The following is a 115343-nucleotide window of genomic DNA, read 5'->3' as shown; positions in this document are numbered from 1 at the left end:
AGCGCCATGGTGAGGTTGGTGCGCCCGTGGTAGCCGTGGTCGAAGACGACGACGGCCTGCCGCTTGGTGTGGGCGCGCGCGATCTTGACGGCGTTCTCCACGGCCTCGGCGCCGCTGTTGAACAGGGCCGACTTCTTGGCGTGGTCACCCGGGGTGAGTTCGGCGAGGGCCTCGGCGACCTCCACGTAGCCCTCGTACGGGGTGACCATGAAACAGGTGTGGGTGAAATCGGCCAACTGGGCGGAGGCCCGGCGTACGACCGCCTCGGCGGAGGCGCCGACGGACGTCACGGCGATGCCCGAACCGAAGTCGATCAGCCGGTTCCCGTCGACGTCCTCGATGATCCCGCCGCCCGCGCGCGCGGTGAAGACGGGCAGCACGGACCCCACGCCCTGCGCGACCGCGGCGACCCGGCGGGCCTGCAGCTCCTGCGACTTGGGTCCGGGGATGGCGGTGACGAGGCGGCGCTCCTGCGGCAGTGCGGTCATGAGGGGCTCCTGGGGTGGTGCTGACGCTTGGCTTCTTTTCTCGCAGGCTAGGCCGGGGGCCGGGGGGTGGGCATGCTCCATGTGGGCGTTGTCAGCGGATCGGGTTGTCCGCGGTGGACATGGCGCCGGCTACGACGCCCGGCCACGTAAGCAGTGAACTCCCTTGGCGGGGGCGTTAGATTGACCGCTGATGGTGGACGGAACGGCTGGTCAGGGAGCAGGGGCGATGGACAGCGACGGGACGCGGGACGCGCGGGGTACGCATGCGAATCCTGTGCCACGGGCACGGTCCGATATGCCACCAATGCCCACGGACGCCCCCCTGGTGCCCCCGCGGCAGGACGGGTCGGCGTTCCTGGCCTGGCTGCGTGCACCCCGGCCGGAGGCGGCCCCCGGTATCTGGCGCTTCGGGCACCGGCCCCGGCCTGCCGAGGAGCCCGAGGACATCTCGAACAGGCAGCTGGTGAGCGGCGCCCTGATCGCGTTCCTGGTCGGCTGGCTCGTGTGGTCGCTCCTGCAGAACGGCTATCTGGGTGACTGGTGGGCGCTGCCGTTCAAGCTGCTCGTTCCGGACTCCTGGCGCTACAGCAGCAGCGAGATCGGCAACCTCATCCTGTACAAGGGGTACGAACTCCTGATCGCCCTGGCCATCATGGTGACCGTCGGCAAGCTGGGCCGCTGGGGCGAGGTCTGGCGGCGCTTCGTGGTGCCCCTGGTGAAGCGTCCCGAGCCCCGACAGGCGCCCGCGCCGACAGCGGAGGAGGACCCCGCACAGTGGAACGAACTCCGTGCCGCAGGTGCCCACGACGCGGCCGACCGGCTCACCACGGAGGCGCAGTCCGGGAAGATGCGCGACGTCGACCACGCCCGTATCGCCCGCGCCTGGCAGGGCGTGCGCAGTGGGCGGTTCGGGCTTGCCACGTTCACCGGTGCCGTGCTCCAGGACGGTGCGGCCGCCTGTCTGCACCCCTCCGGGGAGCGGGACCTGCCCACGCGGCTCGCTCGGCACGATCTCCTCACCGGGCAGGTGCGGCTGGGGACGACCGCCGACGACGCCCGTAATCCGTACGCCTACCGGGGGACCGGGCTCGGGCTCGGACCCGAGCTGCTCGGCACCTCGCTGCTCGCCGTGGGACCGGCCGGGTCCGGTAAGACCGGGACCGTCATCAGGCCGCTCGCCGAGTCGCTGTGTCTGCACGCCCTCGCCGGACGGGCCGCCGTCGTGGTGGTCGGTGCCGCGGGCGCGGGGCTCGGACCGGCCGACGCCTACGACGTCGTCGTACAGATCGGGAATCCGGAGTCGGTGTACGACCTCGACCTGTACGGCGGTACGTCCGATCCGGACGAGGCCGCGGCCGTGCTCGCCGAGGCGCTCGTCGGGGACCTCGCCGAGCCTCATCAGGGGGGCGACACCCGGCGGTCCACCACCGTGCTGGCCCAGCTCCTCGGACCGTTCCGGTCGGTCCACGGCCGCTTCCCCTCCGTCCCGGAGCTGCGTCAGCTGCTCGACGGGGCGCCGGGGCCGATGGCCGCGCTGCGCAAGGGGCTCGAGGACTCCCGGCAGGAGTCGCTGCTGCGTGAACTCGACGCTCGGGAGCGGCAGATGGGGAATCCGGGGGATGTGGGAGGCGTCCTCGCGGACCGGGTCGCGCTGCTCGACCGGCCGGCCTTCGCGGGGTTCTTCGACACGTCCGGACAGTCGCGGCCGTTCTCGCTGAAGGCCCTCGACCACCCCGTCCGGGTCCGGATCGACCTGCCCCAGCGCGGGCACGCCGACGCCTCGCGGATGCTGGCGCGGCTGGTGCTCGCACAGTTCACGGCGAGCGTCGCGGTGCGGGAGGACCGGTCGCTGTTCGCGTGCCTGGTCATCGACGACGCCACGGGGGTCGTGACCCCCGAAGCCGTACGGGGCGTCCAGCGGCTGCGTTCCGGCAACGCGGGAGTGGTGCTGACGCTGCGGACGCTGGACGACGTACCGCGGCCGCTGCGCGGACCCCTGCTCGGGGCCACCGGGTGCCGGATGGCGCTGTCCGGGCTCACCCCGTGGGACGGGCAGGACTTCGCCGAGGTGTGGGGCAAGGAGTGGATCGAGGCGCGGGACGTCACCGACCGGCAGATCATCGCCGAGACCCCGGCCGGCAAGGTGCTGCACGCGGTGCGCCGGGTCATCACCGGCAAGGCGCCGACCGCGCGGGCGGTGACCGTGCGGCAGGTCGAGCGGGAGCGGTGGTCCGCGTCCGAGCTCGCGCACGGGGTGCCGCCGGGGCACGCGGTGCTGTCGCTGACCACGGTGCAGGGCGAGCACGCGCCGCCGCTGCTGGTGGATCTGCGGGGATGACGTGAGCTGAGGACCGTACAGTGAGGCAGAATCGTCACAGGTCGTTCATACACAGCGGCCAAAAGATCACCTCTCTGCGCACTTCTCTCCGAAGGTCCCGGGCCTCATGCCACCCACCCTCGCCTCGCTCGTCCATCACTCCGCGCTCAAGCTGACCGTGCGCGCGGGCGAGGACCGGCTGGACGTCCCCGTCCGCTGGGCGCACGTCAGCGAGCTGGCCGATCCCGTCCCCTACATGGAGGGCGGGGAGCTGCTGCTGATCACCGCGCTGCAGCTGGACGCGGAGGATCCGGAGGCGATGCGGCGGTACGTGAAGCGGCTGGCCGGGGCGGGGGTGGTGGGGCTCGGGTTCGCCGTCGGGGTCAACTACGACGACATCCCCGTGGCCCTCGTCGAGGCGGCCCGCGACGAGGGGCTCCCGCTGCTCGAGGTGCCGCGGCGCACCCCTTTCCTCGCGATCAGCAAGGCCGTGTCCGCTGCGATCGCCGCCGACCAGTACCGGTCCGTCACCGCGGGCTTCGCCGCCCAGCGCGAACTGACCAAGCAGGCCCTGACCGGCGGCCCGGAGGGACTGCTCGCCGCGCTCGCCTCCCAGGTGGACGGCTGGGCGGCGCTCTACGACGCCTCGGGCGCCGTCGTCGCCACCGCGCCGGAGTGGGCCGGCCGCCGGGCCGCGCGCCTCACCGCCGACGTGGAACGGCTGCGGGAGCGGCCCGCGCCCGCCTCCTCCGTGGTCGGGGGGTCCGGCACGTCCGACAACGACGACCGGGTGGAGCTGCACTCCCTGGGCACCGGGCGACGGCCGCGGTCCGCGCTGGCGGTGGGCACGGCCGCGGCGCTCGGAACGGCGGAGCGGTACGCGGTGCACTCGGCGATCGCACTGCTGACACTCACGACCGAGCGGTCACGCTCCCTCCAGGCGGCCGAACAGCGGATCGGGGCGGCGGTGCTGCGGATGCTGCTCGCGGGCGAGCCGGAACACGCGCGCACGGTCGCCGGCGATCTGTACGGCGGGCTCCTCGACGCGCCCTTCCGGCTGATCGTGGCGGAGACGGTCGCCGTGTCGTCCGTGCGGATCGCCGCCGACGCCCCCACCCGGGTCCCGTCCGCCGCCGCGCTGGCCGCGGCCGCCGACACCAGCGGCGATCCGCTCGAGGCGCTCACCGAGGTCGTGGAGTCCGCGGCGGCCCGCTCCGGCGAGGCCGTGCTCGTGGTCCCCGAGCGGAAACGGCTGGTGGTGCTGGCCGCGGACGGCGGGGCCTCCGTCACCGCATGCGGCGAGTACGCGGTGGCACTGGAGGCGGCGCGGACCCGCGAACAGGCGAGCACCGGGGACGAGGACGAACTGGTCGTCGGCGTCTCCGCCCCCGTGGGACCGATCGCCGCCGCGGCCGCCTACAAGCAGGCCGAACAGGCACTGTCGGTCGCCCGGCGACGGGGCCGGGTGTACGTCGAGCACGAGCAGCTGGCCTCCGGGTCGGTGCTGCCACTGCTCGCGGACGACGCGGTACGGGCCTTCGCGGACGGGCTGCTGCGGCCGCTGTACGAGCACGACGCGACCGGCCGGGGCGACCTGGTCGCCTCGCTGCGGGCCTGGCTCTCCCGGCACGGCCAGTGGGACGCGGCGGCCGCGGACCTCGGCGTGCACCGGCACACCCTGCGGTACCGGATGCGGCGGGTCGAGGAGATCCTCGGCCGGTCGCTGGACGATCCCGATGTGCGGATGGAGCTGTGGCTGGCGTTGAAGACGACGACGTCGGCGGAGTAGACACCGCCGGGAAGCGCCGAACCGGAGTGTCCGAGTGGCCCACTGCTCCACCCCGGCCAATTCGATCCCGCCCTCCCGGCCCTACCGTGGAGTCATGACTTCCACCCACGCCTTCTGGCTCGCCGGCCGCCAGGTCACCGGCGAGGACACCTTCGACGTCACCTCCCCGTGGGACGGCCGGCTCGTGGGCAGGGTCGCCGTGCCGGACGACGAGCAGATCGAGGAGGCCGTGGCCGCCGCGTACGCCGTACGGGACGAGTTCGCCGCCACGCCCGCCCACGTCCGCGCCGCCGCCCTCGACCATGTCAGCCGCAGGCTCGTCGAACGCACGGAGGAGATCGCGCAGCTCATCTCCGCCGAGAACGGCAAGCCGATCAAGTGGGCCCGGGGGGAGGTCGGCCGTGCCGTCTCCGTGTTCCGGTTCGCCGCGGAGGAGGCCCGCCGGTTCAACGGCGGTGAGGCCCAGCGCCTCGACACCGACGCCGGCGGTCAGGGGCGTCTCGCGCTGACCCGGCGCTTCCCGAAGGGTGTCGTGCTCGGTATCGCGCCCTTCAACTTCCCGCTCAACCTCTGCGCCCACAAGATCGCCCCGGCGATCGCGGCCGGCGCCCCGATCATCCTGAAGCCGGCCCCGGCCACCCCGCTCTCCGGGCTGATCATCGGCGACCTCCTCGCCGAGACCGAGCTGCCCGCCGGCGCGTGGAGCATCCTGCCCGTCCCGAACGACCGGATGCCCGCCCTGGTCCAGGACGAGCGCCTGCCCGTGATCTCCTTCACCGGTTCCGAGAAGGTCGGTTACGCGATCATGGACTCGGTGCCGCGCAAACACTGCACCCTGGAGCTCGGCGGCAACGGCGCGGCGGTCGTCCTCGGCGACTACGCCAGCGACGAGGACCTCGACTGGGCCGCGACCCGCATCGCGACCTTCTCCAACTACCAGGGCGGCCAGTCCTGCATCTCCGTGCAGCGGGTGATCGCCGACGCGTCGGTGTACGACCGGCTGCTCCCGCGGATCGTCGCCGCCGTCGAGGCCCAGGTCACCGGCGACCCGGGCGACGACAGGACCGACGTCGGCCCGCTGGTCAGCGAGGACGCGGCGGTGCGCGTCGAGGCGTGGGTGAAGGAGGCCGTCGAGGCGGGCGCCACCCTGCTCACCGGCGGCGACCGCGACGGCGCCTCCTACGCGCCGACCGTCCTCTCCGACGTCCCGGCCGACACGACGATCTCCTGCGAGGAGGTCTTCGGCCCGGTCCTCACCGTGCAGAAGGTGGACGGCGAGGAGGCGGCGTTCGCCGCCGTCAACGCCTCCAAGTACGGACTCCAGGCAGGCGTGTTCACCCACGACCTGCAGGCCGCCTTCCGCGCCCACCGCGCGCTGGAGGTCGGCGGCGTGGTCGTCGGCGACGTGCCCTCCTACCGCGCCGACCAGATGCCGTACGGCGGTGTCAAGCAGTCCGGTGTGGGCCGCGAGGGCGTGAAGTTCGCGATGGACGACTACACGTACGAGCGGGTGCTGGTGCTGACGGGGCTCGCCCTCTAGCTGAAGCCCTCCAGTACCAAAGCCGCCCTCTAGCTAATGGGAACCATTTCCATATAGGGTTCTCGAAGAGGCCCGGCACCGATGCCTTCCGGTGCCGGGCCTCTTCTTGTCGTCAGCCGCTCCGGACCCTCAACCGGAGAAGCCGACGTGCGCGAGCCGCAGTGGGCCGCGCAGCCTGAGGTGCACGTCGTGCACGCCCTCGGCGACGATCTCGGCGCCGAGAGTGGTGTAGTCGTACGGTCCGGAGCCGGATTCCTCCACCTGCAGGACGGCGAGCACCGTGCCCCCGTCCAGTGAGACTTCGACCGCGCCCTCGCCGGAGACCGTCACGGTGACCCCGGAGGCGCCGTCCCCGAAGTCGCAGCTCCGGTAGACCAGTTCGCCGGTACGGCCCTCGGCCGCCGTCACCGCGTCGCCCGCCGTTTTCGTCCGGTCGACGATCTCGATGCCGCTCTGCTCGTCGAAGTCCGCGCCCTGAATGCCCCGTTGGAGAACGGGACGCGGTGCGCCGGGCTCGCCGTCGAGCAGGACCGTCGTCCGCAGCCGGATGTCCTCACTGGAGGCACCGGCCAGCAGCTCGTACGGGCCCGGCTCCAGGCGTGAGCGGCCCTGCGCCACGTCCCAGAACTCGAAGGCGCGCAAGGGGACTTCGAAGGACAGCTCCTCGCGGACGCCCGGGGCGAGCGTCACGCGCCGGTGGGCCACGAGTTCGCGGCGCGGGCGGGGGAGTGCCGGGTCCACCGCGCGGGTGTAGAGCTGGGCGACCTCGTCGGCGGTGACGTCACCGGTGTTCGTGATCGCGAACGAGACCTGCAGCGCCCCGTCCGTCACACGGGACGTGAGGTCGCCGTACGAGAAGGACGTGTACGAGAGCCCGTGGCCGAACGGGAACAGGGTTGTGCCCTCGAAGTACAGGTACGTCTGGCGGCTGCCGATGACGTCGTAGTCGAGGAGTCCGGGGAGGTCGCCGTCGCTCTCGTACCAGGTCTGGGGGAGGCGGCCCGCGGGAGAGACGTCCCCGGCCAGGACGCGGGCCAGGGCGGTGCCGGCCGCCTGGCCGCCGTGGGCCGTCCAGAGCACCGCGGCGAGGTCGGAGGTGTCGACCGCGTACGGGTAGGCCGAGACCAGGACCAGGACCGTACGGGGGTTGGCGGCGCGCGCCGCCCGCAGCAGGCGCTCCTGGTGGGCGGGGAGCCGCAGGGACGCCCGGTCCTCGGTCTCGCGGCCGTTGATGTGCGGGTCGTTGCCCGCGACGACCAGGACCACGTCGGCCTCGGACGTGACCCGGGTCACTGCGTCCTCGCCGCGTTCGGCGATGATCAGCTCGAAGGTTTCCGGCTTCGCCCCGGGTTCCGTGTTCTCGTCGGCAACCTTCACTCCGTCCGCGGCGACCGTGACGTGGCGGCCCGTGCCGATGTGCCGAAGGAGGTGACCGTTCGCGTGCGGTTCCAGGCGGAAGGTCTCCTGGACGACCCAGCCCCCCGGCTGGTCGGCGGAGGCGCGCAGGTAGCCGTCCTCGGCGACGGAGAGATAGCGGCCGTCGGGCGCGCGGAGCGTGAGGACGCCCTCGTCCCAGTCGATCAGCGCGAACTCGGTGCCGGCCGCGTCGGTCGTCAGCGGGGGCAGGTCCGTGCGGCCCGCGAGCAGCGCCGGGTCCAGGGCACCCTCCGCACCGGGCACCTCGTCTTCGCCCGCTTCGGAGGCCAGGACGTGCAGAAACGTCCCGGCGGAGGTCTTCAGCCGGACCCGGTCCACGCCCTCCGCGAACTCCACCCGCTCGGCGCCGAACCGCTCGTACAGCCCCTCCAGCGGGGTGGAGCGGTGGAGGAGCGTGCCGCTGTACCAGTCGAGCTTGCACTCGTCGGCGAGCAGGCCGACCACGGCGAGCCGGGTGCCGGGGGCGAACGGGAGCACGCCGTCGTTCCTGAGCAACACGATCGCCTGCTCGGCGGCCTCCTGGGCGAGCGCGCGGTGTGCCGGGGTGTCGAAGTCCTTGACGTCGGCGTACGGGTCGTCGTGCGGGTCGAACTCACCGAGCCGGAAGCGGACCGAGAGCTGTCGGCGGACCGCGGTGTCGATGTCGGCCTCGGTCAACAGGCCCTGCTCGTAGGCCTTCCGGATCCGCCCGACCATCTGCGAACTGTCCGTGCCGTGGTCGGTGAAGCTGTCGACGCCGGCCCGCAGGGAGGCCGCGGTGGCCTCCTCGTGGGTGTCGAAGTAGTGCTCGTGGTCGACCAGGTTGGAGGGCGCGCCCGCGTCCGAGCAGACCAGCAGCTCCTCGTCGGTCCAGGCGCGCAGGTGCTCGCGCAGATACGGCGAGACGTGGTTGGGGCGGCCGTTGACCAGGTTGTACGCCGGCATCACCCCGGCCACCGCGCCCGCCTCGACCGTCTCGCGGAAGGCGCGCAGGTCGTATTCGTGCAGCACGCGCGGACGCACCGAGCTCGACGACGTGGCCCGGTCCGTCTCGTTGTTGTGGGCCAGCCAGTGCTTGAGCACCGGGGCGGTGCGCCAGTACGTGGGGTGGTCGCCGCGCAGCCCGTGGGTGTAGGCGGTGGCGATGGCCGAGGTGAGCTTCGGGTCCTCCGAGTAACCCTCCTCGTTACGGCCCCACAGCGGGTGCCGGAGCAGATTGACCGTCGGTGCCCAGATGTTGAGGCCGACCCTCTCGTCGCGGGCGCGCATCGCCCGGACCTCCTTGGACACCGCCTCGCCGATCCGGCGTACGAGCTCGGTGTTCCAGGTCGCGCCGAGGCCCACCGCCTGCGGGAAGACCGTCGCCGGTCCCATCCACGCGACGCCGTGCAGTGCCTCCTGGCCGGTGCGGAACGCGGAGATGCCGAGCCGTTCGACGGCCGGGGCGAACTGGTGCAGGAATCCGGTCTTCTCGTCGAGGGTCAGCCGCGACAGCAGATCGTCGATGCGCTTCGCGAACGGCAGGTGCGGATCGCGAAACGGTGGTGTGTGCGGCGGGTGTGCGGTCACGTGGGGATCCCCCTGCGATGGATCGGTTCGATGCTTTCGAAGCGCTTCGATGCTCATTCGACATCAGGGCGGGTGTCAAGGGATCCACACCGTCACTTCAAGCGGTGCATAAGAAAAGGTCACCCCTTATGCCTCTGAGGAATCTTGGGATCGACCCTTGTGCGCCCTTGGGTGTTCACTTAACCTCACAGCAACATCGAAGCGCTTCGACTACGGATTCCGTCGCAATGGTCGATGCATCGCTTCAGCTCAGCCAGTTCCACTCAAGACACCGCAGCCGACGGCTCCACCGCCGGGTGTCCTGGTGCGCCATGAAGGGTTGACGCAATGACGCCGAACGCCGCTTCCGCCTCCTCCGGACCAAGCCGGAGAAGCTTCCTCGCCTCGACGGCGGTTGCCACCGCCGCGGTGGCGGGCGGGATGCCGCTGCTCTCCGCCTGCGGCGGCTCGGACAGCGACTCGCGCGAGGGGACCACGTCGGGCAAGGCCGCGGACAAGCTGCTCCCGACGTTCGTCGCCAGCACGGTCGCGAACCCGGACCTGCCGTCCAAGAACGGCTCGGCCGCCGGATACACCGGCAAGGTCGACCTCGCGGCCCTCAAGGCCTCGGTCCCGGACAAGCTCGGCACCGGCGCCTCATTCAAGATCATGTCCCCGTTCTGGGGCTCCCCGCCGAAGGCCGGCTGCGCCTACTACAAGGCGCTCGACGCCGCCGCGGGCACCAAGATCACCTGGCAGAACCAGGACGGCAACACCTACGGCCAGAAGCTCGGCGCCGTCCTCGCCTCCAGCTCCATACCCGACATGGTGGTCGTGCCCGGCTGGGAACTGGTCGGCAAGATCGCGAACGCCGTCACCGCGAAGTTCATGGACCTCGGCCCCTACCTGGCGGGCGACAAGGTCAAGAAGTACCCGAACCTGGCCGCGATCCCCTCCGACGCCTGGCGCATGGGCATCTTCGGCGGCGCGCTGCGCGGCATTCCGATGCCGGCCGCCACCGCGTCCTTCATCGTGCCCTACTACCGCAAGGACATCTTCGACAAGAAGGGCTACTCGGTACCCAAGTCGCCCGACGAGTTCCTCAGTTGGGCGAAGGAGGCCACCAGCGCCAAGGCCAAGGTGTGGGCCTGCGGTGACATGTCCTGGACCGCCTTCAACATCTTCGGCGTCCGTGCCTCCGGGGCCCTCGGCTGGAACATCGGCGACGACGGCAAGCTGACGTACCGCATCGAGCAGCCCGAGTACCTCGAAGCCCTGGAGTGGACGCGCAAGCTGTTCGACGCCGGTGTGGTCCACCCCGACGACAAGGCGCGCTCGGGCGACGTGGGCAACCGCTTCACCGCCGGGCAGGTCCTCGTCTACAGCAACGACATGTCCCACTGGTACGGCAAGACCGCCGAACAGGCCGCGTCCAACCCGGACTTCCAGATCGAGGGCATGGACATCTTCGGCGCCGACGGCGGCGACCCGAAGCTGTGGGCGGCCCAGCCCGCCGGCATCTGGTCGATGATCCGCAAGGGCGCCTCGAAGACCACGATCGAGAATGCCCTGGCCGCCGCCGACTTCGCGGCCGCGCCCTACGGCACCAAGGAGCGGATGCTCGTCGACTACGGTGTCGAGGGCACCCACTACACCGTCAAGAACGGCGTCCCGGTCAAGAACGACCTCGGCAACTCCGAGGTGGTCAACGCCTGGGTGATGCTGGCCGCGCCGGCCGCCTACTACGCACACCCCGACTTCCCCGAGGTCGCCCGCAAGCAGGTCGAGTGGCAGCAGCGGATGGGCGCCTTCATGAAGAAGACGTCCACGTTCGGCATGAACATCGTCGAGCCGACCCGCTACGCCAACCTCTCCAGCCAGTTCGAGCAGCTGGAGATCGACTACGTGCGCGGCAACCGCAAGCTGTCGGACGTACAGGCCGCCATCTCCACCTGGAAGTCCTCCGGCGGCGACAAGCTGCGCGACTGGTACAAGCAGCTCATCGACAAGAACGGCAGCGGCAACTGATGTCTCTCACGGCCGGGAGCAGGCCCGACGGGACTCGTCCTCCCGCGGCCGTCGAGGAACCGACGGCCGCGGTCACCGCGGCGGTGACGAAGGCGCGGGTGCCGCGCAAGACGGCCAAGGCCGGCAGGATCCCCTTCCGGGTCCGGCTGCGCCGCGACCGCGCGCTCATCCTGATGACGCTGCCCGTCATCCTCCTGCTCCTGCTCTTCAACTACGTTCCGCTGCTCGGCAACGTCGTCGCCTTCCAGGACTACGACCCCTACGTTTCCAGCAACGGCGTCACCGCGATCTTCCACAGCCCCTGGGTCGGGGTGGAGCAGTTCTCCCGGATGATCGACGACCCGCTGTTCTGGGACGCCGCGAAGAACACCATCCTGCTGTTCGCGCTCCAACTGGTGCTGTTCTTCCCGATCCCCATCGCCCTCGCGCTGCTCATCAACAGCGTGATCAGGCCCCGGGTCCGGGCCGTGGCGCAGGCGATCATGTATCTGCCGCATTTCTTCTCATGGGTCCTCGTCGTCACCGTGTTCCAGCAGATCTTCGGCGGCGCGGGCATCATCGCCCAGACCCTGGAGGACCACGGCTGGAGCGGCTTCGACCTGATGACCAACGCGGGTCTGTTCAAGTACCTGGTCACCGCGCAGGCCGTCTGGAAGGACGCCGGCTGGGGGATCATCGTCTTCCTCGCCGCGCTGGCCGCCGTCAGCACCGACCTGTACGAGGCCGCCGCCATGGACGGCGCTGGGCGCTGGCGCCGCATGTGGCACGTGACGCTGCCCGCCCTGCGCCCGGTGATCGCGCTGCTGCTGGTCCTGAGGGTGGGCGACGCGCTGAGCGTCGGCTTCGAGCAGTTCCTGCTCCAGCGGGACGCGGTCGGGGTAGGGGCCAGTGAGGTCCTCGACACCTACGTGTGGAACATGGGTATCCAGAACGGCGACTTCAGCTACGCGGCCGCGGTCGGCCTCGTCAAGGGAGTCATCGGAGTGTGTCTCGTCCTGGCCGCGAACAAGTTCGCGCACCTGCTGGGCGAGCAGGGGGTGTACCAGAAGTGAGCCTCAACACGCAGCTCGTCCGCAGTCTCAAGGCCCCCGCACGGCCCGCGTGGGAGGAGGAGCCGAACAAGGCCGGAGTCACCGCGAAGGGCGGTCTCCTTCTCCTGTGCTGCCTGGGCGTGCTCGGTCCGCTGTGGATCGTGATCGTCACCAGCCTCTCCCCGAAGCCGGTGATCGACCGGGTCGGCGGCCTCGTCGTGATCCCGCAGGGCATCACCTTCGTGAACTACACGGAGCTGCTCAGCGGCGGTCAGGTGAGCCGGGCGATCATGGTCTCGGTAGGGGTCACGCTCGTCGGCACGGTGTTCTCGATGGCGGTGTCGGTGCTGGCCGCTTACGGGTTGTCGCGGCCGGGGAGTCTGGGGCACCGGTTCTTCCTTATGACCATGATGGCGACGATGTTCTTCGGGGCCGGCCTCATTCCGACGTACCTGCTGGTGCAGTCGCTGGGACTGACGGACACCTATCTGTCGCTGATCCTGCCGAGCGCGGTCAGTGTCTTCAACATCCTGGTGCTGCGGGCCTTCTTCATGGGCATCTCGCCCGAACTCACCGAGTCGGCGCGCATCGACGGGGCCGGTGACCTGCGGATCCTGCTGACCATCATCATGCCGTTGTCGCGGGCCGTGCTGGCGGTGATCTCGCTGTTCTATGCGGTGGGTTACTGGAGTGCCTGGTTCAACGCGTCGATCTATCTGAGCGACCAGGACATGATGCCGTTGCAGAACGTGCTCATCCAGCTCGTGCAGAAGCACACGGAGGCACCCACGGGGCTTCAGCAGGCGGTGCGCACAGGGCAGTTGTCGGCGCTGGGTCTGCAGATGGCCGTGATGGTGCTGGCGTTGATCCCTGTCGCGGTGGCTTCTCCGTTCGTGCAGCGGCACTTCAAGAAGGGCATGTTGACGGGTGCGGTGAAGGGTTGACCGCGGCGCCTATTCAACTGGGGGCTGTTGAGCGTCGGCGGCTGCGGGTTCGTGGTGGCTGGTGGCGCAGTTCTCCGCGCCCCTGAGTGGGTTCACTTCCTCTTAGTTCAGAGCGAGGTTTGTCATGCTTACGTCCGGGCTTAGTCGGCGTGCTGTTCTGGCCGGGACCGCGGCTGTCGCCGCGCTCACCACCGTTCCTTCCCTCCAAGGGCGTGCGGAAGCCGCCTCGGTCACTCCCACCTACCGCTGGCGTCAAGTCGCCATCGGCGGCACCGGATTCGTCACCGGTGTTCTCTTCCACCCCTCCGTCCGCGGACTCGCCTACGCCCGTACCGACATCGGCGGTGCCTATCGCTGGGACGACCGGAGCGCGCGCTGGATTCCGCTCAACGACGATCTCGGCTGGGACGACTGGAACCTCCTCGGGGTCGAGGCCATGGCCGTCGACCCCGCCCATCCCGACCGGGTCTACCTCGCGCTCGGCACCTACGCCCAGTCCTGGGCCGGCAACGGGGCCGTGCTGCGGTCCGAGAACCGTGGTGCCACCTGGACCCGGACCGACCTCACCGTGAAGCTCGGGGGGAACGAGGACGGGCGGGGGGCCGGGGAGCGGCTGCTCGTCGATCCGCGGGACAGTGACACGCTGTGGCTGGGCACCAGACACGACGGGCTGCTCAAGTCCACGGACCGGGGCGCGACCTGGAAGGCCGTGAGCTTCCCGGCCACTCCGAGCGCCACCGGCCAGGGCATCACCCTCCTCGTCGCCGCGGGCCGCAGCGTCTACGCCGGCTGGGGCGACTCGGACGGCACCGCCGCCAACCTGTACCGCACCTCCGACGGCACCACCTGGGAAGCCGTCCCCGCGCAGCCCTCCGGTGCCGCCGCCAAGGTGCCGATCCGGGCCACCTACGACTGCCACACCCGCGAGCTGTACGTCACCTACGCCGACGCGCCCGGCCCCAACGGGCAGTCCGACGGCAGTGTGCACAAGCTGGCCACGGCGAGCGGGAAGTGGACGGACGTCACGCCCGTGAAGCCCGGCGGGACCACGAGCGACGGCTCCTCCGACTCCTTCGGGTACGGCGGAGTCGCCGTCGACGCCCGCCGCCCCGGCACCGTCGTCGTCTCCACCAACAACCGCTGGGCGGCCGTCGACACCCTGTACCGGACCACGAACGGCGGCCGCACCTGGACCTCCCTCAAGGATTCCGCGGTCCTCGACGTGTCCGAGACCCCGTTCCTCACCTTCGGGGCCGACACACCCAAGTTCGGCTGGTGGATCCAGGCCCTCGCCGTCGATCCGTACGACTCGAGCCACATCGTCTACGGCACCGGCGCCACCCTCTACGGCACCCGGGACCTCAAGCACTGGGCGCCGCAGATCCGCGGCCTGGAGGAGACCTCCGTACGCCTGCTGATCTCGCCCCCGACCGGGGAGGCGCACCTGCTCAGCGGGCTCGGGGACATCGGGGTGATGTACCACGAGCGGCTCACGGCGTCACCGTCCCGGGGCATGGCGAGCAACCCCGTGTTCGGGTCGGCGACGGGACTCGCCCAGGCCGCGGCCAAGCCCTCGTACGTCGTCCGCACGGGCTTCGGCGACCACGGCAACGGCGCCTACTCGAACGACGGCGGCAAGACCTGGGCGCCCTTCGCGGCCCAGCCCGCCCTCGCCAAGGACGCACCGGGGCCGATCGCCACCAACACCGACGGCAGCGTGCTGCTGTGGACCTTCGTGCACTGGGACGGCACCAAGTACCCCGCCCAGCGCTCCACGGACAACGGAGCGACCTGGTCCGAGGTCCCCACCTACCCCAAGGGCGCCACCCCGCTCGCCGACCCCGTCGACCCGACGCGCTTCTACGCGTACGACACCGACACCGGCACCCTGTTCGCCAGCACGGACAGCGGCCTCACCTTCACCGGCCGCGCGAGCGGACTGCCCTCCGGCGACAGCCAGTTCCAGCTGGCCGCGGCCCCGGGACGCTCCGGCGACCTGTGGCTCAGCACCAAGACGAACGGCCTGTACCGGTCCACCGACGGCGGAGCGACCTTCACCAAGGTCACCAGCTGCTGGGCCTCGCACACCCTCGCCTTCGGCAAGGCGGCCAAGGGCGCCGACCACCCGGCGATCTACATGGTCGGAGCCACGGAGGCGATCACCGGCGTGTACCGCTCCGACGACGGCGCGAAGACCTGGGTGCGCGTCAACGACGACCGGCACCAGTGGGGCTGGATCGGCGCGACCATCGCCGCCGACCCGCGGCTGTACGGCCGCGTCTACATCGCCACCAACGGCCGGGGCATCCAGTACGGGGAGCCCGTCTGATGCCCGGGCTGAGCGCGGTGACCAACGGCCGCATCCTCTACGGCGGCGACTACAACCCCGAGCAGTGGCCCGAGGAGACCTGGCAGGAGGACGTCCGGCTGATGACGGCCGCCGGCGTCAACTCCGTCACGATCGGCGTCTTCTCCTGGGCGAAGCTCGAACCGCGGCCCGGGGAGCGGGACTTCGGCTGGCTGGACCGGCTGATGGACCTCATGCACGACAACGGCATCGGGGTCGTCCTCGCCACCCCCACCTCCTCGACACCGCCGTGGATGGGCCACCTGCACCCCGACACCCTGCCCGTCACCGAGGACGGCCGCACCGAGTACTGGGGCGGGCGCCAGCACTTCTCGCACTCCAGCGCCACCTACCGCCGTTACGCCGCCGCCATCACCGAGGACCTCGCCGCCCGCTACGGCGGCCACCCGGCCCTCACGATGTGGCACATCAACAACGAGTACTGCACCTACGACTGGAGCGACGAGGCCGCCGCCCGCTTCCGGACCTGGCTGCAGGACCGCTACGGCTCCCTCGACGCCCTCAACTCCGCCTGGGGCACCGCCTTCTGGAGCCAGGGCTACGGCGACTGGGCCGAGATCCACACACCCCGCAACGCCCACTACATGAAGAACCCCACCCAGGTGCTGGACTTCAAGCGGTTCACCTCCGACATGCTCCTCGAGTGCTACCTCGCCGAGCGGGACATCGTCCGCCGGGCCACCCCGCACACCCCTGTGACCACCAACTTCATGCCGATGTGGGTCGGTCAGGACGCCTGGCGCTGGGCCGAGGAGGAGGACGTCGTCTCCGTCGACCTCTATCCCGACCCCCGTGATCCGCTCGGGGCCCAACACGGCGCTCTCGTGCAGGACATGACCCGCTCGCAGGCCCGTGGACCGTGGATGCTCATGGAACAGGCAGCCGGACCGGTCAACTGGCGGGGCGTGAACCACCCCAAACCCCGTGGCCTGAACCGGCTCTGGTCCCTGCAGGCCGTCGCCCGCGGCGCCGACGCCGTCTGCTACTTCCAGTGGCGCCAGTCCCGGCAGGGCGCGGAGAAGTTCCACTCCGGAATGGTCAGTCACGCGGGGGAGGAGGGACGCACCTACCAGGAGGTCAAGCAGCTCGGGGCCGAACTGGCCGCGATCTCCGCACAGGTGACGGAACGTCACACCGTCAACGACATCGCCGTCCTGCACGACTGGCACGCCTGGTGGGCCGGCGCCCAGGACGGCCGCCTCTCCCGTGAGGTCGACTACCCCGACGTCCTCAAGGCCTGGCACCGCGCGCTCTGGGAAGCCCACCTCACCACCGACTTCGCTCACCCCGCACACGACCTCACCGCCTACAAGGTGGTCGTCGTCCCCCAGCTGTACGCCCTCACCGACGCGGCGATCGACAACCTCCTCGCCTACGTCCACCAGGGCGGCACCCTCGTCTCCGGATTCCTCACCGGCGTCGCCGACGAGGACGACCGGGTACGCCCCGGCGGCATGGACGCCCGGCTGCGCGAACTGTTCGGCATCCGCACCCTGCACGAGTGGTGGCCGCTGGACGCGGGGGAGCACGCGGAATGCGGCGGCTCACCCGGGGGATTCCGCGGCACCCTGTGGTCGGAGGAGATCGACAAGACCGAGGACGCGACCACAGAGGCCTCGTACAAGGGCGGTGAGCTCGACGGGCTGCCCGCCGTTCTGCGCAAGGGCCGCGCCTGGTACCTCTCGACGCTTCCCGAGCCGGGCGCTCTGCGCGAGCTCCTCGCCGGGATCGCCGCAGGTGCGGGCGCGCGACCGGTCCTCGACGGACTGCCCGGCCAGGTCGAGGCCGTCCGCCGCGGTGACCTGCTCTTCCTGCTCCACCACGGCCGCGAGCCGGTGACGGTCGACGTGCCCGGCACCCACCAGGACCTGCTGACGGGCCAGTCCCTCACGGACCGGGTCACCCTGGGCCGCTACGGAGTGGCGGTGCTCCGGCCATGACCGACGGACCCGTCCACGGCACCTGGGAACCCGAACCGGCCGCGCGCTGGGAGGACGGCTTCCTCAGCGGCAACGGCCACCACGGCGCTCTCCTCTTCGGCGAACCGAACGACGAGCGGGTCGTCGTCACCCACCACACGCTCGTCCGCCCCAACGGCGCCGAACACGCCCGCCCGCCCCGCCTCGCCGCCGAACTCCCCGCGCTCCAGGACCGGTTGCTCGCCGGCGAGCTCGACGCCGCCGAGCGCTTCACGGACGGACGCCCGCTGCAGTGGGTGCAGCCCTTCCACCCCGCCTTCCAGATCCGGCTGCGCCGTCCGCGCGCGGCCACTCCCGACCACCGTCGGTCCGTCGACTTCACCACCGGCGTCCTGCGCACGGAGTCCCAGGGATCGCGCAGCGAGGTCTTCGTCTCGCGCGCGGACGACGTCATCGTCCAGCAGGCCGAGGGGGCGGACCTGGTCGTCTCGCTGGACCACCGGCTGCCGGGCGCACCCGACACCCTGATGGTCGGCCAGAGCATCGTCCGCGCCGCCGACGGGGCCCTGCTCACCCTCTGCGTCCGCTATCCCGACAGCGACCGCCGCTACACCGGCATCACCCTGGTCGTCCCCACGGGCGGCCGCACCGCGCTCATCCCGCCGGGCGCGCGAGTCACCGGTGCCGAGTCCGTCCTCCTGCTGACCCGCGTCGTACGCCACACCGGCGAACTGGACACGGCACCCCACATCGAGGCCCTGCGCGACCTGGTCCCCGAATCCGGGTCCGAGCCGGGGACCGAGCCGGGGTCCGTCACCTACGCCCGACTCCTCGACCGGCACACCCCCCTCCACCGCACCGCCTACGCACGCGTCACCCTCGACCTCGCCGCCGACCCCGCCGAACGTGCCTTGCCGGGCTCGGAGTTGCTGAAGCGGCCCGACAGCCCCGCCCTCCTGGAACGCCTCTTCGCCGCCGGCCGCTACCACCTGCTCTCCGCCAGCGGCCTCTTCCCGCCCCGCCTCACCGGCCTGTGGACCGGCGAATGGGACACGGCATGGTCGGGAGCCTTCACCAACGACGCCAACGTCAACCTCCAGACCGCGTCGGCCGCGTACGCCGCCCTCCCCGAGGTCACCGAAGCCCTCGCCTCCCTGATCCACCGTCAGCTACCGGACTGGCAGGACAACGCCCGCGAGATCTTCGGCACCCGGGGTGCCGTGGCCCCGCCGCACTCCGACGGTGAGTCCGGGCTGACGTACCACTTCAGCCGCGAGTACCCGCTGCACCTGTGGACCGCCGGCGCCGACTGGCTGCTCAAGCCCCTCGTCGACCACGACGAGACCCGCGGCGAACAGGACCCACGCACCGCCCGTGCGCTCGCCGAAGTCGCCCTGTTCTACGAGGACTTCCTCACCCGCACCGACGCCGACGGCCATCTCGTCGTCGTCCCCTCCTACTCGCCCGAGAACCGCCCCGCGAACGCCAGTTGGGGCGCGATCAACGCGGCCATGGACCTCTCGGCCGCCCGGCACGCCCTGCTCACGGCCGCCGCCTACCACCCCGGGAACGCGGAAGCCTGGCGGGCCCTCGCCGACCGGCTCCCTCCCCACCGGGTCAACGCCGACGGCGCCCTCGCCGAATGGGCCTGGCCCGGCCTCGACGACACCTACGACCACCGCCACCTCAGCCACCTCTACGGCGTCTGGCCACTCGACGAGATCACCCCCTACGACGCCCCCGACCTCGCGGCGGCCGCCCACCGCGCCCTCGAACTCCGCGGCTCCGAGAACGACTCGGCCCACGGCCACCTGCACCACGCCCTCGTCGCGGCCCGGCTGCGCGACGGCGAACGCGTCGCGCACGCCCTCGGCCAGGTCCTCAAGGGCGACTTCTTCCACACCTCGCTGATGAGCGCGCACTACCCGAACCGGCACGTCTACAACGCGGACGCCGCCCACACCCTGCCCGCCGTCCTCGTCGAGATGCTGGTGCAGTCGACACCGGACCGGCTGGTGCTGCTCCCGGCGGTTCCCACCACCTGCCCCCGAGGTGAACTCCGGGGCATCCGCACCAGGTTCGGGGCCGCACTCGACCTCACCTGGAGCCCCACCGAAGCGACCGCGGTACTGCGCCCCACCCGCACCCACCGCGTCGAACTGAGGACTTCCTCCGGCACCGAGCCGCTCGACCTCGTCGCCGGAGAAGACCACGTCCTCCGTCTGGAGGCGTGGTAACCCCCCGCATTTCCCCCCACCCATGGAAAGGGACACCATGGCAAGCACTCTCCGCAAGATCACCATGGCCGCACTGGCCCCGGCGATGGCCATCGGCGCCACCGTCGGACTCGCCTCGGCCCCCGCCTCCGCCGCTGTCTGGAGCTCCTGCGCCCAGTACGGCAACACGAGCCTGAACGGCTACACGCTCTACAACAACATCTGGGGCTCCGGCGCCGGCAGCCAGTGCATCTGGGCCAACTCCGGCACCAACTGGGGCGTCAACGCCAACCACCCCAACACCGGCGGCATCAAGTCCTACCCCAACTCCAAGAAGGTGATCAACAAGTCGATCACCTCGCTCGGTTCGCTCTCCAGCAGCTACAACGTCTCGGTCCCGTCGTCGGGCGCGTACAACACGTCGTACGACATCTGGGACACCGACTACGACTACGAGATCATGCTCTGGGTCAACAAGACCGGAGCCGTCGGTCCGCTCGGCAGCTCGCAGGGCAACGTGACGCTCGGCGGCCACACCTGGACCGTCTACAAGGGCACCAACGGCTCGAACCAGGTCTTCTCCTTCGTCCGCACCTCCAACTCCAGCTCCGGCACGGTCAACATCCTCCCGATCCTGAAGTGGATCAAGGACACCAAGGGCTGGTTCGGCAACGAGACCATCGGTGACGTCCAGTTCGGCTTCGAGATCACCAGCTCGTCCGGTGGCCTCGACTTCGCCGCCAACAACCTGACCGTAAGCAGCAGTTGACCTGATCATGGGGCGAGATCGGGTTTGATGGGGACATGCGTACCACCACCCCCCTCCGACGTGCCCTGATCACCGTGACCGCGACCGCGGCCGTCGTTCTCACCGCGACGGGTTCCGCGGTCGCGGTTCCGGTCTCCGGGACGCCCGCGGCACCCCACGCCACCGCCCCCTCCCTCTCCGCCCTGCATCCCGTCGTCGCACTCGCCGCCGAACGCCTCGCCACCGCCGACCTGGTCGCCGCCGCCAAGTGGGGCACCGACAGCCCCATCGACGACCCCGCCCGCGAACAGCAGGTCCTCGACAACGTCGCCGCCCAGGCCCAGCAGCTCGGCGCCGACCCGGACGAGATCCGCGTGATCTTCCGCGACCAGATCGAGGCCAACAAGATCGTCCAGCGCGGCCTGTTCCAACGCTGGACCGACCACCCCGACGAGGCGCCGACGACCAAGCCGGACCTGAGCGTCGTACGGCAGGAGATCAACCGGGTGACCAGCGCGCTGGTCGAGGCCCTCGCCACCACCGCCGACGACCGCGGCGCGCTCACCTGCCGTCCCGAACTGGCACTGGCCGCCCTCCAGGTCCACCACGAGGACCACCTCGACGCTCTGCACACCAGGGCCCTGGCGCGTGCCCTGCGCTCGGTCTGCGGAAGCTGACCTCCTGCACGACGAAGCGGCCGGCCCACCCCCGTGGGACCGGCCGCTCCGGTAGGGCTACTCCGCCACCGGAAGCCGCGCACCGTCCCGCAGGAACAGCGGAATGCGGTCCAGCGGGGCGTCGACGGTCACCGTCCTGCCCCCCTCGTACGTCTCACCGGTCCACGCGTCCGTCCAGGTCGCGCCCGCAGGAAGATACGTCGTACGGACCGTCGCGCCTGCCGTGAGAACCGGCGCCACCAGCAGATCCGCGCCGAAGAGATACGCGTCGTCGACCGTCCACGTCGCCTGGTCGTCCGGGAACTCCAGGAAGAGCGGGCGCATCGGCGTCAGGCCCTCCTCGTGGGCCTCGCGCATGACCTTCAGGACGTACGGCTTCAGCCGCTCGCGCAGTCGCAGGTACTTCTCCATGATCGCGCCGGCCTCCTCGCCGTACGACCACACCTCGTTCGGGCCGCCGGTCATCTCCGGTCCCAGCGGCATGCCCGGATCGCGGAAGCCGTGCAGGCGCATGAGCGGGGACAGCGTGCCGAACTGGAACCAGCGGACCATGACCTCGCGGTACGCCGGATCGTCCGGGTCGCCGCCGTGGAAGCCGCCGATGTCCGTGTTCCACCACGGGATGCCGGACATCGCGGTGTTGAGACCGGCCGCGATCTGCTCGCGCAGGGTCGGGAAGTCGGTGCCGATGTCACCGGACCACAGGGCGGCGCCGTAGCGCTGACTGCCCGCCCAGGCCGAGCGGTTGAGGGTGATGACCTCCTCGCCGGCGGCCGTCAGGCCCTCGTGGAAGGTGCGGGAGTTCTCGGCCGGGTACATGTTGCCGACCTCGAGGCCGGGCCCCGCCCAGTAGCGCAGGTTCTCCTGGAAGCCGGGCTTGAGCTCCGGCTCGCAGGCGTCCAGCCAGAAGGCCGTGATGCCGTACGGGGCCAGGTAGTTGTCCCGGACCTTCGACCACATGAACTCCCGGGCCTCCGGGTTCGTGGCGTCGTAGAAGGCGACCTGGACGGTGGAGGCGACCCCCTTGTCGGGCCAGTCGGCGTGCGCCATGGGGCCGTACTGGGTGCCGATGAAGTAGCCGCGCTGTTCCATGACCGGGTGGTTCTCGCTGAGCGGCGACACCGACGGCCAGACGCTGACCACCAACTTGATGCCGAGCTCCTCCAGTTCACGGACCATCGCCGCCGGGTCGGGCCACTCGGCCGGGTCGAACTTCCACTCGCCGAGGTGCGTCCAGTGGAAGAAGTCGCAGACGATCGCGGAAATGGGGAGCCCGCGCCGCTTGTACTCCCGTGCCACGGACAGGAGTTCCTCCTGGGTGCGGTAGCGCAGCTTGCACTGCCAGAAGCCCGCCGCCCACTCCGGCAGCATCGGCGTCCGGCCGGTCACCCCGCTGTAGCGGCGCTGGCCGTCGGCCGGGGTGCCCGCGGTGATCCAGTAGTCGATCTGGCGGGCCGAGTCGGCCACCCAGCGCGTGCCGTTGTGGGCCAGCTCCACGCGGCCGATCGCCGGGTTGTTCCACAGCAGGGTGTAACCGCGGCTGGAGGCCAGGACCGGGATGCCCACCTCGGCGTTGCGCTGGATCAGGTCGAGGACCAGGCCCTTCTGGTCCAGCTTGCCGTGCTGGTGCTGGCCGAGGCCGTACAGCTTCTCGTCGTCGTAGGCGGCGAAGCGCTGCTCGAGACGGTGGTGGCCGTTGCCGACCGCGGTGTACAGACGCGAGCCGGGCCACCAGAAGTGGGCGCGGGCCTCCGCGAGGAGCTCGGCGGAGTCCGCGGTGCGCAGGAAGCGGAGCTGCCCCTCGGCGTCGACGTGGACGGTCAGCGCGCCCACCGTCAACTGGCCTTCCCCGTCACCGATCTTGACACTGCTCTCGGTGGCCGGCGGCTCGTCGAGCAGGGCGCCCGGCAGCCCCTCGAGGATCGGCCCGCCGAGCCGGGCCCGCACCCGGACCGCGTCCGGACCCCAGGGCTCGACCCGGACGGTCTCCTGGCGCCCGCTCCACTCCAGCGCGCCGTCCCGCTCCCGGAACGTGCCGACGGTGGGGGACGACTGCGCGAGAGTGACCTTGGGCTGGACTTCGGCAGGCTGATTCACGAGGAGTGCTCCTGAAGGAATGCAGACAGGGGCGTGCCGCACAGGCACGGGATGCGTGGTGTGTGAGGTCGGGTGGGTGAGGTGTCAGGACACCGAAGGCGCCGGGCCCGTGCTCGCCCGGACCGTCAACTCGGGTTCGATCAGGATGACTTCGTCCTCACCGCGGCCCTCAAGCTTGGCGACGAGCCGCTCCAGGGCGTGGCGGCCCATCTCCTGGGCGGGAATGGCGACCGACGTCAGCCGCACCGAGGCCTGGACGGCGACCTGTTCGGGGCAGATCGCGACCACCGAGACGTCCTCGGGGATGGCCCGGCCCTGCTGGCGCAGCAGCGCGAGCAGCGGCTCGACCGCCTGTTCGTTCTGGACGACGAAGCCCGTGGTGGCCGGACGCTCGTCGAGGATGCGAGCCAGCGTCACGGCCATCGCGTCGTACCCGCCGTCGCACGGCCGGTGCAGCAGTCGTACGCCCAACTCCTGGGCCCGCGACCGGAGTCCGTCCAGCGTGCGCTCGGCGAAACCGGTGTGCCGTTCGTAGACGGCGGGGGCCTCGCCGATGACAGCCATGTCGCGATGGCCGAGCTTCGCGAGGTGCTCGACGCACAGCGCGCCGGTGGCCCGGAAGTCGAGGTCGACGCAGGTGAGCCCGGAGGTGTCGGCGGGGAGGCCGATGAGCACGGAGGGCTGGTCGGTGCCGCGCAGGAACGGCAGCCGCTCGTCGTCGAGTTCGACGTCCATCAGGATCATCGCGTCGGCGAGCCCGCTGCCGGTGACGCGTCGTACGGCGTCGGGACCCTCCTCGCCGGTGAGCAGCAGGACGTCGTACCCGTGCGTCCGTGCGGTGGTGGCCACCGCGATGGCGATCTCCATCATCACCGGCACGTACATGTCGGTGCGGAGCGGGATCATCAGCGCGATGATGTTCGACCTGCTGCTGGCGAGGGCGCGGGCACCGGCGTTCGGGTGGTAGCCGAGTTCGCGGATGCTCTCCTCGACGCGCTGCCGGGTGGTCGTCGAGATGGACCGCTTGCCACTGAGGACATAGCTCACCGTGCTCGCCGAGACTCCGGCGTGCTGGGCGACCTCGGCGAGGGTGACCATCCAGCTCTCCAAGCTTTGTGAAGCGCTTCGACAGTGCGCAGTGCGTACAGGGGCGGGTGAGGGTGGTTCGACAGTAGCTCCCCCGGGAGTGGGTGTCCATAGGTTGTCGAAGCGCTTCGACAGAGACTCTTGGACGAGCGACCCACGGAGAAGGCCCCGCCGCCGGTGAACCCGCTCCCGCCTGCCCGTTCACGGCCTCGACGGGGTACGCCTTCCTGCCTACCACGACCGGCCGCGGGGGGCCATGGAACGGGAACCCGTCCGGTGAGAGCGGGATGGGCACCGTACACCTGGGGCGGGGCGCGGGGGTGAGCGTGCGGCCGGGCGAGGGGCGGGGCGCGGGGGTGGACGTGCAGCCGGGCGAGGGGCGGGGCGCGGGGGTGGACGTGCAGCCGGGCGAGCAGCACCGATCCGCCCCCGGCCTCGAGCCGCCTGACGCGGCGGGCCCGAACCGTCCTCGGCGGCCCGCCCATCCCGATGACGCGGCCCGCCCACCCCGATGACGCGACCCGCCTATTTCGAGGACGCTGAGACCGCCGTCCCGCGCACCGGGGGTGCACCTGCGCCCGCAGGGCCGCCCGGACCTTCGGCCCACGAGGCCGTCGATGGCGCGCCGGCCGGCGTCCAGGTCCTCGCCGACCAAGGCCGCCCTCGACCTCGACGCCTTCCCCCCGGCCACTCGACCGGCGGAAGCTGCCGAGCGGCGGCACGTACGGGACCGGCACCGAGGTCTACAAGGGCACCGGCGACTGGACACCAAGCCGTTTTCCGTCGACATCGGCCGAACGGCCGCGCGAGGGGTGGTGGCCTCGCCCCGGATCGGGTACCAACGATCGAGTAGCACCCGTCGGTAACCATACGGCCCCCAAGATCCCGATTCACGACGAGGTGAGCCTGATGTCCGCACCGTCCACCAAGCCCGTCGTCACCGAGCGCGAGGCCCGCGAGGTGGCGGAGGCCGCCCGGGAGCAGGACTGGCGCAAGCCCAGCTTCGCCAAGGAACTGTTCCTCGGGCGTTTCCGGCTCGACCTCATCCACCCCCACCCGATGCCCCCCGAGGAGGACGCCCAGCGCGGCGAGGACTTCCTGGCCAAGCTCCGCGACTTCTGCGAGACCAAGGTGGACGGCGCCCTCATCGAACGCGAGGCCCGGATCCCCGACGACGTCGTGGACGGGCTCAAGGAACTCGGCGCCTTCGGCATGAAGATCGACACCAAGTACGGCGGTCTCGGCCTCACCCAGGTGTACTACAACAAGGCGCTGGCCCTCGTGGGCTCCGCGAGCCCCGCGATCGGCGTGCTGCTGTCGGCCCACCAGTCGATCGGCGTGCCCCAGCCGCTGAAGCTCTTCGGCACACAGGAGCAGAAGGAGCGGTTCCTGCCCCGGTGCGCCCGCACCGACATCAGCGCCTTCCTCCTCACCGAACCGGACGTCGGCTCCGACCCGGCACGCCTCGCCACGAGCGCGGTACCCGACGGGGACGACTACATCCTCGACGGAGTGAAACTGTGGACCACCAACGGCGTGGTCGCCGACCTGCTCGTCGTGATGGCCCGCGTCCCCAAGTCCGAAGGTCACAAGGGCGGCATCACCGCCTTCGTCGTGGAGACCGCCTCACCCGGCATCACCGTCGAGAACCGCAACGCCTTCATGGGCCTGCGCGGCATCGAGAACGGCGTCACCCGCTTCCACCAGGTCCGGGTGCCCGCGGCCAACCGCATCGGCCCCGAGGGCACGGGCCTGAAGATCGCCCTGACCACCCTGAACACCGGGCGCCTCTCACTGCCCGCCTCCTGCGTGGCCGCCGGCAAGTGGTGTCTGAAGATCGCCCGCGAGTGGTCCGCGGCCCGTGAACAGTGGGGCAAGCCGATCGCCCACCACGAGGCCGTCGGCTCCAAGATCTCCTTCATCGCGGCGACGACCTTCGCCCTGGAGGCCGTACTCGACCTCTCGAGCCAGATGGCCGACGAGAACCGCAACGACATCCGTATCGAGGGCGCCCTCGCCAAGCTCTACGCCTCCGAGATGGCCTGGCTCGTCGCCGACGAACTGGTCCAGATCCGCGGCGGCCGGGGCTTCGAGACCGCCGAGTCCCTCCGGGCCCGCGGCGAGAAGGCGGTCCCCGCCGAACAGGTCCTGCGTGACCTGCGCATCAACCGCATCTTCGAGGGCTCCACGGAGATCATGCACCTGCTGATCGCCCGCGAGGCCGTCGACGCCCATCTCTCGGTCGCGGGCGACCTCATCGACCCGGAGAAGTCCCTCGGCGACAAGGCGAAGGCGGGCGCGAACGCGGGCGTCTTCTACGCCAAGTGGCTCCCGAAGCTGGTGGCAGGTCCCGGCCAACTCCCCACCTCCTACGCCGAGTTCAAGCGCGAAGTAGACCTCTCCGGCCACCTGCGCTACGTCGAACGAACGGCCCGCAAACTCGCCCGCTCCACCTTCTACGCCATGTCCCGCTGGCAGGGCCGCATGGAGACCAAGCAGGGCTTCCTCGGCCGCATCGTCGACATCGGCGCCGAACTCTTCGCGATGAGCGCGGCCTGCGTACGCGCCGAACTCCTCTACACCACCGAATCCCACGGCCGCGAGGCCTACCAACTGGCCGACGCCTTCTGCCACCAGTCCCGCCTGCGCGTCGAGGAACTCTTCGGCCGCCTGTGGAACAACACCGACGACCAGGACCGCAAGGTCGTCAAGGGAGTCATGTCCGGCACCTACGCCTGGCTTGAGGACGGCATCGTCGACCCCTCGGGCGAGGGAGTCTGGATCGCGGACGCGACCCCCGGCCCCTCGGAGAAGGAGAACGTCCACCGCCCGATCCGGTGAGAGATTTCAGCGATCATGCGCCATAGGGTGTGCCCATGAGGTCCGATAGCGCACCCGACTGGATTGTCGACCGCCTCCGCACGCTCGGACAGCGGATCCGCGCCGCGCGGCAAGCCCAGAACCTCAGCCAGGAGGATCTGGGCAGGGCGACAGGGCTCGGTCGCAGCCGGGTCGACCAAGTCGAGCGCGGAGCTGACGACACGAGCCTCGACGACTTGCTGCTGATCGCACATGTCCTCGATGTGCTGCCTGCAGATTTGGTCGCCGACTGAGTGCCAGCTGCCCGGGCAGCTACGAGACGCGAACCGTTGACGTGAAGTTCGGCCCCCGAGAAGGACGCGCTGTCCTCCTACGCCGCCCTTACGGCCACAATGGAGGGATGAGCGACAGTCCAGCCCCTCTCGCCGACCCGCACCTGGTCCACGACCCCCTCTCGGGCGACGGTCCCAAGGACGTGGTGATCCTCGGCTCCACGGGCTCCATCGGCACCCAGGCCATCGACCTCGTGCTGCGCAACCCCGACCGGTTCCGGGTGACCGGGCTCTCCGCCAACGGCGGCCGGGTCGCGCTCCTCGCGGAGCAGGCGCACCGGCTGAAGGCGCGGACCGTCGCGGTCGCCCGCGAGGATGTCGTACCGCAGCTCCGCGAGGCGCTCAGCGGCCTCTACGGCACGGGCGAGCCGCAGCCCGAGATCCTCGCCGGCCCGGACGCGGCCGCACAGCTCGCCGCCTCCGACGCGCACACCGTCCTCAACGGCATCACCGGCTCCATCGGCCTCGCCCCCACCCTCGCCGCCCTGGAAGCGGGCCGCACCCTCGCGCTCGCCAACAAGGAGTCGCTCATCGTGGGCGGCCCGCTGGTGAAGGCCCTCGCCAAGCCCGGACAGATCATCCCGGTCGACTCCGAGCACGCGGCCCTCTTCCAGGCCCTGGCCTCCGGGACGAGGGCCGACGTACGCAAGCTCGTCGTCACCGCGTCCGGCGGCCCCTTCCGCGGCCGCACGAAAGCCGACCTCGCTCAGGTGACCGTCGAGGAAGCCCTCGCCCACCCCACCTGGGCCATGGGCCCGGTCATCACGATCAACTCCGCGACCCTCGTCAACAAGGGGCTCGAGGTCATCGAGGCGCACCTCCTCTACGACATTCCCTTCGACCGCATTGAGGTGGTCGTGCATCCCCAGTCGTATGTCCACTCGATGGTTGAGTTCACGGACGGATCCACGATCGCCCAGGCGACGCCCCCCGACATGCGCGGGCCGATCGCCATCGGTCTCGGCTGGCCCGAACGCGTCCCCGACGCCGCACCCGCGTTCGACTGGAGCAAGGCGTCGACCTGGGAGTTCTTCCCACTCGACAACGACGCGTTTCCTTCGGTCAACCTTGCGAGACACGTCGGACAGCTCGCGGGCACGGCCCCGGCGGTGTTCAATGCCGCCAACGAGGAGTGCGTCGAGGCCTTCCGGGCCGGCGCACTGCCGTTCAACGGGATCATGGAGACCGTGACCCGGGTGGTGGACGAGCACGGCACCCCGCGCGGGGGAACCTCGCTCACCGTCGCGGACGTCCTCGAAGCGGAGACCTGGGCGCGGACCCGGGCCCGGGAACTGACGGCACAGACGGCGGAGGCCCGTGCATGACGACCCTGATGTTCATCCTCGGCATAGGGCTCTTCGCCTTCGGCCTTCTGGTGTCGATCGCGTGGCACGAGCTGGGGCACCTGTCCTTCGCCAAGCTCTTCGGCATCCGCGTGCCGCAGTACATGGTCGGCTTCGGACCGACCGTCTTCTCGCGGAAGAAGGGCGACACGGAGTACGGCATCAAGGCCGTCCCCTTCGGCGGCTACATCCGCATGATCGGCATGTTCCCGCCCGGCGACGACGGCCGTATCAGCGCCCGCTCCACCTCCCCCTGGCGCGGCATGATCGAGGACGCCCGCTCGGCCGCCTTCGAGGAGCTCCGGCCCGGCGACGAGAAACGCCTCTTCTACACCCGTAAGCCCTGGAAACGCGTCATCGTCATGTTCGCGGGCCCCTTCGCGAACCTGATCCTCGCGGTGGCGCTGTTCCTCACGGTCCTCATGGGCTTCGGCATCTCCCAGCAGACCAACACGGTCAGCTCCGTCTCCAAGTGCGTGATCTCGCAGAGCCAGAACCGCCAGACCTGCAAGGCCTCCGACCCCGCCTCCCCGGCCGCGGCGGCCGGCCTCAAGGCGGGCGACAAGATCCTCTCGTTCAACGGTGTACGGACGGACGACTGGAACAAGCTCTCCGACCTCATCCGCGCCAACCCCGACAAGACGGTCCCGATCGTCGTCGAGCGCGACGGCAAGGACGTCACCCTCACCGCGAAGATCGCCAGCAACCAGGTCGCCAAGAAGGACTCCAGCGGCCAGTACGTCCAGGGCGAGTACGTCACCGCCGGTTTCCTCGGCTTCAGCGCGGCCACCGGCATCGTCAAGCAGGACTTCGGCGACTCCGTGGTCTGGATGGGCGACCGCGTCGGCGAGGCCGTCGACTCCCTGGCCGCCCTGCCCGGCAAGATCCCGGCCCTGTGGAACGCGGCCTTCGGCGACGCCCCGCGCGAGCCGGACTCCCCGATGGGCGTGGTCGGCGCGGCCCGCGTCGGCGGCGAGATCTTCACCCTCGACATCCCCCCGACCCAGCAACTCGCCATGGCCCTGATGCTGGTCGCGGGCTTCAACCTCTCCCTGTTCCTCTTCAACATGCTCCCGCTGCTGCCCCTGGACGGCGGCCACATCGCGGGCGCCCTGTGGGAGTCCCTGCGCCGCAACCTGGCGAAGGTCCTCAAGCGCCCGGACCCGGGCCCGTTCGACGTGGCGAAGCTGATGCCGGTCGCTTATGTGGTGGCGGGGATCTTCATCTGCTTTACGGTCCTCGTTTTGATCGCCGACGTCGTTAACCCGGTGAGAATCTCCTAGCCATACGGCGTTCGAGGCGGCCCGGCACGGTGTGTGGCGGGCCGCTCTCCATTGAGTGGGTTTGCGGGCCGGGATGTGCTCGCGTCGGGGCTCGTGCCGTAATCTCGAAGCCTGGAGCCCGGCGCTGACGGGACCTGGACCTTGATCCACGACTTGGGGTTGCACAGCAGATGACTGCGATTTCTCTCGGCATGCCGTCCGTTCCGACCAGGCTCGCCGAGCGCCGGAAGAGCCGGCAGATCCAGGTCGGCACGGTCGCGGTGGGCGGTGACGCCCCGGTGTCGGTCCAGTCCATGACGACGACCCGTACGTCCGACATCGGCGCCACGCTGCAGCAGATCGCCGAGCTCACGGCGTCCGGCTGCCAGATCGTCCGAGTGGCCTGCCCGACCCAGGACGACGCGGACGCTCTCGCGACCATCGCGCGCAAGTCGCAGATCCCGGTGATCGCGGACATCCACTTCCAGCCGAAGTACGTCTTCGCGGCGATCGAGGCCGGCTGCGCGGCCGTACGCGTCAATCCCGGCAACATCAAGCAGTTCGACGACAAGGTCAAGGAGATCGCGCGGGCCGCGAAGGACCACGGCACGCCGATCCGGATCGGCGTCAACGCCGGGTCGCTGGACCGCCGGCTGCTCCAGAAGTACGGCAAGGCGACCCCCGAGGCGCTCGCCGAGTCCGCCCTGTGGGAGGCCTCCCTCTTCGAGGAGCACGACTTCCGCGACATCAAGATCTCGGTCAAGCACAACGACCCGGTCATCATGGTCGAGGCGTACCGCCAGCTCGCCGCCCAGTGCGACTACCCGCTGCACCTCGGCGTGACCGAGGCGGGCCCCGCCTTCCAGGGCACCATCAAGTCGGCCGTCGCCTTCGGCGCGCTGCTCTCCCAGGGCATCGGCGACACCATCCGGGTGTCGCTGAGCGCCCCGCCGGTCGAGGAGGTCAAGGTCGGCAACCAGATCCTGGAGTCCCTGAACCTCAAGCAGCGCGGCCTGGAGATCGTCTCCTGCCCGTCCTGCGGCCGCGCCCAGGTCGACGTCTACAAGCTGGCCGAAGAGGTCACCGCGGGCCTGACCGGCATGGAGGTCCCGCTCCGCGTCGCGGTCATGGGCTGCGTGGTGAACGGCCCCGGCGAGGCCCGCGAGGCCGACCTCGGCGTCGCCTCCGGCAACGGCAAGGGTCAGATCTTCGTCAAGGGCGAGGTCATCAAGACCGTCCCCGAGTCGAAGATCGTGGAGACCCTCATCGAGGAGGCGATGAAGATCGCCGAGCAGATGGAGGCGGAGGGCATCGCCTCCGGCGAGCCGTCGGTGTCGGTCGCGGGCTGACGTCCGTGGCTCACCGGTGCCGCATCCAGACGTTCGGCTCCTGATAGAGGCCGACGTCGGCGTCCCGGTCGACCCGCAGCACACTCAGCCCGTCCGGGATGACGTAGTCGCCGGACTCGGGGAGGGCGAGGTCCGTCCAGCCCTCCCACTCGGCGACCGTGCCGGTCATCGTCTGTGAGACGGGGGCCGGGGCGAGGATCCGGGCGCCGAGCCGTTCGTGGGTCCGGATCCAGGGATCGAGGGCGGTCCCGTCCTCCCGCCGCCACCGCAGGAACGACTCGATGGGCGTCAGCGGATAGCGGGCCTTGGTCGTGGGCCGCACGGGCGCGACGACCCGCCGCAGCCCCGCATCCTGTCCGGCCTCCCGCAAGGCGGTGAGCATCCGCCCGGCCAGCCCCCGCCCCTTGAGCGACGGGGTGACGACCGCCCCGCAGATCACCAGGGTGTCGGGTTCGACGCCCTGCTCATGACCCTCCACGGCCCGCACCAGCGCCTCCGTGTATCCCGAGGGCAGCGCGTCGGCCCGGCCGTCCCACCGCAGCGGCACCCCCCACCCGGCGGCCACGGGAACCCCGTCCGCGTCCAGCAGCATCAGATCCAGCCCCGCGAAGAACTCCCGTACCCGGCCGATGTACTCCTTCACCAGCCGGTCGGCGGTGATGAACGCGGGGAAGCCCTCGCCGAACAACTCCGCGAGCTGCTCATCGGGCCATGTCCGGGCGTCGGACCGCACACGAGTCGAGATCATCCGACGTTCCTATCAGCGCGGGTCGGCTGTGTCAGCAAGGAACGGCCTCCGAACCGGGGGCGGCACGGCTCAGCTTCCGCAGGTACAGTGCGGAGATCAGCAGACCCCAGTGTGAGGCCCCGCCCGTGTTGACCCAGACGACCTCCCGGGTCCTCGAACCGAGCGACCTGGACGCCGCGCTCGCCGTGCTCGACCGCGATCCGGTCGCGAACGCCTTCGTGACGTCGAGGGTGCAGGTCGCCGGCCTCGACCCGTGGCGGCTCGGCGGCGAGATGTGGGGCTGGTACGAGGACGGCATGCTCACGTCCCTCTGCTACGCCGGCGCCAACCTGGTCCCGATCTGCGCGACCCCCCGAGCCGTCCGCGCCTTCGCCGACCGCGCCCGGCGTTCCGGCCGCCGCTGCTCCTCCATCGTCGGCCCCGCCGAACCCACCGCCCAGCTCTGGCGCCTGCTGGAACCCAGTTGGGGCCCGGCGCGGGAGGTCCGTGCCCAGCAGCCCCTCATGGTCACCGACCGCATGCCCACCGACATCGCCCCGGATCCGTACGTCCGCCGCATCCGCAAGGACGAGATGGAAACGATCATGCCGGCCTGCGTGGCCATGTTCACGGAAGAGGTCGGCGTCTCCCCGCTGGCCGGCGACGGCGGCCTCCTCTACCAGGCCCGCGTCGCCGAACTGGTCGGTTCCGGCCGCTCCTTCGCCCGCCTCGACGAACACGGCAAGGTCGTCTTCAAGGCGGAGATCGGCGCCGCGACGGACCGGGCCTGCCAGATCCAGGGCGTGTGGGTGGCCCCCGAGTACCGGGGCAGGGGAGTGGCGGCCCCGGGGATGGCGGCCGTACTGCGGTACGCCCTGGCGGACGTGGCCCCGGTGGTGAGCCTGTACGTCAACGACTTCAACACCCCGGCGAGGCGGACGTACGCGAGGGTGGGCTTCCGGGAGATCGGCGCCTTCATGAGCATCCTCTTCTGAGAGCCGACCCGCCCCCGGCACACACCGGAAACCCCCCTGTACCCTGCCCGCATGGACCTCGTCATCGGCCCCCTGGACCTGTCCGCCCACGTGGACGAGGCCCTGGCAGTACAGGCCATCGCATTCGGCCTCGGCACCGACGAGGTAGCGGTCCGCCGCCAGATCGTGCTCCGCCACATGACCTATCCCGGCGCGAGGGCCCTCGGCGCGACCGTCGGAGGAAACCTCGTCGGGTTCGTGTACGGCATGCCCAACAACCGCACCCACTGGTGGTCCACCGTCGTGGAGCCCTACCTCCGCGCGCAGCACAACGACATCTGGCTCGACGACTCGTTCGTGATCACCGAGCTCCATGTCCACCCCCACCACCAGAACCGCGGCATCGGCCGCACCCTGATCACCACGATCACCGACAGCGCGGCGGAGCCGCGCTCGATCCTCTCCGCGATCGACACCGACAGCCCGGCCCGCGGCCTGTACCACTCCCTCGGCTACCAGGACCTCGCCCGCCAGGTCCTCTTCCCGAGCGCCCCGAAGCCGTACGCCGTGATGGGCGCCCCCTTGCCCCTGCGCCGCCGCTGAACCGATTTCCACGGGCGCAGTCCGCCCGGCTAACCTCCTAGCCATCACCCTTTCCCGGCAGGAGTACGAGAACCATGGCGAACGCACCGGTCCAGCGCATGTCCCAGTTGATGGCGAAGACGCTGCGCGACGACCCGGCGGACGCCGAGGTCCTCAGCCACAAGCTGCTCGTCCGCGCCGGGTACGTCCGCCGGACCGCGGCCGGCATCTGGTCCTGGCTGCCGCTCGGCATGCGGGTCCTGCGCAATGTGGAACGGGTCGTCCGCGAGGAGATGGACGCGATCGGCGCCCAGGAGGTGCTGCTCCCCGCCATCCTGCCGCGGGAGCCGTACGAGGCGACCGGCCGCTGGGACGAGTACGGCCCCGAGCTGTTCCGCCTGCAGGACCGCAAGGGCGGCGACTACCTCCTCGGCCCGACCCACGAGGAGATCTTCACCCTGCTGGTGAAGGACCAGGCGTCCTCCTACAAGGACCTGCCGGTCATCCTCTACCAGATCCAGAACAAGTACCGGGACGAGGCCCGCCCGCGGGCCGGCGTCCTGCGCGGCCGCGAGTTCCTGATGAAGGACTCGTACTCCTTCGACACCGAGGACGAGGGCCTGGCCAAGTCCTACGCCCTGCACCGCGAGGCCTACCAGAAGGTCTTCGAGCGCCTGGGCCTGGACTACCGCATCTGCGCCGCCACCGCCGGTGCGATGGGCGGCTCCAAGTCGGAGGAGTTCCTCGCCCCCGCCGAGGCCGGCGAGGACACCTTCGCGGACTGCCCGAACTGTGATTTCGCGGCCAACACCGAGGCGATCGCCTATGAGTTGAAGCCGGTGGACGCGGACGGCGTCGCCGCCCTCGAGGAGATCCCCACCCCCGACACCCCGACCATCGAGACCCTCGCCGCCCACCTCGGCGTCGAGGCCTCCGACACCCTCAAGAACCTCCTCGTGAAGGTCGACGGCGAAATCGTGGCCGTCGGCGTCCCGGGCGACCGCGAGGTCGACCTGGGCAAGGTGGAGGCGCACTTCGCGCCCGCCGCCGTGGAGTTGGTGGGCGCCGAGGACTTCGTCGGCCGTCCGGACCTCGTCCGCGGTTACGTCGGCCCGCAGGGCCTGGGCGAGAAGGTGAAGTACATCGCCGACCCGCGCGTGGCCCCCGGCACCGCCTGGATCACCGGCGCCAACAAGGAGCACACGCACGCGAAGAACGTCGTCGCGGGCCGTGACTTCGAGGTCGACGAGTACGTCGACGTCGTGGTCGTCCAGGAGGGCGACCCGTGCCCGAAGTGCGGCACCGGCCTCAAGCTGGACCGCGCCATCGAGATCGGCCACATCTTCCAGCTCGGCCGCAAGTACGCCGACGCCCTCAAGCTCGATGTCCTCGGCCAGAACGGCAAGCCGGTCCGCGTGACCATGGGCTCCTACGGCATCGGCGTCTCCCGCGCGGTCGCCGCCCTCGCCGAGCAGACCGCCGACGACAAGGGCCTGTGCTGGCCCGCCGAGGTCGCCCCGGCCGACGTGCACGTCGTCGCCGCCGGCAAGGCCCTCCAGATCGAACTGGCCCTCGACGTCTCCGAGAAGCTGCGTGCGGCGGGCCTCAGGGTCCTCGTCGACGACCGCTCCGGGGTCTCCCCGGGGGTGAAGTTCACCGACTCCGAGCTCATCGGCGTACCGAAGATCCTGGTCGCGGGCCGCCGCTCCGCCGAGGGCGTCCTGGAGCTCAAGGACCGCCGCAGCGGTGAGCGCGAGGAGCTGACGGTGGACGAGGCGATCGCCCGCCTGACCGCTTGAGAAAGAACGTGGGGCGGCGGTCGCACCGGCGGCCGCCGCCGTATGGCCTCAAAGCCACCCGGCGAACTCCAGCAGCAACTCGGCGTCCTTCGGCCGCCCCACCCGCAGTGCCCGGACCCCCGACTCCACTGCCCGGAACAACGTCCACCCCCGCAGCCGCTCCTGATCCACCTCCAGCGACTCCGCGAGCCGCTTGATCCGCCGGCGGGTCGTCGCCGCCCCCGACGGCGTGGCGATCAGGTCCTCCACCCGGTCCCGCACCAGCCGGGCGAGATCGAAGGCACACTCCCCGACGACGGGATCAGGCCCGACGGCGAGCCAGGGAGAGCGCACCCCGGAAAGCACCTTGCTCTGCCGGAACGTCCCGTGCAGCAACCGCTCCTCCGGCGGCGCGGCCAGCAACGACTCCCGTGTGTCGAGAGCCGCGCTCACCAGCCCCGCCACCTCCGCGGAAGCACCCCGCATGAGCGAGGCCTGCCGCCCGGTCCGCTCGGCCACCGTCTCGAAGACATGGTCACCGGGCGGCTCCACCCACAGCCGCCGCAGCGCCCCGGCAGCCTCCAGCAGTGCTTTCGCCTCCGGCAGGGACCGCACGGACACATCGGGATGCAGCCGCTCGAGCAGCAGTACTCCCTCGGCGACAAAGGGCTCAAGGAGTTGTACGGCCCCCCGCCCGTCCCAGTGCGCGAGCGCCGCCCGCTCGCTCTCCGGCCGGGCCCGGGCCGGGGCCAGCTTGAGCACGGCCGGTGTCCCGTCAGCGCGCCGCACGAGCACCACGAGGCTGCTGCGTCCCCCGGGCACCTGCACCCGCTCCACGGTCAACTCGCGCAGCGCGACGGCCTGTTCGGCGGCCTCGGGCAGCCGCTCCACCCAGTCGTCACCGTCCGGAGCGCTCTCGCCGAGCGCCCGCACCAGCCGCTGCGGTGGTTCGAAAGCCATGCGCGAGTCGTTTCCTTCCTGTACCGCGTTACGCCGGGCGAACCGACGAGGAAGCCGGGACCGAGGCCGAAGGCGACACCGTGACCGCCCGCTCGGCGAGCCCAGGGAAGGCTACGCTTCCGCCGCGCCAGCGCGCCGCCCGCACCGCGGCCTCCCGCAGCGCCTCGGCGGCCGTGCCCCGCCGCCCGCCCTCGGTTGCCCGCACCAGGTCGGAGTACACCCCGGCCACCCGCTCCTCCAGATCGGCGGCGAGCCGTACCGCCGCGGCCGCGTCCGACACCGGGAAGGGCAACGCGTACGCCGCGGCCGCGGCCACCGGCTTCCCACCCATGTTCCGTACCTGGCGCACCAGCCCGTCCCGCCGGGCCCGGTGGGCGTCGTAGGCGGCCTTGGCCTCCGTTCGCCGAGCCTCACCGATCCGGCCGCCGACGACGCCGTAGCCGTACACGGCCGCGTGCTCGGCGGCCAGCGCCTTCTGGAAGGCCTCAAGCTCCTTGTCGTTCTCGTCGCTCACCGGGTCCCCTCCGTCAGCAGATAGGCGTGCGCCGCGCCGGCCGCCGCCACGGAGGCCAGCAGCCGGGCCAGCTCGCCCGGTACGTCCAGCAGCGCCTTGGCCCGCCGGTCCGCGAGCGCCCGTTCGGCGGCGGCGAGCTGGGCGAGGGCGTCCTTCTCGGTCGCGGGCACCGTGACCGGCGGTGCGGGCGAGGACGGCGACGCGGTGGGTGAGGACGTGGTGACCGTCTCCCCGAACGCCTCCGCATGCCGCACAGCTTCCGCCCGCAACGGCCCCACCCGCTCCGCCAGCGCCGGATGGGCGGCGAGGACGGCGTCGTACCGCTCGACGATCCCGCGGCTGTCCCGAGCCGCACGCGCGCGTGCCCGCTCGACGACGGACGGACTGACGGCGGTGCCCTCCTCGCTGCTCCCGGTCCCGTCGGAGCAGCCGACCAGCAGGGCGCCCCCGGCGACCGAGGCGAGCAGGGATCTTCTGCGCGGCCCCGAGGGGACGCGCGGCGGAGGGGGGTACGGCACGACAGACGTCCTCGGGAAGCTCGTACGAACACATGGGCGGGAGGTCAGCCCGCTGGCGATCACGGTACCCGCGCATCCGAGGTCACCTGGACGGCAACACCCCCTGCGACCGGATACCCTTTGACCAGACACGCGACCTACCCACAACAGCACACGCGGCCGAGGAGTCACCCGGATGAGCACGACCCAGAGCGAGAGGCTGCGAGAGCTCCTGGAACCGCTCGTCACCTCCCAGGGCCTGGATCTCGAAGAGATCGCAGTGGACTCCGTAGGACGAAAGCGAGTGCTGCGCGTCGTCGTCGACTCGGACACCGGTGCCGACCTGGACCAGATCGCCGATGTGAGCCGCGCGCTCTCGGCGAAGCTCGACGAGAGCGACGCGATGGGCGCGGGGGAGTACACCCTCGAGGTCGGCACCCCGGGCGCGGAACGCCTCCTCAAGGAGCACCGACACTACCTGCGCGCCGTGGACCGGCTGGTGAAGTTCCAGCTGACCGAGGGCGGCGGCGAACTGGTCGCCAGGATCCTGAAGGTCGACGACGAAGGCCTCGACCTCGAAGTGCCCGGTGTGAAGGGCCGCAAGGCCACCGCCCGCAGACTCGCCTTCTCCGACGTCGACAAGGCGCGCGTGCAGGTCGAGTTCAGCCGCAAGGACAGCAAGAACGAGAACGAGCAGGAAGAGGAGGCGTAGCCGTGGACATCGACATGAGTGCCCTGCGGGGCTTGGTACGGGAGAAGGAGATCTCCTTCGACCTGTTGGTCGAGGCGATCGAGTCGGCCCTCCTCATCGCCTACCACCGCACCGAGGGAAGCCGCCGTCACGCGCGCGTGGAGCTCAACCGCGAGAGCGGCCATGTGACCGTGTGGGCGAAGGAGGACCCCGAGGACCTGGAGGAGGGTCAGGAGGCCCGCGAGTTCGACGACACCCCGTCCGGCTTCGGCCGTATCGCCGCCACCACCGCCAAGCAGGTCATCCTGCAGCGGCTGCGCGACGCCGAGGACGACGCGACGCTCGGTGAGTACGCGGGGCGCGAGGGCGACATCGTCATGGGCGTGGTCCAGCAGGGCCGCGACCCGAAGAACGTGCTCGTCGACATCGGCAAGCTGGAGGCCATCCTGCCGGTGCAGGAGCAGGTCCCCGGTGAGACGTATCCGCACGGGATGCGGCTGCGGTCGTACGTCGTACGCGTGGCAAGGGGTGTGCGTGGTCCGTCCGTCACCCTGTCCCGCACGCACCCCAACCTGGTGAAGAAGCTCTTCGCCCTGGAGGTGCCGGAGATCGCCGACGGGTCCGTCGAGATCGCCGCGATCGCCCGCGAGGCCGGTCACCGCACCAAGATCGCCGTACGGTCCACCCGGTCGGGCCTGAACGCCAAGGGCGCCTGCATCGGCCCCATGGGCGGACGTGTGCGCAATGTCATGGGTGAGCTGAACGGTGAGAAGATCGACATCGTCGACTGGTCGGACGACCCGGCCGAGATGGTCGCCAACGCGCTGTCGCCGGCCCGCGTCTCCAAGGTCGAGGTCGTGGACATGGCCGCCCGCTCCGCGCGCGTGACCGTCCCCGACTACCAACTCTCCCTCGCCATCGGCAAGGAGGGGCAGAACGCCCGGCTCGCGGCCCGGCTCACCGGCTGGCGGATCGACATCCGGCCGGACACCGAGCAGGCCGGCGAGTAGCGCCGGCGAACGGCGTCGGCGCATGGCGCCGGGGAATAGATCCAAGCCGCAGGTGGCTTAGATCACGACAACAACCGTTCGATCGCTGCCCCGAAGGGGTGAGGTCGCTACGGGGAGGTAGACTTAAGAGTGTCTGGCCGGACGCCCGCCCGAGCATGCCCTGAACGCACCTGTGTGGGTTGCAGGCAGCGAGCGGCCAAGACCGATCTGCTGCGCATCGTGGCGATCAAGGACGCATGCGTCCCTGATCCTCGCGGTACGCTGCCCGGCCGGGGTGCGTACGTACACCCCGCCCTGGTCTGTCTCGACCAGGCGGTACGCCGCCGGGCGTTCCCGCGGGCGTTGCGCGCCCCGGGAGCGCTCGACATAAAGGCGTTGCGCCAGTACGTCGAGCAGACAGACAGTTGCTGAGCAGGCAACACCGTAAGAAGCGTCGCGCGGAACCCCCGTGCGGCCCTGGTACCCCGCGAGTTGGAAGTAGGTCGAGATTGCGATGAGCACTCGATGAGCACGCGATGAGTACGCCCATGAAGTAGCGACGGTCCGGACGCACCCGGACCTAAAAGGAGCGAAGTGGCTAAGGTCCGGGTATACGAACTCGCCAAGGAGTTCGGGGTGGAGAGCAAGGTCGTCATGGCCAAGCTCCAAGAACTCGGTGAATTCGTCCGTTCGGCGTCTTCGACCATCGAAGCGCCCGTTGTCCGTAAGTTGACGGACGCCCTCCAGCAGGGCAACGGAGGCGGCAAGCCCGCCCCCGCACGCAAGGCTGCCCCGGCCAGGCCGGCAGCCCCCTCTCCCGCGCAGGCCGCCCGTCCGGCCGCCCCGCGCCCGCCGGCTCCCAAGCCGGCCGCCGCCGAGAGGCCCGCGGCTCCCGCCGCTCCGGCCGCTCCCGGCTCCCGTCCCACTCCGGGCCCGAAGCCCGCACCGGCGCCGCGGCCCGCCCCGGCGTCCCCGGCTCCGACCACGCCCGAGTTCACGGCGCCCCCGGCGGCTCCTGCGGCTCCCGCGGCTCCCGCGGCTCAGGGCCAGGGCCAGTCCCAGGGCCAGGGTTCCGGCCCGCGTCCGGGTGCTCCGCGTCCGGCCTCCCAGGCCCCCCGTCCCGGCGCCCCGCGTCCGGCCGGCGGTCCCGGTCAGGGCGGACAGGGCCGTGGTGAGCGCGGCGACCGTCCCGGCGCTCCGCGTCCGGGCGGCCAGGGTGCCCGTCCCGGTGCTCGTCCGGCCGGTCCCCGTCCGGGCAACAACCCCTTCACCTCTGGTGGCTCCACCGGCATGGCGCGCCCGCAGGCGCCCCGTCCGGGCGGTGCCCCGCGCCCCGGCGGCCCTGGCGGTCCCGGTGAGCGTCCCGGCGGCGCCCCGCGTCCGCAGGGCCAGGGCCAGGGCGGTCCCCGTCCCCAGGGCGCGGCGGGCGGTCCCCGTCCGCAGGCCCCGGGCGGCTCGCGTCCGAGCCCGGGCGGCATGCCCCGTCCGCAGGGCGGTCCCCGTCCCGGCGGCGGCCCCGGCGGCGCGCGTCCCAACCCCGGCATGATGCCGCAGCGTCCGGCTGCCGGCCCGCGTCCCGGCGGCGGTGGCCCCGGTGGTCGCGGTCCCGGTGGCGGTGGCGGTCGTCCCGGCGGCGCCGGCGGCGGTCGTCCCGGTGGCGGCGGCGGTTTCGCCGGTCGTCCCGGCGGCGGTGGCGGCGGTTTCGCCGGTCGTCCCGCGGGTCCCGGTGGCGGTGGCGGCGGTTTCGCCGGTCGTCCGGGTGGTCCCGGCGGAGGCGGCGGCGGTCGTCCCGGCTTCGGTGGTCGTCCCGGCGGTCCCGGTGGCCGTGGTGGCACGCAGGGCGCCTTCGGTCGTCCCGGCGGCCCCGCGCGTCGCGGTCGCAAGTCGAAGCGGCAGAGGCGCCAGGAGTACGAGGCCATGCAGGCCCCGTCGGTCGGCGGCGTGATGCTGCCTCGCGGCAACGGCGAAGCCATTCGCCTGTCGCGCGGTGCCTCGCTCACCGACTTCGCGGAGAAGATCAACGCCAACCCGGCGTCGCTCGTCGCGGTCATGATGAACCTCGGCGAGATGGTCACGGCCACGCAGTCCGTCTCCGACGAGACGCTGCAGCTCCTCGCGGGCGAGATGAACTACACGGTTCAGATCGTCAGCCCCGAGGAGGAGGACCGCGAGCTGCTCGAGTCCTTCGACATCGAGTTCGGCGAGGACGAGGGCGACGACGAGGACCTGGTCGTCCGTCCGCCGGTCGTGACCGTCATGGGTCACGTCGACCACGGTAAGACCCGGCTCCTCGACGCCATCCGCAAGACGAACGTCATCGCGGGCGAGGCCGGCGGCATCACCCAGCACATCGGTGCCTACCAGGTCTCGACCCAGGTCAACGAAGAAGACCGCGCGATCACCTTCATCGACACCCCGGGTCACGAGGCGTTCACCGCCATGCGTGCCCGTGGTGCCCGGTCGACGGACATCGCGATCCTGGTCGTCGCGGCCAACGACGGCGTCATGCCGCAGACGGTCGAGGCGCTCAACCACGCCAAGGCGGCCGACGTCCCGATCGTCGTCGCGGTCAACAAGATCGACGTCGAGGGTGCCGACCCGACCAAGGTGCGCGGTCAGCTGACCGAGTATGGCCTGGTGGCCGAGGAGTACGGCGGCGACACCATGTTCGTCGACATCTCCGCCAAGCAGGGTCTCAACATCGACTCCCTGCTGGAGGCCGTGATCCTCACGGCCGACGCCTCGCTCGACCTGCGGGCCAACCCGAACCAGGACGCGCAGGGCATCTCGATCGAGTCCCGTCTCGACCGCGGCCGCGGTGCCGTGGCGACGGTCCTCGTCCAGCGAGGCACGCTGCGGGTCGGCGACACGATGGTCGTGGGCGACGCCTACGGCCGCGTGCGCGCCATGCTCGACGACAACGGCAACAACGTCGCCGAGGCGGGTCCGGCCACACCGGTCCAGGTGCTGGGTCTGACCAACGTCCCGGGTGCGGGCGACAACTTCCTGGTGGTCGACGAGGACCGTACGGCCCGTCAGATCGCCGAGAAGCGCGCCGCCCGCGAGCGGAACGCGGCGTTCGCCAAGCGCACGCGCCGTGTGTCGCTCGAGGACCTGGACAAGGTGCTCAAGGCCGGCGAGGTCCAGCAGCTGAACCTGATCATCAAGGGTGACGCTTCTGGTTCCGTCGAGGCCCTCGAGTCCTCCCTGCTCCAGCTGGACGTCGGCGAAGAGGTCGACATCCGCGTCCTGCACCGCGGTGTCGGTGCGGTCACGGAGTCGGACATCGACCTGGCGATGGGCTCGGACGCCATCGTGATCGGCTTCAACGTCCGCGCGGCAGGCCGTGCGGCGCAGATGGCCGAGCGCGAGGGTGTGGACGTCCGGTACTACTCGGTCATCTACCAGGCGATCGAGGAGATCGAGGCAGCCCTCAAGGGCATGCTCAAGCCGGAGTACGAAGAGGTCGAGCTCGGTACGGCGGAGATCCGCGAGGTCTTCCGCTCGTCCAAGCTGGGCAACATCGCCGGTGTGCTGGTCCGCTCCGGCGAGGTCAAGCGCAACACCAAGGCGCGGTTGCTGCGCGACGGCAAGGTCGTCGCGGAGAACCTCACCATCTCCGGTCTGCGTCGCTTCAAGGACGACGTCACCGAGATCCGCGAAGGCTTCGAGGGTGGTATCAACCTCGGGAACTTCAACGACATCAAGGTCGACGACGTCATCGCGACGTACGAGATGCGCGAGAAGCCGCGCGGCTGACCGTCGTAGCACGCGATCGGGGCCGGTCGGCGGACGTAATATCCGTCGATCGGCCCCGGCCGTTGCGTGTACGGTTCCCCGTACCGGCGTCCAAGCGCGGCGCCCGTACCCCGAACCGGCGGGACATCCGGACATACATGTATGTGGGGACTCTGTCCTTCGACCTGCTCCTCGGTGACGTCCACTCGCTGAAGGAGAAACGCTCTCTCGTCCGTCCGATCGTGGCCGAGCTCCAGCGCAAGTACGCGGTGAGCGCGGCGGAGACGGGCAATCAGAACCTCCACCGCAGGGCCGAGATCGGGCTGGCGGTGGTCTCGGGGGACACGGGACACCTCACCGACGTACTGGACCGCTGCGAGCGGCTGGTCGCCGCGCGGCCCGAGGTGGAACTGCTCTCGGTTCGACGCAGGCTCCACAGCGACGAAGACTGAAGCAACAAGTAAGTACTTAAGGAGACGGACCAGTGGCCGACAACGCGCGCGCCAAGAGGCTGGCGGACCTCATCCGAGAGGTGGTGGCCCAGAAGCTGCTGCGCGGGATCAAGGACCCGCGGCTCGGCTCACACGTCACCATCACGGACACCCGGGTCACGGGTGACCTGCGGGAGGCGACCGTCTTCTACACGGTGTACGGCGGCGACGAGGAGCGGGCGGCCGCGGCCGCCGGACTGGAGAGCGCCAAGGGCGTGCTCCGCTCCGCGGTCGGCGCGGCGGCGGGCGTGAAGTTCACCCCGACGCTGACGTTCGTGGCCGACGCGCTGCCCGACACCGCCAAGACCATCGACGACCTCCTCGACAAGGCGCGCCAGTCCGACGAGAAGGTGCGCGAGGTCTCGGCCGGCGCCAAGTACGCCGGCGACGCCGACCCGTACCGCAAGCCGGGCGACGAGGACGAGACGGACGACACCGCCGAATGACGCAGAAGAACCCGCCGCCCGACGGCCTTGTCATCGTCGACAAGCCGTCGGGCTTCACTTCGCACGACGTGGTCGCCAAGATGCGCGGGATCGCCAGGACCCGCCGCGTCGGACACGCCGGCACCCTCGACCCCATGGCGACGGGCGTGCTCGTCCTCGGTGTCGAGAAGGCCACCAAGCTCCTCGGGCACCTCGCGCTGACCGAGAAGGAGTACCTGGGCACGATCCGGCTCGGCCAGACGACCCTGACCGACGACGCCGAGGGCGAGATCACGGGGTCGGTCGACGCCTCGAAGGTCACCCGAGAGGCCGTCGACGCCGGGATCGCCAAGCTGAGCGGCGACATCATGCAGGTGCCGTCCAAGGTCAGCGCCATCAAGATCAACGGCGTGCGCTCCTACAAACGGGCGCGTGAGGGCGAGGACTTCGAGATCCCGGCCCGCCCCGTCACCGTCTCGTCCTTCGCGGTCCACGACGTCCGGGACGCGGTCGCCGAGGACGGCACGGCCGTGGTGGACCTTGTCGTGTCGGTGGTCTGCTCCTCCGGCACCTACATCCGGGCCCTCGCCCGCGACCTGGGGGCCGACCTGGGCGTCGGCGGTCACCTGACGGCTCTGCGCCGCACGCGCGTGGGCCCGTACAAGCTGGACTCGGCCAGGACCCTCGACCAGCTCCAGCAGGAGCTGACGGTGATGCCGATCGCCGATGCCGCGACCGCCGCGTTCCCCCGCTGGGACGTCGACGGCCGCCGGGCCAAGCTGCTCACCAACGGCGTACGGCTCGACATGCCCGACGCGTACACGGGCGCCGGTACGGTGGCCGTCTTCGACCCCGAGGGCCGCTTCCTGGCGCTGGTCGAGGAGCAGAAGGGCAAGGCGAAGAGTCTGGCCGTCTTCGGCTAGGTCTGGTCCGGGGGAGCACCGGGGCTGTTTGCCCGTGGAGCGGCGGTCACGGGGTTGTGCCGCCGCTCCACGGTCCCCCCTCGGTTCCCCCACCCCTAGGGTGTATCCGCCCGTCCCCATCCATTCACCCGCGTGGGCAGGCGCTCGGAGTGAACCGGGGGAGTGGAAGGGGGCGCGTTCACCACACGATCTGTGCCGCCGATCACCGCACGCCTACCGTCGAAAACAGGAACGTGCGTACGGCGGGGAGGTACGGCCATGGCGGCAGCAGGTGACTCCGCCGACGAAACGGTGCCTCTCGCCTCCGGCACCGGCGCGGAGATGCCGGGGCGGGGGGATGGGATCGCGGGGGAGACGGGTCGGTCTGCGGGGCTTGGGGGTCGGGAGTCGCGCGAAACGGGCCTGTCTACGGGGCCTGCGGGTCGGGAGTCGCGCGAGACGGGTCGGTCTGCGGATCAGCTGGGCCGGGAGTCGCGTGAGGCGGGTCGGCGAGGCCGGTGGGGTTACCGTGCGGCCCGCGAGGAGAACGCACTGGTCCGGCATAGCGAGCCGGAGGCAGGTTTCGGTGGGCCCGATGACCGCGGAGCGGGGCAGGAGGCCTGGTGGGTCCGGACGGGAGACCGGGAGATCGGTGGGACCGCCGGTTCCCCGAGTCGTGAGAGTCGGCAACGGGACCGGGAGGCCGGTGAGGGCGCCGGGTCCGCGGGTCGTGAGGTTCGGCAACCGGACCGGGAGGTCGGTCAGGCCCGGCCGTCCGATCGGGGTGGCCATCGCGAGACCGGCGATACCGTACGGCCCGGCCGGAGCAGGTGCGAGGAGGGTTCCCGGCATGCGCGGGGGACCGGGCGGGACGAGGGACTCGTGCGGATTCTTGATCTGGCCGGCCGGCCCCGCGGGATCGGGTTCGTGGCCGATCATCGTGGCACCGTCGTCACCAGCCATGAGGCCGTCGACGGGCCGGCCCGGCTCGTGCTGCACGCCGGCGGTGACCGCAGTTGCGTGGTGGCCGCCGATGCCGTGACCGCGCTGCCCGAGCTGGACCTGGCGCTCGTCCGCACCGAAGGACTCGGCGTGGACCCGTTGCCGGTGTCCGTGCGCGACACCGTCGAGACCGGCACCTACGTCCGGCTCCCCGCCGGCTGCTGGCGCGAGGCCCGGGTGCTCGGCGTGGCCTCCGTGACCTACACCGCCACCGACCGCTTCCATCTCCTCGAAGACGCCCTGGAGTTGGCGATCGGCACCGCGGGACGGGACGCCCTGCGGCTGGGCGGCGGGTCCGCCGGAGGCCCCGTGCTCGACGCCGGGACCGGCGCGGTGGTCGCAGTCCTCGGCACCGCCCTGCAGTGCGGCCACCGCGACAGCGGATACGCGGTCCCGCTCCGCCCCGCCCGGACCGGCCCCCTCGCCGACCTGCTCGCGGAGAACGCCGCGACGGTCCCGGCGTACGGCGCCGACCTCAACCTCGCCGGCGTGCTGGAACTGACGGCCACCTCGGTGGGCCAGGACGGCCCGCCGGGCACGCTCGCCGGTCACGTGGGCCGGGAAGACCCGACCGAGCCGGTCGAACGGGCCGCGGTCACCAGGGAGTTCGCCGCTTTCACCGAGGGCCCGGCAGGCGTCCTCGCCCTCGTCGGACCGCCCGGCAGCGGCCGTACGACACAACTCGCGGCCCTCGCCGCCCGCCGCCACCGGGGCCCCGTCCCGGCCCCCACCCTCTGGCTGCGCGGTGCCGACCTCGAGGCCACCGACGCCTCGGTGGCCGACGCGGCGAGCCGAGCGCTCACCAGGGCCGCCCGGATCCTGGCGACCTCCACGGACACCGTCCCCGCCGACCTTGGCGACCTCACCCCCGAACGCCTGGCCCGCCTCGCCGGCACTGCGGGCCGGCCCCTGTTCCTCCTCCTCGACGGCCCCGAGGAGATGTCCCCGGTCCTGGCCCACCGCCTCGCCGAGTGGACGGAGGGCACGGCCAAGTGGCTGGCGCAGACGGGGGCGCGGCTGGTGGTGGCGTGCCGGGAGGAGTACTGGGAGGGCGCGGGCTTCCCGGAGGAGCTGCTGTACGGCAATCCGGAGGGGCACCTTCCGCCCTGTGTACGCCTAGGCGACCTCACCGACGAGGAGGCCCGCCGGGCCCGGGCCCGCCACACCCTCCCCGACGGCATCCTCGCCGCCCCCGACGACCGCCACCCCCTCACCCTCCGGCTCCTCTCAGAGGTGCGCGCTGCGCTTCCGGACACCCCGCACGCTCCCGTGGACCGGGACGAGGTGTTCTCGGCGTACCTCGACCTGATGTGCCTGCGCATCGCGGTACGGCTGGCCACGGCGAGCGGCCTGCGCGGCGCCGCCGTCCGCCGGCTCGCCGCGAAGGTCTCCGGCCAGGTCCATGAGGCCGCCCGCCGCAGCCTCGGTCCCGGGCACGGGGAGCTGGACCGGGAGTCGTTCGAGGCGGTGTTCCCCTGGGGCCCGGCGCCGAAGCGGCTCGGTGGCACGGGCTGGGCCTCCGCCGTCCTCACCGAGGGTCTCCTCGTCCCCGCCGGCAGCGGCTACCGCTTCGCCCACGAGGAACTCGCCGACTGGATCCAGGGCACCCACCTCGACCTGGACGAGGCCCTGCGCGCCCTGGTCCACCGCCGCCGCACCGGACGGGAACACCCGCTCCCCGTCCCGCACCACCGCATCGGCCCCGTCGTCCAGGCCCTGCTCCTCGTCGCCCGCCAGCACGGCGCACCACAACTGGCGTACCGACTGGAGGAGTTGCTCCACGCCCTCGACGCCGACCCGCACCACTGGTGGGCGGCCCACCTTCTCACCGAGACCCTGCTGCGCGTGCCCGACGCGACGCCGTACACCGATGTCCTGCGGGGGCTCACCGACCGCCTGGTGGATCGGCGCCGCCAGGGGGAACCGGTCCCGCCCGCGTTCGGGCCCGCCTTCTGGACCGCCCTCCGGCTCCCGCACGGCACCCGTATCGACCTGCTGCGCCGCCTGGTCCTCGCCGACGGTCCCCCGCACGAGCCCGGCCCCCGGTTCCTGGACGCCGTGGCAGAGCTGCTGGCCACGGACCCCACCGCCGTACAGCCGCATCTCACCCGCTGGTTCGACGACGAGCGGCCGCTGCCCGCGACCCCGCACGCGACCGTGGCGAAGGCCGCGCAGGCACTGCTGCACACGCACCGGACCCGGGCCCTGGACGACCTCACCGAGGTGCTCGTCGGCTGTGCGCACCGGCGGGCCGACGAACTGCTCGCCGTGCTGGCCGAGGACGAGCCGTCGGCGGTGTGCCGTGCCGTGGACCGGTGGGCGCACGACGAGCGGCCGGCGCGGCGGGTGGCGGCGGTGGCGTACGGACTGCGGGCCGCCCCGCACGTACGCACCGACGCCGACCGCGAACTCCTGCGCTACGCCGCCCTCGCGCTGCTCGCCCGCCCCGAGGACTGCACCCTGCACGGCGGTGCGCTCGCCCTGCTGGTGCGCGACCCGCGCACGCGTGCCCGTCATCTCCCGCAGGCGCTCGGGCACTTCGCGGCCGGCGACCCGCAGTTCCCGCCCGGCGCGCTGGTCCCCGCGCTCGCCACCGACCCCGGTCCGGTCCTGGAGGCCTTCCGGGAGCGGCTGCGCAGGCCGGGTGCCGGGGAGGCGCTGCGCACGCTCGCCGACGTCACCACGCCCGCTCTGGCCCGCCGGGTGGCCGTGCTGGTGCGGGAGGCGGTCGAGCGACGCCCGGAGATCGCCGGGGACGTGGCCGCGTACGTCGACCGGCGCCTCGACCAGGGCCCCGCCGCCCGGGCCGTGCTCCTCCCGCTGGTCACCGGACTGCTCGACGGCGCCTCGGAACGGGTACGGGCCGCGTTGGCGGCCGTGCTCGTCGGCCCGGGCACCCCCGCCTCAGGACCGCTGCGCCAGGAACTCCTCGCATTCCTCCTGGACCACGAACGGGAGCCCGCGGTCCTGGTCGCCCTGCTGCCCGCGGCCGCCGCGCGCGGCGGGGACGGCGTCCGCGACCTGGTCCGGCGCACGGGCCTCCTCCTCGTCCGCACCCCGCTGGGCGCGACCCGTTTCGACCGCGCTCTCGTCGACCTCGGCCGGCATGTGCCCGGGTTCGCGGCGCTGGTGGCCGGCTGGCTCGCCGACACCCCGCAGGAGTGGGCCGGGGTGGTCGGCCCCAGCACCCGGCGGATGATCGAGAACCTGGCGGGGGTACGGGTTCCCGCCTGACTCCGCCGCGTTCGCAGGGCCTGCGGAGCCCCTGTGGCCGCGTGCGTCGGGTCACAGCCCCCATGCCGATGCGAGCGACGGGCACGCGGCATGGCACCCTTAGACCTGCGTAAGTCGCAAGAGTCAATACGGACACGGGTTCGACAAGGAGCGGTCACAGTGCAGCGCTGGCGTGGCTTGGAGGACATCCCCGAGGACTGGGGGCGCAGCGTCGTCACCATCGGTTCCTACGACGGGGTCCACCGCGGGCACCAGCTGATCATCCGGCATGCCGTGGACCGGGCGCGCGAGCTGGGCGTTCCCTCGGTCGTCGTCACCTTCGACCCGCACCCCAGCGAGGTCGTCCGCCCCGGCAGTCACCCGCCGCTGCTGGCCCCGCACCACCGGCGCGCCGAGCTCATGGCCGAGCTGGGCGTGGACGCGCTGCTGATCCTCCCCTTCACCACGGAGTTCTCGAAGCTCTCGCCCGCCGACTTCGTCGTCAAGGTCCTGGTCGACAAGCTGCACGCCAAGGCGGTCGTCGAGGGCCCCAACTTCCGTTTCGGCCACAAGGCCGCGGGCAACGTCGACTTCCTCGTGGAGCAGGGCAAGACGTACGACTTCGAGGTCGAGATCGTCGACCTGTACGTGTCGGGCACGGCGGGCGGCGGCGAGCCCTTCTCCTCCACCCTCACCCGCCGTCTGGTCGCCGAAGGTGACGTGGAGGGCGCCGGGGAGATCCTGGGCCGCCCGCACCGGGTGGAGGGCGTGGTCGTCCGCGGGGCCCAGCGAGGGCGTGAGCTCGGCTTCCCGACCGCCAACGTCGAGACCCTCCCGCACACCGCCATCCCCGCCGACGGCGTCTACGCCGGCTGGCTGCACGCCCAGGGCGAGGCGATGCCGGCCGCGATCTCCGTCGGCACCAACCCGCAGTTCGACGGCACCGAGCGCACGGTGGAGGCGTACGCGATCGACCGCGTCGGGCTCGACCTGTACGGGCTGCACGTGGCGGTGGACTTCCTCGCGTATGTGCGCGGGCAGCAGAAGTTCGAGTCGCTGGACGCGCTGCTGAAGGCGATGGCCGTCGACGTGCAGCGGTGCCGTGAGCTGATCGAGGGCGCGCAGGCCTGAAGCGCGCAAAGACGAAAAAGGAGGGCCGGCACCTTTGTGGTGCCGGCCCTCTTTCGTCCACTGCTCTCGTCTACTGCTGCGGCGGCTGTCCCGCGTTCGGGTCGTACGGCGGCTGCGGGAAACCGGGCTGCTGCTGACCCGGCTGGCCGGTCTGCCAGGACTGGCCGGGCTGGGCGCCGGGGAAGCCCTGGAACGGCGGCTGGGGCTGCTGCGGCTGCGCGGCCGGGGCCTGCTGGTGACCCGGCATCGGGGGAGCCATGGTCGGCGGCTGGTGGCCGCCCTGCCCCGTCCACAGGCCCTGCTCCTGCTGGGCCCGCACGAAGTCCTCGGCCACCATCGCGGCGAGGTCGAAGTACGCCTCCCGGACCTTCGGCCGCATCATGTCGAGGTCGACCTCGGCACCGGCCGCCAGGTGCTCGTCGAACGGTACGACGATCACGCCCCGGCAGCGCTGCTCGAAGTGGGTGACGATGTCCTCCACCTTGATCATCTTGCCGGTCTCGCGCACACCCGAGATCACGGTGATGGACCGCGAGACCAGGGACGCGTACCCGTGCGCCGACAGCCAGTCCAGCGTCGTACTGGCGCTGCTCGCGCCGTCCACCGACGGGGTCGAGATGATGATCAGCTGGTCGGCGAGGTCGAGGACCCCGCGCATGGCGCTGTAGAGCAGACCCGTGCCCGAGTCCGTGAGGATGATCGGGTACTGGCGGCCCAGCACGTCGATCGCGCGCCGGTAGTCCTCGTCGTTGAACGTCGTGGACACGGCCGGGTCGACGTCGTTGGCGATGATCTCGAGGCCCGAGGCCGCCTGCGACGTGAACCGGCGGATGTCCATGTACGAGTTGAGGTACGGGATCGCCTGGACCAGGTCGCGGATGGTGGCGCCGGTCTCGCGCCGCACCCGGCGGCCGAGGGTGCCGGCGTCCGGGTTGGCGTCGATGGCGAGGATCTTGTCCTGCCGTTCGGTGGCGAGGGTGGAGCCGAGGGCGGTGGTCGTGGTCGTCTTGCCCACGCCGCCCTTGAGGCTGATCACCGCGATTCGGTAGCAGGACAGCACCGGGGTGCGGATGAGGTCGAGCTTGCGCTGCCTCTCCTGCTCCTCCTTCTTGCCGCCGAGCTTGAACTTCGAGCCACCGGGAGTGGGACGGCTGCTCTTGGCCTTCTGCTTCTTGCTGTTGACCAGCCGGTCCGAGGTCAGCTCGACCGCGGCGTTGTAGCCGAGCGGCGCGCCCGCGCCGGCGACCTGCTGCCGCTGGTCGTGCTGGACGGCCGCGGGCCAGGCTCCACCGGTACGGGGGTCCACTCCGGGCTGGCCCGGAGCGCCCGCGTAGGGGCCGGGCTGGGGTGCCTGCGGCGGCTGCTGTCCCGGGAACTGCGGTTGGCCCGGGTGGGCCTGCGGCTGCCCCGGGGGCGGCGGCACGGGACCCGGCTGACCCGGCTGGCCGGGTTGTGCGGGGGCCTGCTGCTGGGGGTAGCCGTAGCCGCTCTGGTCGGGCTGGGGGGCGGGCGGTTGCGGGAAGCCGTAACCGCCCTGGGGGTTCGGGGGCGCGGGCTGCTGGGGGTAGCCGTAGCTGCCCTGGCCGGGCTGGGGCTGGGGAGCCGGGGGCTGAGGGAAGCCGTAGCCGCTCTGCGGGTTCTGTGCGGCGGGCGGCTGGGGGTAGCCGTAGCCGCCCTGTGCCGGTTGGCCCTCATGCTGCGGCGGAGTGGCCGGCCAGCCCCCGGGCGCCGGTTGCGGTGCCTGGGGCTGGGGCGCGGCCGTCGGCTGCGCGGGCGGGAGCGGGGCACCGGGCTGTCCGCCCGTCGTCCACTCCGGTGCCGACGTCGGTGCCGCACCGGGGGCCGCCGACGCGAACTGGGGCGGGAGGGGCGGGACGGCGCCCTGGGGAGCCGGCGGGGGACGCCAGCCTTCCTGCTGGGCGTCGGGCTGCTCGGGTGCGGCGGTCTGCGGAGCCTGGGGCTGGTCCGGCGCGGCGGTCTGCGTGGCCGGGGCGTCGGGCGCGGCTGCGCGCGGGTCGGCGTCACCGCTCGGGGCGGATGCCGGCGGCGTGTTGGTTTCCGGCGTTTCCGGCGCTTCCGGGGCTTCCGGCGCCTCCGGTGCCGAGGCTTCGGCGGTGGGCGCCTGGGGGGCGGCCGTGCCCTCGTCGTTTCCGGTCTCGTCGTCGGAGGCGGATGTGGCTCCGGCCTCGCCAGGAGACGGGGCTGCCGGTGCCTCCGCCTCCGCGGGCCCCTGCGGGGCTTCGGCGGGGGCCGGTGGCTCGGGGGCGGCGGGCGCGGGGGAGGGTGCCTCCGCCGACGGGGCGGCGGGGGGCTGGGGGGCGCTCGTCGCCGTGACGGAAGCGGAGGGCGCGTCCATACGGCCTTCCGCTTCACCTCCGGCGGAAGCCGCGCCGCCATCTGCGGTGAAGGAGCCGGGGGCTGCAGGGGGTGCGGGAGCCGCTGCGGGCGCGGGAGGCGCGGGGGCTACCGGGGCGACGGGAGGTGCGGGAGTCACCGGCGTGGGGGGCGCGGGAGTCACCGGCGCCGCGGTGGGCGCCGTAGGAGGAGCGGGGGGTTGCGGGTAGCCGTAGCCGCTCTGGGGGTTCGGAGGAGTGGGGGGTTGCGGGTAGCCGTAGCCGCTCTGTGGGTTCGGCGGCGCCGGCGGCTGAGGGTAGCCGTAGCCGCTCTGCGGGGGCTGCGGGGGCTGGGGGGCCGCGCCGGGGTTCCCCGCCCACGGCGGCGGAGGCGGTGGCGTTGCGCCGGCCGGGTCCGCGGACGGGTCGAACCGCGGGCCGGGAACAGGAGCCGACGGTGCGGAACCGGACGTATCGGGGTAACCGGGGTGCGGTGCAGGCGCGGTGGGGGCAGCGGCGGGCGCGGGAGGTTCCGCCTCGGCCTCGGGCGCCGCGCTCTGCGTGTACCAGGCAGGCGCGGCGTAGTCGATGGTGAACTCGCCCGTCATCTCGGTGGCGGACTCCGCGTCGGACTGGTCGTCGCTGGGCGTGGTCCAGCCCGCGCGCAGCCCGTCCCGATCGCTCTGCACAATTCCTCCTGGTGTGGGGTCGAGCACCCTCGTGCCGTGTGGGCACTCATGTGCCGGGCTGGGGGCGACCGTTCCTGGTGTCCGATCCGTCTGAAGTCCCCTGGACGCGAACAACCCACCCGTGGGTTCTTACGTCGCACCCGCATCAAGCGTAAACGCCACCGGCGTCGGCGGGGCAGGCCCGTCCGCTGTGCGCTCGCGCCCAACGGACCGATGCCTGCCTCGATGTCGGCCTTGTGACGGTTGTCTGTCTCTTGAGCCCGGGCCGCAGTGCCTGCTCGGCTACCGCGCTACTCGGCCTGCTCCGGGGTGAGCCCGCCGTTGTGCGGTGCGGCCTCCAGGTCGAACTCGCCGTCGCGTGCGCCCAGTACGAAGGCCCGCCACTCCGCCTCCGTGTACCGCAGTACGGTGTCCGGGTCCAGGGAGGACCGCATGGCCACCGCACCCTCGGGGAGATAGGCGATCTCGACGCGCTCCTCGTGCTCCTCGGTGCCGGGCGCGCTGTGCCACTCGACGCCGGAGATATCCAGGCCGTACAGCTCGTCCCGTTCCCTCGCCTTTCGCGCCTTGACGTCCTCATCCGGGGTCTTTGCGGCGATGTCGTCCGCGTCAGTCATGGTCGGCGGGCCCTTTCTCATGAGCGAACCTCGTGCACGAGCACCCTACTTGGCCTGGGCCCCCTCACACAGCGCAACGGTTCGGTCACGAACTCGCGTGAGGGGCCGACACCTTGGCCGCGTCACGAGCCCGCCCGTCAGTCCATCCGGCGGGGCGCACCGAGGAGACCGGTCTCCGCGTCGGTGGGCTGGGTCATCACGTACTGCCGGTGCTTCTGGGTGCACCACAGGGCGACGTTGTCGGCGAGCGACGGCAGGGACGCGGCGTCGCTCTGGGGCAACCGCATGGACTTGCCGACCACTTGGGACTCCTGCGGCGAGATCCGCTGTACGCCGACGACGTCCGCGTTGGCCAGCAGCCTCGGGGCGGTCGGGCCGAGGTAGGGGAGCAGGGTCAGCACCGACTGCCAGGGCGCGGTGGTGAGACGGCTGCGCGGCGGGCGGATGCCCAGGTCGCGGATGATGAGCACCGGGCTGGCCGGGGACGGGCCCTGCGGGGCGATCCGCCCCACCTGGTGCACCGTCACACACTGCTGGCCGCCGCCGGCCGCCTGCGCCATCGGCGCCCACAGCTGCGGACGTGCCGTCTCCACGGCCACGCGCGCGCCGATCGCCGCCGCCCGCAGGGCGATGACCTGGGCCATCCAGGTACCGCCGACCAGCACCATGTCCAGGCGGGTGGGGCGGCACAGTCCCAGCACCGCGGGCTGGTTGTCCTGGTCGATGCCGAGGATCAGACCGTCGTCGCCGACGGGCAGCGTCAGTTGCGCCAGGACGTCGGCGTCGACCAGATGACGCTCACGCCGGGGGCCCAGCAGGCCGAAGGCCTCGCGCAGCCGCCGCTCGGGACCGATCCGGGCGGGCTCGGGGGAGCGGGGCAGATGCCCGGGACGCTGTCCGGGGAAGCCCGGGGTCGATCCCGGGGTCGACGAGGATCCGAAGCCGGAGCGGCCGGAGGAACGGACGGTGGGAGTGGACATCAGCGGGTACCTCCCAGCGGCAGGGTGGCCAGAACTCCGGGCAGCTGCTCACGGTCGAGCCGTACGAGACCGACCTTGAACGCGGACGCGGCCCGCTCCAGGTGCTCGGCCGCCTCGCCCAGTTCGTTCTCCCCGCGGCCGGTCAGGCGTACATGCCCGGACAGGGCGATGACCTTGCCCCGGCGCCTGCTGATGGTCAGCGAGAAGGTACTGGCCAGCGTGGGCGCGGAGGTCAGCGCGCCGACCAGCCGGGGGAACGCCGGACCGCCGCCGCCGAACTGCGGCCACTTGGAGATCCAGTACGTGGTGTGCAGCCGGTCGTCGCAGCGCCAGGTACGGGTGCTCTCGGCCGTACGGCGGCCCGAGCGGCTCCCGTCGAGCGCGGCACCGCCGGTCGTGGCCATCGGGTTGACACAGCTGGAGGTCGCGATGGCGCCGCAGATGTCCGACTCGCTCAGCACCTTGGCCTGCATGCCGACGCCCATGAGCCGGCTGGCCAGCTGGTCGGCGACCCGCAGCAGCGCCCGCCGGGCCCCCTGCATGCCGCCACCGCGGGCTTCCACGGCCTCGGGGCACAGCTCCGGGTCGAACTTGAGCGCGACCCAGGTGATGCGCAGCCCCGGTGTCATGCTCTGGGCCTGCAGCGGCCCGTAGGAGCGGACCGCCATGGCCTGCGGAGGCAGGTGCGGGGCGGGCGCGGGCTGGGTGTGCTGGACGACCTGGACCGAGGCGAGCCGGATGTCGTCCACCTCCAGGAGGCCCTGCAGCAGATCGAGGGGGATGTCGCCGGTGCCGTAGGACGGACGCAGGGGGGTGTCGGCGGCCTGCACCTGGACCAGCGCGGTGAGGAAGGTGCCGTCGCCGAGCATGCCGATCTCACGCTGCTCGCGGTCCTGGAAGCTGTAGGTGCGCAGCGCCGGGTCGCACTCGACGGCCGGGGCGAAGCCGGGGTCGGTGCCGGGGGGCACGGCCTCGGCGTTGCGCTTGCGGCGGTCGCGGAGCGCGCGGGCGGTGCTGAACCACTCGGGCAGCGGACGCCCGCGCCGGCGCAGCAGTCCGGCCAGGACCAGCGGTACGGCCAGCACGATGCCCACGGTGAGACCGATGGGGCGCAGCAGCCAGCCGATCAGCAGGACCGCGGCGGCCAGTTCGAAACCGACCAGGTGCTGGACGCGGATGGGGCCGATGCTGCCGGGGCGCCTGGCGAGCGAAGGCGAGGCCGGACTCGGGCGCGTGGACGGCTGTGCCGGTTCCGGCCCCGGCCCTGGCCCCTGGTTCTCCTGGGTACGACGGCTGCCGTTACGGCGCCGGGACCTGGTCGCAGTGCTCATCCCCCGGTACAACCCCTTTGCATTGTCTGGCCGCGACTCGAGCTGGCGGCGGATCACCGTACCCCGTACCGTACGGTGCGATCGTCACACGGCATAGTAGAGGCCCCTGCAGGAGCAAACGCCACGGACTACCGGGCGGCCCTGGGGAGTTCGGCATTCGGCAACAATGCGAAAAAACGGGGAGTTGACCCATCGATGGCGACACGTCGGGATGAGCTGAACGCTTACTCCTTCGCGCGCAGGCGCACGGTGGCGGCGTTTCTTCAGCCGTCACCGCACGGTTCGGAAGAGGCGGCACCGCGCCCCCTCAAGACCGTCCTGCCGAGTCTCGGTGTGGCGGTGCTGGTACTCATCGGATTCGGCGCCTGGGGCATGCTCAGCCCGACCGCTCCGAAGGGCTGGGACGCACAGGGCAAGAACATCCTCGTCGGCAGCGAGTCGACGACGCGCTATGTCCTGGTGAAGACCAAGGGCGAGAACAAGCTCAGCCTGCACCCGGTCCTCAACCTGGCGTCCGCCAAGCTGCTGCTGAACGGCGAGAACCCCCAGGTCCTGAAGGTCAAGGAGTCGGTGCTCGACAACAGCAAGTACCCGATGGGCGCGACGGTCGGCATCCCCTTCGCCCCGGACCGGCTGCCGTCCGCGTCGGACGCGGAGACGGTCAAGACCTGGGCGCTGTGCCAGGCACCGGGTGAAGACGGACAGCCCGTCAGCGCGACGTACGTGCTGGACAAGAGCGACAACACCAAGCTGTTCCAGAAGAGCAGCGGCCGGCTGAAGCAGGACGAGGTGCTGTACATCGAGGGTCCGACGGACCCGACGATCGGGCACGGCCAGCGGTTCATGGTCACCTCCGACGGCAGCGCCTACCTGATCGGCGGCAAGCTGTGGCGGTTGATGACCGACGACAAGATGCAGGACATCGAGCGTGCGGTGTTCGGTGACGGAAAGCAGCCGCAGAAGGTCAGCGCGGACTTCGTCAAGACGCTGAACATCGCGGGCGCCCTGGACTTCCCCACTCTGCAGGATCTGGGGGCGCAGGCGGGATCGCAGGCGAACATCGAGGGCCTCCTTCCCCAGTACTCGAAGGTGGGCCTCGTCCTGGAGGCACCTTCCGGCAGTTCGACGCAGAAGTTCATCGTGCTGAAGGACGGGGTCAAGGCCGTCTCCGACTTCACGGCGCAGATGTGGCTGCGCAACCCCTTCATCAGCGCCGTGTACGGGGCCACGGACCCGGAGCCGGTGAAGGTCACCTTCAACGACATCCAGCCGGAGACGGGTGAGTGGCTGAAGGAGAAGAACTGGCCCGCCGAGTCGGTGCAGCAGGCCAACACCGTCTGGGAGCAGGGCGGTGAGAAGACCTCGTGCAGCATCTGGCACGGCGGTGAGAAGAACCCGAAGACCGGCAGGCAGCTGATGTCGGTCTGGACCGGCCGGGACTTCCCGAAGGACACCTCCCAGAGCGGTTCCCGGACCTACGTCTCGCCCGGCAGCGGCCTGCTCTTCAAGAGGATCACGGGCACCGACGCCGGCGGCGGCAGCACCTTCCTGGTGACCGACACCGGCCTGCGCTACTCGATCCCCGCCCGCAACGACAGCGAGGTCACGGGTGGCGAGAAGGCCGACTCGCAGACCCAGCAGACCAACACCTCCCAGGTCCGGCTCGGTTACGGCAAGATCCGCGCGGCGTCGGTCCCGGCGACATGGGCGGACCTGCTGGCCGCGGGGCCGGAGCTGAGCAGCGGCAACGCGGAGCAGGCGCAGGGGTCGTAACCCCGCCGTCGGATCCCGTGTCACTCACACTTCACGAACGCACTTGTGAAAATGGTGAGTTGACTTCATCGCGATCTTGCTACAAGGCCCCAACTGGTGTTCGCTCCGTCGGCGGATGCGTCTAGAGTGGAACCAGACCGGACGGGATACGCCTGCCACCATTCGGTGTCGGCGTTCCGAGTGAGGGTCTACTCAGAACTCCTACGTCTCATGGGGGACACAACATGGCTGGACAGCAGTTCACCATGACCGAGGAGGAGATGGTCGCGTTCAGCGGCAAGATCTCCTCGGTCAACTCCTCGATCCAGGGCGAAATCTCCCGCCTGCAGACCGTGATCGACACGATCACGGGCGGCTGGAAGGGCTCGGCGGCCACCGCGTACAACAACCTGCAGTCGCAGGTGAACCAGGATGCCAACAAGATCAACCAGATCTTGAACGACATCAAGGAAGCGATCGACCAGAGCACCAAGGCCTACGCGGCTTCGGAAGAGGAGCAGCGCGCGTCCATCCAGAACATCGCGGCCTCGTCCCCCTTCGGATGATCGGACCCGTGCGCCGCGGCGCACGTCCGTGACCGACCATCCACACATCCGAGGAGACATAGAAGAGATGTCCGGGCAGATTCTTGTAAATTTCGCCACGATCTCCCAGGCCGCGCAGGACGTCCGCAGCACCGCGGGCAAGATCCGTACGCAGCTTGACGAGCTGGAGAGCGGCGTCAAGCGCATCTCCGCCAGCTGGGAAGGCACGGCCCAGGAGTCCTACCGCGCCAAGCAGGCCGAGTGGGACCAGCGCGCCGCCTCCATGCAGCAGACGCTTGAGGCCATCGCCAAGGCCCTCGACAGCGCCGCCCAGAACTACCAGGCGACCGAGTCGAAGAACGCCCAGATCTGGGGCGGCTGACGTGACCGCTTGATGGGGGCGGGTGCGCTGTCGCGCACTCGCCCCCATCGGCGGTTCACGGGGCGTATGGACTTTTCCGCTCATAGCTGGTTCATGCGTCCCGTACAGGAACAAAACGGGAGGACGTAAGACAGTGGGATCCGGGGCATCGCGCACCGCGCGTCGGAGCGCCGCAGGTACCGCCGCCGTCGCGGTACTGGCCTGTGGGCTGCCCTTGGCGGGGGCCACACCGATAGCCGCCGCGGAGCGCGTGCGGACCACCTTGGCCGACGACGACGTGCGCTTCCAGGTCGACGACACCAGCTGCTCGTTCCCGTCCGACATCATCAAGGGAACGCCCTGGTCGCTGCAGCGCGTCGTCCTCGACCAGCTGTGGCAGGACACCAAGGGCAAGGGCGTCAAGGTCGCCGTCATCGACACCGGCGTGGACACCGTCAACGCACAGCTCAAGACGGCTGTCGCCAACGGCAAGGACTACCTGCACTCCGGCGGCAACGGCAAGACCGACAAGGTGGGCCACGGCACCAAGGTGGCGGGCATCATCGCGGCCCGGAAGCTCGACGGCACCGGATTCATGGGCCTCGCTCCGGAAGCGACGATCATCCCGATCCGCCAGAACGACGACCAGGGCAGCGGCAACGTCGGCACGATGATGCAGGCCATCAGGTGGGCGGCCGAGCAAGGCGCCCAGGTCATCAACATCTCGCAGGACACCGCGTCGAAGATGGACCCGGCGGTCGACACCGCCTTCCGTTCGGCCATCGAGTTCGCCCAGTCGAAGGACGCACTGATCGTGGCCGCGGCCGGCAACGACGGTGCGGACGGCAAGGTCAAGGAGACGTACCCGGCGGCCTACCCCGGTGTCCTCGCGGTCGCCGCGTCCGACCGCAACAACGCCCGCGCCCCCTTCTCCCAGTCGGGGCCGTTCGTGGGCGTCGCGGCACCGGGCATCGACATGGTCTCGACCGTCCCGGTGGGCGGCAACTGCGTCGACCAGGGCACGAGTTTCGCGGCGCCGTACGTCTCGGGTGTCGCGGCACTGATCCGCGCCAAGCACCCGAAGTGGACCTACAAGCAGGTCATCACCCAGATCGAGCAGACGGCGGACCGGACCAAGGCGGACCGCGACGACTTCGTGGGCTGGGGCGTCATCGACCCGGCCGCCGCGGTCAACGACGACACGACGGAACCCTCCGCCGACGGCCCGAAGCCCGACTCGGCCGGCCCCGCGGGCGGCGCCGCCGACGTCCAGGCCGCCACACTGGTCCTCGGCGAGACCGAGCAGCAACGAACGGAACGCTACGCGCTGTACGTGGTCGCCGCCGGATTCGCCCTGGTGCTGCTCCTGTTCGGTGGTGGACGCGTTCTGAGCGACTGGCGGCGCAAGCAGGGTGTGGGTAACAACGTGGAGTCAACGGGGAGCTGAGCATTATGGCTGAGCAGTACAAGGTCGATCTGAGTGAGATCGAGGGGACGATCACGCGGTTGAACGCCGTCATCAAGGACATGTCGACCTCCAAGTCAAGCTGCATGGGTAAGACGTATTTGCCGAAGGGTGCGCTTGGAACGGGGTTCGGCGAGGCCGACAAGCTGTATGGCGCACACGAGGCGATGAAGGAACGGCTGTACGAGATCGTCGCGTATCTGGAACAGGTACTGGACGACTTCGGGCAGAAGACCAAGCGGACGCATGACGCATACAGCGATGCTGAGGCGGAGAACCTTGCTGCTTTCAACCGGAAGTGATCAGGTGTTCTGCTGGATGGAGATGAGGGGGCAGTAGGCATGGCCAGCCAAGACGAAGGCATCGACAACTTCGAGTATGCTCCGGCGAATCAGTGTTTCGCTGCAAAGCACACCACGATGTTCGGGGTCGACTTCGACATGGACCAAATGAAGGAAATGGTCCGAAACGCTGACCCGGCAACGGTGAAGTCGGTCGCACGTGGTTGGGCAGACCTCCACAGCGATCTCGTCGGGGGCGGCGGAATCAAGGAGACCCTCGACGCCGCTGTTGAACACGTTCTTGCCCATTGGGAAGGGGAGAGCGCCGAGTTGTTCAAGCAGCGTGCGCAGCTGATCGGCAAGAAGATCACGGACAGCTCGACCTACGCTCAAAACGTTTCGCAGTCGCTCACGGGCGCCGCTGTGATCCTTGAAAAGGTCAAGCCGACAGTCTTGGCTATGGAGAAGCCGAGCGCTGTCTCCAGTGGGATGGATTTTATCGGCAACATGGGGCATCGCGATGCTTCGGCGACGGATGACGCGATCAAGAGTGGCGGTAGCTCCCAGGAAGCCCTCGACAAAAATGCGGGCAGTCTGTCTGAGGGACGCGAGGCGCAGTTGAGGATGGCTGCGCAGATGGAGGTCCTGGGGGCGGCTTATAACAGTCGAGCTGCGGAAATGGGGTCGTGGAGTCAGAAGCTCCCTGCCAAACCAGGAGGCAGGCGTGAGGAGAGCGAAGATTATCCACCCGATCCCGGAGGCGCCGCACCCGCTCCTGTGATGGTGCCGACAGAGCTCGCACCTCGAAGCCCGAAGGCCGTAACTGCGGGCACTGCTCGTAGTGGTCAGACTGGCACGATCAGCTCATCAAAACCCGTAGCTCCGCCCTCGGGTATTACGGGTGGCGCACACAAGCCGACCTCGACACAGCCTGGAGTCGGCACTGCAATTGACGGAATTTCTGGAGGTCGCACTGGAGCGCCGACAATTGGCGGCGCTGGCACGGTCGGCGGTGCATCCGCTGCCGGCGTCGGTGGCGTGGGCGGCGTCGGTGGCAGTGCTGGCTTCGTCGGTGGCGCGGTTGGTGGAGCTGCTGGAGCCAGCGCCGCTCGCGCTGGCGCTGCGGGCATGGCAGGTCGTGGTGGCGTTGGGGGCGTGGGCGGCGCAGGTGCCGCCAAGGGTGGCGCCAGTGGGCGGGTCGGTGGCACGGCGCGTAATGGCGTAGTTGGTGGCACGCCCAAGTCCGGAGCGGGCGCTGGCAGCGGTAGGGGTACGGCCGGCGGCTCCGGCCTGCACGGCAGCCGCGGCGCCGCAGGACGAGGAGCTAACGCTGTTCGCAAGGGAGGCATGGTAGGCGCCCCTGGCGGGCGCAAGGGACGTCCCGAGGATGAGGAGCAGCGTGAGAACGAGCGTCCCGACTACCTGGTCGAGGACGAGGAGACCTGGGCTCCGCAGACCGACGCGGCACCTCGCGTCATCGAGTAGTCGTTCGACGCTCATCGGCTCGTGACAGGATGCGTGGGTGTGGCCTTTGGGCCACACCCACATTCAGTATGGGAGAGGGAAGACGGAATGGCCTTCACGCGAACGGTGCATGCGTTGGGCGCCACAGCACTGACGGGCGCGCTGATCCTGGCGGCGGCACCTACCGCATCCGCCGACCAGGCCAGACGAGACCAGTGGGCGCTGGACACGCTGCAGGCTGAATCCGTCTGGAAGATTTCGAAGGGTAAAAGCGTCACCGTTGCTGTAATCGATACGGGCGTGAACGCTGAGCACATCGACCTTAAAGGGAATGTACTCAAGGGCAAGGATTTCCTCGACGGCGATGATGATGCCTCGCCGGAGACCTCGCAAGACCAGACCAATCATGGTACCGAAATGGCATCGATCATTGCTGGCCATGGCCATGGGGTGGGTGCCGCTGACGGGGTAATGGGGTTGGCGCCAGAATCAAAAATTTTGCCGATCCGAGACGATACTGATCGCGACGGCAGTTTTGCCGATGAGATTCGTTACGCAGTAGATCAGGGCGCTTCCATCATCAACATTTCCGGATATGTTGGTGAAGATGTTCCTGCCGATCGCGAGGCTGTGGCTTATGCATTGCAACATGACGTCCTGATCGTAACGGCGTCAGGAAATAATGGACAAGCTCACGACATTCACTTTCCTGGGGAGTATCCAGGTACTCTCACAGTTGGTGGCGTCGATCAAGGCGGGGAGATTTGGGCGAAGTCCAACTACGGCCCCGAAGTTCTGCTCGCAGCCCCTGCTACGCGGATCGTTAGCGCAGGTGCTACCGGCAACAAGCTGCGTATTGGAGATGGAACTTCAGCCTCCGCTGCTTATGTTTCCGCAGCAGCTGCCTTGCTGCGATCGAAATTCCCCGATCTCACGGCAGGGCAGATCGCGAATCGCCTCGTAAAGACCGCCGTTCTGCCAGCCTCCGCCAAGAACATCAGTCTCCCCGACCAGAAGTATGGTTTCGGGGAAATTCGCCCACTCGCTGCATTGACGCAGAACATGCCTGCAGGATCCAAGTATGGGCCGCTCAAGGCGCCAGTGTCTGCATCCGCGAGCCCCTCCGCCGTTCCGAGTACGGGCAAGTCTGAAGCGGATTACGCTGCTGACAATAAAAAGGCAGACCAGAAGCAAATGATTTTCCTGGTCGTTCTGGGTGTCATCGCCTTGGCCGTGATCGGGTTTATTGTACTTCTGCTCGTGAAGCTATCCCGACGCAACAAGAACAAAAACGGCGGCCCCGGTGGTCCGGGCGGCTATCCGCAGTACGTGCAGCAGCCCGCTCCGCCCCAGCAAAACCCGTACCAGCAGCCTGTCTCGCCGAAGCAACAGAACCCGTACCAGCAGCAGTCCCCTCCGCCTCAGGGGCAGTGGCCGCCGCAATAGTAGCTGAACTTCCACTGCTGAGCAGGATTGTGCCTGTGTGGGTGCAAATGACGATCTCGGTCGTCATTTGCACCCACGTTGCTTTCTGATCAAGTAAAGGTTCTGCGTCGCCAAGCGGGCGGCTGAGAACATCGAAGGCACCTGCAACGATCAATCCGGAGGTTCTGAATCTCCAGCAGGCTGCATGGCTGTCCCTGGAACTGGTGCGAGGTGTCCTTGGTCATGAAAGATGTACCCGATCCAGCCAACCAAGTCCGGCTGGCGTCATACGGCATAGCTTTTCTTGTTCGCGCCACTCGCCTGTGGGGCCCTCGCAAATTCAAATTGCGAGGGCCCCACCCGCGAGCGCATATTGCCCAGGTACAGTAGGTGTCTGGCTGGGGGAGTTCCTGCTCTGGCTATCCTCCCTGTTCCGCCCGACGATGGCAGTCACAGCCGCATCCGCCTACCAGCAACAGGCCTGTGCTGTACGGCAGCGGGATGTCGCGTACCTGGCGGCACTCGGTATGTACGTCCTCGTATCCCGGTCGTCGCGCGAGCGTGCACTCGGGTGACAGCGCCCGCATACCCGATCGTCCGACGGGACGCGCGCTCAGTGCTCGCCCTCGAATCGCCGGGAGGGCGGTGGGGGGGTGAGGACATCGGGCTGTGGGGGGCAGTGCTCGGCGCATGCCCGGCACGCATACACGGTGAAGCCCGGTCCCGAGTTCTGGTGCACCATGGCCACTACGACCGGGGCGTCGGTGGTCACCTGACAGCGGACGCACATTCGCACCGGCTTCCGGACCATTGCTCGCGGAGCGATCGCCGACACTACGACGTCGGGGGCCAAGGTCGGCTCTGACTCGTGCTGCCGTCCGTCGAACGCTGACAGATTCACCCCCGTCCGCTCGGCGTCATCAGGCTCGCGCACCCCAGGCGAAGGGGGCGTCTCGGTGCCGTAGGGCTGCCCGTGCCGCTCGCTCCGTGCCCCCATCACGCCACCTTCTTTACACCGACGACATGCCGGTCGAGGTCGATCGCGGAGTCGGCCGCGAGAGTCAGGGCCATACGGCGCCGAGCCTGCGTCGCCCGCTCGCGCTCCCGTACCTGGTAGGCCCATCCCGTCGCGAGCACATACGGCCGCACGGAGGCCGCCGCGCGGCCGTCCAGCGGCGCGAAGAGCCCGTACGGGGAACGCTCGACTGGCAACCCTGGCTCGCCCCGACGGAACGCCACGGAATCTCCCTTCAAGACCGGCCCGACAGGGCGCGCAGTCGCCCTCCGCTTGCCGGTGCCCGGCATGCAAACACTCAGGATCCAGCGCAACAGCGCATGGATAATGCTCATTGTCATCAGCTCCTCAGAGGCTGGTGGCCATACCCCGGGACCGTTCGCGCGGCCGCCGGGGCCTTTTCTGTCCGAGACTCTACTAAGCCATGTAGAGCTATGTATAGCTCTCTGGAGATACCTGTAGCTCGGCATCGACCTACGTTGCCTTTGTGACTGACCGCAGTGAGGTACCCGAGTTTGCCCCACAGGGATCCCAGCTGATCTACGTCGCCGTAGCCGACCACGTCGAGGCAAGGATCAGTGCCGGAGAGTTGCAACCGGGCGCGCGACTGCCCGCGGAGCGGGATCTAGCGCAGGAGTACGGAGTCGCCTACCTTACGGTCCGGCGGGCCGCGCAGGTCCTGCGTGACCGAGGGCTCATTGAGACCGTTCATGGCCGCGGCACCTTTGTAGTCGACCCGTTGCCCAGCGTGATTGCGGACTCCTCCAGCAACGACGGCAAGGCCGAAGGCTGACGCCATGCCTCGAAGGGGCAGTCCAGAGGGGCAGCGTCTCCGAGCCACCGACGCGCATCGCGGCAGTGAGTGTGGGCTTTCTCTGCCTGTGTGAGCCCAGCCATCGAGCATCAGATGTTGCGGACCCCGCTGGAGCGGCTCTGCCCAAGGGTGCGCCTCGTGGTCCTCCGTGTTCAGGCATGCCGATGGGGTGGCAAGTGACTGTTGAGACTGGATGAAGGCGCCCTGGCGGTTGCTCGGGTGGAGGGTCTGTGCGAATCCGGGGGCCGAGTGTGTCCGTGGGACACCGGACGCATAACATGTCGTGCTGTTTCTGCGGTCCACAGGGCCGACATGCAACATCACGGGGGAGTACATCGACGGTGGCTGGTTATTACAAGGTCGAGCTGGATGCGCTTGCTCAGCTGATCACGCAGCTAGGCGAGTCCGCGAACAGTATGAGTTCAGCGATGAAACAGCTGAAGGACATAGGCCCCAAGGGCTCGGGCTACGCCGAGTTGGAGCAGGCCTGTGACGACTTTCAGGACAAGTGGGGCTACGGCATCGGCCTGATCGCCGATGCCACCGGCGGCATCACCGAAGGGCTTTCGGAATCCCGCAAGATCTATGAGGCGCTGGAAGACCAGATCGCCGAGTCGTTCAAGCCGTCCGGGAAGGCTGGCAAGTGATACCGGCTCATGACCCTGCCTCGGCCGCACAGTCCGAACCCAAGACCGTGAGCCAGGGCGACGTTGAGGCGGTGGGGACCGAATCCGGGGACGACCGGGCAGCATTCCGTTTCCAAGTGCAGCCGGAGTTCCATCCCATACCCCTGGGTATCGGCGTCGACGAGGAGACATTCGACGAGAAGATGCGGGAGTTCGCCCGCGCCTACTGGGGCGAGCGGGAGGAACTGGAACCGATTCGCAGGTTCACTGCTGCCATGTACGCCGTGAACTCCCAGCAACTCGCAGCCGAGGGCACCGTCTACAACGCTCTCGGTGTCTTCCCCATCGGTGGCACTGCGGACGGCTCTCACCCGCCCGAGCGGGTGAGCCGCTGTACCCTCGCCGTCAGCGTTCGAGACCTCGACAATCCGGACCCTGACGTCTCTGCCGTCGGCATCGCCGAAACGCTCGACAAGGGTGAGAGCGCCGGTGAAATCCAGCTCGTCACGCTCCCGGCCGGCCCGGCGGTTGTCCACGTCGCCGGCTCCCGTGCGGTGTGGGATCTCCCCGATGGCGAACAGGAGAGGTTCTTCGTACGCATCGAGATCTGGATGCCCTTCCCGGGGGACGACAGGCTTCTGCTCCTGTGCCTGAGCACAGCCGATGTCCAGGATCTCTTCCACTATCAGGCGGTCCTGGCCGACATCGCCGACACCATCACCTTCGACGACGTCGAGGAAGACCTTGCCTCGCTGGGCGGCAACGTACCGCAGGCCCACCCCTTTGGATGATCGCGTCGAGGAGGACACCACTGATGAGCACGCAGACTTACGACGCGCTTGGTTTCGACCCTGCGCCGGGGGTGCCGGCGTCGGTGCAGCAACTCGTCACCACCCTCAGCCGGGTGGGGAACCAGCTGAACGACGCCCACGGCACACTTGCGCGTGTGGGCAAAGCCGATGGTGTCTGGGAGGGCGACGCCGCGGCAGGTTTCGCCAAGAAGGCCGGGGAACTACCGAAGTACCTTGCCGATGGGCACGAATCGTTGATCGACGCCGCACAGGCCTTGAATGAGTGGCAGTCGAAGCTGACCGACTTCCAAGCGCTCGCCGCCCGGTATGAGAGGGAGGCCGAAGAGGCCCGCCGCGTCCTCAAGGAGGCAGAGGCCAATCCGGATCTCCAGCTGGCAGGCAAGACCTTCGACACCGAGGCTGCACTGGGCAACGCCCAGAAGGCACTCGATTTCGCCGTGAAGCGGGTGAGCGAGGCCACCGGCGAGCTCAATGCCATCATCAAGAGGGCTGAAGATCTTCTCGGTGAGCACGAGGAGGCTGCCCGTGCTGCTGCCGAAGCGATTCGCAGGGCTGCAGAGGGGGCCCCGGACAAGCCGGGACTATTCGACCGCTTCATGGATTCGCTTAAAGATCTCGGCAGCAAGATCAAGGACCTTGCCGGGGACATCTGGGAGTGGATACAGAAGAACGCCGATACCATCTACAAGATCGGTGACTGGCTCGGTTACGCCAGTGCGGCGTGCGATGTCCTTGCTGTCGTCTTCTCCGAGACGGTGATCGGCGCGATCGCCTTCGAGGCGATCGGCATGGTGCTGAACGGCTATGCACTCGCCTTCCACGCGGTCGGCTGGGCGGCCGGAGCCAAGAAGGGTAACTGGCTGGACATCGGCCTCGACATCGTTGGTTTCGTACCGTTCGGTGACCTGGCGCGTGCAGGAAAGGTTGCCAAGGGAATGTTCACGGGCGTCAAAATCCCTATGAATGTCCTGGACTTCGGGGTGAAGGCGGCCGACTCCTGGAAACGTGCGGGTGACATCATCGACCACGCTGGTGGAACTGCAAAACTCGGTGAGGAAGCCGAGGAATGGACTATGAGGAATTGGGGTGCCCTTGGTTCCAAGGCTCATGCCATCCATGTCACTGCGGATAACCTCAAGGACCGGTTTGCGGTCGCCGTCGCCAAAGAGTTCGGCGATTCCAACCTGTACCGAGCCGGTACAGGAGTGTTGGATAAGCCCTTTCAGAAGCTGGTGCCAGCACTGGTGGAGCACACGCCCCTCGGCCGCATTCCCGCCATTGCGGACTCTGTCAAGCCGGTCATCGACAACGCGGGTCACACGGTTTCCCGCTACGTCGACCCGAGGTCGTGGACAGCGCGCGGCTACGAAGCCGTGGTCGGTGCGAAAGGTTTGTACACAGAGGGCGTCCGCCATGCCACTGAGGACATCCAGTACGGATCCGAAAAATTCCACGACAGCGTCGATAAGGCGCGTAATGCGGCTGGCGAGTTCATCGACCGCGCGGCTGGCAGCAATCCGTTCGGGTAAGTATCCTCGCCGGGTCCTGTGTGCTGGGCGAGCCGCCGGCGACTGAGTGTGTGCCCACCCCATGTTCGGGAGGCAGGCAGCTTCTGGGTATCGGCGACAGGTACTACCGTATCCTCTGTGCGCGGTTAGGCTCTGGAGCCCAGCCCGCAGGTGAGTACTGCTGGTAGCCGGTGTCCGAATGCCGGTATGTATTCGGTGCGTTGTGGGCCTCAAGACGGTCGCGCTTTGCCTGAACGCGCCGACAAGACAGACGCATCCACATCTGACACAGCGGAGCCGGAGAGAAGAATGCACCCTCAGCCTCAGGAGCAGCCTGCTTCGGCCTCGAACCTGTCGATGCCGTTGGCGCAAGCCGGTTACGCATTTGTGATTAAAGCGAACAATCCTGTTCCAGGCGGCCCGCGGCTTGAGGCGGAAATGAGCACGACGATCCGGTTGTCGGGTGCTCGGCCGGATGATGTCCCGCTCACGGAAGTGTTCGAGTCGCGATCCACGGAGCGGTGGACTCGCCAGTCGCCGGTGCCCTTCTGGATCCATGGCGGGCAAGGCGGTGGACTGATGTGTTCCGTCCATCCGACCGGCCCGGATGCCTACGACGTGTACGCGGCCGATGGTGTGCAGCTGGCCCGCATCACGCGCCGGGCCGGCCGCTTTCTGCCATGGCCCCGCCGTATCCGGTGGACGGCGCAGATCAGCGGCATGCCCAGGCCCTTCAAGGGTAAGGTCGGAAGTTGGTATTCCTGGCTGGCCTACGCCTTGACTGCCCCGGTCTGGTTGCTCTTCTTCCTCGGCATGCTGGTGTACTCACTGATCGAGGGCGACACGAGCGACACCAGCCTCGACGGTCCGACACGTACCCGATGGAGTACGGCCGGATCCGGTACGGCCCTGGACTATCGGGGAATCGGCAAGGTCTACCACTTCGAACCTCAGCGCTTGGACGTCCGCGTCGCTTATGCACAAGCGGTCCTTCATGCTTGGGAACGGGTGCGCTGATGTCACGGCGGAGTAGTGAGAGCCGTCCGGCCGGGCATCAGGGGCGGCTTCCGGCCTGGGAGGGGCGCTTGTGTGCCCGGTGAGTCGAGCGACGCGAACCAAGACTGTGCTTACGGTCGACCGCTCGGGGGCCGATGTGGCGGGTCGTGCGAGCGCTCGTGACATCCAGGCCTCCACGTAGAGCCGCTGTGTGAATGAATCGGAGATCCTGACCTCGGTTTAGTGGCGCGACGCGTTTTGCATCCTCGGAAAGCGCCCCCGCCGTCGTCGGCTGAGGACTACCTGCCGGCCGACCTCACAATTTGCCGAAGACCACTCCCCGCCAGGCCCAACCGGACTTGAGGGTGGTGGCCCGCAGAGGGTTGACCAGGTCTGAGCTGTCGAAGTGGAAGGTCTCCCTCGCTTCGAGGCTGCCGTCGTCTCCTCGTTGGAGCCTCCGGTGGGTGGAGACGGTCCTGCTCGGGCCGCGTGTGTACTGCGACGAAATCTTGAGCCTCGGAGGGTTCCCGACGCGGCTGAGCTCCCACGCTTCCTCCAGCGCGCGTACCTCGTGGTCCTCGTGGTTCAGGCGCATGCGGATACGGATGGCGCGCAACAGTTGGGACTGGACGAAGAAGGTCTGCCAGGTCGGTTCGGCCAGTCGCCACTCTGCGACCAGGTCGGCGTCTTCCGGGGCGCCGTCGCGGATGACGTACGGGAGGTCAGGCCGGTTGAGGCCGAGCAGGGCTGCCTGCACTTCCCTGGGGGAGGCCGGTGTGACGCCGTCGGCGGGGTGCTGCGTGCCGGTCAACTTGTCGAAGAGTCCCACGAGGTCAATCTACGGGCTCTGCGACCACCGGTCGGAGGGACATCCGGAAGAATCCATCGCGGAGCGGGGATCCTCGGCGGGTTGCGTGAAGTACAAGTGGTCATTGTGTGGAAATTGCGGCTGTGCTTCCGCTGCTCGTTCGGGCTTGCGGATTCATTCCGCGGTTCCCTGTGTCAGTGCGTCGACTTCGGCGGCTAGACTCGAACGCCGTCGATGTACCACGGAGCGAGTCCCTCGTGAGTACGGCTACGCTGTGACGGCCGTACAGGCGTTGGGTGCGGTATCCCGTGAGGGTTTCGGGCGACAACTCGGCCGACAATAAGCCGAGTTGGAGTTTCGGGCGATTGTTGTTTAGATGATCACGCAAGTTCGCCCGCAATCGAATACTCACGGGGGTCTTTATGAAGACGCACATTCTGTCTGCCCGGCATGCAGCCGTCGCGTTCACGTGCGCCGTCGCACTCATGTCGCTCACGGCCTGCAACGACGACAGCAACGCAGCGGAGTCCGCAGCCGGTTCCACGCCGTCCAAGGCCGCGAAGGCCAGTCCCGCCGCCGAGCCGAACGGAATTGAGAAGCTCTCCGTCAAGGAGATCTACAACACGGGTCTGAAGGCAAATGCCGAGGCGGGATCGTTCCACGAAAAGATGACACGTGAGGGCGGCAGCAGCGATCTGCGGCTCTCCGCCACGGGATGTGTCGGCACCGTCAAAATTGCGGGGAAGGGCTCGTTCCAGATCATCCGCAAGGGCAACGACATCTGGGCCAAGCCTGACTCGACGTTCGCCGACGGCATGAACTCGGCGCTCGGCGAGAACGCGTTCTCCACTGCCAAGTGGAGCCACGGGACGCCGAGCAACGCGCTGATGGAGAAGCTTGCGAGTTGGTGCCACAACGAGCAGATCACAGCGCCCGACACGCTCGACGCCAGCACCAAGCTGACCAAGGGGAAGGTCACCACGGTGGACGGCCAGCCCGTGGTGCCGGTCGTCTTGGCGTCGAAGGGAGAGTCGGTCACTTGGTACATGGCGACCACGGGCAAGCCGTATGTCCTCAAGCGGGCCAGCAGCCGTGACGACATGCCGGACCTCGCGTACTCCGACTTCGCCGCGGCGGTGGACGTACAGGCGCCGACGGGGTCGGTGGTGGAAGCACCGGAAGCCTGATCTCCGTGCGCCCGACGGCCCGGCGGGCAGCTACCCGTCGGGCCGTTCGCGTTCGCGTCTCACGGTCCGGTGAACAGTGGTCCACGCAGAGGAAGATCCGGTATCTTTCGGCCTGCTGATTGGCATGTCCTTGCCTAGGTCGCCGAGCGCGAGGCTCGGCCGGAGTGGGCACCTCACGTCGTACGGATGCAACGAAATCCGTGGGCGAGTGAGTGGACCGGCATGCCCACCACTTTCACAACGGGGATGGGACAAGGGATGAGTACTCCCTTCGATGCACCGCAGCACAGCGGTTCCACTCAGACGCGGCTGAACTCCGTGCCCGCAGAGGGCGGTGGCGGAGGCGGCGGTGGCGGTACCAACGTCGACACCCAGCGCCTCGACGCGGCTGCCAACGCCCTCGTCGAACTGCGCGGTGACACCGAGAACGCCGACAACGCCGCTGACGACGACTGCCTGAGCGCCTCCAGGGGGCTGAACAAGCACAGTGCCGGGGGCATGGCCGAGGCGGGCTCCTGGGCCACCGCCGGTTCCCTGGTGACCATGGACGTCCGCTGGGGATCCCAGGTCATCAACCTCAAGAGCCTGCTCCAGGACATCAGCGACAAGCTCCACACTACTTCCGGCCACTACACCAGCACCGAGCAGGAGGAACAGGCTCGGCAGCACTCGATCAGCCCCTTCGGGTGATGTCGGGCCGCCCGGGGCCGTCGCCGTCGCCGTAGCGCCGCGCCCGGGTGAGCCCATCGAGTCGGACCTGAACCCCCTCACAAGGAGCAGTCGCACATGGTGTCCATCCCCTACCTCGACAAGGCCGACCTCGGCCCGCTGGCCGACGCCGCCGCATCCTGGAAGGCATTGCCGGCCAAGTACGACGCGTTGCAGCGGGAGTTCGAGCAGCGGGTCATCAACCACCTCAAGGGCCACTGGGAGGGTGACGCGGCCGAGGCCGCCTTCGTCACCATGGGCAAGGCCCGTACGGAGTACGAGAACGCCGCCACCGAGGCGGAGCGCATCGCCAAACTGCTGCTGGACGCGCACGGCGAATTCACCGCTTCCCAGAAGCAGTTGCACGCCCTGCTCGACGAGGCCCGCAACGACCACTACAAGGTCTACGACGACGGACGCGTCGAGGACGTCGACCCGCGGCAGGACAGCCCGACCGCTTCCGCCTCGCCGGGTCTGGCCGAGGAACGCAAGAAGAAGCTGGACTCGCTCGTCTCCCGGCTGACGCGGGTCCTGGAACTGGCCACCGCCGCGGACGAGGCCGCCAGTTCGGCTCTGGAACGCGACGCCAACGGCGACAGCCAGTCCTTCAACACCAGCGTCTACACCACCCTCGACTCCGTCGAAGCCGACCAGGCCGCCGCCCTGATGAACAAGAAGGGCCGGCTCTCCGACGCCGAGATCACCAAGCTCAACCTCCTTCTCTCCGCCAACAAGAACGACCCCGAGTTCTCAAGGGACTTCGCGGTCAAGACCGGCGGCGAGAACATGCTGAGCAAGTACAACGAGCTCATGAGCCCGCCGGCCGGCACCACGCTCTCCAAGGCGCAGCTGGCCCAGCTCAAGGAGCTCAAGGCGAACTTGGGCACCACCATCGGAACGGCGACCACGTCGGACGACGGGGGTACGCCCGACAAGGACATCACCAACTTCCAGAACGACCTGCTCAAGGCGGGCCAGCGCGACTTCAACGCCAACCCCACCGAGTCGCCGTACGGCCTCAGCGGCTACCAGCTCACCAGCAGCCTGATGAGCGAGGGCAAGTGGGACAAGGACTTCCTCCAAGACTACGGCGACGCGCTGATCACCGCGGAGAAGAACGGCGCCAACGCGGGGCAGAACCCGGACGCGTACTGGGGCTATCCGCGGACGCTGGGCACGACCAACATCGGGGCGCTCGACCCGATGGCGGGGTACATGGACGCCTTGGGCCACAATCCGGAGGCCTCCACGGAGTTCTTCGGCTCCGAGACCTCGGTCAACGGCGAAAAGGTCGACCACTACGACTACTTGATGAAGGACCGGCACTGGCCCGAGGGCGCGGGCTACACCGGTGACGACAAGAACCCCAACGGCTACAACAACCTCGGTCACGCCCTGGAATCCGCCACGACCGGCCACCCGTACGACGCCCCGATCCCGAACCCGCTCCCCAAGCACACCACCGAGCAGGCCGAACTCACCTCGAAGATCATCTCAGATGTGTCCCAGCATCCCGATCTCGCCCACAAGGGGATGAACGACAGCCTGGGCCGCATGTCCGCCGAGTACATGCCAGACATCAATCGCGCCCTGGCCAACGACGAGACGGGTCTGGACAAGCTCTATCCCGAAGGTGACAGCGCACCGGCGATCATCAGCGACAAGAGTGAACGTGACGTCACGCGTTTTCTGTACACAGTCGGCCAGGATCCGGACGGGTACGCGGCCATCAACTTCGGTCAGACGCAGTACACCAGCTCGCTGATGGAGTATCACCTCGAGCATCCGGAGGCCTACGACGTCTCGGCGACCGAGAAGATCGAGAAGATCAGTACGAACTCGGCGGAGATCGAGGGCATCATCGGTACCGCCCGCAAGGACGCGGTCATCCACGACAAGGTTGCCGACGATGCGGTGTTCAACAGTCGCATCGAGGCAGCGGGGGACTGGGCGAAGACCGGCGTCGGTATCGGGATCGGCGCGGGGACTGCCACTATCGCGTCTCCGGCAGGTGGGGCAGTGGCCGGTGCAGCTGCAGAATGGGTCAGTGGCCAGGTGATCGACTCGATGGTTTCCGGTGCTACCAGGGACTCGCTCGGCGAAGTCGTCTACAGCACAGGTGGAGAGGTCGAGGATCGAAAGAGGTCTTTCATGGCGGTCACCAGCGACGCCGCGATGCTTGCGAACGAGCGGGCCGATACCGGGCTGAGTCAGGAGCAGGTGGACACCGCGGTGAGCAAGGGGCTCAACAGCGGCCACGGAAACGCCAAGGACAACCTGGACGACTTCGCCAGTGACCTCGATGCCGATACATCCGGCCTCGGAAATTGAGAGGCCAGCCCGTGACCGACCCCACCCACCCCAAGCCCGAGGTCCCTGTGAGCACGAGCTCTGCTTTTCGGAAACGCCTGACCGTCGGCTTGCTGGCAGTACTCTGCCTGGTCGCAGGAACAGTCATCGGCGACCGCTTCATCCCGTTCCGCGGCACGGGTGTCTCCGCTGACTGCGGTGGCATTCTCTCCGCCGTTGACATGGGGTTCATCGAGCAGACCACCTTTACCAGTCGACGGGTCACCTCTACGGAGTTCACCGAGTCCGGTGCGGGCGACGCGTACCGGCTGGACTGCACGATCGACGGTGACGAGAAGACGCAGCTCGACGCACGGGTCCGCCTCACCACCGTCGGCGCCGAGGCATGGGAGGACGACCTCAAGGAACGGGGCCGTCTGCCGGGCGAGACGAAGCCCTTGAACAGTGCAGCCGCCGGTGGGCAAAAGTCCGTGGCGCTGTCCGGTGACTCGAGCGCGGCCGTCTATATCCCCTGCAAGTTGGACGGCAATGCGACTGCTCATCTCAGCGTCTCCGTGGAGTCTCCTGGTGCTTCCGACGGCAACACAGACAGCCAACGTCTCACCATCGCAGCCATCGCTTCCCGCCTCGCCAACCACGCCGTCCTCAACGCCGGGTGTCTGAAGCCTGTTTCCGCGGCCGACCAGTCGCCCTCCTTCGGCTCCTGATCGTGGACCGACCTGGCCCCGAAATGAGTGCCCCATGACGTGGGATCACCGCACATGGATCCGAGGGAAAGTAAGACGCCGGCTGATGAGTTCCGCGCTGACACTGGCCGTCCTGGGTGCCGGGTACTACGGGTTCCAACTCCAGTACCCGGCCGCCAAGACAGCGCGGGTGTGCAGTGGGATGCTTCCGGTCGACCCGGTGCTGAGCCTCGCGGGGAAGTCGAAGCTCTCTCTGCTGGGCTTGGGCTTCCACGTCTCCAGCAAGCAGTTCGACGTCTCCAGCGATGTGACGGAACCAGCCGGTCTGGCGACGACGTGCGACGTCGACGGCGTCGTCATATCGATCGAGACCGCGTCCGGTGCTCACAACGCATACGGGTTCTATTCCTTCCAGCGTGACCAGGAGTCCTTTCCCGTACCACTGGACGCGGGTTGGCAAGGATTCATGGTCACTGATGAGGACGAGGCGACGGCGTCGGTGCTTCTCAGTTGTAAGAACTGGACGCCGGAGGAGGGCAGCGGAATCCTCGTGGTGGGCGAGTCGCCCTACGACAGCGAGCCCACAAAGGCCGTCCGGCTCGACCTCGCCCGTACAGTGACCGGGGCAGCCCAGCGTGCCGCAGAGAAGACCGGTTGTGCGCAGGAACCGGGAAACTCGGGCAAGCTCACCGCTCCTGCTGCCGAAGCCACGACCGTGCCGGTGAGCAACGCCACGGGGACCTGCAAGGGGATGACGTCCGTGACGAAGGTGCGGGAAACCGCAGCTGGAACGTCACCGGCCGAAGAGTGTCTACTCGTGGGCGGTCTGCAACTTGCCGCCGCCTACGGTCCCTTCAGCGATGCTTCCCAGGCTGTGGTCAACGGCCCGTACGGGGGCCACGACACTCCTTCGGGAACCGACGAATACACGGCCTGGACGTCAGCCACCTGCCAGGGCGCCCTGGGCATCGGTTACTACCACGCTTGGCCAGTCGAGGGCAGTGACCGGGAGTTCACCTCGGACCCGCTCACGAAGGAGGAGCGCGCGGATCTGGAGAACTTCGCGGAGCAGTCGGCGGCCCGCCATGGGTGTGGGGCACCGGCGGCCCTGCCCTCTTGAGTTCGTCCGAACTCGCCTACAGGCGCGCGGCGTTGACTGTTTTTGCCGGGCGCTCGGCGAAAGCTCACGGCTGCTCCGCTCCGGGCAGGTCCCTGACGACGCTTTCCCCGGTGGGCTGGGTCAGCTGCCGGGCAGCGGTTTTCGAGGTCGATGGTCCACACCGCGGATTCGAAAGAAGTGGTGCCACCTGGCAGGGAGTTGACGCCGTCCCTCCATCGTGTGCTGGTACGTGACTCTTCGGTCGGCGTGCGGTTGCGGAAGTGCAAGTCCAAGATCTCGAGGGATAGTGCACGGAGCGGCGTATGTCTGGTGACTTCTACTTAGATCCGCAGGAACTGGCGAAGCTGGCCGGCGCGTTCGATACGCGGGCGTATGACCTGGCGAGTGCGGTCAGGGCATTTCAGGGTACGACGGGGGCGGAGCAGATCCATGACGGTTTCGGGTTTCTGACAGAGTCCGAAGAGGTCACGTCGGCCTATGTGGAGTTGGCCGCAGGGATGGTCGAATCGCTGGGGAATCTGGCTCGGCATTTCGATGAGGTAAGCCAGGCCCTCAAGGGCAACGCGAAGAATTCCGAAGCGTCGGACGAGGCTCTCGCCGGTCTGTTCAAGGGTGGGAAGACTTGAGCGAAGAGAGCGTCGCCGAGAAGGTGTACGAGGCCGGGATCGAGGTGGTGAATCCCGGTGGCCGTCCAGATGTGCTGCGGGCCGCGGCCAAGGGGTGGCGGACGATGGGGGAGGAGCTGGAGGAGGCGTACGGCGGGCTCGACAGGAGGGCGCGGGGCGTACTCGGTGAGCATTGGCGGGGGGAGTCCGCCGAGGCCTTCCGTGAGTATTGGGCGAACGTCGGGCGAGCCGTCGAGGAGACAGTGCCGCTTTTCGAGCAGGCGGCCGAGGGGCTTGAGGAGGCGGCCGACAACATCGAGGAGATCAATGATGAGATTCATCAGATCTACCTCGAGATCGGTGTATCCATCGCAGCGTCCGCCGCGCTCTCCTTTGTCACGCTGGGCTTTTCTGCGGCTGCCGGAGCTGCCAACGCACTTCGTCTCGCCGCGCAGGCCGCCGATGCCGCGTCGAAGTTGGGCCGGCTGCTCGGCGCTGCCGCTCGTGTGTTTCGGTACGTTCGCGGGCTGGCGAGGGGGAGCGAGGGGTGGCGGCTGGTTGTCGAGCTCGGTGTGCAGTGGGGTGCGGGGACCGGGACGGGGATCGCGACCAATCTGGCCATGGGCAAGGACGCCGAGTTCGTCAACAACGCCGTCAACGGAGCCGTGGGAGCGCTGGGCGGGAAGTACGGGTCCGGCCTGTTGGCGCAGAGGCTGGGTGGAGGTACGTGGGCGAGCGCCGCCGACGGTGCGGCGGTGGGGGGCGCCTCGTCGGTCGTCGGTGACACCCTGAACAACCTTCACAGCAGGGGTCGGTTCGATGCCTCTCAGATGGCGCTCGGAGCCGTGGCCGGAGGGCTGACCGGGGGTGCTGGGAGCGCTGCCGTCCACCGAGCCACGGATGGACGGACGCTCTCCGCGGCGCACCAACTCGTGGGGGATGTGGCCACCAATGCTCCCATCAGCTTCGGACTGGGAGCAGGAGGCAACATCTCCAAGGACGTCGACGAGGTGGCCAACGGCAACCCCAATGCCGAAGAGGCCAAGGACAAGCCCGGCGCGGTCGCTGACGCGAAGAGGAACGCGAGAGAGGACGCCGACGCCGTGCGGGGGCGGCCCGATCCGCAGAGGTATGGAGCATTCGGGTGAGCAGTGAATGGACCATGGACAAGGACGCGAACGGTGCAGCCGACGTCATCGGTCTTCGACTCTTTCTCCGCTGCGGGAGGTTCGTCGCCGCGGCTGCTCCGCTCGCCCTCGCGGCGTTGACTGCAGCGTGGCTTTTTCTGGGAGCCACGCTGGTGCGCGCAGCTGTCTTGTGGTGTTCGCTGGGGCTGTTGGCCACATGTGTGGTGGTCCTGGGCGTGGCGGTGGTGCGTGCGGGCGGCCCGTCCCGTCGCGAGACCTACGAATGGGGTGTGCGGATCGCTTCGACCACCCCGGACTGCGGCGAAGGCGCCGTGCCGTTGCGAGTGGATGGCACGCGCTGGTTGTCGGCGCGCCTCGCCGGCGTGATGGTCGCCGTCCCCGCGATGTTGGCTCTCTGGGTGACGCTCGCCGTCGTCGATGGACGGGCAACCGGCACGAGTGCCGTACTGGCCGAGGCTGGTGCTGTGATCGAGCAGCGTCCCATCGTGAAGATCGAGAACGAGGTTGCCGAAAGTCGTCACAGCACTGCCGATGCCACAGCCGACTTCACCGTTCTGCTTCCTTCCCCGACTGGTGAGGGCGTGCCGGTGAGATTCGAAGCGACCACGAATTTCCGCCGCGAAGTCGGCAGCGACCTCTACGTCGCCTACGTCCCCACCCACCCCGAACTGGGCGCCATCGGCGACGACCAGCGTGAGGACGTGCAGCGTCAACTCGCCGGGCGGGCCGTGCAGTTCGGTGACTCGTGGACGATCGGTGGCTTTTGGGCCCTGGTGACTCTTGCCCCGCTCGGCTACTGGTGGAGGAACGAGAGCCCGCGTCGCCCGAAGCGAACCGTCACCCCCGACTGGCAGTCCCTGCGAGTCGCCGTCGTTGGTACCAAGGAACACACCGACGTGCCCCCGCCCGGCAGCCCGGAGGCGGCCGACGAGAAGAAGCGTCGGGAGAACACCCGCACGTTGCGGTGCCTGATGCTGGAGGGCGGCGGGCGGCAGGTTCCCTTCCACTCCCAGATGGACGGCGAAGCCGCGGGGGCCGCCCTGACCGGCGCGCATGGGTGGCTGCTCTGGCATCCGCGCCAACGTCGTGGGCGGGATGTCCTCGCCGAATTCGTGGGCGACGACGGCTGGCAACTGCCGGGCGCCGTCCCGGTCCAGGTTGCCGAGCAGGCCGAGGAGGCGGGCGTCATGGCACCCGCGCAACCGGATCCCGAGCGGCGAGTGCAGACCCTGGACCTCGGCGCCGGCTGGCTTGTGACCGCGTCCGCACCGGTCGTCGTGGGACTCGCGGTGGCGCTCGGTTGCCTGACCGCCCTGCTGCTCGTCCCGGACAGCGGCGCGTGGCGGCTGTGGACGGCTGCGGCGGGCGTGCTGACGCCCCTCGTCGCTCTCATCGCGCAGGTGGTGGCGAGGATGGACCACGGCGATGGTGACGCGGAGGGTTGAGCGGTGCCGCTGAACAGGCCTCTCACCGACACACCGGAGGAGATGCCCTGACCGGATGAAAGACACCCCCGACGCCCCGACGCCCCGACCACTTGGGGCTCCGTAAAATCCGGAGCGCGTTGTCGGGGCCAGGTCCGGGAAGTTGCCGGGCACTGCCTTCGACCACGGGGAAGCCCACCGTGCGCTACCGAGACGCTGGAGTCCGGTCAGTCGTCACCGGCCTCGACGTCACGTCTCGAGACGCTTGCGCCCGATCGCGTAAGCGAGCCCCCACGCGGCCGCTGCCGCAACCACAAGCCCCAGCGGAGAGAACCAGTCGACTCCGCCGGACGCCTCGTCGTTCCACCAGGCCTTGGCCGGGAAGAAGGGTTGGGCCTGGAGGAAGTGCCAGGCGGCGAGGGGGGTTTCCTCCAGGGCGAAGATCAGCGGAAGCGCGTTGACATAGCCGAAGAACGCGCCGAGCGCGGCGATCACGGCTCCGCCGATCCCGGCACCGTTGTGGCCGCGGCCCACTGAGCCGACCAGGAAGCCGACGACCGCGCCGTTGATGAGCGCGTGCGCCAGGTACAGGACGGTGGCCACGGTGACCGACTGTTCCCTGTACGTGGCCGCGATGAGCCCGGTGTAGAGCAGCGCGACGAGGACCGAGGCCGCGAGGCCGAGAACGATCGCGCCGACCGGGTTGCCGTCGGTGGCCGGGCCCTGACCGAGAGGCTGCGGCGGCTGGAACGCAGGTGCCGGGTGCATCGGGGGCTGCCCGGGGACGGGCGGCGGGCCGAACCCCGGCTGCTGCTGTGGCGCGGGCTGCATGTACGGGTTGTAGCCACCCTGCGGCTGCTGCGGAGGCTGTGGTGGCGGTGGGTACGGCGGCGGCTGGCTCATGGAATCCCCCGACGAAAGAAAGAACTGGCTGCGGGAGCAAGCTACCTGCGAGATCGGGAGAGGGCCGTAGGGGGCGGAGCAGGCACTGTGAAGAGCGCTGTTCGCGGCACGGGGGACGCGCGTGAAGGTTCGGCGGAGGCCCCCGCAGCGGTACTGACCCGGGCAGAAGGCCCCATCGCCGGTACGCCGGCGACGGGGCCTTCTTGACAACAGCCCCTCCGTCAGTCGCTGGTCGGGAGAGCCACCAGCGTGTACGGGGTCTCGCCGTAGGTGACGGAAGGGTTCGGCTCGGAGATGTAGAGCCGGGCATCGTGCCAGAAGGGCCGGGCCCATATCGACATGCCCTTGCGGATGTCCGTCGGGTACTCGACGACGGTCTTCGTCGAACCGTCCTTCGCGTTGAACTCCACCAGTTCGGGGCCCTTGTCGTTGTCGTTGCTGGTCTTGTAGGCGAGGATCCGGTCACTTCCGGCCGCGGGCAGCGGATAGTACGACCTGAACTCGACCGCGTCGGTCTTCCACAGCTGCTTGCCGCTGTCCAGGTCGTACGCGGCCAGCAGCTCCTTGCTCTTCGGGCCGGTCACATCGATGACGAAGGTGTCGCCGAAGACGCCCGCCTCCGACCAGGGGCCGCCCAGGGAGTCGTCGGTCATGACGTACTCGGACGGTGTGGCGGGGGAGAACTGGCTGCGGACCTTGCCCGTCTCGTCGTCGAGGGAGAAGAGCGCGTCCCCGTCGTCGCCGTGCCGGAGCAGAACGACGGGAGAGGTCGAGACGACGTCGCGGCCCTCGATCTCGCCGAAGTCGTCCTTGGGCACCTTGTGGTGGTAGGTCCAGCGCGGCTGTCCGGTGGCCGGGTCGACCAGCGAGACCTCGTCCCAGTTCTGGCCCCAGTCGGGGTCGTCGAAGTCGCTGACGTGGCAGCCGCGGACCCGGATCAGTGCCTTGCCGCCGGTGAACTCACCGCTGGGGCAGTCCTGTGTCGCGAACTTCTTCGGGTCCCAGGCCGTCGTGCCGTCGGCCGCCTTCAGCGCCAGTGTCACCTTCGCGGCGTTGACGACGACCACGTCGCCGGCCCGGGCGACCGACACCTCGTCCTTCGACGTGGTGCCACCCGGCTTGAGGTCCTTGTCCCAGAGCTGCTTGCCGGTGCCGAGGTCGTAGGCCACGAGGTGGTCGCAGGCCTTGCCCTCGCCGTAGGCGACGATGCCGATGTCGCCGGAGGAGTTCTCGGGCGCGACGCACGCCTCGCTGCTGTCGCCGGGGAGCGCCGTCGCCCACAGCTGCTTGCCGTTGTCGAGGTCGTACGCCTTCACGCCGTTGGGCAGGGTCTGGACCACGGCCTTGCCGGTGAACCAGGTGCCCCGCGTCTTGGCCCCGAGGACCGCGTCTACGTCCTCGCCCTGCTGCTTGGCGGCCACGCTCCACAGCACGTTGTTGCTCGCCGAGCCGACGAGCATGTACCAGGCCCCGAAACCGGCCCCGCTCAGCACGAGCACGGCCATGACGAGCAGCACGATCATCCCGACCGGCTTCTTCCGCGCGTTCCCGGGCTGGGCCGGGCCGACGGGGCCGAGAGGGCCGCCCGGCCCGGCGTACCCGTACGGCTGCGGGGGCTGCGGCGGGAACCCGTAGCCCTGTTGCTGGGGCTGCTGGGGCTGCTGGGGATGGCCGTAGCCCTGCTGCCCGGGTTGCTGTGGATAGCCGTAGCCCTGCGGCACCCCGTACCCCGGCGGGGGTGCCTGCGGCGGCGTGTTCGGCGGGGCCTGCTGCGGTCCGCCGTACCCATACCCGTACGGCTGCGGCGGCGGGCCCTGCGGCGGCGCCGGCGGTTGCTGCGGGTACCCGTACCCCGGCGGGGGGACGGGCGGAGGCTGCTGCCCGTACGGGCCGGCGGAGCCCTGGCTGCCGTCTGTACTCATCAGCTGTTGCTCCTCACGTAACCCGCCCAGGCGGCCTGGAACTCGCTCTCCCCCATGCCCGTGGCCTCGCGCAACTGCTGGTCGAGCTGCCCGGGGTGGCGGTACTGGTCGGTGACGAACCGAAGAGCCGCGGCCTCGCCGTTCTTCTCGGCCATGAACCGGATGGCCAGGTAACTGACCGTGTAGTTCGTGGAGACCTCGTCCCCGGCCCCGGGATCCTCGGGCAGCGTGCCGCTGAACTCCTTGCCGGTGACGTCGTTGCGGATGGTCAACGCACCGAGCTCACTGTCGAAGCGGAACGCCACGTAGTCGGCGAAACCCTCGACGACCCACCAGCGGGTGTTGGACTCGGTGGCGAACCCGCCGGAGGCGGCCTCCAGGGGCTGCACCACGGCATGCGCGAACTCGTGGTGGGAGATCTCCTGGACGAGCTTGGGCCAGTACGTCGCGTTGGTGAATCGGTTCCCGGACATGTCCATCTTGACCCGGGCACCGCCGTACTCCAGGTCCTTCTCGTCACCGCCGAACCCGGCGTCGAAGGTGGGCATCGCCACGCTCTGGCCGGCCTCCCAGTCGACGGACTGCGAGCCGTACAGGGAGGAGTAGGTCTTGCGGTCGGGTTCGAGAACCGTCACGAAGCCCGTGGGCGTCTCGGTGTCCTGGGGGCCGTTCGCCTTCCACAGCTCGATGTCGTCCTTCGCGGCCTTCTCGATGTACGGCGCGTAGCGGTCCGTGTCGGCGGCGTGCTTCTTGTCCGAGATCGTCAGCGTGTGGGCCTTCTTGACGACGTGCATGTCGTCGTAGAGGTCCCAGGGAGCCGGGTAGAACACATAGCTCTTGGCACCGAAGGCGCCGGGTGCGGGACCCACCTTGGTGATCCGTGGCTCGGCGTCCTTGGACTCCCGTTTGATGATCCAGCGGTACCACTCGGACACCGGCCGGACGTCCACGTCCTGGATCTTGTGGACGAAGGCGACGTCGAGGGCGACCGTGGCTCCGTCGCCGTACTCGTCGGTGCTCGTGCCCGTCGTGTTGAGGATGGAGTACTCGGCCTGCGCGAAGGGGATCTTGCGCAGATTCTCGAAGAGACTCTTCTGCGTGTCCTTGGCCTCGCCGGTGAAGGGGGCGAGGTACGTGTCCTCCTCGCCGCTCCTCAACGCCTGGCTGCGGCCGTCGAGCAGTTCCTGGATGTCCTTGGAGCTCAGCAACTGCTCGCCCTGCGCGTTGCCCGCCGCGGTGGGCAACGCGCCGCCGCCGAAGGCCTGGTATGCGGCGAGCCCGCCGATGCCGAGAACGGCGAGCACGGCCAGGACGACCACACCGATGACGGCCTTCTTCAGGCCGCTCCCGCCCCGGTCACCGTTCCCGCCCCGGTCACCGCCGGCTCCGCCGGGAGGCTGCGGCTGCGGGTACGGCGTGTGGGGCGGCGCGGGCCAGCCCTGAGCCGTGGCGGGTGGTTGCGGCGGATAGGCGTAGTGACCTGGCGCGGCCTGGGGCGGATGGCCGTAGTGACCTGGTGCGGCCTGGGGCGGGTAGGGCACGCCACCTGGCTGCTGCTGCGGCGGCGGCTGCTGCTGCGGCTGTGGGGCCCACCCTCCCTGCCCCTGTGGATACGCGCCACCCGGCCCTCCGGGCGGCGGTGGGTACGACATGAACCCGGTCCCCCATGAGTCTCGATGATGTGTGGGAGCCCGCAGAGAAATGGAGCACGACGCTCAAGTGATCAACAGCTCCCCCGTAATGCTCATGACACCCTACAAGTACGCCGGTTCCGGTCGATGCCGCCCCCATCCCTTGCTCATCCGGGGCTCAGCCGGGCGGAAAAAGATGGTGATCCACGCGGAAAGGGTCAGTGGTGGTGAGGTGGGCCCCCTGGGGCGGCCGCGTGAGCGCGTGTGATGGACAGGTGAAGTCGAGGCGTGGACCAGCGCTTTTCCGGCGGCATGGCGGACGCCGTGGTGTGCCGGGTCGTCACTGCATGGACAGACCTGCGAACAAAGAGAGTCGCTAGGGTGCGGGCCCTCTGCTGTTGTCACCCGGAGGTTCCCCCTCGATGCCCATGGCCGGTGTTCTGCTCGCGGCCCCGCCCGGCGGTGCCGTCAGCCCGGTTGCCCTCGGGGGCATCGGTGCCGGCATCGCCGCGCTGGTGCTCGTGAACCTCCTGATCGCCTGGTCGTCGCGCCGCAAGCGCAGGAAGGTCCCGGCCGAGGAACTGCGCGAGGAACTGCGCGGGGAGATCCGCAACGGCGCCCCGAACGTCCGCGGGCACATCCGCGTCAATCCGGCCCGCTACCCCGGGATTTCCGTCGGACAGGCCGAATCTCTCGCCGCCGAAGAGGGATTCACCCGGCAGACCCACGCCACCAAGGGAATGTGGCTTTTCCTGCGCAGGGTCTCCGACTGACGCACAGGACTGCAAAACAGGGGGAAAGCACGTGGCCGATTTCAAGGTCGGTCTCGATGAACTGCGCAGACTGAAGAAGAAGCTCGAGGACAGCGAGTCACAACTCGACAAGGCGCTGCGCCGGATGAAGGACACCGGGCCGAAGGACCTGGGCAAGGGCGTGCTCGACAAGGCCTGCGAGGACTTCGAGGAGAGCTGGGAGTACGGGCTCGGCAAGACGCAGGAACGGATCAAGGTCCTCAACGAGGCGCTGCCCGCCATCATCAAGGCGTATGAGCAGACCGAGCAGGAGATCCAGGGCGCGTTCGGGCACACCGGAGCCCACACTCCGGGGGTGGCGCAGTGAGCGACGACTGGAGCGGCCTCGGCTGGAATCCCACCCCCGGCCACCCCCACCTGGCGACCAGCCTCTCCGACGATCTGCTGCACACCGCCGAAACCCTGCAGACCACTTACCAGTTGCTGGACTCCCTCTCCAAGGAGAGCACCTGGTGGTCGGGGGAGGCGGCCAAGGCGTTCACCCAGAAGGTGACGGACCTCCCCGACTACCTCCAGCGCGCCCATGACTCCCTCCAGTCCGCGGGCGGCGAGATCGCCAAGACCGACCGCCCCGCGGGCGACCCCCACCTCTACCCGCACAGCGCGCTGCGCGCCCACCCGGACCAGCCGGACACCCACAAGGCGGTCGTCGAACTGCCGTCGGGGCTCGCCGCCGTCGTGGTGGCGGATCAGGCCGTCACGGTCCCCGGAACGCTGTTCGGCGTCGAGGGCGTGAGCACCTCGGCCGTCCGCACCGCCACGTTCCACCTCGCCTTCCCGCGGGTTGCGCAGGCGGTGGTGGTGTCCCTGTCCACCGAGATCTTCGAGGCGGAGGAGGAGTTCCTGGAACTGGCCACGCTGGTGGCCGCCGGGATCTCCTTCACGGCCCCGACGCCGGTCCCGGTTCCGAAGAGCACCCCCGTCGCCGCGAGCCCCTTCGGACAGCGCCTCTCACAGCTCCCGGAGCGCGTCCAGTCGCAGCTGTACCGCATACAGACCCTCGGGATCCCCGACGACGAGCAGCCCGCCGGGTGTGAGTGCGAGGGCATCGCACGGCCGCAGCAGGGGCAGGACGCGCACCTCGCCGGACAGCACGTGCCACAGGTGCAGCTCACCGTCGCTCCAGGCCACGGCGAGCACTGGACCGACCGGGGTGTCAGCCGCGGCAAGGGCGGTGACCAGATGCCGGCGCTGCTGCACCGGGACGGGCATCGGCTCGGCGGAACCGGTCTCCCACAGTCGCACCGAGCCGTCCGACGCGGCACTGAAGGTGAGGGTCAGTGCGTCGGCGGTGCCGACGCAGGTGGCGGCGGTGACCGGCTGTTCGTGAACATGGCAGGACCGCGGAGTGTCCTGATACTCGCTCAGGGACCACACGTGAACCGCGCCGCTCCGGTCGCCGACGACGGCGTACGGCTCCTGCAGACCACCGCTGCCGAGCGCACTGACCTGGGACTCCTCTTCGGCGAGGGCGGCCGAACCGTGGTGCTCGGCGATGTGCCCGAGCACGATCGCGGCGGTCGGGTCGTCCTCGGGCACGAGCGGCAGCAGCGCGTCGGACCGGTCGAGCAGCAGCGCCGAGCGGGCGTCGCACGGGGCGACGGAGCGCGGTCGTACGAAGGACGGAGGGGAACCGGCACCCCCGCCTGCAGTCCCGGTCGGCGCACCGCTGTCCAGGTCGTACGTCCGCGGCCGCCCCGTGGCGTCGGCCGTCAGAACCCGTCGCTCCTCGCCCGGTACCAGGGCGAGCGCGCTCACCGCGAGGCCGGGCCGGGCCCACACCGCGGTCCACCAATGGCGCTCGGCGAGCGGCTGAAGGTACTCGGTCAGCGCCGGGTCCGTGCCCACGGCGGCGGTGTGCAGCAGGGCGGCCCGCTCGGCACTGTCGGTGTGATACGCCGTCAGTTCGGATGCGGCACGCCTCCACACCTCGCGCAGCCGTCCGGGAACGGGGATGCGTGCGTCGGCGAGAGCGGCGGTCAGGGCGGCGGCGGAGCCGTGGACCAGGAAGCCGGGGTCGGTCAACAGGTCGCGTACGGCGGCCCCTTCGTCGTCCCTGCGCAGCGCCGCGCCGAGGATGTGGCGGCGGACCCTGTCGGGTGCCTGGGACCAGTCCGGTCGGCCGTCGGAGGTGTGCGGGACCGTCGAGAGGAGTTCCGGGTACGGGGCCTCGCCCGCACGCGGCGCCCCGGCCGTGTCGCCCAGGTCGACGACCTCTACGTGGTCGGCCTCTACGTGGTCGGCGGCCAGCAGACCCGATTCGCCCACCTCAACGGCCGCACGCACATGGGGGAGTGTCAGCAACGGCTCCAGCATCTCGGCGACCAGGGCCTCCGGCGTCCCCGCCGGCAGATCCGCGGGTCCCGCCCCGGCCCGATGCAGATCGGGTACGAGGAGCAGCAACGGCCGCTCATCCAGCGCCACTTGGTCCAGCAGTCGGGCCGGGGACAGCGGGCCGTAGCCGAGCTGCCGCCCCAACTCCCAGGCGAAGCTCTCGGCTGTGAGCCCCTCGGACGGGACGGTGGCATGGACGGTGATCCCCGGCCGGTCGATCGTCCCGGCCAGGAACCAGGCGAGCAGACGGCTCTTGCCGCTGCCCTCGGCGCCCCGCACCAGGCACAGCCGGGGCCCGGCACTGTTTCCGCCGGCCGCCCAGTCGAGCAAACGCTGCCCGGAGGGCCGTGTCTCCTCGTCGATCGGCGGCCAGGAGGTGAGGTCCGGTGTGACGGCACCGACGGTCATGGTGTGCTGGGTCCCCTCGTCCTGAATCCGGCTTCGCTCTACTGCGGCTGCTCGGCGGCCGCCTCGCGCAGCAGCCGGATGCCTTCCGCACGGGACTCGGCCGTCTCCCCGTAGGGGAAGTTGTGGGTCAGCTGCGCCTCGGGGAAGACCTGCCCGAGCCACAGCGAGCAGTAGTGCCCCGGCATGAAGCAGGCCTCCAACTCGGTGTGGATCCGCAGCACTTGTTCCGGCTGCACACCCGCGGCCCGCAGCCGGGCCCACAGCCGCTCCTCCGGGTGGACACCGATGTCGCCGGCCTGGGTGACGATCTGCTTCTCACCCCGGTCGTTCACGATCTCGAAGGCGGTGAACCACTCCGCGCTCGCGGTGTCCCGGATGTCGTCGAGGACGAGGGGCCACCAGTGCTCCCGGCCCTCGAACGCCCGCGGGTCCAGGGTCCGCAACCGCTGCTCCAACTCCGCGTACGCGGCGGACGCCTCCTGCGGCACGTCGGTGCCGAGGATCGCGGCGAGGGCCTGGTCGAGCGCGGCGAGCGACTCGGCGAAGGCCTCCGGAGTCGCGTTCACGAACCTCGACTCCTCGGCCCAGTCGAGGAGTACGGCACGGACGACGCCCTCGTGGTCGGTGCAGAGCTCGAACCCGCGGTCGGACCCGAGCCGCGCCCACTGCCGGCACTCGTCCAGCACGACAGTACGGCCGACGGACTCGGCGAACTCCTGCAGCGGGACCGGGTCGGACTCGGCCGTCGCGAAGTACGGTCCGACGGCGAGCGGGACGGCAGTGTGCGCGAGCCGCCGGACACTCTCGGGGCTGTCGGCCGGGTCGGTACCCGTCCTGCTCCCGAAAAGCCGCATGTCGTTGTTGTTCATCGCCCCTACCTCGCCTCGGGTTCGGCGACATATTCGAGGATGTCGTGCCAGCGGGAATGGGCCACTGCCAGTGCGGCCGGGTCGATTTCTCGCATCTGCTCGGTGAGCCGTCCCGCCGCACCCTCCGGATCGAGCGATTCCTGTTCCGACTCGAAGTCGTAATGGGGACGCTCTTTCTCCAGCAAGTACAGGAAATGGGCGAAGGAATTGAGATCCTTGTTCAGCGGATAGATCTCGGACTCGTCACCGGGGAGGCAGTAAACGGTCCCGGTGACCCCGTCGAGCGCGATGTCGTCGTACGGGACCATGCCGAGGAGAAGCCAGCCTTCGGCCCCCTCGGGCAGGTCGGTCCACCGCTCGCGCAGGTCTGCGTAGCAGTCGCCGAGCGTCCTCACCTGCTCCGGAGTCCCGTCGACCAGGTCGAACCAGGGATTGGGGCGGGCCGGAATGCCGACGTCACGGAGGAAGCGCGCGCTCGGTTCGTGCTGGATGTTCGCCACCACCACAGCGGAATACGTGGTGAGCTCTTCCGGGCCGAACTCGGACTCCAGGGTTTCCCGGTCGATGGGGGGTGTCATCCAGTGACCTGCCTGCCTTGCGAATGAGAGGAGTGCCCGATGCTAGCACGTACGCTATTTGCCCCGGTTCACCTTGAGGCGATCCAGATAATTCATCATTTCTGCGTTGCCCTGCGCTCTGGATTCTTTTGTGTTTCCGTAATCGATGCTGTGGGTGACATCGACGTGTGAAAGTCTTTCCCTCATCCACGCGCTGCAGTTCGGGGCGGACGAACAGGGGGCTCGTTCCGTGTACAGCTCGGTCATACGGCCGCCCGCCCCGTCCCGGAGGACCGGGAAGCCGATCATGCGCTCGGAGTGACGGAATCCCGAACTGCGCGCGACCAGGACGAAGTCGCCGTCGTCCTGCTTGTTGCTGTTGAAGCGCGCTGCGGCGTAGTTGTTGCTCTCGAACTTGTCCTGCCCGTTCACCTGCTTGTGATTGCCGTAGCTCTTGTCCGAGTGGCGGGCCAGCTGGACGGCCTGGGACAGCGGCGTGCTCCCGAGTTCCACCTGCGTCGAATTGCTGAGAGGACGCGGCCTCTCCTTGCCGTGGAGTTTGAGGTTCGCTTCGCCCGGCAGCGGTCGTCCGGCATTGTCGCCGTCGAGCTTCAGGCCGATGCGGTCCCGGTCCTCCTGCGTCAGCTTGTCGGTCCCGCCGTCCGGCCTCAGCCGCTTGAGCGTTCCGTCGTCGCCCATCAGGTACATGGGCGTCTTGCCGTCGTTGGCCTTCTGGAGCTGCTTGAGGGACAGGGCTGTCTCGTCGTCGTTGTCCCGGTGGCGCTTGGCCATCTGCTTCAGGCCGCCGGTCATGTTCTCGTCGAGGTGCGCGGCGGAGCGCTTGACGCCCTTCTCGATTCCGTCCATGACCTGGTCCAGCATGGCGTTGGCGGCGTCGGCGATCGCGTCCTTGCCCTTGGTGCGGCCGTGCGTGGACTTGGCGCGGGAAAGCTTGCCGCCGGCCCCGTCGCGGATCTTGCCGCCCGCGCCCTTGAGCTGCGTGCCGGCCCGGTCGTAGGACTCCAGATCCATACTGAACTGACCGCCGCCGCCTCCGCCGCCCGAGCCGCCGCCACCGTCGGCGCCGGCCAGTTGCATCGACCCGCCCGAGCTCCCGCCCGCACTGGCCAGCTGCATCCCGCCCGACTTCGCCGCGTCGACGCCCTCCCCGAAGCCCTCCTGGCCTGCCTTCGCGGTCTGGCCGAGGTCGACACCGTGCTGGGTGCCCAACGCGTTGCCGCCGAGCTGGACCACCAGGTCTCCGGCCATGTTGCCGAGCGACTGGTAGACCGGCCCCATCGCGATGTCCATGACCCGCGAGACGACCTCTTCGCACACTTCCTCGAAAATGCGCTTGACCGCGATCCGGGTGGCCTGGGTCCCCGCGATGCCTCCCAGCGTCGACAGGCCCAGGGTGACGGGAGCGGCGGCGATCGCCGCGGCGATCTCGGCTGCCAGGATGCCCAGTTGCACGATGGCCGCCAGCTTGGCGCCCTCGATCAGTACGGCCACTCCGTCCAGCGCGGTGGCCGCGAGCCGTCCCGCCTCGGCGAGGTTGGTCAGGTGCGTGCCCTTGACCTTGCTCCAGTGCATTTCGAGCGCCTGTACCGCCAGGCCCTCATTCGTCCCGATCAGATCGGAGATCGCCGCATGTGCGTCGGCTGCTCCGTCGTCGATGTCGTCGGCGAACTCCCGCATGGCCTGGGCCATGTCGCGGTAGTCGTCCTCGTCGACGTTGGGCCAGCTGATGCCTATCAGGTCCAGGGCCGCATCCAGCTCGCTCGGCAGGACTACACCCACAAGGACCCCCGTTCGAAAGTTAGTTGGGGAAACGTAACTTTGATCGGATCATGAGAACAAGTTCACCCGGCGTCACATGACCTGATCCGAGGCTCAGTTGGCGCATACCTTTCCGAACGGAACCCGGGGCCACGTAAATCCGTCGCGCCCCCGCGAGCATGCCGTTAGCCTCCGCCTGGACGGGACCGTGAGGGGAGCCGGGCATGGAGACGGGACGCATACGGACCGACCGACTGGGCGTACTGCTTGACCAGTTCGACTGCGTCAGGGAGCGGGCGCAGATACGGCTCGAAGGTCTCGGCGACGAGGAGTACCTCTGGGAGCCGGTCCCCGACTGCTGGTCGATCCGGCGCCGGAGCGAGGCGGTGACGCCCCGGGCGTACGGTCCCGGCGAGTGGGTCCTCGACAAGGGCGCCCCGGACATCCCCTCGGGCGAGTACGCCGAGGTGGCCCGCCAGGCCGCCGACGGCATGAGCGTCGCCAAGATCGCCGAGGACTGGAGCGTGAGCGTCGAACGCGTCGAGGAGGTCCTCGCCCACACCGGCCCGGTGGAACCCGACATCTCCCCGGTCACGACCATCGCCTGGCGACTCGGACACCTCCACTCCTGCTTCGCCGGCGAGTGGGAGTGGACCTTCGGCGAACGCCGCACGGATCCCCACCAGTTGGTCGACTTCACCCCCTCCGCGGCCCTGGCCCAGGAACGCTTCTGGTCCCTGCTCGACCGCTGGCGCGAAGCCGTCGGCCGGGTCACCGAGGAACAGCTCGACACGATCGGCTTCTCCCAGTACCCGTACGGCTCCGCTCCCGACGAGCCGTACATCTCCGTGTTGTGGGGGTCCAACCTCGAACTCATCCACCACGTGGCGGAGATCGCGCTGCTTCGCGACTTGTGGCAGGCGCGCTTCAAGGCTCGCGGGTAGACCGACCGAGACTGGTCTGGGCGGGCGCGAGCCGGGTGCGGAATCAGGGACACGGGGCCGGGAGGAGCCACCCGGGTCCTCTCGTGCGCCGCGTCCGTGAACGCCGAGGAGCCGGGCGTTCTTGCCGAACTCGGGCGACAGCTCCCGCACGGGACGCTGGAGCGCGCCTTGGCGGACTCCGTTCCGCGGTGCGGCCGGGACGTGGACGTGCCGGAGGCGGTCGCACTGGTTGTTTCTGGAACGCCCCGCGCCCCGGCCCGGGTCTGAAAGCCAGCGGGGAAATCTCGTGGACGTTCTGTGGACGAGTCGTCCCAGGACCGGTTGACGCCCAGCGCCCCGCGACATCACCGACCCACTTTTGAGAGTCTGTCGATCGTCATCGTCAACCGCATCGGCAGTTGGGCGGCCATGAACCACAGCAGCCAGGAATGGGCCTCGCAGGCCCAGCAGCCGGGGCAGCCGCAGTACCCACCGCAGACCCCGAACCCGTACCGGCAGGCCCACGCTCCGGCGGAGACCGTCATCGAGGTCCCCAACAAGAGGCTGCACAAGTACGACAAGGTCAAGCCGGGGGAGCAGACCGTCACCATCCGGCAGGCCGGCCCCGGCGCGAACGGCGAACCCCTCGTGTACGTCCACGTCTCGCAGGACGCCCCGAAGGGCGGGCGCCAGGCGCGGCCGCCGTTCACCGTGAGCGGCCCGAACGGCGAACCGCTCAGCTCGGTGCGGTCCGTCGAAAATGGCGTCTACGAGGTCTACGGCGGTGACGGCGCCCCGATCGGCCGGATCACCCGGCGCGGCGGGCGGACCCTGCCCTGGCCGCGCCGCGTGCACTGGAGCGTCCAGCCCGCTCAGGGGGGCGAACCGCTGGCCGCCGAGGTCGGGACCCGCAAGGCGTGGACGGTGTTCGTGCTGATCTCCCCCCTGTACTTCGTGTGCTGGGCGGTCATGGCCGCTCAGGGAGCGATCTGGCTGCTCCTCGGGGAGAAGGACGAGGCGAAGAAGGAAGCCGCCTGGGAGATGGAGCCCCCGACGTGGACGCGATGGCGTCAGCCGGGTGGGCCGGAAATCGCCATCGAGTACCAGACGGGCCGCAAGTACCGTCTCGCCTCACCCCGGCTGGACCACCGGCTGGCATACGCGCAGGCCGTCCTGCACGTGTGGGACCGCGCATAGCATGCGCATGCCACAAGTTGGCGACAGCGAACACCGTCAGGTAGGCCGGAAGTTGCTGCTCCGATAGTCTGACCGGCGATCACTGATCACGCTACGGGGAGGCACACGGCGATGGCGGACTTCCAGATCGATGTCGATCGTATGAAGACTCTGATCAACAGGCTCGACCAGGTGGACGACCGCATGCGTGGCGCCCAGGAGCGGCTCAACAAGGTGGGTCCCAAGGGACTTGGCACGGACGGTCTCGACAACGCCTGCGACGGCTTTCAGGACGACTGGGGCGACGGCATCAAGCGGATTGCCGACGGCGCCAAGCAGCTCCACGAGGGACTGCAGAAGACGCTCGAGGCCTACCGGACGACCGACCAGGATTTGCAGAAGGGCTTCAGCCAGAAGTAGGCGCACCACCGCTCCGACAACTCGCACGGCACACGCACACGCACACAACGGGGAGAAGACGATGGGAATGTTCGACGACCCCAACTGGCCAGGGCTGACGTTCAACCCGGCCAAGGGCGACCTGCACACGATCGAGTCACTGGCGTACGACGTGAAGACGGTCGGCGACGAGCTCGACGAGATGCGCGAGATGCTGGTGGGCATCGGCAAGACGGACGGCATCTGGGACGGCGAGGCCGCCAAGAAGTTCCAGGAGAAGGTCGGCGAACTGCCCAAGTACCTTCAGCAGGGCCACGAGTCGATGAACGCCTGCTCCAGGGCGCTCAAGGGCTGGCACGACGAACTCGAGACCATGCAGTGCCAGGCCAAGAACCTCGAGGAGCGCGCGGTCGAGGCCCGCAAGCGGCTCGACCAGAAGAACGCCGACGTCGACAAGGTCAACGTCAAGATCGAGGGCGCGCAGTTCCAGCAGCTCACCGAGCAGCAGGCCAAGGCCCTGTCGGAGGAGGCCGACTCCGCCACGCGCGCGGCCCAGGACGCCGCGACCGACCTCAAACTCCTCATCCAGAACGCCGACGCGCTGCGCAAGTACTGGGAGGAGCAGGCCGCGAAGGCCGAGAAGGCCATCCGCGAGGCCGCGAACAACCGGCCGCCGGACATCAGCATCTGGGACAAGATCACGGACGGTCTGAAGGGCGCCTGGGACGGCTTCACGGACTTCCTCGCCGACAACGCGGACCTGTTCTCGAAGATTGGATCCGTCCTGTCCATCGCCTCCCTGGCGACCATGGCCATCCCGCCCGTGGGAGCGATCCTCGGTGGACTGGCGATCGGCGCCAGCGCCCTCGCCCTGGCCGGTTATGGAGCCAGGACGGCCCGTGGCGAAAAGGTCGGGGTGATGGACTGGGTCGGCGCCGGGCTCGGTGTGCTGCCGGGCATCGGAGCGGTCAAGGGCATGACGGCGGCCGGAAAGGCGGCCAAGGCGGCGGCGACCGGCACCCGGCTCAAAGGTGTGTTCGCCGGCGCCGACACGATGGCGACATCGACCAACATCGCCCGGGGCATGGCCGACGGCGTCATGTACAAGGGCCTGGCCTGGGCCGGCAAGAGAATCGGCCTCAGCGACGCGGCGGTGGACGTCGGCAGCTGGACCATGCGCGGCACGGCGATGGGGGTCAAGGGCGTTGCCCTGGGGTACGGCCTGGTCTCGGACGCGATGAGCTCCAAGTCGGCTCCCGCACCGTCCAGCAACGCGTTCATGGCGGCGGCGGGAGCGGCGTAACCGATGGACACCATGCTTCCCGGCGACGGCTCGGCCGACACCACCGTCGTCGCCACCCCGCGCCTGACATTCCGGGTGCCGCCCGCCTTCTTCGAACTCCCCGTGTACGAGACCGAGGAGCAGGTCGGCCAAGCGCTGATCGAGCTGGCCCAGGACGTCTACCCAGAGGGAACCCCCGAGCTCTGGTTCCAGTACGCGGCGACCCAACTGCCGGTGGTCGCCGAGATGATGGAGGCCGGGGTCAGCTACGCCGGATTCTGTCTCCTCGACCTCGACGGGCGGCGCAGCACGGCGACGGTGACCGGCGCGCTGCTGGAGTCGGTGCCGGACGGCCGGAAAATGACGGCCGCGAGCGTCGCCGCGGAACTCGTGGGCCTCGGGGGTGAAGAGGCTCAGGTCGAGACGGTGTGGCTCACCGCGGGCGAGGCCGTGGTCCGGTTCACCGCGGACGTCACGACCCTCCCGGCCGAGGTCACCGACTCCGGCCGTCCCGAGGACGTGGAGGTCGGGAAGATCGCCGTCTTCCTGCCGCTGCGCCGGGAGGCGGAGATGGTTCTGTTCGAACTGAGCACTCCGTGCATGCAGGACTGGGACCTGTACTCCGACCTCTTCTTCAACATCGTGAACACCATCGAGGTGAACGACGGCGAGAGCCCGGTCGAGGCGCTGGTACCCCAGCAGCCGGAGGACGTTCCTCCCAGCGGTCCGGCAGACACGACGAACGGCGTCCAGGTGCCCCTGCAGGCGCAGTCCGTGCGAGACGTGTTCGGATGAGCGGATGAGCGCGGATGACGGCACCGTCCCGGCGGAGGCCCTGGACCTGTTGCAGGTCAGGGCCGCGCAGCTGGCGACGGTGCCGGGCCTGCCCGAGGCGGCGCGCACGATCGGTGCCGACCGGGGCATCGACTATCTGGCCGACCCGCAGGTCGCGGCGATGCTCCAGCGCCACCGCCGGCTGCTGGGTGAGATGAACTCCCGCGGGTTGTGGGGCGGTCTGCTGTTCGTGCCCGGGGCGGTCGGGGCCTGGTTCCTGCTCGGCACCACCGCATGGTCGAACTCCGGCACGGCGGCCGATGTGGTCCTCTGCACCCCGGTGGCGCTGCTGCTGGCGCTCAGCGTGTACCTGCTGGCCCGGGCGCTCTGGCTCCGCCACGTCTGGCTGCGCGGCGGGACCCGCGATCAGGTCAACGGGTACCTTCAGGTCTTGTCGGCAGCGGGACTCCCGCATCGCGGACTGCCTGCATGGCTGAAGCCGGTCACCGGAAAGAGATGGCGATGACGACTGTATTTGGCGTGCACGCGCAGGCCCCCCAGGGAAACACGGGCCTCAACCTCCAGAGTGTCATCAAGGTGCGCGGCGGAACCTCCGTCCACGTCGCACGAGGATCCGCGGGCGAAGACGCGCCGGACCGACTCGGCACGGACTTCGCTCTCTACGAGGACCCGGCAGGTCACAAGCCCCTGTGCGCCGTGGCCCCGACCGGTCCGGGGGGTGCGCTGACCGTGACGGCGCCCGACGGAGCGGTCCTCGGCGTGCTCCGTCCGCCCACCCGACAGGGCGGCGGACGGACCCGGTACGAGATGGAACTCCCCGACGGCACCCGCCTGGTCGGTCGCCGCGGAACCGTCGGGGCATGGCTGCTGTACGTCGTCCTCTCCCCGCTCGCCCTGCTCTACAACGCGGCGAGTCTCGTCGGCGGATACGGCATCGACTGGCACCTGCCCACGCGCACGGCCTGGCGCCCCGCGGGTGGCTTCGGCCCCGCTCCCCTGAAGTTCTCCGGCATCAGCGACAAGTACAAACTCCGCACACCCGGCCTGGACCCCCGCCTGGCCTATGCCCAGGCGGTAGTGCACTTCTGGTCCGCCTGACCGGAACCGACAGACCTCACGCATACGGCGGTGGCGGCACCCGCTCAGGGCACCGCTACCGCCGTATCCCGCACTGCTCAGAGGTCCCTCAACCGACCCGCGCCCCCGCCGCCTTGGCCCGCTCCCGGGCCTCCGGGCTGACACCGCGTCTGCGGGCCGCCATCCGGTCGTCGACGGCCGTGCGCTGGGCCAAGCCGAACAGCCGACGCGGTCCCGGTACGGCGACGACGCCCAGGAAACGCGGGTCGCCCGCGAACCAGACCTCGCCGACCTCGCCCGACCTGACCCTGCGGACCCAGAAGGTGTATCCGCTGCCCAGGAAGCTGCCGTAACCGAGGGAGACGGTCTTGTCCGGGCGCTCGGGATCCGCGAAGGAGAACCTGGTGGTGCCGTTCTTCGCGAGCGAGGCGGCCCCGGGGACCGACTGCCAGGGATAGACCCGCAGGACCCGGCGCAGCGACCGGATACCCAGCACCCTCGCGGTGTTCAGCATGGCCAGGTAGATCAGCACGAAGAGGGCCGGGAAGAGGACCCAAAGAGTCCACACGGGCGTCAGGAGCACCGCGTACATCCAGGCCACGAAGGACCCGAGAGAGAGGAGGAAGGCACTGAGCCGGAACGCGGCCGTGCGGCGCCAGGCCCGCCGGGTGGCCGGGTCCTCGTAAGCCGTCTTCGTCAGGGGCACGTCCACTGCGTTTCACTCCATCGGGGTCAGCCGAAGACCGCGCGCACGGACGCCTCGACCTCGGACTCGGGAATCTGGGCCTTGAACTCCTCGGGGAGCGGGTTGTCGAAGCTCACCATCTCCGCCAAGGCGCGGTGGATGTCACGGTAGTTCTCGCGAGCGCCGACGGCCGTCGTCGTCAGCGTGAGGACCGCGAGGTTCCGCCCGTCCGGGAAGGGCAGATACGCGGTCGCCTCGTACAGGGAACGCTGCCGGGAGTCGGCCTCCGCCGGCAGCTCCACCAGTGACTCGGTGAACGCGCCGGGCCCGCAGGGCAGGTCCACCACGGCGATCGGCAGCGCGTTCTTGCGTGCGGTTGCCGCCTGCGCCGCCGCCAGTTTCGGCGGGGTCCACGGGATCTCACGCCGGGCGAGCATGACGACCGACTCCAGCATGGCGCCGTCGTCCCCCTCGTGGGCGCCGATGGCGAAACTCACCACGCCTTCCCGCCGCATCTCCGAAGTGAGGGCCCTGGCCTGGGCGAGCTGCTCCAGGAAGCCGGCCTGCTCCTCCTGAGGGACCAGTTCGAGGAGCGACTCGACGGCCTCCACCACCCTCGCGCCCTCGGGAGACTCCGGATCGGCGAAGAGATCGCGGAAAGGGACCTCCACATAGCCGGGCGCGAGCGCGAACCACAGGTCGCAGCCACGCTCCATGGCCGACTCGTCGATGGCGTACTCGAACTCGTCCGCGTCGTCGGTCATGAGTTCCACTCCTTCAGTGCGTCGCGCCGAACAGGATCTTCAGCGTCTTGAGGGCGGTGGCACCATGGCCGGCCCCGTCGAAACTGCCGGCGCGGACACCGTCCGCCCCGGTCGCCGCGTTCTCCGCGACAGGGTTCTTGATCTCGTCCCACAGGTTCTTGGCCACGCCGTACGTGCCGGTCAGCGCTCCCGCGCCGGAGACCGAGACGTCGATGATCTTCGCCGCCGAGGACGGGTCGGCCGCACCCTTCACCAGCCAGGTGGTCAACGGGTTCTCGGCGGCGTGGATGCGCTGCGCGGCCAGCCAGGTCTTGCCGCCCGCACTGCTCAGCTTCTCGCCGAGGGTGAGTGCCTCCGCGCCGGCGCTCGCCGACCGCGCCGCACCGTTGACCCCGCGTGCGACGGCGCCGACGCCCGGGACCATGCCGAGGGTGTCGCCGACCACGCCCACCGCGTTGCTCCAGAAGTCGGCGTCGAACTCCCCTTTGGTGAACCCGTCCTTGAGCGATGCGCGCACCACCGGATTGGACAACCGGCTGATCAGCGTCGCCGCGCTCGCCGCCGCCGCGACCAGCAGGAGGATGGGGCCGACCGGTACGGCGAAGAAGAGCGCCGCGAGGCCCGCGATGGCCGCGATCGTGCCGAGGATGTCGGTGAGGTTGTCGCCCACCCAGTCCATGGCCTTCTCGAACCAGTTCGGCTCCTCGGGCGCCAGCTTGTCCGTGGAGTCCCGCAGCACCCGCGCCTTGCCGCGGGCGTCGGTGCCGTGCTCCTCCTGGAGCTCCTGCGCCTTCCTGACGACGTCGTTGTACGCGGTCCTGGCGTTGGTCACCGCCTCGCGTGCCTTGGTGAGCTCCTCGGTCGCCCGGTCCAGTCGTGCCTGTGCGTTCTTCAGCTCCGCGTCGTCCGTGAACGTCTTGCCCGCGAGCTTGAGGTCGGGGTTCGCGGAGGCCGCCTTCTCCTGGCCCTCCGCGGTCCCGATCTTCCCCTTCGCGTCCTTCGCGTCGCTGTCGAGGGCCCGCGCCCGCTGCTGGTAGCCGTCCAGCGCCTTCTGCCAGTCGGCCAGCGCGGTGGCTGCCCTGGTGATGGACGCGTGGGCGTTCTTCAGGTTCGTCGGCAGTGCCCCGTCGAGCTGCTCGCGGAAGGCGACCGCCGCGTCCCCCTCCCAGTCGCCGCCCGAGCGAAGGTTCTCGATCATCTTGTGGGCGTCGGAGATGGTCTGCGCCGACTTCTGGAGTCGTGTCGTCAGCTCCGACACGACGGAGACGCTGCCCGGTGCCGGGTCGAAGCCCAGGGAGGGATACGAGTTCGCCGTCACTTCGCGCCTCCCTGTGCCGCCGCCTTGCGGAAGCCCTCTTCGAGGGCGTGGTCGACCTCGTCGTAGTTGGCCTTGCTCTGGCCCACGCTGTCCGCGAACTTCCCGGTCAGCTCCGCGAGCTGCTCGGAGCCGTACTTCCAGTGCTCGTGGAACTCGGCACAGGCGTCATCGAGCTCCTTGGTGCCGATGCCCTCCGCGGACACGTCCTGCATCCACTTGCGGACGTTGTCCAGCTCGGCCTTCGCGTCCTCCAACGTCTTTTTGAACCGCCCCAGTTCGGCGGTGTCGGTCTTGAAATACTCCGTCACAGGCTCTCTCCCCGTTGGTCAGGTTTCTTTCACACAGACAAAGAGGGGCGGCCCGCAGACAGGGCCGCCCCTCCACCGGAGCAGGCTCAGCTCTCCGGCAGGTATCCCGTCTGGACGAGCTGGCCGCTCGACCGGCGCGAGATGAACTGGCCACGGCCCTGCGGCTGCGGAGTGGCCTTGATGTTGTTGAACACCGGGCCCTCCGACGGGTCGCCGGACAGCACGATGCCCTGCGCGCCGAGCTCCTTGATCCGGGTGAGGACCGGCTCGAAGGAGGAGCGCGAGGCACCGGAGGTGGTGCGGGCCAGGATGATGCGCAGGCCCAGGTCACGCGCGAACGGCAGGTACTCCAGGAGCACCGACATCGGGTTGCCCATCGACGAGGCGACGAGGTCGTAGTCGTCGATGAAGATGAACGCGTCCGGCTCGTTGTACCAGGAGCGGTTGCGCAGCTGGTCCGGCGTCACGTCCGGGCCCGGCATACGGCGGCTCATCGAGCCGGCCAGCGACTCCATGACCTCCTGGAGCTGCGGACCCGAGGCGCAGTACTTGTACATGTGGCTCTCGGGCATCTGGCCGAGCAGTGCGCGCCGGAAGTCCGAGACCACGAACAGCGCCTTGTTGGGCTGGTACCGCTCCGCGATCTGCTTGGCCATGAACCGCAGCAGCGAGGACTTGCCGGACTCGCTCTCGCCGTAGATGACGAACAGCGGGTCGGTCTCGAAGTCCACGAAGACCGGCGAGAGGGTGAGCTCGTCGACGCCGACCGCGATACCGCGGCTGCCGAAGTCTCCGCCGCCGGGCAGCTCGGACGCGTGCAGCATCGTCGGCAGCATCCGCACCTTCGGGGCCGGCGGGCCCTGCCAGGCGTTGTTGACGCTCTGCACGAGGTTCGCCATGCCGTCGGCGAGGTCCTCCACCTGCGTCGACCCGTCGATCCGGGGCGTGGCCGCGAGGTAGTCCAGCTTGTCCGGGGACAGACCGCGGCCGGGCTTGCCCATCGGCACGTTCTCGGCCCGCTTGCGATCGAACTCCGACTCCATCGCGTCACCCAGCCGCAGTTCGAGCCGGCTGAGGATCTGGTCGCGCAGCGCGGGCCGCATCTCGGTGTACCGGGTCGCGGTGATGATCAGGTGGATGCCGAAACCGAGACCACGGGTCGCAATGTCCGCGATGACCGGGTCGAGCATCTCGTAGTCGTTCTTGAACGTCGCCCAGCCGTCGATGATCAGGAAGACGTCGCCCCACTGCTGGTCGGGGTAGTGCCCCTGGGCCCGGCGGGAGCGGAAGGTGTTCATCGAGTCGATGCTCTTGGAGCGGAAGAACTCCTCACGGGCGCCCAGGATGCCGTGCACCTCCGCGACCGTACGACGCACCTTCTCCTGGTCCAGACGGGAGGCCGCGCCGCCCATGTGGGCCAGGTTCTCCAGCGCGAGCATGCCGCCGCCGCCGAAGTCGAGGGCGTAGAACTGCACTTCGGCCGGGGTGTGGGTGAGCGCGAACGACGTGATCATCGTGCGGACGAGCGTCGACTTGCCGGACTGCGGGCCACCCACGATCAGCGCGTGACCGGCGGACCCCGACAGGTCCGCGTACATCACGTCACGGCGCTGCTCGAAGGGCTTGTCGACCAGGCCGACCGGGATGATCAGCTTGCTCTGGGCGTGGTAGCCCTCGGCGTGCAGACCGCGCTCCGCGCTGATGTTGAGGGCCGGCAGCACCTGGTCGAGGCTGAACGGCTCGTCCAGCGGCGGCAGCCACACCTGGTGGGCGGGCGGCCCCTGACCGTCCAGGCGGCTGACGATGACGTCGAGGACGGTGTCGGCGAGCGCGTCGTCGACCTGGTTGCTCCGGGTCTCCGGCTCCGGCTCGGCGAGGATCCGCACCGGCACGGGCGCGGCGGTGAACAGCACGGGGGAGCGGTCGATGCGGCGGCCACCCTGGGCCATCGGGCCGTTGGCCCGGTAGGTCCCCGACACGTACGCGGCCTTGAACTGCACCATGGTCTCGGTGTCGTACTTGAGGATGCCCGCGCCGGGGACGTTCGGCAGGTGGTAGGCGTCGGGAACACCGATCGCCGTACGGGACTCCGCGGCAGAGAAGGTCCGCAGACCGATGCGGTACGACAGGAAGGTGTCGAGGCCGCGCAGCTTGCCCTCCTCCAGTCGCTGCGAGGCGAGCAGCATGTGCACACCCAGCGAACGGCCGATACGTCCGATCTGGATGAACATCTCGATGAAGTCGGGCTTGGCGGCGAGCAGTTCGCTGAACTCGTCGATGATCAGGACGAGCGAGGGCAGCGGGTCGAGCGCCGCGCCTGCCGCGCGTGCCTTCTCGTAGTCGGTGATGTTCTGGTAGTTGCCCGCCTGCCGCAGCAGCTCCTGACGGCGGTTGAGCTCACCGGTGATGGAGTCCCGCATCCGGTCCACGAGCGTGAGCTCGTCGGCCAGGTTGGTGATGACCGCGGAGACGTGCGGCATGTTGCCCATGCCGGTGAAGGTGGCACCACCCTTGAAGTCCGCGAGGACGAAGTTGAGCGTCTCGGACGAGTGCGTCACCGCGAGGCCGAGGACCAGGGTGCGCAGCAGCTCCGACTTACCCGAACCGGTGGCGCCGACGCACAGGCCGTGCGGGCCCATGCCCTCCTGCGAGGCCTCCTTGAGGTCCAGCATGACCGGATCGCCGCTCTCGCCGAGACCGATCGGCACGCGCAGCCGCTCGTGCAGGGTGCGCGGCCGCCAGGTGCGCGAGACGTCCACGCTCGCCGCGTCACCGATCTGCATCAGGTCGGTGAAGTCCAGGTTCGCCAGCAGCGGTTCGTCCGCGTCGGCGGCACCCAGACGCAGCGGCGCGAGCTGCCGGCCCAGCGACTCGGCCTGCGCCTGCGACAGCACGTCGGGGACACCGGTGAAGACACCCGTGCCCGCCTCCAGCTCCATGGCGTCGGGCCACACCCGCACCGACAGCGAGCCACGTGCCTCGTCGAGTTCACCGGGCACCACCTCGAGGATGGTCACGCCCTGCAGACCCTCCGCGGAGGCGAGCACCGAGTCGGCGGGCACCCCGCCGCCGTCGAGGACGACGACCACGTGCGGCTGGTCGAGCACCGGCGAACCGTCCCGGCTCCAGCGGGGGCGGCCCTCCAGCTGGTGGGCGATCATCTCCTCCAGCTCGCCGAGGTCGTAGCAGAGCAGACGCCGGCTGCCGGCGCCGTCGGACTCCTTGTGCTGCATGTGCGGCAGCCACTTGGTCCACTCCCAGTCCACCGCCGCACCCGGCGAGGCCACGACCGCGATCACCACGTCCTCGGGCGAGTGCAGCGAGGCCAACTGGCCGACCACGGACCGGGTCTGGCCGTAGACCGTCTCCGCGTCCCCGGAGATCGTCACGTGGTAGAAGGAGCGCAGCCCGATGGCCAGCGGGAGCTCGCCGAGCGTGCCGTAACTCGCGATGAACTGCTGCATCGCGTGCGCGGTCAGCGGCTCCAGCTCGTCCACGGGCGCGGTGTCGGGCGCGACCAGCGGCGTCGCCAACTGCTGCGGGCCCAGGCCGATCCGGACCTGGACGAAGTCCGGGTCCATGGCGCGCCGCTCCCACAGCCGCGACCCCTCGGCGACCAGCGCCCACAGCTGCTCCGGCGCCGGGTGCAGGTAGTACTGGGCGTCGCGCTGCTTGTGCACCGTGCGCCGCACCTCACGGCGCTTCTGCGCCAGGTACTTGAGGTAGTCGCGCCGGGCCTCGGCCATCTGACCGGACGGTCCCTTCCGGGCCCGCACGATCTGGGCGACCAGCATGGCGACCGTGGACACCATCATGAGGCCGCCCATGATCTTCATGAAGCCCTGGGCGCCGGGCATGAAGAAGAACGCCGCCGACGAACCCATGCCCAGCATGGGCAGCAGGTTCATCAGGAGGCTGTCGTCCTCGGTACGAGGGAGTTCGGGAGGTGACTCGAGCTTGACCTCCTCACTCGGCACCTCCGGCGGGAACACCCGCGGCGGGCGCTTGACGATGACGACGCTCACCGATCCACCAGTCCTTCACGCAATCGCAATGTCGAACCGCCCCCGTCGTGACGGCCCCCGTATGTTCGTCAACTCATGGGGCTTTGCCAACACATGAGTCGGGCGTTGATCCTACTGTTCTGCGGGCCCCTTGAGCCGGGAGGGGATGGGGAGAAGCCGCAAGAGGACGGTAGGGTGACGCTCCAAACGAAGCGCGGAGCGGGAATCGCCCTGGCAAACCGCGACGAATCACCGAGTACTGGACTAGGGGGAACCGTCAGGTGAGTACGGTTTCAGCAACCGGATTCTGCCGGGTCACGGTGGCGGCACCGAACAGCCGGATCGATGTGGCACTTCCCGAGGACGTGCCGCTCTCTGACGTCTACCCGGAGATCCTGCGGCTGTCGGGGCAGACCCCCGAAGAGGCCGCGCCCACCGGGTACAACCTCGTACGCAGGGACGGCTCCGTTCTCGACGACGGCCGCTCGCTCTCCGAACAGCAGATACGCGATGGCGAATTGCTGCTCCTGCGGCCGTTCGCGGACTCCCTGCCACCCGCCGTCTTCGACGACGTCGTCGACGCGGTGGCCGCCGTCGTCGAGGCCGACCGGCGCAGCTGGAACGACGGCATGATGCGCGTCGTCGGCCTGACCGCCGGCGCGCTGCTGCTGACGATGATGGCGCTGGCCCTGTGGTTCTCGGAGCCGCTGCGCCACGACATGCACGGACTGCCGGGCGTCATCGCCGGCGTCACCGGTGTCGTCCTCGTCGCGCTCGCCTCCGTCCGCGCCCGGGTCTACGACGACCACCACGCGGCCGTGGCCCTCGGCCTCGCCTCGCTGCCGCACCTGATGGTCGGCGGCTCCGGCGTCATGGCCCTCGACGCGGGCGAGGGCCCCGGACGGCTGAACCTCCTCGTCGGCCTCGCCGCCGTCCTCGTCGCCGCGGTGCTGCTCGTCCTGATGCTGCCCCAGAAGGACGCGCCCTTCATCGCCGCCGCGTTCGGCGCCGGCATCGGCGTCCTCGCCACCTTCGCCGCGATCGTCTCCGAGGCCGAGCCGCGCGAGACCGCCGCCGTCACCGCCGTGGTCATGGTCGCCGTCATCGGCTTCCTGCCCGGCTGGTCCGCCCGCTTCTCCCGGCTGCCCATCGGCTTCCGCTCGCCCGACCAGATCGCCAAGCGCGGGCGTGCCGAGGACCAGCAGGAGCAGGAGCCGGTCGACTACCAGCTCATCACCGATCAGGCCCGCCGCGGCCACGAGCTGCTGCTCGGCCTCGTCGGCGGCGCCGCGGTCACCGGTGTCGCCTCCGCGGGTGTGGTGCTCGGCTTCTCCAGCAGCGGCTGGGCCCAGCTGCTGTCGCTGGCGGCCGGCCTCGCCATGCTGATGCGGGCCCGTCTCTTCCTGTACACGTCCCAGGTCGTGACCCTGATGATCTCGGGCATCATCACCGTCAGCCTGCTGGTCCTCGGCCTCGCCCTGAACCCGCCGGCCGACATCATCAAGGACCTCGTCTACGACCACAACAGCGCCCCGCTGGACATCCGCACCGTCTGGCTGGCCGCCGCGGTGGCCCTGGGCGCCACGCTCCTGGTGGCCGTCGCCCTGATCGTGCCGCGCAAGGGCGTGACCCCCTTCTGGGGCCGGATGCTCGACCTGAGCGAGGGCGCGGTGCTCCTCTCCCTCGTCCCGCTGTGCCTGGCGGTCCTCGACCTGTACGCGGCGGCCCGCGGCATGACCAGCTGACCGTCCGCACACCTCGCGGCGGCTGTCACCCACACGGGTGGCAGCCGCCGCGGCATGTGTACGACACCGGCGTGGGCCGGGGCACTGCCGCAGGGCTGATACGCTGGCTGACGGCCGTTTGTGTACGCACCCCCGGAGCTCACCGCTCTGGAGGCCGCGCCCAGCGGATCCCCGCCTCCCGAGTTACGGAAGCTCCCCTGAGAAGTGGACCAGGGGCACTCGGTGGCTACCCAAGAGACTACGAGGAGTACGCGTGTCGCTCGACGCCGCTACGAAGAAGCAGATCATCACCGAGTTCGGTACCAAGGAGGGCGACACCGGCTCCCCCGAGGTCCAGGTCGCGATGCTCTCGCGCCGTATCTCGGACCTGACCGAGCACCTCAAGACCCACAAGCACGACCACCACTCCCGTCGTGGTCTGCTGATCCTCGTCGGTCAGCGCCGCCGCCTTCTCCAGTACCTGGCGAAGAAGGACATCCAGCGCTTCCGTGCGCTGGTCGACCGCCTCGGCATCCGCCGCGGTGCGGCGGGCGCCAAGTAGGACGCCGTGAAGGGAGCGGTTCCCGAAACGATCGGGGACCGCTCCCTTTGCCGTACGTGCTCAACGTACGGAAACGTGCGCAGTGTCACACCCACTTTGTAGTGTGGTAGCACAACGCAGTGACACGAGGAGAAGTGCACCTCGCCGCCGCCGGTCCTCGGTAGTGGCCCCCGGGCCTTGCGAACCCGGGTGCTTCGATCGAAGACCGGCCCGCACCAGATGGAGCGCTTCTCCGCTCACGTCCCCCCGCCACACGGGCGGATCGGGACAAAAGACGCAACGCAGACGAAAAGTAACGGAGAAAACGCTAGTGGAGAACGAGACCCACTACGCCGAGGCCGTCATCGACAACGGCTCCTTCGGCACCCGCACCATCCGCTTCGAGACGGGCCGCCTGGCCAAGCAGGCCGCCGGCTCCGCCGTGGCGTACCTGGACGACGACACCATGGTGCTGTCGGCCACCACCGCCTCCAAGAACCCCAAGGACCAGCTCGACTTCTTCCCCCTGACGGTGGACGTCGAGGAGCGGATGTACGCCGCCGGCAAGATCCCCGGCAGCTTCTTCCGCCGTGAGGGCCGCCCCTCCGAGGACGCCATCCTCACCTGCCGCCTGATCGACCGCCCGCTGCGCCCCTCCTTCAAGAAGGGCCTGCGCAACGAGATCCAGGTCGTCGCCACGATCATGGCGCTCAACCCCGACCACCTGTACGACGTCGTGGCGATCAACGCCGCCTCCGCGTCCACGCAGCTGGCCGGCCTGCCCTTCTCCGGCCCGATCGGCGGCGTCCGCGTCGCGCTGATCAACGGCCAGTGGGTCGCGTTCCCGACGCACACCGAGCTCGAGGACGCCGTCTTCGACATGGTCGTCGCGGGCCGCACCCTCGAGGACGGCGACGTCGCGATCATGATGGTCGAGGCCGAGGCCACCGAGAAGACCATCCAGCTGGTCAAGGGCGGCGCCGAGGCTCCGACCGAGGAGGTCGTCGCCGCCGGTCTGGAAGCCGCGAAGCCCTTCATCAAGGTGCTCTGCAAGGCCCAGGCCGACCTCGCGTCGAAGGCCGCCAAGCCCACCGGCGAGTTCCCGATCTTCCTCGACTACCAGGACGACATCCTGGAGGCGCTGTCCGCCGCCGTCCGCCCGGAGCTCGCCTCCGCGCTGACCATCGCGGGCAAGCAGGAGCGCGAGGCCGAGCTGGACCGCGTCAAGGCGCTCGCCGCCGAGAAGCTCCTGCCGGAGTTCGAGGGCCGCGAGAAGGAGATCTCCGCCGCGTACCGCTCCCTGACCAAGCAGCTCGTCCGCGAGCGCGTGATCAAGGAGAAGAAGCGCATCGACGGCCGTGGCGTGACGGACATCCGTACGCTCGCCGCCGAGGTCGAGGCCATCCCGCGCGTGCACGGCTCCGCGGTGTTCGAGCGTGGCGAGACCCAGATCCTGGGCGTCACCACCCTCAACATGCTCCGCATGGAGCAGCAGCTGGACACCCTCTCCCCGGTGACCCGCAAGCGCTACATGCACAACTACAACTTCCCGCCGTACTCCACCGGCGAGACCGGCCGCGTCGGCTCCCCGAAGCGCCGCGAGATCGGCCACGGCGCCCTCGCCGAGCGCGCCCTGGTCCCGGTCCTGCCGACCCGCGAGGAGTTCCCCTACGCGATCCGCCAGGTCTCCGAGGCGCTGAGCTCCAACGGCTCGACGTCCATGGGCTCGGTCTGCGCCTCCACCATGTCGCTGCTGAACGCCGGTGTGCCGCTGAAGGCCCCCGTCGCCGGTATCGCCATGGGCCTGATCTCCCAGGACATCGAAGGCGAGACGCACTACGTCACCCTCACCGACATCCTCGGTGCGGAGGACGCCTTCGGTGACATGGACTTCAAGGTCGCCGGCACCAAGGAATTCGTCACCGCCCTGCAGCTCGACACCAAGCTGGACGGCATCCCCGCCTCCGTCCTGGCCGCCGCTCTCAAGCAGGCCCGTGACGCCCGCCTCCACATCCTCGACGTGATGATGGAAGCGATCGACACGCCGGACGAGATGTCCCCCAACGCCCCGCGGATCATCACCGTCAAGATCCCCGTGGACAAGATCGGCGAGGTCATCGGCCCCAAGGGCAAGATGATCAACCAGATCCAGGAGGACACCGGCGCGGACATCACGATCGAGGACGACGGCACGATCTACATCGGCGCGGTCGACGGACCGTCCGCCGAGGCCGCCCGCACCACGATCAACTCGATCGCCAACCCGACCATGCCGGAGGTCGGCGAGCGCTACCTGGGCACGGTCGTCAAGACGACCACCTTCGGCGCGTTCGTCTCGCTGCTCCCGGGCAAGGACGGTCTGCTGCACATCTCGCAGATCCGCAAGCTCGCCGGCGGCAAGCGCGTGGAGAACGTCGAGGACGTGCTCGGTGTGGGCGCCAAGGTCCAGGTCGAGATCGCCGAGATCGACTCCCGCGGCAAGCTCTCCCTGATCCCCGTGATCGAGGGCGAGGAAGGCTCCTCCGACGAGAAGAAGGACGACGCCGACCAGTGACGTCCCCCGGCTCCAAGGCGACGGCCCGCACCTCCTCGGAGGCGCGGGCCGTCGCCCGTACCCAAACCCTGATCAAGGGCATGAACGGCATCGGTACCGTCCGCAAGACCACCCTCCCCGGTGGCCTGCGCATCGTCACCGAGACCCTCCCCTCGGTCCGCTCCGCGACCTTCGGCATCTGGGCGCACGTCGGCTCCCGCGACGAGACGCCCGCGCTCAACGGCGCCACGCACTACCTGGAGCACCTCCTCTTCAAGGGCACCACCCGGCGTAGCGCGCTGGACATCTCCTCCGCCCTCGACGCGGTCGGCGGCGAGATGAACGCTTTCACGGCGAAGGAGTACACGTGCTACTACGCGCGCGTGCTCGACGCCGACCTGCCGCTGGCCATCGACGTCGTCTGCGACATGCTGACGGGCTCGCTCATCCTCGAAGAGGACGTCAACGTCGAGCGGGGCGCGATCCTCGAGGAGATCGCCATGACCGAGGACGACCCGGGCGACTGCGTGCACGACCTGTTCGCGCACACCATGTTCGGCGACAACCCCCTCGGCCGCCCGGTCCTCGGCACGGTGGACACCGTCAACGCCCTCACCGCCGACCGCATCCGCCGCTTCTACAGGAAGCACTACGACCCGACCCATCTCGTCGTCGCGGCCGCAGGCAACGTCGACCACAACAAGGTCGTACGACAGGTCCGCGCCGCCTTCGAGAAGGCCGGCGCCCTGAAGAGCCCCGACGCCCTGCCCATCGCCCCGCGCGACGGCAGGCGCGCCCTGCGCACCGCGGGCCGCGTCGAGCTGATCGGCCGCAAGACCGAGCAGGCCCACGTCGTCCTCGGCATGCCCGGCCTGGCCCGCACGGACGAGCGCCGCTGGGCCCTCGGCGTGCTCAACACCGCCCTCGGCGGCGGCATGTCCTCGCGCCTCTTCCAGGAGGTCAGGGAGAAGCGCGGACTGGCGTACAGCGTCTACTCGTACACCTCCGGCTTCGCCGACTGCGGCCTGTTCGGCGTGTACGCCGGCTGCCGGCCCTCGCAGGTCCACGACGTGCTGAAGATCTGCCGCGACGAACTCGACCAGGTCGCCGAACACGGCCTCTCGGACGACGAGATCGGCCGCGCCATCGGCCAGCTGAGGGGCTCCACGGTCCTGGGCCTGGAGGACACCGGCGCGCTGATGAACCGCATCGGCAAGAGCGAGCTGTGCTGGGGCGAGCAGATGTCCGTCGACGACATGCTGGCCCGGATAGCGTCGGTCACCCCGGACGACGTGCGTGCGGTCGCCCGCGAGATCCTGGGACAGCGTCCGTCGCTGGCGGTCATCGGCCCGCTGAAGGACAAGCAGGCGGCCCGACTGCACGAGGCCGTCGCCTAATCCACCCCGGTTGCATCGGTTAAGGAAACAAGAAGATGAGCAAGCTGCGCGTGGCGGTCCTCGGAGCCAAGGGCCGGATCGGCGCCGAGGCGATCAAGGCCGTCGAGGCCGCCGAGGACATGGAGCTGGTGGCCGCCCTCGGCCGGGGCGACGAACTGCGGACCCTGGCCGAGACCGGCGCCCAGGTCGCCGTCGAACTGACCACGCCGGCCTCGGTGATGGACAACCTCGAGTACTGCGTCGGCCACGGCATCCACGCCGTCGTCGGTACGACGGGCTGGACCGACGAGCGCCTCGCGCAGCTGAAGGGCTGGCTGGACGCCTCCCCGCAGACGGGCGTCCTCATCGCGCCCAACTTCTCCATCGGGGCCGTCCTGACGATGAAGTTCGCGCAGATCGCCGCGCCCTGGTTCGAGTCCGTCGAGGTTGTCGAGCTCCACCACCCCAAGAAGGTCGACGCCCCGTCCGGCACCGCCACACGCACGGCCCAGCTGATCGCCGAGGCCCGGCGCGCGGCGGGCACGGCCCCGGCGCCGGATGCCACGGAGACGGCCCTGGACGGGGCGCGCGGCGCGGACGTCGACGGGATCCCCGTCCACGCCGTCCGCCTGCGCGGCCTGCTCGCCCACCAGGAGGTCCTGCTCGGCGGCGAGGGCGAGACCCTGACCGTCCGCCACGACTCCCTCCACCACAGCAGCTTCATGCCGGGCATCCTGCTCGGCGCCCGCCGCGTGGTCACGACCCCGGGCCTGACCTTCGGCCTGGAGAACTTCCTGGACCTGGGCTGATGCGCGCCAAGCTGTCCTACGCCCTCACGGCCGCCGTCCTGGTCTTCTACTTCGTCCTGGTCGGCAGCCGCGGCGTCATGCTGATCCAGTCCGGCACCCTCGTCACCGTCACCTTCGGTGTCGCGGTGCTGATCCTGCCGGTGATCGGCGTGTGGTTCCTGTGGAAGAACACCCAGTTCGTCCGCAGGGCCAACGCTCTCGCCGCCAAGCTCGACGCCGAGGGCGGCCTGCCCGTCGACGAGCTGCAGCGCACGCCCGGCGGCCGGATCGACCGTGACTCGGCCGACGAGGTCTTCGCCAAGCGCAAGGCCGAGACGGAGGCGGCTCCCGACGACTGGCGCAGCTGGTTCCGCCTCGCCGTCGCCTACCACGACGCCCGCGACACCCCCCGGGCGCGCAAGGCGATGCAGCGCGCGATAGCCCTGCACGACGGCAGGCCCGTCCAGCAGTCCTGAGGTCTCGGCATGGCGAAGGGGGCCGGCCCTGGTGCGGACCGGCCCCCTTCGCCATGCACCCCGCCGGGCTCAGACCCGCCCGTACTCCGCGGCCCAGGCCTCCACCGCGTCCGCGGCCCGCTCGAACGCCTGGCCGCGCGCGAGGAAGTCCGCGTTGTGCGTGGTCAGCAGCGGCGACACGTCCTGCGGTGCCTGGCCCTGCCGTACGAGGGTCAGGGCCTGCCCCTGGACCGTGCGCGGCAGTCCGAGCCAGCGCACCGGCTGCTGTGCCGTCCGCACGGCGACGACCTGCTCCCAGCGCACCGTACGAGTGAAGAGGAAGCCCACCCGGCGCACCCCGCGAGCGCTGACCCACACACCCATGCGCAGCAGCCGCAGCGCACCGACGATGACGAGCGCCGCGATGCCGAACACCACACCGGCCTCGGACGGCGAGTCCGTCAGCGCGATGATCACCGCCGCGAACAGCACGTACGAGGCCAGCAGCAGCAGGATCGCGGCCACGCCCACCCGCCACGGACCGGGCCGGTAGGGCCGGCGCCAGTGGTCACGGTTGTCGAACGGCAGCGCGACGTCGTCCGTCGTCTCGAATGCGCGGTCGGCCGTCAGGAAGGGCAGGGGCACGGCGGGTCCTCACTCGGTCCATGCGGTGGGCTGTGCCCGGTGAGGCTATCCGCCGGTAACCCTGTCGGCCACCTCAGGGGGTCCATGGGGGTAGCTCCCACGCCATTCCGGCGGTGGGGACAGTCAGCGCCCCTGGGAGGCCTGCGACTGCTGATTCTGTGCGGGCGCCTGATCCTGTGACAGCGCCGGCATCCCGAGGACCAGGGACCCCACCAGTCCGGCGACGATGGTGAGTCCCGTCAACCAGCGTCCGGCGATCTCACCGGCGGACGCCTTCTGGCGGGGTGGAGGGGTGACATTGCTGCGGAACCTGTCGGCTTCGGCGAGAAAGGCGAACGGTACGGGCTCGCGCCGACGCAACAGCATGGGGGTACTTCTCCCTTCAGGGATCGAACGAATCGCTGCTGTCTGTACAGACGAGCGGTTGCCGCAAAAGGTGCCCGGTTTCGCCGACTTAACTCGGTCACGACAGTGAAAGTCCCGTTTGGCGGGTCGTAGAGTGGCGTCGCCATACGACGAGCTGGGAAGGACCCTCCGAACCGTGACCCCCACCCCCGACGACGATTTCAAGATCGAGCTGCGCGACGACGTCACTGTCGAACTGGTCAAGCACAGCGCGGCCGACTCCGACGTGCTGTTCGCCGCCAGGGTGTCGACCGTCGGAGAGCAGTCCCTGGAAGAACTGGGCAAGGACCCGGAGCGCTCCAAGGGCCTGATCAACTACCTCATGCGGGACCGGCACGGCAGCCCGTTCGAGCACAACTCCATGACCTTCTTCATCAACGCCCCGATCCTCGTCTTCCGCGAGTTCATGCGGCACCGCGTGGGCTGGTCGTACAACGAGGAGTCCGGCCGCTACCGGGAGCTCCAGCCCGTCTTCTACGTCCCCGGCCCCGACCGCAAGCTCGTCCAGCAGGGCCGCCCGGGCAAGTACGTCTTCGTCGAGGGCACCCCCGAGCAGCACAAGTCGGTCGGCAGCGCCATGGAGGAGTCGTACCGCCAGGCGTACCGCGCCTACCAGGAGATGCTCGCGCAGGGCGTCGCCCGCGAGGTCGCCCGCTCGGTCCTCCCCGTCGGCCTGTTCTCCTCGATGTACGCCACCTGCAACGCCCGCTCGCTCATGCATTTCCTCGGTCTGCGCACCCAGCACGAGCAGGCGAAGGTGCCGTCGTTCCCGCAGCGGGAGATCGAGATGGTCGGCGAGAAGATGGAGGCGGAGTGGGCGAAGCTCATGCCGCTCACCTACGCGGCCTTCAATGCGAACGGCCGTGTGGCGCCGTAACGGACGGCTGTTTCCCCGCTGAGCACAGATGTGCGGGCCCTCGCGGCGAAGTGTCCGTATTGCGGCATTTGGAGAAGTTCACTTAGCCTGATCGAACGGACCCGGCACTGCTTGAACCCCCGAGCAGGCAGTGCCGGGCTCCGCATTTGTCACCACTTGTCGCGTCCCCCTAGGGCAGACCCCACCTTGAGCAACGAGTAGCGTGTTACCCATGGCTCCGACCTCCACTCCGCAGACCCCCTTCGGGCGGGTCCTCACCGCCATGGTCACGCCCTTCACGGCGGACGGCGCACTCGACCTCGACGGCGCACAGCGGCTCGCCACCCACCTGGTGGACGCAGGCAACGACGGCCTGATCATCAACGGCACCACCGGCGAGTCCCCCACCACCAGTGACGCGGAGAAATCGGACCTGGTACGAGCCGTACTGGAGGCGGTCGGCGACCGCGCCCACGTCGTCGCCGGCGTCGGCACCAACGACACCCACCACAGCATCGAGCTGGCACGGGCCGCCGAGAGGGTGGGCGCGCACGGCCTGCTGATCGTGACGCCGTACTACAACAAGCCCCCGCAGGAGGGCCTGTACCGGCACTTCAAGGCCGTCGCCGACGCCGCGGAGCTGCCCGTCATGCTCTACGACATCCCGGGCCGCAGCGGCGTCCCGATCAGCACCGAGACGCTGGTCCGGCTCGCCGAGCACCCACGGATCGTCGCCAACAAGGACGCCAAGGGCGACCTCGGCCGCGCCAGCTGGGCCATCGCCCGCTCCGGCCTCGCCTGGTACTCCGGCGACGACATGCTGAACCTCCCGCTGCTCTCCGTCGGCGCGGTCGGCTTCGTCTCGGTCGTCGGCCACGTGGTCACCCCGGACCTGCGCGCCCTGGTCGAGGCGTTCGTCTCCGGCGACGTACAGAAGGCCACCGAGATCCACCAGAAGCTGCTCCCGGTGTACACCGGCATGTTCCGCACCCAGGGCGTGATGACGACCAAGGCCGCGCTCGCCCTCCAGGGCCTGCCCGCCGGGCCCCTGCGCGCCCCCATGGTGGAGCTTTCCACCGACGAGATCGAGCAGCTCAAGATCGATCTTGCCGCCGGCGGGGTACAGCTCTAGCACCAGACTTCGCGCGCCCGGCGCGCAACCTGACTCAACAACTGAATACGCGGGCCACCGGTGCCCGCACCACAACGACAACTGCTACACGCACGAACGTCATGCACGCCATGTGCCCCACCGGTACGTGGCGTGTGTGGTGAGGAGAGTCTTTTGAGTCATCCGCATCCTGAACTGGCCCCGCCCGCGCCTCTTCTCGAAGGCGCCCTGCGGGTCACCCCACTCGGCGGTCTCGGCGAGATCGGCCGAAACATGACGGTCTTCGAATACGGCGGCCGCCTGCTGATTGTCGACTGCGGGGTCCTCTTCCCGGAGGAGGAGCAACCCGGAATCGACCTGATCCTGCCGGACTTCTCGTCCGTCAGGGACCGCCTCGACGACATCGAGGGCATCGTCCTCACCCATGGCCACGAGGACCACATCGGTGGCGTCCCCTTCCTCCTCCGCGAGAAGCCGGACATCCCCCTGATCGGCTCCAAGCTGACCCTCGCTCTCATCGAGGCCAAGCTCCAGGAGCACCGCATCCGCCCCTACACCCTCGAGGTGGCGGAGGGACACCGCGAGCGCATCGGTCCCTTCGACTGCGAGTTCGTCGCGGTCAACCACTCCATTCCCGACGCCCTGGCGGTCGCCATCCGCACGCCCGCCGGAATGGTGGTCCACACGGGCGACTTCAAGATGGACCAGCTCCCGCTGGACGGCCGTCTCACGGACCTGCACGCGTTCGCACGGTTGAGCGAGGAGGGCATCGACCTCCTTCTCTCCGACTCCACGAACGCCGAGGTCCCGGGCTTCGTCCCGCCGGAGAAGGACATCTCGAACGTCCTGCGGCAGGTCTTCGGCAACGCCCGCAAGCGGATCATCGTGGCGAGCTTCGCCAGCCACATCCACCGCATCCAGCAGATCCTGGACGCGGCCCACGAGTACGGCCGCCGGGTCGCGTTCGTCGGCCGCTCGATGGTCCGCAACATGGGCATCGCGCGAGACCTCGGCTATCTGAAGGTCCCCCCGGGCCTGGTGGTCGACGTCAAGACGCTCGACGACCTCCCGGATCACGAGGTCGTGCTGGTCTGCACGGGCTCCCAGGGCGAACCGATGGCAGCCCTGTCCCGCATGGCCAACCGCGACCACCAGATCCGGATCGTCAACGGCGACACGGTGATCCTCGCGTCCTCGCTGATCCCCGGGAACGAGAACGCGGTCTACCGCGTGATCAACGGCCTGACCCGCTGGGGCGCCAACGTCGTCCACAAGGGCAACGCCAAGGTGCATGTCTCGGGCCACGCGTCCGCGGGCGAGCTCCTGTACTTCTACAACATCTGTCGGCCGAAGAACCTGATGCCGGTCCACGGCGAATGGCGGCACCTGCGCGCCAACGCCGAGTTGGGCGCCCTGACCGGCGTCCCGCACGACCGGATCGTCATCGCCGAGGACGGTGTCGTCGTCGACCTCGTAGAGGGCAAGGCGAAGATCTCGGGCAAGGTCCAGGCGGGATACGTCTACGTCGACGGCCTCTCGGTCGGCGATGTCGGTGAGCCGGCCCTCAAGGACCGCAAGATCCTCGGCGACGAAGGCATCATCTCGGTCTTCCTGGTGGTGGATTCGTCCACTGGCAAGATCACGGGCGGCCCGCACATCCAGGCCCGCGGCTCCGGCATCGACGACTCGGTGTTCAGCGACGTGATCCCGAGGATCACCGAGGTCCTGGAGCGCTCGGCGCAGGACGGCGTGGTCGAACCCCACCAGCTGCAACAGCTGGTGCGGCGGACCCTGGGCAAGTGGGTCTCCGACACCTATCGCCGCAGGCCGATGATCCTGCCTGTGGTGGTGGAGGTCTGACGGACCGTCGGACACTCGTCCCAGTGAACCAGGAGCGGGGGGGGGGGGGGGGGGGGGGGGGGGGGCCGCGCCCCCCCCGCGCGGGTTGCGAGCCCGCCGCGGCGCGCCCCGCCCGCGGCGCCCGGCCCCCCCCCCGCCGCGGCGGGGGGGGGGGGAGAGAC

95 protein-coding genes (1 of these 95 running past the window's edge) are annotated in these 115343 nt (G+C 69.5%); 66 read left to right on the top strand and 29 right to left on the bottom strand.

What is annotated here, in order from left to right:
* On the bottom strand, positions 1-488 hold the start of the coding sequence (gene gabT, locus ACIBJB_RS29455) for a 4-aminobutyrate--2-oxoglutarate transaminase (protein WP_398934835.1). The gene continues 847 nt to the left of window position 1, outside the view; the window shows 488 of its 1335 coding nt (coding positions 1-488); it begins with the start codon at positions 486-488; the stop codon falls past the left edge of the window.
* A gap of 226 nt (positions 489-714) precedes the next feature.
* Here gabT and ACIBJB_RS29450 point away from each other — a divergent pair, with 226 nt between their 5' ends.
* The 3 genes from ACIBJB_RS29450 to ACIBJB_RS29440 all read left to right on the top strand — a co-directional run bounded on the left by ACIBJB_RS29450 (position 715) and on the right by ACIBJB_RS29440 (position 6134).
* On the top strand, positions 715-2826 hold the full coding sequence (locus tag ACIBJB_RS29450; RefSeq protein ID WP_398934833.1) for an ATP-binding protein: 2112 nt from the start codon (positions 715-717) through the stop codon (positions 2824-2826).
* A 106-nt stretch (positions 2827-2932) separates the two neighbouring features.
* A complete protein-coding gene (locus ACIBJB_RS29445) occupies positions 2933-4594 on the top strand; it encodes a PucR family transcriptional regulator (protein WP_398934831.1) in 1662 nt (553 codons plus the stop codon).
* 94 nt (positions 4595-4688) lie between these two features.
* Positions 4689-6134: an aldehyde dehydrogenase family protein gene (locus ACIBJB_RS29440; protein WP_398934829.1), complete on the top strand. Its 1446-nt coding sequence runs from the start codon at positions 4689-4691 to the stop codon at positions 6132-6134.
* 129 nt (positions 6135-6263) lie between these two features.
* Here the strand turns inward: ACIBJB_RS29440 and ACIBJB_RS29435 are convergent, their stop codons facing one another.
* Positions 6264-9119 (bottom strand): glycoside hydrolase family 3 C-terminal domain-containing protein, encoded by a 2856-nt coding sequence (locus ACIBJB_RS29435; protein ID WP_398934827.1) that lies wholly within the window; start codon positions 9117-9119, stop codon positions 6264-6266.
* Positions 9120-9446: 327 nt separating this feature from the next.
* Between ACIBJB_RS29435 and ACIBJB_RS29430 the strand changes: the two genes are divergently transcribed.
* The 8 genes from ACIBJB_RS29430 to ACIBJB_RS29395 all read left to right on the top strand — a co-directional run bounded on the left by ACIBJB_RS29430 (position 9447) and on the right by ACIBJB_RS29395 (position 21029).
* Positions 9447-11126, top strand: coding sequence for an extracellular solute-binding protein (locus tag ACIBJB_RS29430; protein ID WP_398934825.1), 1680 nt, complete (start codon positions 9447-9449; stop codon positions 11124-11126).
* On the top strand, positions 11126-12178 hold the full coding sequence (locus tag ACIBJB_RS29425) for an ABC transporter permease (RefSeq protein ID WP_398934823.1): 1053 nt from the start codon (positions 11126-11128) through the stop codon (positions 12176-12178). Before ACIBJB_RS29430 ends, ACIBJB_RS29425 begins: the two co-directional genes overlap by 1 nt.
* The gene (locus ACIBJB_RS29420) at positions 12175-13101 is read left to right on the top strand and encodes a carbohydrate ABC transporter permease (RefSeq protein WP_398934821.1); all 927 of its coding nucleotides are present in this window, start codon (positions 12175-12177) and stop codon (positions 13099-13101) included. The genes ACIBJB_RS29425 and ACIBJB_RS29420 overlap by 4 nt, the downstream gene beginning before the upstream one ends.
* Positions 13102-13225: 124 nt before the next feature.
* Positions 13226-15430 (top strand): 1,4-beta-glucanase, encoded by a 2205-nt coding sequence (locus ACIBJB_RS29415; RefSeq protein WP_398934819.1) that lies wholly within the window; start codon positions 13226-13228, stop codon positions 15428-15430.
* A complete protein-coding gene (locus ACIBJB_RS29410) occupies positions 15430-17409 on the top strand; it encodes a beta-galactosidase (protein ID WP_398934817.1) in 1980 nt (659 codons plus the stop codon). Before ACIBJB_RS29415 ends, ACIBJB_RS29410 begins: the two co-directional genes overlap by 1 nt.
* The gene (locus tag ACIBJB_RS29405; RefSeq protein ID WP_398934815.1) at positions 17406-19625 is read left to right on the top strand and encodes a glycosyl hydrolase family 95 catalytic domain-containing protein; all 2220 of its coding nucleotides are present in this window, start codon (positions 17406-17408) and stop codon (positions 19623-19625) included. The genes ACIBJB_RS29410 and ACIBJB_RS29405 overlap by 4 nt, the downstream gene beginning before the upstream one ends.
* A gap of 37 nt (positions 19626-19662) precedes the next feature.
* Positions 19663-20373, top strand: a complete 711-nt coding sequence (locus tag ACIBJB_RS29400; protein ID WP_398934813.1) for a hypothetical protein — start codon at positions 19663-19665, stop codon at positions 20371-20373.
* Positions 20374-20408: 35 nt separating this feature from the next.
* A complete protein-coding gene (locus ACIBJB_RS29395; RefSeq protein WP_398934811.1) occupies positions 20409-21029 on the top strand; it encodes a chorismate mutase in 621 nt (206 codons plus the stop codon).
* Positions 21030-21086: 57 nt separating this feature from the next.
* Here ACIBJB_RS29395 and ACIBJB_RS29390 read toward each other — a convergent pair whose 3' ends face one another.
* Together ACIBJB_RS29390 and ACIBJB_RS29385 are read right to left on the bottom strand one after the other, a co-directional pair.
* On the bottom strand, positions 21087-23126 hold the full coding sequence (locus ACIBJB_RS29390) for a TIM-barrel domain-containing protein (RefSeq protein WP_398934809.1): 2040 nt from the start codon (positions 23124-23126) through the stop codon (positions 21087-21089).
* A gap of 84 nt (positions 23127-23210) precedes the next feature.
* A complete protein-coding gene (locus tag ACIBJB_RS29385; RefSeq protein WP_398934807.1) occupies positions 23211-24224 on the bottom strand; it encodes a LacI family DNA-binding transcriptional regulator in 1014 nt (337 codons plus the stop codon).
* 897 nt (positions 24225-25121) lie between these two features.
* Here ACIBJB_RS29385 and ACIBJB_RS29380 point away from each other — a divergent pair.
* The 5 genes from ACIBJB_RS29380 (at position 25122) to ispG (ending at position 31318) form a co-directional block, all read left to right on the top strand.
* Positions 25122-27053: an acyl-CoA dehydrogenase family protein gene (locus ACIBJB_RS29380; protein WP_398934805.1), complete on the top strand. Its 1932-nt coding sequence runs from the start codon at positions 25122-25124 to the stop codon at positions 27051-27053.
* Positions 27054-27088: 35 nt separating this feature from the next.
* Positions 27089-27325: a helix-turn-helix domain-containing protein gene (locus ACIBJB_RS29375; protein WP_398934803.1), complete on the top strand. Its 237-nt coding sequence runs from the start codon at positions 27089-27091 to the stop codon at positions 27323-27325.
* A 107-nt stretch (positions 27326-27432) separates the two neighbouring features.
* Positions 27433-28689: a 1-deoxy-D-xylulose-5-phosphate reductoisomerase gene (gene dxr, locus ACIBJB_RS29370; RefSeq protein ID WP_398934801.1), complete on the top strand. Its 1257-nt coding sequence runs from the start codon at positions 27433-27435 to the stop codon at positions 28687-28689.
* Between the two features lie 8 nt (positions 28690-28697).
* Positions 28698-29990 carry a M50 family metallopeptidase gene (locus tag ACIBJB_RS29365; protein WP_398935166.1) on the top strand — a complete coding sequence of 431 codons (1293 nt, stop codon included), beginning with the start codon at positions 28698-28700 and terminating at the stop codon, positions 29988-29990.
* 170 nt (positions 29991-30160) lie between these two features.
* Complete coding sequence (gene ispG / locus ACIBJB_RS29360; RefSeq protein ID WP_387731662.1) at positions 30161-31318, top strand: flavodoxin-dependent (E)-4-hydroxy-3-methylbut-2-enyl-diphosphate synthase; 1158 nt, start codon at positions 30161-30163, stop codon at positions 31316-31318.
* A 10-nt stretch (positions 31319-31328) separates the two neighbouring features.
* Here the strand turns inward: ispG and ACIBJB_RS29355 are convergent, their stop codons facing one another.
* On the bottom strand, positions 31329-32066 hold the full coding sequence (locus tag ACIBJB_RS29355; protein WP_398934799.1) for a GNAT family N-acetyltransferase: 738 nt from the start codon (positions 32064-32066) through the stop codon (positions 31329-31331).
* Positions 32067-32191: 125 nt separating this feature from the next.
* Here ACIBJB_RS29355 and ACIBJB_RS29350 point away from each other — a divergent pair, with 125 nt between their 5' ends.
* The 3 genes from ACIBJB_RS29350 to ACIBJB_RS29340 all read left to right on the top strand — a co-directional run bounded on the left by ACIBJB_RS29350 (position 32192) and on the right by ACIBJB_RS29340 (position 35400).
* Positions 32192-33040, top strand: coding sequence for a GNAT family N-acetyltransferase (locus tag ACIBJB_RS29350; protein ID WP_266527729.1), 849 nt, complete (start codon positions 32192-32194; stop codon positions 33038-33040).
* A gap of 51 nt (positions 33041-33091) precedes the next feature.
* Complete coding sequence (locus ACIBJB_RS29345) at positions 33092-33622, top strand: GNAT family N-acetyltransferase (protein ID WP_398934797.1); 531 nt, start codon at positions 33092-33094, stop codon at positions 33620-33622.
* A 74-nt stretch (positions 33623-33696) separates the two neighbouring features.
* Positions 33697-35400 carry a proline--tRNA ligase gene (locus ACIBJB_RS29340; RefSeq protein WP_398934795.1) on the top strand — a complete coding sequence of 568 codons (1704 nt, stop codon included), beginning with the start codon at positions 33697-33699 and terminating at the stop codon, positions 35398-35400.
* Positions 35401-35448: 48 nt separating this feature from the next.
* Here the strand turns inward: ACIBJB_RS29340 and ACIBJB_RS29335 are convergent, their stop codons facing one another.
* The 3 genes from ACIBJB_RS29335 to ACIBJB_RS29325 are packed head-to-tail and all read right to left on the bottom strand — an operon-like array spanning position 35449 to position 37371.
* The gene (locus tag ACIBJB_RS29335) at positions 35449-36339 is read right to left on the bottom strand and encodes an aminoglycoside phosphotransferase family protein (protein WP_398934793.1); all 891 of its coding nucleotides are present in this window, start codon (positions 36337-36339) and stop codon (positions 35449-35451) included.
* A gap of 28 nt (positions 36340-36367) precedes the next feature.
* On the bottom strand, positions 36368-36853 hold the full coding sequence (locus tag ACIBJB_RS29330; RefSeq protein WP_398934791.1) for a ferritin-like domain-containing protein: 486 nt from the start codon (positions 36851-36853) through the stop codon (positions 36368-36370).
* The gene (locus ACIBJB_RS29325) at positions 36850-37371 is read right to left on the bottom strand and encodes a hypothetical protein (RefSeq protein ID WP_398934789.1); all 522 of its coding nucleotides are present in this window, start codon (positions 37369-37371) and stop codon (positions 36850-36852) included. The genes ACIBJB_RS29330 and ACIBJB_RS29325 overlap by 4 nt, the downstream gene beginning before the upstream one ends.
* A 175-nt stretch (positions 37372-37546) precedes the next feature.
* Here ACIBJB_RS29325 and rimP point away from each other — a divergent pair, with 175 nt between their 5' ends.
* From rimP to ACIBJB_RS29280, 9 genes are all read left to right on the top strand, one after another.
* Positions 37547-38062, top strand: coding sequence for a ribosome maturation factor RimP (gene rimP / locus ACIBJB_RS29320; protein ID WP_398934787.1), 516 nt, complete (start codon positions 37547-37549; stop codon positions 38060-38062).
* 2 nt (positions 38063-38064) lie between these two features.
* The gene (gene nusA / locus ACIBJB_RS29315) at positions 38065-39051 is read left to right on the top strand and encodes a transcription termination factor NusA (protein ID WP_057616701.1); all 987 of its coding nucleotides are present in this window, start codon (positions 38065-38067) and stop codon (positions 39049-39051) included.
* Between the two features lie 129 nt (positions 39052-39180).
* Positions 39181-39462, top strand: coding sequence for a YlxR family protein (locus ACIBJB_RS29310; protein WP_398934785.1), 282 nt, complete (start codon positions 39181-39183; stop codon positions 39460-39462).
* 162 nt (positions 39463-39624) lie between these two features.
* Positions 39625-42789, top strand: a complete 3165-nt coding sequence (gene infB, locus ACIBJB_RS29305) for a translation initiation factor IF-2 (protein WP_398934783.1) — start codon at positions 39625-39627, stop codon at positions 42787-42789.
* 137 nt (positions 42790-42926) lie between these two features.
* Positions 42927-43220, top strand: coding sequence for a DUF503 domain-containing protein (locus ACIBJB_RS29300; RefSeq protein ID WP_031052658.1), 294 nt, complete (start codon positions 42927-42929; stop codon positions 43218-43220).
* 32 nt (positions 43221-43252) lie between these two features.
* Complete coding sequence (gene rbfA / locus ACIBJB_RS29295) at positions 43253-43705, top strand: 30S ribosome-binding factor RbfA (RefSeq protein WP_398934781.1); 453 nt, start codon at positions 43253-43255, stop codon at positions 43703-43705.
* Entirely contained in the window at positions 43702-44607 is a 906-nt protein-coding gene (truB, locus tag ACIBJB_RS29290) for a tRNA pseudouridine(55) synthase TruB (RefSeq protein ID WP_398934779.1), read from the top strand. Before rbfA ends, truB begins: the two co-directional genes overlap by 4 nt.
* 861 nt (positions 44608-45468) lie before the next feature.
* Positions 45469-48822 carry a trypsin-like peptidase domain-containing protein gene (locus ACIBJB_RS29285; RefSeq protein WP_398934777.1) on the top strand — a complete coding sequence of 1118 codons (3354 nt, stop codon included), beginning with the start codon at positions 45469-45471 and terminating at the stop codon, positions 48820-48822.
* 159 nt (positions 48823-48981) lie between these two features.
* On the top strand, positions 48982-49932 hold the full coding sequence (locus ACIBJB_RS29280) for a bifunctional riboflavin kinase/FAD synthetase (protein WP_398934775.1): 951 nt from the start codon (positions 48982-48984) through the stop codon (positions 49930-49932).
* Between the two features lie 70 nt (positions 49933-50002).
* Here the strand turns inward: ACIBJB_RS29280 and ACIBJB_RS29275 are convergent, their stop codons facing one another.
* The 4 genes from ACIBJB_RS29275 to eccE all read right to left on the bottom strand — a co-directional run bounded on the left by ACIBJB_RS29275 (position 50003) and on the right by eccE (position 55882).
* Complete coding sequence (locus ACIBJB_RS29275; RefSeq protein WP_398934773.1) at positions 50003-52954, bottom strand: SCO5717 family growth-regulating ATPase; 2952 nt, start codon at positions 52952-52954, stop codon at positions 50003-50005.
* A gap of 290 nt (positions 52955-53244) precedes the next feature.
* A complete protein-coding gene (locus ACIBJB_RS29270) occupies positions 53245-53571 on the bottom strand; it encodes a DUF397 domain-containing protein (RefSeq protein ID WP_398934771.1) in 327 nt (108 codons plus the stop codon).
* Positions 53572-53708: 137 nt separating this feature from the next.
* On the bottom strand, positions 53709-54551 hold the full coding sequence (locus ACIBJB_RS29265) for a hypothetical protein (RefSeq protein ID WP_398934769.1): 843 nt from the start codon (positions 54549-54551) through the stop codon (positions 53709-53711).
* Positions 54551-55882 carry a type VII secretion protein EccE gene (eccE, locus tag ACIBJB_RS29260; RefSeq protein ID WP_398934767.1) on the bottom strand — a complete coding sequence of 444 codons (1332 nt, stop codon included), beginning with the start codon at positions 55880-55882 and terminating at the stop codon, positions 54551-54553. The genes ACIBJB_RS29265 and eccE overlap by 1 nt, the downstream gene beginning before the upstream one ends.
* A 195-nt stretch (positions 55883-56077) precedes the next feature.
* Between eccE and eccB the strand changes: the two genes are divergently transcribed.
* The 7 genes from eccB (at position 56078) to ACIBJB_RS29225 (ending at position 63196) form a co-directional block, all read left to right on the top strand.
* Positions 56078-57655, top strand: coding sequence for a type VII secretion protein EccB (eccB, locus tag ACIBJB_RS29255; protein ID WP_398934765.1), 1578 nt, complete (start codon positions 56078-56080; stop codon positions 57653-57655).
* Between the two features lie 224 nt (positions 57656-57879).
* Positions 57880-58200: a WXG100 family type VII secretion target gene (locus ACIBJB_RS29250; RefSeq protein WP_007385064.1), complete on the top strand. Its 321-nt coding sequence runs from the start codon at positions 57880-57882 to the stop codon at positions 58198-58200.
* Positions 58201-58267: 67 nt separating this feature from the next.
* Positions 58268-58561, top strand: coding sequence for a WXG100 family type VII secretion target (locus ACIBJB_RS29245; protein ID WP_057616722.1), 294 nt, complete (start codon positions 58268-58270; stop codon positions 58559-58561).
* 133 nt (positions 58562-58694) lie between these two features.
* Positions 58695-59987, top strand: coding sequence for a type VII secretion-associated serine protease mycosin (gene mycP / locus ACIBJB_RS29240; protein WP_398934764.1), 1293 nt, complete (start codon positions 58695-58697; stop codon positions 59985-59987).
* 5 nt (positions 59988-59992) lie between these two features.
* Positions 59993-60307: a WXG100 family type VII secretion target gene (locus ACIBJB_RS29235; RefSeq protein ID WP_398934762.1), complete on the top strand. Its 315-nt coding sequence runs from the start codon at positions 59993-59995 to the stop codon at positions 60305-60307.
* A gap of 39 nt (positions 60308-60346) precedes the next feature.
* Entirely contained in the window at positions 60347-61771 is a 1425-nt protein-coding gene (locus tag ACIBJB_RS29230; protein WP_398934760.1) for a hypothetical protein, read from the top strand.
* Positions 61772-61858: 87 nt separating this feature from the next.
* Positions 61859-63196 (top strand): S8 family serine peptidase, encoded by a 1338-nt coding sequence (locus ACIBJB_RS29225; protein WP_398934758.1) that lies wholly within the window; start codon positions 61859-61861, stop codon positions 63194-63196.
* Positions 63197-64171: 975 nt separating this feature from the next.
* Here the strand turns inward: ACIBJB_RS29225 and ACIBJB_RS29220 are convergent.
* On the bottom strand, positions 64172-64414 hold the full coding sequence (locus ACIBJB_RS29220; RefSeq protein ID WP_398934756.1) for a hypothetical protein: 243 nt from the start codon (positions 64412-64414) through the stop codon (positions 64172-64174).
* A gap of 263 nt (positions 64415-64677) precedes the next feature.
* Here ACIBJB_RS29220 and ACIBJB_RS29215 point away from each other — a divergent pair, with 263 nt between their 5' ends.
* The 5 genes from ACIBJB_RS29215 to ACIBJB_RS29195 all read left to right on the top strand — a co-directional run bounded on the left by ACIBJB_RS29215 (position 64678) and on the right by ACIBJB_RS29195 (position 68967).
* Positions 64678-64983 (top strand): GntR family transcriptional regulator, encoded by a 306-nt coding sequence (locus tag ACIBJB_RS29215; RefSeq protein ID WP_398934754.1) that lies wholly within the window; start codon positions 64678-64680, stop codon positions 64981-64983.
* Between the two features lie 362 nt (positions 64984-65345).
* Positions 65346-65651 (top strand): hypothetical protein, encoded by a 306-nt coding sequence (locus ACIBJB_RS29210; protein ID WP_398934753.1) that lies wholly within the window; start codon positions 65346-65348, stop codon positions 65649-65651.
* Positions 65652-65698: 47 nt separating this feature from the next.
* Positions 65699-66421, top strand: a complete 723-nt coding sequence (locus ACIBJB_RS29205) for a hypothetical protein (RefSeq protein WP_398934752.1) — start codon at positions 65699-65701, stop codon at positions 66419-66421.
* A gap of 23 nt (positions 66422-66444) precedes the next feature.
* On the top strand, positions 66445-67971 hold the full coding sequence (locus ACIBJB_RS29200) for a putative T7SS-secreted protein (RefSeq protein ID WP_398934750.1): 1527 nt from the start codon (positions 66445-66447) through the stop codon (positions 67969-67971).
* A gap of 417 nt (positions 67972-68388) precedes the next feature.
* Positions 68389-68967: a hypothetical protein gene (locus ACIBJB_RS29195; RefSeq protein ID WP_398934748.1), complete on the top strand. Its 579-nt coding sequence runs from the start codon at positions 68389-68391 to the stop codon at positions 68965-68967.
* A gap of 295 nt (positions 68968-69262) precedes the next feature.
* Here ACIBJB_RS29195 and ACIBJB_RS29190 read toward each other — a convergent pair whose 3' ends face one another.
* Positions 69263-69775, bottom strand: coding sequence for a hypothetical protein (locus tag ACIBJB_RS29190; RefSeq protein WP_398934746.1), 513 nt, complete (start codon positions 69773-69775; stop codon positions 69263-69265).
* A 464-nt stretch (positions 69776-70239) separates the two neighbouring features.
* Between ACIBJB_RS29190 and ACIBJB_RS29185 the strand changes: the two genes are divergently transcribed.
* The 8 genes from ACIBJB_RS29185 to ACIBJB_RS29150 all read left to right on the top strand — a co-directional run bounded on the left by ACIBJB_RS29185 (position 70240) and on the right by ACIBJB_RS29150 (position 78963).
* Positions 70240-70941: a hypothetical protein gene (locus tag ACIBJB_RS29185; RefSeq protein WP_398934744.1), complete on the top strand. Its 702-nt coding sequence runs from the start codon at positions 70240-70242 to the stop codon at positions 70939-70941.
* Positions 70942-71199: 258 nt separating this feature from the next.
* Positions 71200-71631 (top strand): hypothetical protein, encoded by a 432-nt coding sequence (locus ACIBJB_RS29180; RefSeq protein WP_398934742.1) that lies wholly within the window; start codon positions 71200-71202, stop codon positions 71629-71631.
* A 96-nt stretch (positions 71632-71727) separates the two neighbouring features.
* The gene (locus tag ACIBJB_RS29175) at positions 71728-73980 is read left to right on the top strand and encodes a hypothetical protein (protein WP_398934741.1); all 2253 of its coding nucleotides are present in this window, start codon (positions 71728-71730) and stop codon (positions 73978-73980) included.
* An 11-nt stretch (positions 73981-73991) separates the two neighbouring features.
* Complete coding sequence (locus ACIBJB_RS29170) at positions 73992-74666, top strand: hypothetical protein (RefSeq protein WP_398934739.1); 675 nt, start codon at positions 73992-73994, stop codon at positions 74664-74666.
* 199 nt (positions 74667-74865) lie between these two features.
* Positions 74866-75765: a hypothetical protein gene (locus ACIBJB_RS29165; protein WP_398934737.1), complete on the top strand. Its 900-nt coding sequence runs from the start codon at positions 74866-74868 to the stop codon at positions 75763-75765.
* A 302-nt stretch (positions 75766-76067) separates the two neighbouring features.
* Positions 76068-76391: a hypothetical protein gene (locus tag ACIBJB_RS29160; protein WP_398934735.1), complete on the top strand. Its 324-nt coding sequence runs from the start codon at positions 76068-76070 to the stop codon at positions 76389-76391.
* Positions 76388-77518 carry a WXG100 family type VII secretion target gene (locus ACIBJB_RS29155; RefSeq protein WP_398934733.1) on the top strand — a complete coding sequence of 377 codons (1131 nt, stop codon included), beginning with the start codon at positions 76388-76390 and terminating at the stop codon, positions 77516-77518. The genes ACIBJB_RS29160 and ACIBJB_RS29155 overlap by 4 nt, the downstream gene beginning before the upstream one ends.
* A gap of 14 nt (positions 77519-77532) precedes the next feature.
* A complete protein-coding gene (locus ACIBJB_RS29150; RefSeq protein ID WP_398934731.1) occupies positions 77533-78963 on the top strand; it encodes a hypothetical protein in 1431 nt (476 codons plus the stop codon).
* A 228-nt stretch (positions 78964-79191) separates the two neighbouring features.
* Here ACIBJB_RS29150 and ACIBJB_RS29145 read toward each other — a convergent pair whose 3' ends face one another.
* The 3 genes from ACIBJB_RS29145 to ACIBJB_RS29135 all read right to left on the bottom strand — a co-directional run bounded on the left by ACIBJB_RS29145 (position 79192) and on the right by ACIBJB_RS29135 (position 83308).
* Positions 79192-79845, bottom strand: a complete 654-nt coding sequence (locus tag ACIBJB_RS29145) for a hypothetical protein (protein WP_398934729.1) — start codon at positions 79843-79845, stop codon at positions 79192-79194.
* Between the two features lie 221 nt (positions 79846-80066).
* Entirely contained in the window at positions 80067-81767 is a 1701-nt protein-coding gene (locus ACIBJB_RS29140; RefSeq protein WP_398934727.1) for a PQQ-binding-like beta-propeller repeat protein, read from the bottom strand.
* Entirely contained in the window at positions 81767-83308 is a 1542-nt protein-coding gene (locus tag ACIBJB_RS29135) for a hypothetical protein (protein ID WP_398934725.1), read from the bottom strand. Before ACIBJB_RS29135 ends, ACIBJB_RS29140 begins: the two co-directional genes overlap by 1 nt.
* 518 nt (positions 83309-83826) lie before the next feature.
* Between ACIBJB_RS29135 and ACIBJB_RS29130 the strand changes: the two genes are divergently transcribed.
* Entirely contained in the window at positions 83827-84171 is a 345-nt protein-coding gene (locus ACIBJB_RS29130; RefSeq protein WP_398934723.1) for a hypothetical protein, read from the top strand.
* Positions 84172-84202: 31 nt separating this feature from the next.
* Positions 84203-84517: a hypothetical protein gene (locus ACIBJB_RS29125; RefSeq protein ID WP_398934721.1), complete on the top strand. Its 315-nt coding sequence runs from the start codon at positions 84203-84205 to the stop codon at positions 84515-84517.
* Between the two features lie 382 nt (positions 84518-84899).
* Here the strand turns inward: ACIBJB_RS29125 and ACIBJB_RS29120 are convergent, their stop codons facing one another.
* Genes ACIBJB_RS29120 through ACIBJB_RS29100 form a run of 5 tightly spaced genes read right to left on the bottom strand, consistent with a single transcriptional unit; the run spans position 84900 to position 90178 of the window.
* A complete protein-coding gene (locus ACIBJB_RS29120) occupies positions 84900-85127 on the bottom strand; it encodes a hypothetical protein (protein ID WP_398934719.1) in 228 nt (75 codons plus the stop codon).
* Positions 85128-85161: 34 nt separating this feature from the next.
* On the bottom strand, positions 85162-86952 hold the full coding sequence (locus ACIBJB_RS29115) for a hypothetical protein (RefSeq protein WP_398934717.1): 1791 nt from the start codon (positions 86950-86952) through the stop codon (positions 85162-85164).
* A 38-nt stretch (positions 86953-86990) separates the two neighbouring features.
* Positions 86991-87821, bottom strand: coding sequence for a nucleic acid/nucleotide deaminase domain-containing protein (locus ACIBJB_RS29110; protein WP_398934715.1), 831 nt, complete (start codon positions 87819-87821; stop codon positions 86991-86993).
* A gap of 5 nt (positions 87822-87826) precedes the next feature.
* Positions 87827-88399 (bottom strand): SUKH-4 family immunity protein, encoded by a 573-nt coding sequence (locus ACIBJB_RS29105; RefSeq protein WP_398934713.1) that lies wholly within the window; start codon positions 88397-88399, stop codon positions 87827-87829.
* A 54-nt stretch (positions 88400-88453) separates the two neighbouring features.
* Positions 88454-90178 carry a nucleic acid/nucleotide deaminase domain-containing protein gene (locus tag ACIBJB_RS29100; RefSeq protein ID WP_398934711.1) on the bottom strand — a complete coding sequence of 575 codons (1725 nt, stop codon included), beginning with the start codon at positions 90176-90178 and terminating at the stop codon, positions 88454-88456.
* 203 nt (positions 90179-90381) lie between these two features.
* On the opposite strand from ACIBJB_RS29100, the gene ACIBJB_RS29095 reads away from it, so the two are divergent.
* From ACIBJB_RS29095 to ACIBJB_RS29065, 7 genes are all read left to right on the top strand, one after another.
* Complete coding sequence (locus ACIBJB_RS29095; protein WP_398934709.1) at positions 90382-91101, top strand: DinB family protein; 720 nt, start codon at positions 90382-90384, stop codon at positions 91099-91101.
* Positions 91102-91509: 408 nt separating this feature from the next.
* Positions 91510-92277 carry a hypothetical protein gene (locus tag ACIBJB_RS29090; protein ID WP_398934707.1) on the top strand — a complete coding sequence of 256 codons (768 nt, stop codon included), beginning with the start codon at positions 91510-91512 and terminating at the stop codon, positions 92275-92277.
* Positions 92278-92388: 111 nt separating this feature from the next.
* On the top strand, positions 92389-92676 hold the full coding sequence (locus ACIBJB_RS29085; protein ID WP_398934705.1) for a hypothetical protein: 288 nt from the start codon (positions 92389-92391) through the stop codon (positions 92674-92676).
* Between the two features lie 61 nt (positions 92677-92737).
* The gene (locus tag ACIBJB_RS29080) at positions 92738-93958 is read left to right on the top strand and encodes a putative T7SS-secreted protein (RefSeq protein WP_398934703.1); all 1221 of its coding nucleotides are present in this window, start codon (positions 92738-92740) and stop codon (positions 93956-93958) included.
* 3 nt (positions 93959-93961) lie between these two features.
* Complete coding sequence (locus ACIBJB_RS29075; protein ID WP_398934702.1) at positions 93962-94732, top strand: hypothetical protein; 771 nt, start codon at positions 93962-93964, stop codon at positions 94730-94732.
* Between the two features lie 4 nt (positions 94733-94736).
* On the top strand, positions 94737-95237 hold the full coding sequence (locus tag ACIBJB_RS29070; protein ID WP_398934700.1) for a hypothetical protein: 501 nt from the start codon (positions 94737-94739) through the stop codon (positions 95235-95237).
* Positions 95234-95830 carry a hypothetical protein gene (locus tag ACIBJB_RS29065; protein WP_398934698.1) on the top strand — a complete coding sequence of 199 codons (597 nt, stop codon included), beginning with the start codon at positions 95234-95236 and terminating at the stop codon, positions 95828-95830. Before ACIBJB_RS29070 ends, ACIBJB_RS29065 begins: the two co-directional genes overlap by 4 nt.
* An 88-nt stretch (positions 95831-95918) precedes the next feature.
* On the opposite strand, the gene ACIBJB_RS29060 is transcribed toward ACIBJB_RS29065, so the two are convergent.
* The 5 genes from ACIBJB_RS29060 to eccCa form a co-directional block, all read right to left on the bottom strand.
* Positions 95919-96521 (bottom strand): hypothetical protein, encoded by a 603-nt coding sequence (locus ACIBJB_RS29060; protein ID WP_398934696.1) that lies wholly within the window; start codon positions 96519-96521, stop codon positions 95919-95921.
* 20 nt (positions 96522-96541) lie between these two features.
* Complete coding sequence (locus ACIBJB_RS29055; protein ID WP_398934694.1) at positions 96542-97258, bottom strand: hypothetical protein; 717 nt, start codon at positions 97256-97258, stop codon at positions 96542-96544.
* 13 nt (positions 97259-97271) lie between these two features.
* Entirely contained in the window at positions 97272-98576 is a 1305-nt protein-coding gene (locus ACIBJB_RS29050; RefSeq protein WP_398934692.1) for a hypothetical protein, read from the bottom strand.
* Entirely contained in the window at positions 98573-98884 is a 312-nt protein-coding gene (locus ACIBJB_RS29045; protein WP_398934690.1) for a hypothetical protein, read from the bottom strand. The genes ACIBJB_RS29050 and ACIBJB_RS29045 overlap by 4 nt, the downstream gene beginning before the upstream one ends.
* 86 nt (positions 98885-98970) lie before the next feature.
* Positions 98971-102909, bottom strand: a complete 3939-nt coding sequence (eccCa, locus tag ACIBJB_RS29040; RefSeq protein ID WP_398934688.1) for a type VII secretion protein EccCa — start codon at positions 102907-102909, stop codon at positions 98971-98973.
* A gap of 260 nt (positions 102910-103169) precedes the next feature.
* Here eccCa and eccD point away from each other — a divergent pair, with 260 nt between their 5' ends.
* From eccD to ACIBJB_RS29010, 6 genes are all read left to right on the top strand, one after another.
* Positions 103170-104633, top strand: coding sequence for a type VII secretion integral membrane protein EccD (eccD, locus tag ACIBJB_RS29035; RefSeq protein WP_398934686.1), 1464 nt, complete (start codon positions 103170-103172; stop codon positions 104631-104633).
* 253 nt (positions 104634-104886) lie between these two features.
* Positions 104887-105174: a 30S ribosomal protein S15 gene (gene rpsO / locus ACIBJB_RS29030; protein ID WP_005479656.1), complete on the top strand. Its 288-nt coding sequence runs from the start codon at positions 104887-104889 to the stop codon at positions 105172-105174.
* Between the two features lie 310 nt (positions 105175-105484).
* Complete coding sequence (locus tag ACIBJB_RS29025; protein WP_398934683.1) at positions 105485-107707, top strand: polyribonucleotide nucleotidyltransferase; 2223 nt, start codon at positions 105485-105487, stop codon at positions 107705-107707.
* Complete coding sequence (locus ACIBJB_RS29020; protein WP_398934681.1) at positions 107704-109083, top strand: M16 family metallopeptidase; 1380 nt, start codon at positions 107704-107706, stop codon at positions 109081-109083. The genes ACIBJB_RS29025 and ACIBJB_RS29020 overlap by 4 nt, the downstream gene beginning before the upstream one ends.
* Positions 109084-109118: 35 nt before the next feature.
* Complete coding sequence (gene dapB / locus ACIBJB_RS29015) at positions 109119-109871, top strand: 4-hydroxy-tetrahydrodipicolinate reductase (protein WP_398934679.1); 753 nt, start codon at positions 109119-109121, stop codon at positions 109869-109871.
* On the top strand, positions 109871-110326 hold the full coding sequence (locus ACIBJB_RS29010; RefSeq protein ID WP_398934677.1) for a hypothetical protein: 456 nt from the start codon (positions 109871-109873) through the stop codon (positions 110324-110326). The genes dapB and ACIBJB_RS29010 overlap by 1 nt, the downstream gene beginning before the upstream one ends.
* Before the next feature lie 69 nt (positions 110327-110395).
* Here ACIBJB_RS29010 and ACIBJB_RS29005 read toward each other — a convergent pair whose 3' ends face one another.
* Together ACIBJB_RS29005 and ACIBJB_RS29000 are read right to left on the bottom strand one after the other, a co-directional pair.
* On the bottom strand, positions 110396-110950 hold the full coding sequence (locus tag ACIBJB_RS29005; protein WP_398934675.1) for a phage holin family protein: 555 nt from the start codon (positions 110948-110950) through the stop codon (positions 110396-110398).
* A gap of 123 nt (positions 110951-111073) precedes the next feature.
* Positions 111074-111313, bottom strand: coding sequence for a hypothetical protein (locus tag ACIBJB_RS29000; RefSeq protein WP_398935164.1), 240 nt, complete (start codon positions 111311-111313; stop codon positions 111074-111076).
* Between the two features lie 178 nt (positions 111314-111491).
* Between ACIBJB_RS29000 and thyX the strand changes: the two genes are divergently transcribed.
* From thyX to ACIBJB_RS28985, 3 genes are all read left to right on the top strand, one after another.
* Entirely contained in the window at positions 111492-112232 is a 741-nt protein-coding gene (gene thyX, locus ACIBJB_RS28995; protein ID WP_398934673.1) for an FAD-dependent thymidylate synthase, read from the top strand.
* Positions 112233-112443: 211 nt separating this feature from the next.
* Positions 112444-113343 carry a 4-hydroxy-tetrahydrodipicolinate synthase gene (gene dapA / locus ACIBJB_RS28990; RefSeq protein WP_398934671.1) on the top strand — a complete coding sequence of 300 codons (900 nt, stop codon included), beginning with the start codon at positions 112444-112446 and terminating at the stop codon, positions 113341-113343.
* Between the two features lie 153 nt (positions 113344-113496).
* Positions 113497-115182 (top strand): ribonuclease J, encoded by a 1686-nt coding sequence (locus tag ACIBJB_RS28985; RefSeq protein WP_398934669.1) that lies wholly within the window; start codon positions 113497-113499, stop codon positions 115180-115182.
* Positions 115183-115343 lie beyond the last annotated feature (161 nt).

Origin of the sequence: Streptomyces sp. NPDC050759, assembly GCF_044456945.1 — a bacterium.
Classification (GTDB): Bacteria; Actinomycetota; Actinomycetes; order Streptomycetales; family Streptomycetaceae; genus Streptomyces.
Note: the sequence above shows the minus strand (reverse complement) of the source record. Positions and strands in the feature narration are given on the sequence as shown.

What these genes read in the sequence shown, in the direction of transcription:
- ACIBJB_RS29405 (WP_398934815.1), top strand. Translation starts at nt 17,406, where the DNA reads ATGACCGACGGACCCGTCCACGGCACCTGGGAACCCGAACCGGCCGCG.
- ACIBJB_RS29225 (WP_398934758.1), top strand. Translation starts at nt 61,859, where the DNA reads ATGGCCTTCACGCGAACGGTGCATGCGTTGGGCGCCACAGCACTGACG.
- ACIBJB_RS29140 (WP_398934727.1), bottom strand. Translation starts at nt 81,767, where the DNA reads ATGAGTACAGACGGCAGCCAGGGCTCCGCCGGCCCGTACGGGCAGCAG.
- ACIBJB_RS29230 (WP_398934760.1), top strand. Translation starts at nt 60,347, where the DNA reads ATGGCCAGCCAAGACGAAGGCATCGACAACTTCGAGTATGCTCCGGCG.
- eccB (WP_398934765.1), top strand. Translation starts at nt 56,078, where the DNA reads ATGGCGACACGTCGGGATGAGCTGAACGCTTACTCCTTCGCGCGCAGG.
- ACIBJB_RS29200 (WP_398934750.1), top strand. Translation starts at nt 66,445, where the DNA reads ATGAGCACGCAGACTTACGACGCGCTTGGTTTCGACCCTGCGCCGGGG.
- ACIBJB_RS29090 (WP_398934707.1), top strand. Translation starts at nt 91,510, where the DNA reads ATGAACCACAGCAGCCAGGAATGGGCCTCGCAGGCCCAGCAGCCGGGG.
- ACIBJB_RS29160 (WP_398934735.1), top strand. Translation starts at nt 76,068, where the DNA reads ATGTCTGGTGACTTCTACTTAGATCCGCAGGAACTGGCGAAGCTGGCC.
- ACIBJB_RS29430 (WP_398934825.1), top strand. Translation starts at nt 9,447, where the DNA reads ATGACGCCGAACGCCGCTTCCGCCTCCTCCGGACCAAGCCGGAGAAGC.
- ACIBJB_RS29250 (WP_007385064.1), top strand. Translation starts at nt 57,880, where the DNA reads ATGGCTGGACAGCAGTTCACCATGACCGAGGAGGAGATGGTCGCGTTC.
- ACIBJB_RS29080 (WP_398934703.1), top strand. Translation starts at nt 92,738, where the DNA reads ATGGGAATGTTCGACGACCCCAACTGGCCAGGGCTGACGTTCAACCCG.
- ACIBJB_RS29385 (WP_398934807.1), bottom strand. Translation starts at nt 24,224, where the DNA reads ATGGTCACCCTCGCCGAGGTCGCCCAGCACGCCGGAGTCTCGGCGAGC.
- ACIBJB_RS29335 (WP_398934793.1), bottom strand. Translation starts at nt 36,339, where the DNA reads ATGGCTTTCGAACCACCGCAGCGGCTGGTGCGGGCGCTCGGCGAGAGC.
- dapB (WP_398934679.1), top strand. Translation starts at nt 109,119, where the DNA reads ATGAGCAAGCTGCGCGTGGCGGTCCTCGGAGCCAAGGGCCGGATCGGC.
- ACIBJB_RS29380 (WP_398934805.1), top strand. Translation starts at nt 25,122, where the DNA reads ATGTCCGCACCGTCCACCAAGCCCGTCGTCACCGAGCGCGAGGCCCGC.
- ACIBJB_RS29450 (WP_398934833.1), top strand. Translation starts at nt 715, where the DNA reads ATGGACAGCGACGGGACGCGGGACGCGCGGGGTACGCATGCGAATCCT.
- ACIBJB_RS29365 (WP_398935166.1), top strand. Translation starts at nt 28,698, where the DNA reads ATGTTCATCCTCGGCATAGGGCTCTTCGCCTTCGGCCTTCTGGTGTCG.
- ACIBJB_RS29150 (WP_398934731.1), top strand. Translation starts at nt 77,533, where the DNA reads ATGGACAAGGACGCGAACGGTGCAGCCGACGTCATCGGTCTTCGACTC.
- ACIBJB_RS29415 (WP_398934819.1), top strand. Translation starts at nt 13,226, where the DNA reads ATGCTTACGTCCGGGCTTAGTCGGCGTGCTGTTCTGGCCGGGACCGCG.
- ACIBJB_RS29245 (WP_057616722.1), top strand. Translation starts at nt 58,268, where the DNA reads ATGTCCGGGCAGATTCTTGTAAATTTCGCCACGATCTCCCAGGCCGCG.
- ACIBJB_RS29375 (WP_398934803.1), top strand. Translation starts at nt 27,089, where the DNA reads ATGAGGTCCGATAGCGCACCCGACTGGATTGTCGACCGCCTCCGCACG.
- ACIBJB_RS29185 (WP_398934744.1), top strand. Translation starts at nt 70,240, where the DNA reads ATGTCGCTCACGGCCTGCAACGACGACAGCAACGCAGCGGAGTCCGCA.
- ACIBJB_RS29355 (WP_398934799.1), bottom strand. Translation starts at nt 32,066, where the DNA reads ATGATCTCGACTCGTGTGCGGTCCGACGCCCGGACATGGCCCGATGAG.
- ACIBJB_RS29010 (WP_398934677.1), top strand. Translation starts at nt 109,871, where the DNA reads ATGCGCGCCAAGCTGTCCTACGCCCTCACGGCCGCCGTCCTGGTCTTC.
- ACIBJB_RS29400 (WP_398934813.1), top strand. Translation starts at nt 19,663, where the DNA reads ATGGCAAGCACTCTCCGCAAGATCACCATGGCCGCACTGGCCCCGGCG.
- ACIBJB_RS29445 (WP_398934831.1), top strand. Translation starts at nt 2,933, where the DNA reads ATGCCACCCACCCTCGCCTCGCTCGTCCATCACTCCGCGCTCAAGCTG.
- ACIBJB_RS29130 (WP_398934723.1), top strand. Translation starts at nt 83,827, where the DNA reads ATGGCCGGTGTTCTGCTCGCGGCCCCGCCCGGCGGTGCCGTCAGCCCG.
- ispG (WP_387731662.1), top strand. Translation starts at nt 30,161, where the DNA reads ATGACTGCGATTTCTCTCGGCATGCCGTCCGTTCCGACCAGGCTCGCC.
- ACIBJB_RS29235 (WP_398934762.1), top strand. Translation starts at nt 59,993, where the DNA reads ATGGCTGAGCAGTACAAGGTCGATCTGAGTGAGATCGAGGGGACGATC.
- ACIBJB_RS29410 (WP_398934817.1), top strand. Translation starts at nt 15,430, where the DNA reads ATGCCCGGGCTGAGCGCGGTGACCAACGGCCGCATCCTCTACGGCGGC.
- dapA (WP_398934671.1), top strand. Translation starts at nt 112,444, where the DNA reads ATGGCTCCGACCTCCACTCCGCAGACCCCCTTCGGGCGGGTCCTCACC.
- ACIBJB_RS29055 (WP_398934694.1), bottom strand. Translation starts at nt 97,258, where the DNA reads ATGACCGACGACGCGGACGAGTTCGAGTACGCCATCGACGAGTCGGCC.
- ACIBJB_RS29070 (WP_398934700.1), top strand. Translation starts at nt 94,737, where the DNA reads ATGAGCGCGGATGACGGCACCGTCCCGGCGGAGGCCCTGGACCTGTTG.
- dxr (WP_398934801.1), top strand. Translation starts at nt 27,433, where the DNA reads ATGAGCGACAGTCCAGCCCCTCTCGCCGACCCGCACCTGGTCCACGAC.
- ACIBJB_RS29340 (WP_398934795.1), top strand. Translation starts at nt 33,697, where the DNA reads ATGGCGAACGCACCGGTCCAGCGCATGTCCCAGTTGATGGCGAAGACG.
- ACIBJB_RS29195 (WP_398934748.1), top strand. Translation starts at nt 68,389, where the DNA reads ATGAGCACGACGATCCGGTTGTCGGGTGCTCGGCCGGATGATGTCCCG.
- ACIBJB_RS29105 (WP_398934713.1), bottom strand. Translation starts at nt 88,399, where the DNA reads ATGACACCCCCCATCGACCGGGAAACCCTGGAGTCCGAGTTCGGCCCG.
- truB (WP_398934779.1), top strand. Translation starts at nt 43,702, where the DNA reads ATGACGCAGAAGAACCCGCCGCCCGACGGCCTTGTCATCGTCGACAAG.
- ACIBJB_RS29095 (WP_398934709.1), top strand. Translation starts at nt 90,382, where the DNA reads ATGGAGACGGGACGCATACGGACCGACCGACTGGGCGTACTGCTTGAC.
- ACIBJB_RS29300 (WP_031052658.1), top strand. Translation starts at nt 42,927, where the DNA reads ATGTATGTGGGGACTCTGTCCTTCGACCTGCTCCTCGGTGACGTCCAC.
- ACIBJB_RS29180 (WP_398934742.1), top strand. Translation starts at nt 71,200, where the DNA reads ATGAGTACTCCCTTCGATGCACCGCAGCACAGCGGTTCCACTCAGACG.
- eccE (WP_398934767.1), bottom strand. Translation starts at nt 55,882, where the DNA reads ATGAGCACTGCGACCAGGTCCCGGCGCCGTAACGGCAGCCGTCGTACC.
- ACIBJB_RS29425 (WP_398934823.1), top strand. Translation starts at nt 11,126, where the DNA reads ATGTCTCTCACGGCCGGGAGCAGGCCCGACGGGACTCGTCCTCCCGCG.
- ACIBJB_RS29345 (WP_398934797.1), top strand. Translation starts at nt 33,092, where the DNA reads ATGGACCTCGTCATCGGCCCCCTGGACCTGTCCGCCCACGTGGACGAG.
- ACIBJB_RS29085 (WP_398934705.1), top strand. Translation starts at nt 92,389, where the DNA reads ATGGCGGACTTCCAGATCGATGTCGATCGTATGAAGACTCTGATCAAC.
- ACIBJB_RS29110 (WP_398934715.1), bottom strand. Translation starts at nt 87,821, where the DNA reads ATGAACAACAACGACATGCGGCTTTTCGGGAGCAGGACGGGTACCGAC.
- ACIBJB_RS29145 (WP_398934729.1), bottom strand. Translation starts at nt 79,845, where the DNA reads ATGAGCCAGCCGCCGCCGTACCCACCGCCACCACAGCCTCCGCAGCAG.
- ACIBJB_RS29175 (WP_398934741.1), top strand. Translation starts at nt 71,728, where the DNA reads ATGGTGTCCATCCCCTACCTCGACAAGGCCGACCTCGGCCCGCTGGCC.
- ACIBJB_RS29065 (WP_398934698.1), top strand. Translation starts at nt 95,234, where the DNA reads ATGACGACTGTATTTGGCGTGCACGCGCAGGCCCCCCAGGGAAACACG.
- ACIBJB_RS29075 (WP_398934702.1), top strand. Translation starts at nt 93,962, where the DNA reads ATGGACACCATGCTTCCCGGCGACGGCTCGGCCGACACCACCGTCGTC.
- ACIBJB_RS29115 (WP_398934717.1), bottom strand. Translation starts at nt 86,952, where the DNA reads ATGACCGTCGGTGCCGTCACACCGGACCTCACCTCCTGGCCGCCGATC.
- ACIBJB_RS29270 (WP_398934771.1), bottom strand. Translation starts at nt 53,571, where the DNA reads ATGACTGACGCGGACGACATCGCCGCAAAGACCCCGGATGAGGACGTC.
- ACIBJB_RS29395 (WP_398934811.1), top strand. Translation starts at nt 20,409, where the DNA reads ATGCGTACCACCACCCCCCTCCGACGTGCCCTGATCACCGTGACCGCG.
- ACIBJB_RS29440 (WP_398934829.1), top strand. Translation starts at nt 4,689, where the DNA reads ATGACTTCCACCCACGCCTTCTGGCTCGCCGGCCGCCAGGTCACCGGC.
- rimP (WP_398934787.1), top strand. Translation starts at nt 37,547, where the DNA reads ATGAGCACGACCCAGAGCGAGAGGCTGCGAGAGCTCCTGGAACCGCTC.
- ACIBJB_RS29265 (WP_398934769.1), bottom strand. Translation starts at nt 54,551, where the DNA reads ATGTCCACTCCCACCGTCCGTTCCTCCGGCCGCTCCGGCTTCGGATCC.